Consider the following 113,813-nt stretch of genomic DNA (forward strand, 5'->3'; position numbering starts at 1 on the left):
CGGCATTGCGCTGGGCAGCTGGATCTGGGGCGTCGTTGCCGATGCGCATGGCGCCGAAACCGCGCTGATTGCGGCGGCCATCGCGATGCTTGTTGGCGGCGCCATCGGCCTGTTCCTGCCGCTGCCGCAGCAGACGACTCTCAACCTCGACCCGCTCAACCGCTTCAAGGAGCCGCATCTCGGCCTCGACCTGAAGCCGCGCAGCGGCCCCATCGCCATCATGATAGAGTACATTATCCGCGACGAAGATGTACCCGAATTCCTCGCCACCATGGCCGAGCGCGGGCGCATCCGCCGCCGCGACGGCGCCCGCAACTGGACGCTGGCTCGGGACCTAGAAAATCCCGCAGTCTGGATCGAACACTACCACACGCCGACCTGGCTGGAATACATCCGCCACAACCGGCGCGCCACCCATGCCGACGCCGTCGTCGGCGAGCGGGTGCGGGCGCTGCACAGCGGCGACGAACCGCCGCGCGTGCGCCGCCTGATCGAGCGCCCGACGACCGCCGGCACCGCGCTGGTCTCGCCGAAGGGGCCGATCGATCACTGAGCTCGCCATAGCCGTAGCGCCGGTCAGCCGGCGCTCTGGATCATGTAGAGCTTGCGCGTGGTCTCGCGTATCAGCCACTCGCCCTTCCAGCCCTGCGGCAGGACGAGGAGATCGCCCGGACCGAGTTCCCGCACCTCGCCATCGATGCGGCTCAGTTCCACGCGCCCCGAAATGATGTGGCAGATCTCCGACGAGTCCGAACGATCGGCGGTGAAGCGGCCGGGCGTGCATTCCCAGATGCCGACATCGACAGTCCCGTCAGGCGATTGAAAGAACGAGCGCACGGCCTCGACCTGATCGCCTTCAATCGAGCTTGGCTTAGGAGAGAACGCGCCGATCTCGGCCTTGGCGAGATCGTGGAAGGTCGAAAGATCGATCAAGTCTAGCTCCATGGATAAGAGCAATTCCAGGAAAGGGGTCTGCCCCGGAATTGCGTGAGAACAAATGGCTTTAGTGGCCGGTGATGCTGTCGGCCAACGCGGCCAGCTTCGAGGTGCGCGCAAGCCCTGCCGCCTCGTGGCCATCGGCAATGCGATAAAGCTGGTACATCGAATGCACGCCCAGCCAGCGGAAGGGCTCCGGTTCCCATGGCCTGACCTTGCGGTTGACCCAGGGCAGCTTCGTCAGCTCGGTGTTTGCCCCGAGAACAAGGTCAGCCAGCGTGCGCCCCGAAAGGTTGGAGCTGGACACGCCGAGGCCGACATAGCCGCCGGCCCAGCCGATGCGGGTCGCGGGATCGAGGCCGACCGTGGTGCACCAGTCGCGCGGCACGCCGAGCACGCCGCACCAGGCGTGATCGATGCGGCATCCCTTGGTCTGCGGCAAGAGCGTCGTCAGGATCGTGTGCAGCTGGTCGATCGTGGCCTGCTGCGTCTGGCCGTTGACGTCGGTGCGCGAGCCGTAGCGATAAGGCACGCCGCGTCCGCCCATCGTGATGCGTCCCTCACGCGTGCGCTGGGCATAGCAATAGGCATGCGCCGCATTGCCGAGCAGTTCGTGCCCTTCCCAACCGATGTCGCGCCACAGGTCGGCAGGCAGCGGCTCAGTCACGATCTGCGCGCTGTTGAGCGCCAGCCAGGTCCGCTCCTCGCCGGGGATGCCTGATGTAAAACCCTCGGTCGCGCGGATGATCGTCTCCGCCTGCACCGTACCGCGGTCTGTCGTCACGCTGCCCTTGGCGATGCTTGTCACCGTCGTCTTCTCATAGATCGGCACGCCCAGCCGCTCGACGGCATCGGCAAGCCCGCGCACCAGCTTGGCCGGCTGCACCCGCGCCTGGCCATGGACGACGAAGCCGCCCATGACGTTACGGATGTTGATGCGCGTGCGCGTTGAGGCGGCGTCCAGCATCTCGACGCGGTTCGGGTCGACATCCCAGGAACGGATCGTCTCGCATTCTTCGCGCACGCGCTCCAACTGCGCTGCGTTGGTGGCCACCGTCAGATTGTCGACGCGGCGAATGTCGGCGTCGATGCCTTCCTCGGTCACGACCCGGATCACTTCATCAACGCAGCCTGCCATCGCCGCCTGCATCGCCATCACGCCTTGGCGGCTCGATGTCTTGAGATATTTTTCGCGCGACCAGCTGAAGCCGCCCGACAGCCAGCCGCCATTGCGCCCCGAAGCGCCGAAGCCGGCAAATTCGCGCTCGACGATCACGACGCGCAGCGATGGCTTCGCCTTTTTCAGATAGTAGGCGGTCCACAGGCCGGTATAGCCGGCGCCGACAATGGCGACATCGGCCTCGATGTTTCCAGGCAAGGACGGGCGCGGAACGGGAACCGCCCCCAGATCCGCATACCAGAACGATATGTCGCCGTTGCGCTTGGCTTGCATGGAATGACTTTCAGATGGGATCAGGCCAGATGGGATCAGGCCAGATGGAATCAGGTGAGTGTGGTGTCGGCGCTTGCGTCGTCCGCGAGCAGCTTGGCATCGCTGCCGTCGAAGCAGAGCTCGACCTTGTCGCCGAGGCCAAAACTCTCGCCGGTCAGTGGTGAGCGCACGATCGCGGCCGAGCCGTCGGCGAGCTTAACTTCGTATTTCGATTCCGAGCCGAGATAGATGGCTTCCGCGATCGTCCCCGACAGGCGGTTGGCGCCATTGGCAGCACTTTGGCCGGCTCTTCGGATCGCGAGCTTTTCGGGACGCAGCAGCATCACCGGACTGGCTTCTCCCGACAGCTTACGCGGTACCGTCACCGTCTCGCCGGCGATGCTCAGCGCGGTGCTGTTGCCATCGCTGCGCGCCTTGCCGCGCAGCACGGTGGAATCGCCGATGAAGCGGCCGACGAACAGCGTTGCTGGCTCGTCGTAGAGCTGGCGGCCGGTGCCGACCTGCTCGATGCGCCCGCGGTTGAACACGGCGATACGGTCGGACAGCACGAGCGCCTCTTCCTGGTCGTGCGTGACATAGACGAAGGTGGTGCCGAGTTCGCGATGGATGCGCTTGATCTCGAGCTGCAGCCATTCGCGCAGCTTCTTGTCGAGCGCGCCGAGCGGCTCGTCCATCAGGAGCAGCGGCGGGTCGAAGACGATGGCGCGTGCCAACGCCACGCGCTGCTGCTGGCCGCCCGACAATTCGCTGGGATAGCGATGCGCGAAATCGCCCATCTTGACCATGTCGAGCGCCCTTGCCACGCGTGTCTGCCGCGTCGCCTGGTCGACGCCGCGAAGCGTCAGCGGATAGGCGACGTTGCGGCCGACGCTCATATGCGGGAACAGCGCGTAATGCTGGAAGACGACGCCGATGTTGCGCTTGTGCGCCGGCACGCCGACGACGCTTTTTTCCCCGACCAGAAGCTTGCCGCTGGTGACATCGGTGAAACCGGCAATCACGTTGAGCGTCGTCGTCTTGCCCGAGCCGCTGGGGCCGAGCAGCGTCATGAACTCGCCGGGCTCGATGCGCAGCGACACGCCGTCCAGCGCCTTGAAGCCGCCATAGGCCTTGCTGATCGCTTCGAGATCGATCGCCGCGCCCTTGCTTGTCGGCTTCGGATTCATTGGCGTCCTTTCCGCTCGCGGCCAAGAAGGAGCATGCCGCCGCCGATCAGGATCGTGGTCGCGAAAAGCAGGATCGTGCCGACAGCCGCCACCGTCGGATCGGCGTCGCGCGTGATCGAGGCAAAAATCTGCACCGGCAATGTCTTGAGATAGGGGTTCGTGATGAACAGCGACACGACAATCTCGTCGAACGAGGTGGCGAAAGCGAACAGCAGGCCGGAGAGCACGCCCGGCGCGATCAGCGGCAGCGTCACCGTGCGAAACGTGGTCAGTGCGCCGGCGCCCAGGCTGGCTGCGGCTGTCTCCAGCCGGCGGTCGAACACTTCGAGACTGGCCGAGACCGCGATCAGCACGAAGGGCAGCGCAAGGATGGTGTGGGCCAGCACGAAGCCGAGCAGCGTCCCGACGAGCTGCGTGTCGAGATAGACGGCATAGATGCCGATCGCCAGCACCACGCCCGGCACCACCATCGGCGTCAGCATCAGCATACGCAAAAGGTTCGCCGGCCGCGCCTTCATGCGGTCGAGGCCGAAGGCGGCAAGCGTGCCGAGCACCGTTGCCAGGACGGCAACGATGAAGGCGACTTTCAGCGAGTTCAGGAAGCTGTTCGACCAGTCCGGATTGGTGGCGAAATTCTGGTACCACTGCCAGGAAAAGCCTTGCGGCGGAAACGCCAGCGATTTGTTTTCGTTGAACGACATCGGCACCACGACCAGCGTCGGCGCCACCAGCCATATCGCCACCAGCAGGCAGACGAGCCCGAGAAGAACGCGGGTGAGCGGCTTCATCTCCATCAGCGCCGCCCCGCTTCCCGATGCCTGGACCGCATCACAGGTGCTGCCAGCGCCAGCAGCACGAAGGTGGTGACCAGCAGAACGACGCCCATGGCGCCGCCCCTGCCCCATTGCAGCAGGCTCAGCACCTGCGTCTGCACCAGCGTCGACAGCATGGTCGAGCGCGGGCCGCCGAGCAAAGCCGGCGTGATGTAGAAGCCGAGCGACAGGATGAAGACGATGACCGCGCCGGCATAGACGCCGGGCAGCGACAGCGGCAGATAGACGGTGAAGAACGCGCGCGACGGCCGCGCACCGAGGCTTTGCGCCGCACGCATCAGCCTGAGGTCGATGCCTTGCATCACGGAATAGAGCGGCAGGATCATGAACGGCAACAGCACCTGCGCCATGCCGATGACCACGCCGGTCTGGGTGCGGATCAGCTTGACCGCGCCGAACCCGACCGAGCGCAGCAGCGAATTGATGACGCCCGAATCCTGCAGCAGGATCACCCAGGACAGCGTTCGCACCACACCACTCACCCAGAACGGGATCAGCACGCAAAGCACCAGCACCAGCCGGACGCGCGGCCCGACCGCCGTCATCAGATAGGCATAGGGATAGGCCGCGATGACGCAGACCAGCGTCACCCAGGCCGAAATGACAAAGGTCCGCTGCAGCACTGTCAGGTTGACCGGCGCGCCGAAGAACCAGGCATAGTTCTGCAGGCCCCATTCAGGTTCCGACAGGCTGCGCAGCACGATGGTGAGCAGCGGGTAGCCGATCACCGCGACGAGCAGGATGAGCGCCGGCGCCGTGAGCGCGAACGGCCGCCATGCCCGACCCGACCGCGCATGGGCGGCGGGTTGGGCGATGAGTTCGGACGCGCTCACGGCCTGGCTCTCACTTGGCTGTTCAGTTGCCAGCCATCAGCGCCGACCACTTCTCCTGCGCCACCGGGAAGTTCTCGACCCAGAACTTGATGTTCTGCTTGTAACCCTGCTTCTGGCGCTCGGGCGTGTTGGTCAGGAAGGCGGCGACCGACGCATCGACCTTGGGCTGCGCGTCATTGTTGATCGGCGTATAGGAGGTCTGCTGCGCCAGGATCTCCTGCGCCCCCTTGCCGAGATAGGCATTGAGCAGCGCATAAGCCGCATCCGTATCCTTGACGCCGACCGGAATGGTCATCTGGTCCATCACCACCAGCCAGTCCTGCCAGGCCGGCGCATATTTGGCGCCGTTCTTCACCGCCGTCATGGCACGGCCCGTCCACATCATCAGCATGTCGGCCTCGCCGGACTCGGCGAGTTGCTGCGATTCAGCGCCGGTCTTCCAGTAGATCGTGTCGGGGCCGAGCTTGCGGATCACGTCGATGGACTTGTCGATGTCGGCCACCGTCATCGCCTTCGGATCGCCGCCCGACGCCTTCAGCGCCTGCTCCAGCAGGCCACCGGTCGGATCGCCCGAACCATCCAGCGCGCGCACGCCCGGGAATTTTGCCGTGTCGAAGAAATCGGCCCAGCTCTTGGGCGGGTTATCCCCATACTTCTCCTTGTTGTACATCAGTACGACGCCGTAGTTCATGGCCGGCACCGAGCATTCGCCGACCTGGCCCTCCGGAACCTTTGAGACGTCGAGCTTGCTGAAATCGAGCTTCTGGAACAGCTTGCCGCAATAGACGTAGGGCGGCAGGTCGGCGGTGTCGACGACGTCCCAGGTGACGTTGCCGGATTCGACCTGCGCCTGCAGCTTGGCGATCTCGGTCGGCCCGTCATTGAGCAGTGTGACGCCGGATTTCTCGACGAACTCTTTCAGCGCGGCGGCCTGGCCGTCCTGGTAGATGCCGCCATAGGAGACGAGCGTCAGCGTCTTGCCCTTGAGCGAGCCTTCCTTGACCTCACCCGCGACAGGCTTTTCCTGCGCGAACGCTGCGGTTGCCAGAACGCCGAGCGCCAGCACGGCGCCAAGGCCAAGATGTCTTGTTTTCAGCATGATTATTGTTCTCCCATTTGACCCGCATGGATTGAACCTACCTGGCTGCGAGCGGTTTCCAGGCACTATATTGATCGAGTTCGGCGCGCACCGAAGTCGGTGGCGCAATGATCCACATCACCTCGGCTCGGCCACTGCCGATGTTCTCTGAGCGATGTGCTGTCGATGTCGCGTATTCGATGCTGTCGCCCTCTTCCAGCACATGCCTGACATCGCCGAGCGAAACCTCGACGATGCCGCGCAGCACGACGAGCATCTCGTGCGCGTCGCCATGGGTGTAGAGCGCTGGGCCGGTCGAGCCGCCGATTTCGAACTCGCCGACATAGACTTCCATGTCGCTTAAAGGGGGACGCGAGAGCAGCATCTTGCGGCAGCCGTCGCTGGGCGGCAGGCTCGGCCGCTCGCTGCGCAGCAAGACCCCGCGCTGCCCGGCGGCACTATCCTCGAACAGCATCGCCACGCTTACACCCAGCGCCGAGGCCATCTGGTTGAGCGAGGCGGTGCTGGCGCCGGTCAGGCCGCGCTCGAGCTGGCTGATGAAGCTGGCGCTGGTCCCGGTCAGCTCGGCGAGTTCGCGCAGCGAAAGCCGCCGGCCGAGACGCAGGCTCTTCAGCCGCTGGCCCAGCATCTGATGGGCATGCGTCGCCGTCGAGGCGACGCCATTCTTGACCGGAGCCTGGTCGGTGCTCATCCCGTCTTTTTCTCCCACTGAACAATTTGTACAGTGACACTGTACACGTGGCAAGCGCCGAGTAGGGACATTTAAGATGCCGGCCGAGGCCTAGTCTTCGCCCGACAGGTCGCGCCGCGCCTTGTCGAGTTCCTCGGCGTAGCGCCGCATCAGATGGCCCTCGGTCAAAAGCCCGACAACGGCTCGGTTGTCGAAATTCTCGACCACCTCCAGTTCCTCCGCGATGGCGCGCTGGATGGTTTCGGCGGTGGACCGGACGTTCATGGTCGGCACCAGCACCGCATGCCGGAATTTGGCCGGCGCCAGCACCGGCGTCTCACCATCGGACGGATCGCTGTGCAGTTCGGCGACGATCAGCACGCCGACATAATGCCGGCTGCTTGTGCCGCCATTCCGGCGCTGAGGCGCAGTCAGCTTGCCGCCCCGCTTCAATCCCCTGTTAGCCTGTCGAGGTATATGAGCGATCGCTTACGCAATCGACGCAGCTGTGTTATTTTTGCCCGTCTCTATTTCCCTCAAGGAGGAGAAGATGAGTGCGCGGGGATTTTTTTCATTAGCTGTTGGCAGGATTTTTTTGAGCTCGTCTGCGGTGAGCAATTCAAGCATGGATATGCCGGTTAGGTCTGTTGTGTCACACCCGATGTCTCTTTTGGCGGGAGGCAATCCGGAAAACCAAAGCCGGCCGGCAAAGGAATTTATCCAGACTGCACAACAAGATGTTTGCTGTCCTCGCGGCTACCCTTGGTATCGCAATTCGACGAACACCTGCTACGGCAGCTATGAAGACTGCCACGATACCGATGGCGGCGGATGGTCCTGCAGACAGGTCAACGCCTGCTAGACTTTCTTGGGCCAACGCCTTCTTGACTGTGCCCGGTCCTCAGGTCGGCTTCGGCTCGCCGGCCTCATAGAGCATGAGGTTGCGCTCGCCTATGCCGAGCGATGCCCAGCTCGCCCGCCAATCGGCGATGTGAGGCGAGCGGAAATGCGCGTCGAGCGCGGCCCTGTCGCTCCACACCTCGGTTACATGGATGAGCCCGACGTCGAGTACGTCCTGTGCGTAGGAGTATTCGATGCAGCCGGGCTCCGCACGGCTGCCCAGTATCATGAGCCGCATGGCCGGCCTTGCCTCGTCGAGCCGTTCCGCCGGCAAGCGAATGGTGCCGATGATCACCAGCATGATCTCTCTCCTCAAGGCCTCTGTCGTCCCGGCAAGTAACCAGTCCTCCCACCCTCGCGCAAGCTTGACCGGTTAGGCTCGAAGGGCTGTCGCGTGCTCGGCAGGCTTGTGATTGGGGACGACATGGCGGTCAGCGAAAGCTTAGCGACAGGAACAGTGGCCAAGAACGGCCGCGATGTCTTCTTCGCCATCGGCATCGTCATCATCCTGGCCGTGCTATTCCTGCCGATCCCGGCCTTCCTCATCGACATCGGCCTCGCCTTCTCGATCGCACTGTCGGTGCTGATCCTGATGGTGGCGCTGTGGATCCAGCGGCCGCTCGATTTCTCGTCCTTCCCGACCGTGCTGCTGATCGCCACCATGCTACGGCTATCGCTCAACATCGCCACCACGCGCATGATCCTGTCGCACGGCAATGAGGGCACGCACGCCGCCGGCTATGTCATCGCCGGCTTCTCCAAACTTGTGATGGCCAGCGATTTCGTCATCGGCCTGATCGTCTTCATGATCCTGATTGTGGTCAACTTCATCGTCATCACCAAGGGCGCCACCCGTATTGCCGAAGTCGGCGCCCGCTTCACCCTCGACGCCATCCCCGGCAAGCAGATGTCGATCGACGCCGACCTGTCCGCCGGCATGATCGACGACAAGACAGCGCAACTGCGCCGCCGCGAGCTGGAAGAGGAATCCTCCTTCTTCGGCTCGATGGACGGCGCCTCGAAATTCGTCCGCGGCGACGCCATTGCCGGCCTCATCATCACCGCCATCAACATCGTCGGCGGCATCGCCATCGGTTACATCAGGCACGGCATGGGCATGGGCGAAGCCGCCGATGTCTTCATCAAACTGTCGGTCGGCGACGGCCTCGTCACCCAGATCCCAGCGCTTATCGTTTCGCTCGCCGCCGGCCTGCTTGTGTCCAAGGGCGGCACGCGCGGCTCGACCAACCAGGCGGTGTTCGGCCAGCTCGGTGCGCATCCGCGCGCGCTCTATGTCGCGGCCTCGCTGCTCGTCCTGCTCGGCCTGATGCCCGGCCTGCCGTTCTTCCCGTTCTTCACGCTAGCCGCCGGCATGGCCGGCCTTGGCTACGTCATCCCGATGCGCGCCAACCGCGAGGCTGCCGCCGCCGAAGCGATCAAGGATCTGGAGAAGGCGAACAAGGTCGAGGAAGAGAAGAACTCGGTCAAGGCTTCGCTGACCACCGCCGAGATCGAGCTTCTGATCGGCAAACAGCTGTCGACGCGGCTGCTGGTGTCGCATCAGGAACTGGTGTTCCGCATGGCCAAGATGCGCAAGAAATTTGCCACGCAATATGGCTTCGTCGTGCCGGAAGTGCGCGTCGCCGACGATTTCGGCATCCCGCCGAAAAGCTATCAGATCAAGGTCCACGGCACCGTCGTCGCCGAATACCAGATGCGCGTCGGCGAGATCATGGTGCTGCTCGGCAACCGGGATTTGCCCGACGTTCCCGGCGAGGAAATCCGCGAGCCGGCCTTCGGCATGCGCGCCTTCTCGGTGCTCGAAACCTTCGCCGAGGATCTGAAGCGCGAGAACTATACCTTTGCCGACAACATGTCGGTGCTGCTCACCCATTTGTCCGAGGTGATCCGCAACAACCTGCCGCAGCTTCTGTCCTACAAGGACATGAAGGCGCTGCTCGAGCGCCAGGATCCGGAATACCGCAAGCTCGCCGACGAGATCTGCACCTCGCACATCTCCTATCCCGGCCTGCAGGCGGTGCTGAAATTGCTGCTGGCCGAACGCGTATCGATCCGCAACCTGCATTTGATCATCGAGGCTATCGCCGAGATCGCGCCGCATGTGCGCCGCACCGAGCAGATCGTCGAGCATGTCCGCATCCGCATGGCCCAGCAGATCTGCGGCGATCTCTCCGAGGGCGGCATGCTCAAGGTGCTGCGCCTCGGCAACCGCTGGGACCTCGCCTTCCACCAGAGCCTCAAGCGCGACGCCAAGGGCGAGGTGCGCGAATTCGACATCGACCCGCGCCAGCTGGAGGAATTCGGCCAGGACGCGACCAAGGCGATCCGCAAGCATCTCGAGGCCGGCGAGCGTTTTGTCCTCGTCACCGCGCCCGATGCTCGCCCCTATGTGCGCATGATCATCGAGCGCCTGTTCACGACGCTTCCCGTTCTCTCCCATGTCGAAATCGCCAAGGGCGTCGAGATCAAGGTGCTCGGGACGATCTCGTGAACATACTGTCGCAAGGCGTCGTCATCGCCGCCTTCCTCGCCTTCTGTCGCATCGGCGCCTGCTTCATGCTGATGCCGGGCCTGTCCAGCGCCCGCGTGCCGGTCCAGGTCCGGCTGTTCGTGTCGATCGCCGCCACCGGTGGCCTGCTCGCCTTCCTGTGGGACAAGATCTTTCCCTTCGTCGATGCGCGTCCGCAGGTGCTGGCACCGATGATCATTTCGGAACTTTTGGTCGGCGGGCTGATCGGCGCCATGACCAGGCTTTACATGGAAGCGCTGCGCTTCATGGGCTCGGCCATTGCCATGCTGATCGGCTATGGTGGCACCGGCGGCCCGGCGATCGAGGAGCCAGAGCCGCAGGCGGCCCTCGCCGCCATCATCTCGTTTTCAGCGTTGCTGCTGCTCTTCGTCTTCGATTTCGACCACGAGATCATCCGCGCTCTGGTCGCCTCCTACACGGTGGCGCCGGTCAACGCCTTCTTCAATCCCCAGGCCGCCCTGGTCGATCTCACCGACACGGTGTCGGACGCCTTCTTCCTGGTCATCCGGCTCGGCAGCCCATTCATCGCCTATGCCATTCTGGTCAATTTGACGATCGGCTTCGTCAACAAGCTGACGCCGCAGATCCCGGTCTACTTCATCTCGCTGCCTTTCGTCATCGCCGGCGGCATGATCATCTTCTACTTCGCCATCGGCACCATGCTGTCGCTGTTCGTCGACGGCTTTGTCGACCTGACGCTGGCGAGGTGAGATGAGCACGCGCATGGAACGGCTGAAGAAACTGGTCAAGGTGCAGGAGCAGCTGAAGGCCCTGCACGAGACGCGCCATGCGGCCTTCCTGGCGGCGGCCGCAACCGCCGAGACCGAAGCCAGGGAACTTGTCCAGCATTTCGAGGCCGATCAGTCGCTGGCGGTGCTGTTCCCTGACCTCTACCATCGCCGCATCGCCAATGCGCTGGTCCGGCAGGAAGCGAGCCTGGAAAGCGCCAGGCAGGAGATCACGCTCATCGCCACTGCGACGGCGCGCACCAACATGGTCGAGCGCGCCTACAAGGACGTGCGCCGACAGGACGAACGCGAACGCTCCGACCGCGACCGGCTCGATCTGATCGCGCAGAGGCGCGGGCAGGAATAATCGGAAGTTAGAGCCGCGTCACTTGCGGACGGCGTTCGGTTTCGTTCCGTGCGGCGGGCTGTATTGGGTGTACGGCGCCGTGTTCGGCCTCTGCGCCTACGCCACCTACGATCTGACCATGGCGACACCGGCAGCGCCCACCGCAAACGACCAGATCGCATCGACCCAGCCGGACTTGCCGCTGCTGATAGCAATGGCCCAGCATCCGGCGAAGGATTTCAAACCGGCAAGCCTGCCACAAGCTTGTTGCGGCATGGTCGCTCAGGAAACCCGGCAAAGAGGCGGACTTTCTTGGCGATTTCTCCACCCAGCGACATCGTTCTCGATGTTGCCCGAGCCGTCGACCCGACGGATATCGAGGCTGCCCGTGCCGCGCTGGCCAAGCGGGCCAACGGCGTTGGCGGCGCCTTTTTGGTCGACATGGCGGCTTCGGTGGATACCGGCTCGATCTTGTCGCGTGCCACGGCCGACAAGGCCGCGGCAGGCGCCGATCCCGCGGGAAAATTCAAGAAGTTCGAGGCCATGGTCTTGCAGACCTTCATCCAGAACATGCTGCCCAAGGACACAGAGGGCGTCTACGGCAAGGGGCTGGCCGGCGACATGTGGAAATCGCAGCTTGCCGAGCGTGTCGCCGACGTCATGGCCGAGCGCGGAGGGATCGGCATAGCCAAATCGCTGCTCGCCGACCACTACAAGGACGGCAAGCGCACCGTGCCGATCGGCCCGGTGTCAACCGGGCCGCACAAGACCGAGATCGACCAGCAGACCCGGCTGTCCACCTCGCTGGTCGAGGAATTGCAGCGCAAGGCCGCACGGTCGATGACCGGCGACGAGACGACCATCAAAACCGAAATCAAGATCTAGACCAGGATTTTCAATGGCCGATTTTTCAAAATACTCTTCCAACCTGCCGGCGCGTACGTCCGAAGCGCCGATCCCGTTTGCACGGCCGGGCAACATTGCCGCCATCATCGGCCGCATCGAGGAAGCGGTCGAGGAAGAGACGGCCGGTTTGAAGAACGACACCAGCTATGACCTCAAGGCCTCCAACGCCCGCAAGAGCCGCTACCTCTATGAGCTGACCCGCGCCATGAAGGGCGCCAACGAGATCGAATTCCTGGAACAGCATCGCGACAGTCTGGCGCGGCTGCGCCAGAAGCTCGCGAAAAACGAGGCTGCAATCCTCGCCCACCTCAACGCGGTCAACGAAGTCGCCACGCTGTTGAAGAACGCCATTCAGCGCGCCGAAGCCGACGGCACATACTCGGCCGGCGAATTCGGTTGGGCGAGCTGATGATCTCGGCAACAGGCGGGAACAACCGGTGATCAAATTCATCGCCGCCGCGATCTGGATCTGCGCCGCCACGCTTGGCGCGGTGTTCTATTCGTTCCAGGCGGCCGGTGAGCGCGGCGTCGGCGAGACGCCGAAACCGATGCTGGGTGGCCTCGACTACGTCAAGACCGACATCATCTCGGTGCCGCTGATCCGCGATTCCAAGATCGACGGCTATTTCCTCACCAAGCTCGTCTACACGGTCGAGCCGGCCGAGATAAAGAAGATGTCGATCCCGGCCGAAGCGCTGATGACCGATCAGGTCTATTCCTATCTCTACTCCAATCCGCAGATCGACTTCACCAAGAAGGAAACCATCAATCTCGATGCCTTCCGCAAGGCCATACGCGACACCGTCAACGCTCGCGTCGGCGCCGACCTGGTGCATGAAGTGCTGATCGACCAGGTCAACTTCCTGACCAAGGATGAAATCCGCGACAACGCCATGCGCCGCCGCAAGGATCCGGCCACGCCGACCGAACCGGCCCCGGCGGAATCGGCCCAGGCCGAGGCGGCGAAGCCCGCTGCTGAACACTAACCTTCGTCGCAGGGTGAATGTTCTCTGCCGCATTCCTTCCGACTGAAACGAGATGACGCATCGCGCGTTGACGTTTACGTCAACTCGAAGCTATATGCGCCAAGCGACCAGGATCGCGGTACGCGCGAGACAGCGACTTCGGCGGAGGCCGGTCACTGAAGCGCGGCAAAACGCAACGAGACCAGGAGAACAGTCATGAGCGTTCAGGACATTGCCGAGAAGATGAGGTCGCGCGTGGCGAGCGCCGGGTTCGAACATTCCGTGAAGTTCGACACCGGCACCGACGGCGTCATCGTCATCGATGGCGCGACCGTCTCAAACACCGATGCGCCGACCGACTGCACCATCAAGCTGTCGCTCGACGATCTGGATTCGCTGATCGCCGGCGACCTCAATCCGACCATGGCGTTCATGTCCGGCAAGATAAAGGTCGAAGGCGATATGTCGGTCGCCATGGCGCTCAGCCAGCTGATCGGCTGAGCCCTTCGCAAAAACAAAACGCCGCCCTCGCTGAAATGCAAAGGACCGGCGGCGTTTGTTTTTGACCAATCAGGCGGCCAGCGAGAGCCTCTGTGTCTTGAGCTTGCGACCTGCAGCCTTCAGCGTGCCATGCGCGCCGTCGAGCGCACCATCGATCAGTTCCAGCGCGAGCAGGCGGTGCCGCTCGTACGGACCAGGCATGGCTAGCGCGCCAGTCTTCTCCGCCGAAAAGCCGAAGCGACCGTAATAAGGCGCATCGCCGACCAGCAGCACCGCGGCATGGCCGAGACGCGCGGCCTCGGCCAAAGCATGGCGCATCAGCGCCGAGCCGATGCCGGCGTTCTTCAGCGCCGGATCGACGGCGAGCGGTCCGAGCAGAAGTGCTCCCGGGCCGCCCTCGCCCAGACGTACGTCCCACAGCCGCACCGTGCCGGCAACCGCGCCGGCGGCATCCCGCACGACAAAAGCGAGACCTTCGGAAGGCCGGCGCCCACGCCGCAGCTTCTCCGACGATTTCTTGCGCCGCATCGGCCCCATAGCGCGATCGAGCAACGCTTCACGCAATGCAATGTCTGCCGCAGTTTCGGCGACGATGGGAATGGCGCGGGCACTCTCCCCCCTCGAGGGGGAGATGTCGCCGAAGGCGACAGAGGGGGTCGGCACGACCTGACGCGACACCGCGTCGTGGACGAGGGATGCCGGCGCTTCACGCGAGACGACCCCCTCTGGCCTGCCTGCCATCTCCCCGTCAAGGGGGGAGATTCCCACGGCACCATCAATGTAATTTACAATGTCCATTTCCGCGATCCTTCACGAGCGGAGCTTGTTCCACAGGCGAACCCGAGCGGACGCAAACGTCCACCTGAGGTGATCTGAAGGCCGAAGCCGTCAGATCACGTAGGATCGGAGAGGCTCGAAGCCGTTGAAGGCGACCGCCGAGTAGGTGGTCGTGTAGGCGCCGGTGCCTTCGATCAGCACATCGTCGCCGATGGTCAGCGACAGAGGCAGCGGATACGGCGTCTTCTCGTACATCACGTCGGCCGAATCGCAGGTCGGGCCGGCGAGCACGCAAGGTGCGGTCTCCGAACCGTCATGGCGGGTGACGATCGGATAGCGGATCGCCTCGTCCATCGTCTCGGCCAGACCGCCGAACTTGCCGATGTCGAGGAACACCCAGCGCACATTGTCGTTTTCGGCCTTCTTCGAGATCAGCACGACTTCCGACTTGATGACGCCGGCATTGCCGACCATGCCGCGACCCGGCTCGATGATGGTCTCAGGGATCGCATTGCCGAAATGCTTGCGCAGCGCCGAGAAGATCGCCTGGCCATAGGCCTGGGCCGCCGGCACGTCACGCAGATAGCGCGTCGGGAAACCGCCGCCCATATTGACCATCTTGAGGACGATGCCTTCGTCGGCGAGCGTGGCGAACACCTTCTTGGCGTCGGCCAGCGCACGGTCCCACGCCGTCAGGTCGGTCTGCTGCGAGCCGACATGGAACGACACGCCATAGGCGTCGAGGCCGAGCGTCCTGGCGTGGCGCAGCACATCGACGGCCATCGCCGGCACGCAGCCGAACTTGCGCGACAGCGGCCACTCGGCGCCTTCGCCATCGGTCAAAACGCGGCAAAACACGCGCGCGCCGGGAGCGACGCGGGCGATCTTGTCGACTTCCTCGACGCAGTCGACGGCAAACAGCCGAATGCCGAGCTGGTAGGCGCGTGCAATGTCACGCTCCTTCTTGATAGTGTTGCCGAAGGAGATACGGTCCGCCGGCGCACCGGCGTCCATCGCCATCTCGACCTCGGCAACGGAAGCGGTGTCGAAGGACGAGCCCATCGCAGCAAGCAGGCGCAGGATTTCCGGCGCCGGATTTGCTTTCACCGCATAGTAGATCCGGGAATCGGGCAGCGCCTTTTCGAAGGCGCGAAAATTGTCGCGCACGACATCGAGGTCGACGACGAGGCAGGGGCCGGACGGACGTCGGGTGGCGAGGAAGTCAAGGATGCGCTGGGTGGCCATGGGGTCTCTCCATATACGCCTTGCGGCGCGCAATAAGGCTGCGGACGCGGGGCTTTCGGCCTCGCGAACACGCGGTCAAACAAAGGCGGGACGGAAATCCATGGAACCAGCCGGTGGAGACCCCGGAACCTTGAAACGCCATCTCGCGGCGGTGAACCTTGGCCTTGCCCGGCCTCGGTTCGCTTTGTCTGCCTTGGCTTGGATGGGAGACCCGTCCGCACTGCCGGCAATGAAGGTGTGCCTCTTCAGTAACCCCGGTCTTTGGACGACCGGCAGAACACCAGAAAGGCCCGCACCGTCGTTGCTTCAAGGTGTCCTCGGGCTGGCGGTTGGCCGCTAGACCGACTGGAGGGGTTAGCTCCAGTTACCTTACCGATTTCCCTCACCATTCGAGGATCGGCGGACACCCACAGGCACGTGCGACTTTGGGCAAGCGCGATATAAGATCGAAAGATTTCACAATCAATAAAAATCGTATCCCAGGTTGTAAAATTTCCGGCATCGAACAATGCTGGGCCTACTGTATACGGATATCGAACGATGCCAGGCACGCACGGCCCGCTCAACGCCTTTCTTGACCTGCGCCGCATGCCGGTCGCCAATGCGGAACTGGGGCCGCTGGCCGGGCTCAGGCTGGCGGTAAAGGACATTTGCGACGTCGCCGGCTACCGCACCGGTTGCGGCAATCCGGTGAAGTTCGACGAGGCGCATGCCGCGTCCAGCACGGCACCGGCCGTGCAGATGATTCTCGACGCCGGCGCGCGCTTCATCGGCAAGACGCAGACCGACGAGTTCGCTTTCTCGCTGATGGGCCAGAACGCGCATTTTCCGTTTCCGGTGAACCCGGCCGCTCCCGATCGCGTCACCGGCGGCTCGTCCTCCGGATCGGCGGCGGCGGTGGCCGGCAAGCTTGCCGATATCGCCACCGGCTCCGACACCGGCGGCTCGATCCGCGCCCCGGCGAGCTTTTGCGGGTTGATCGGGCTGCGCACCACGCATGGCCGCATTTCGCTCGAAGGCACGATGAAGCTGGCGCCGAGCTTCGACACATTCGGCTGGTTCGCCGACGACATCGAGACCTATGAGACGATCGGCAAGCTGTTGCTTGGCCGCGACCCGCATCAGCATCCGCTCAACCGGCCGCTTTCGATCCGCTGGCTGGACGCTTTCGTGGCCGGCCCCGCCGAGGCAGCCGAATATGCCAGGATGAGAGCGCTGGCCGCCAGTCTTGTCGGTGAGCCGGCGCCGGTAGAGTACAGCTTCGCCTCCTTCCCCGACGAGCTCTACTGGTGCTTTCGCCGCCTCCAGGCCGCCGAGGCCTGGCAGCAGCATGGCGCCTGGATCATTTCGGGCGAGCGCGATCTCGGGCCGGGCGTCGAGGAGCGCTTTGGTTTCGGCCGGACAATCGACGAAAAGACCGCGCGGGCCGAGGCGGTGCGCCGCTTGACGTTCCGCTCCGAGCTAGCCGCGCTGCTCGGCCAGGACGGGTTTCTTGTCCTGCCTACCGTTCCAGGCCCCGCACCTCTGGTCAAAAGCGAGCCGCAGCAGCTCCAGGCCTACCGCGAAAGGGCCTTGCATCTTTTGTGCCTTTCGGGTCTTTCAGGCTTTCCGCAAATCACCCTGCCGCTGGGCTCGGTTGACGGCGCCCCTTTCGGCCTCTCGCTGCTCGGTCCTCCCGGCAGCGACATTGCCCTGATACGGCTCGGCCGGCGAATTCTCGATGCGCCACGAAAGGCTTGATGATGGATACACTGACCCGCATGCGCGCCTTCATCGACGTCGTCGAGGCCGAAGGCTTTTCGGCGGCCGCGCGCAAGATCGGTCGCTCCAAGGCGCTGCTGTCGAAATATGTGCGCGAACTCGAGGACGAACTCGGCGCGCTGCTGCTCAACCGCACCACGCGGCAGTTCTCGTTGACCGAGGCCGGCCATACCTATTACAGCCGCGCTTCGGAAATCGTGCGCGAGGTCGACAGCCTGGCCGACGCCGTGCGCGAATCCTCCGGTGACGTGCGCGGCAGGATCAAGCTGTCGGCGGCGCGCACCTTTGCCGATGCACCGATCGGCCAGTCGCTGATCGACTTCGCCAAGCAGCATCCCGACATCGTGCTCGACATCCATCTCGACGACCGTTTTGTCGATCTGGTCGAGGAAGGTTTCGATCTTGCCGTGCGCATCTCGCGCCTGGAGAACTCATCGCTGATCGCCCGCCGCCTGGGGCCGTTTTCGATCAAGCTTTGCGCCTCGCCGGAGCTGATCGCCAAGCACGGCAAGCCGACGCGCCCGCAGGATCTCGCCAACTTGCCCTGCATCGTCGACACCAATGGCCGCTCGCTCGCCAACTGGCGCTTCAGGGGCGATGGCGAGGAGCCAGTCAGTGTCAACGTATCGGGTCCGATCGAGGTCAACAGCCCGATGGCCGCGCGAGCCGCCGCCGTGTCGGGTCTGGGCTTCACCATCCTGCCGGATTTCATCGCCGCACCCGACCTCGCATCCGGGCTGCTGGTGTCCTTGCTCGACGACCGCATCCAGTCGGGCAGCGGCATTTTCGCCGTCTACCCGCACCGTCGCTATCTTCCGGCCAAGGTCCGTGTCTTCGTCGATTTCCTGGTGCAATGGTTCAAGAACCGCGAGAGCGCTTGAGCCGGTCCTGCCGTGCCGCGGTCCCAATTTCGCCCCGTTTCTGGTAACCTCTCGAAATCTCTCCGAGGCCGATGGAACAGCGACCGAGAATGCATCTGAAACGGCACGCAATCATGCTGGCTTCGGCCCTGGCGACGACTTTTGCCTCCGTCGGAGCGGCTGGCGCGCATCCTCATGTATTCGCCGAGGCCCGCCTCGACGTGATCCTCTCGCCGGATCACCAAAGTGTGAAAGCGCTGCGTCACCTCTGGCGTTTCGATGATCTGTTTTCGAGTACGGTGATGATGGAGTTCGACAAGAACTCCGACCTGAAGCTTGACGACAAGGAGCTGAAGGATGTCGCCGACACAGTTCATGCCTCGCTGGCCGAATTCAACTATTTCCAGCTCGTCACCGTCGACGGCAAGGACGTGCCTATGACGCCGCCACCGCATCTGATGGCCAATTTCGACAACGACCAGTTGATCATCCTGTTCGAATCCGAACCCAAGGTGCCGATCAAGCTCGCCGGCAGGATCGATTTCGGCGTCTACGATCCAACCTTCTACACAGCGATCGACTTCACCGAGGATAGCAACATCACGGTGGAAGGCCTGCCCTCGAACTGCACCAAGAGCGTCATCCGGCCTGATCCAGACGAGGCGATCAAGGAAAACCAGAAGACCCTGACGGACGCGTTCTTCAACGACCCGACAGGCACCGACATGAGCAAGATCTTCGCCACCAAGCTCGAACTGAATTGCCCGCCAGAAGGATAGATCCGGTGATGAAACCGTCCCTGCGTTTGGCATTCGGCCTCGTGGTCGCTGCCCTGCTGATGACGCACTTTCTCGGGCAGGCCCATGCCCAGAGTTCACTCGGCATCGGTGTCAATGACGGCATGGCGCCCACCACCGGCCCGTTCGCCCACATCCTGATGTGGATCAATCTGCGCCAGCAGGAATTCTACCGCGCACTGGCCACCGCGATGAAGGCGATGCGCGAGGACGGCAGCAAGATGTGGCTGCTGATCGGCCTGTCCTTCGCCTACGGCATTTTCCACGCCGCCGGCCCCGGCCACGGCAAGGCGGTGATCTCGTCCTACATGGTGGCCAATGAAGTGGCGCTCAGGCGCGGTATCCTGCTGTCCTTCGTCTCGGCGCTGCTGCAGGGCCTGACCGCGATCCTGGTGATGCTGCTTGCCTATTTCGTCCTGCGCGGCACCGCCATCTCGATGACCGACGCAGCCTGGTTCATGGAGATCATGAGCTATGTCTTCGTCACTTTGTTCGGCGCCTGGCTGCTGTGGCGCAAGCTCGGGCCTACGGTCCTGCGCTGGTTCGGCAAGGCGCCCGCCTACAGCCTGTCGGCAGCCCACGCCGGTCATTCCCATGGCGGCCATTCGCATGCCGCTCACAGCCACGCGGCGCATGCGCATTCGCATGCCTTGCATGTGCATCACGACCATTCGCATGATCATCACGATCACGCTGCGCACGACCACGACACACACGATCATTCCCATCACGACCACGCTCATCACGATCACGCCGCTCACGATCACCCAGCCGGCGAGATGTGTGATACGTGCGGCCACTCACATGCGCCCGATCCGGCGCTGCTGTCGGGCGACCGCTTCGACTGGCGCACGGCCTGGTCGGCTGTAGCCGCCGTCGGCATCCGCCCCTGCTCCGGCGCGCTGATTGTGCTGAGCTTCGCTTTGCTCAACGGCCTGTGGCTCGGCGGCCTGCTGTCGGTGCTGGCGATGTCGATTGGAACCGCCATCACAGTCTCGGCGCTGGCAACGATCGCAGTCACCGCCAAGAACTGGGCGGTCTATTTCGCCGGCGACGGCCGCATGGGCAACCGCATCCACACAGTCGTCGAAATCGGCGGCGCCGCCTTCGTCTTCCTGTTCGGGCTGTTGCTGTTGTCGGCGAGCCTGTCCGGAGCTGTGTGACCTCGGCGGGTCAGGCCTGACCCGCGATCATTCCGCCCAGCTCATCCTCGATATGAGCGCGGATGATTTCATCGAAACTGTTTTCGGCGCTGAAGCCGAGGTCCCTTGCACGGCGCGCCTCGAAGCGCGTCGGCCAACCCTTGACGATCGCCCAGATCGTTTCGTCGAGCTCCTCGCGGATCAGGCTCGCCACCTCGGCGCCTGCAGTGCGCTCCAGCGCCTCGATCTGCTCGCCGACGGTGACGGCAACGCCGGGCATGGTGAGGTTGCGGCGCGGCCCGACAGCGGCACCGTCGAGCCCGGCGGCATGGATCAGGAAACCGACCGCAGAGCGCGGGCTGGCATGGGTGTGCAGCACCGAGCGCGGCACCGGCAGGATCGCCTCGTGGCCGCTCAGCGGCTCGCGGATGATGCCGGAGAAGAAACCTGACGCCGCCTTGTTCGGCTTGCCGGGCCGCACGCAGATGGTCGGCAGCCTTATGCCGATGCCGTCGAAGAAGCCGCGCCTGGAATAGTCGGCCAGCAGCGCTTCGCTCATCTGCTTCTGCGTGCCGTAGGAGGTCAGCGGCGTCGGATGAAAGTCGTCCGGGATGACATCGGGGAACGGCGCGCCGAACACCGCGATCGACGAGGTGAAGACGAGGCGCGGCGCAAAGTCTGCCAGCCGCACGGCGTCGAACAGCGCCCGTGTGCCGTCGAGGTTGACGCGGTAGCCGAGATCGAAATTCGCCTCCGCCTCGCCCGACACGATGCCGGCGAGATGGAACATGACGTCGGGGCGTGACGCCACCAGGCTCTCGGCAGCACCGGCGTCGGCAAGGTCGCCCGTATGCGTGGCGATGCTGACGCCATCCATCGCCGGCGCCTGCGGCGGCACGATGTCGTGCAGGTCGAGCCCGGTGATCTTGCGGCCGTTGAGCGTGCCGTCCTTGGCCAGCCGGTCGACAAGTTTGCGGCCGACCATGCCGGCGGCGCCAGTAATCAGGATGCGCATTTCGAAAGCCTCTTATTTGCCCTTGTTCTGGTTGCGGCCCCGCAACCAGAACACCAGAAAAAATGCCAGCACGAAGGCGATGCCGACGATGCCGGCAAGTACGGTCGAGACATTGCCGACGGCCAGCATCACGGTCGGCAAATAGAACGCCGCGATGCCGAACAGCAGCATGATCCAGGCTGCGGCAATCAGCGCGTTTCGCGTGTCGCGGTCCATCATGCCGTCCCACCACAGCGGGAACTCGTCAACTCGGATGCCAATGCCATGAAATTCCCTGTCAGTGATAATGGCCGTGATGCGGTGGCGCACCATGGTCGTGGTCATGATCGTGCTCGTCACGGCTGTCGGCGCACTGGCCGAATTCCGGTTCAACCGTGGCGTGGCTGATGCCGTGTTCGGCGGCGAGCCGCTTCTTGATGGCGCTGACCGCCTGGTGCGGATCGACGCCATCGTTGAGGCAGGCATGCAGCGTCGCCATGTTGCTGGACCCGTCGAGCGACCAGACATGCATGTGATGCACTTCGCGCACGCCGTTGACGGTGCCGGCAATGTCCTTGGCGATGAGGTCGCGGTCGAGGCTTGCCGGTACGCCTTCGAGCAGGACGTGGGCGGCTTCGCGCATCAGCGACCACGCGGTGGACAGGATCAGCAGGGAGACCAGCACCGACAGAATCGGGTCGATCGGCGTCCAGCCGGTCGCCAGGATGACCAGCGCCGCCACGATCGCCGCCGCCGAGCCGAGCAGGTCGCCCAGCACATGCAGGATGGCGCCGCGCATGTTGAGGCTGTCGCGGTCGCCGCCATGCAGCACGAAGAACGAGGCGAAGTTTACCAGAAGGCCGGCGATCGCCACCACCAGCATCGGCCCGCCCAGCACCGGCGCCGGCGTCATCAGCCGGCCCCAGGCTTCGTAGACGATCCACAACGCAATGGCGAAGATGGCGATGCCGTTGGTGTAGGCGACCAGCGTCTTGACCCGGCCGAAGCCATAGGTCAGGCGCACTGTCGCCGGCCTTCCGCCAAGATGGAAGGCGTACCAAGCAAGGCCAAGCGCGATCGAGTCGGCGAGCATGTGGCCGGCGTCGGCCAGCAGCGCCAGTGATCCCGTCAAAAGGCCGCCAAGCACTTCGGCCACCATGAAGCCGGCGGTCAGGCAGGCTGCGATCAGCACACGCTTCTTGTCGGTCGAGCCATGCACGTGGCCGGCGCCATGCCCAGCATGCGAACCATGATCATGGCTGTGCGCCATCGGAAAAAACTCCTGTTACGCGCCGAACTCGGCGCGGAAATCCTCGAGCCGCCGCTTCTGCCGGCCTTCGCCATCGAAATTGGCGGGATCGAGCCATGCCTCATAGGCTTTGCGCAGCGCCGGCCATTCCTTGTCGATGATCGAGTACCATGCGGTATCGCGGTTTTCACCCTTGACCACAAGATGCTGGCGGAAAATGCCCTCGAACTTGAAGCCGAACCGTTCCGCCGCGCGCTTTGACGGCTCGTTGCGGTTGTTGCATTTCCACTCGTAGCGGCGATAGCCGAGCCCGTCGAAAATATACTTCATGAACAGGAACTGCGCCTCGGTCGCTGCCGGCTTGCGCGAGATCAGCGGCCCCCAATAGATGTTGCCGATCTCGATGACGCCATAGGTGGGATCGATGCGCATCAGCGTCTGTCGCCCGGCGACCTTGCCGCTGGCCTTGTCGATGACGGTGAAGAACAGCGGATCCTCGCTCGCCTCGACCTTATCCAGCCATGGCTGGAAATCGGCGCGGGTTTGCGGCGGGTAGTCGGGCAGCCAGGCAAAGCGTCCATCGATGTCGGGCACGGACGACGCCTCGTACAACCCATCGCCGTGCTTTTCGGCGCTCAGCGGTTCGAGCCGGACATAGCGGCCGTCAATGGGCTTGCGCTCGGGCCGCGGACGCGCTTGCCAATCTTTGAGATTTTCCGACACGCAAAACTCCAATCCGTTTGACTTTTGTGAGCAGACGCTCACAAAAACGCGACCTAACAGCAAGAACCACACGGACGGGAAAAATGCTCCACACGATTTCGGCCTTCGACCGCCTCGGCGAGGAAAACGCCTTTGCCGTGCTGGCGCGCGCCACTGCACTGGCTCAACAGGGCCGCGACATCGTCAATCTCGGCATCGGCCAGCCCGACTTCAAAACGCCGCAGCACATTGTCGACGCAGCGATCAAGGCGCTGCGCGACGGTCACCATGGCTACACCCCGGCCAACGGCCTGCTGGCGACGCGCGAAGCGGTGGTGCGGCGCACGCTGGCCACCACCGGCGTCGAGGTCTCGCCGGAAAATGTGATGATCCTGCCCGGCGGCAAGCCGACCATGTTCGCGGCCATCTTGATGTTCGGCGAACCCGGCGCCGAGATCCTCTATCCAGACCCAGGCTTTCCGATCTACCGCTCGATGATCGAGTTCACCGGCGCCGCGCCCATTCCGGTGCCGATCCGCGAGGAGAACGGCTTTGCCTTCTCGGCAGAAGAGACGCTGGCGCTGATCACGTCGAAGACGAGGCTCCTGATCCTCAACTCACCGGCCAACCCGACCGGCGGCGTCACGCCGCGCGCCGAGATCGAGAAGCTGGTGAAGGGACTGCAAGCGCATCCGCAGGTCGCTATCCTCTCCGACGAAATCTACGACGTCATGACCTATGACGGCGAGACGCATTTTTCGCTGCTCAATTTTCCGGAAATTCGCGACCGGCTGATCGCGCTCAACGGCTGGTCGAAGACATGGGCGATGACCGGCTGGCGCATGGGCTGGTCGATCTGGCCGAATGGCGACAAGGGCGCGCATCTCTACGACAAGGTGCGCAAGCTGGCGGTCAATTGCTGGTCCTGCGTCAACGCGCCGAGCCAGTTCGCCGGCATCTCCGCCATCGACGGCCCCCAGGACGATGTCGACAAGATGATGCGCGCCTTCGACAACCGCAGGAAGATCGTGGTCGAGGGGCTGAACGCGCTGCCCGGCGTCTCCTGCATCACGCCCAAGGGCGCATTCTATGCCTTCCCGAATGTTTCGAAGACCGGCTGGAAGGCCAAGAAGCTCGCCTCGGCACTGCTCGAGGAGGCCGGCGTGGCGCTGATCGGCGGCCCCGATTTCGGCATTCTCGGCGAAGGCTACATCAGGCTCTCCTACGCCAATTCCGAAGAGAACATCTTGCGCGCGCTGGAGCGGATCGAGTCGTTTTTGAAGAGGTAGGCCTTCGGCTCTTCACCCACGCCCCACGAACGGCATCTTGGTCGCCATCACCGTCATGAACAGCACATTGGCATCGAGCGGCAGGCTGGCCATGTGGACGACGGCGTCGGCGACGCGCTGGACGTCCATCACCGCTTCGGCGGCGATGGTGCCATTGGCCTGCGGCACGCCGACCGTCATTGCGTGCGCCATATCGGTCAGCGCGTTGCCTATGTCGATCTGGCCGCAGGCGATGTCATGGGGCCGGCCGTCGAGCGCCAGCGTCTTGGTCAGCCCCGATATGGCGTGCTTGGTCGCGGTGTAGGGCACCGAGCCCGGCCGTGGCGCATAGGCCGACACAGAGCCATTGTTGATGATGCGGCCGCCCATTGGCTTTTGCTTGCGCATGACGCCGAAGGCGGCGCGGGCGCATAGGAACGATCCGGTGAGATTGACGCCGACAATATCGTTCCAGACCTCGACCGGGATCTCGTCGATCGGCGTCGACTTGTAGCTCATGCCGGCATTGTTGAAGAGCAGGTCGACGCGGCCGAAGGCTGCGGCCACCGTCTCGAACAGGTCATCGACTTCGCCGGCCTTGCTGATGTCGCAGGCAACCGCCAGCGCCTTGGCGTCCGTTTTCCCGGCCTCGGTAATGGCGGCATCGAGCACCGCTTTGCGGCGGCCGCAAAACACCGTGTTCCAGCCCGCCTTGAGCAGCGCCGTGGCGACGCTCTTGCCGATGCCGGTGCCGGCGCCGGTAACAATGGCGGTTTTCTCTGTGAGGACTGTCATGATTTTGCTCCTGCGCGCCGCGCATCCCCGGCACAGATCGGGGTGCATCCGAATGCACCGACCCATCGCAAATGAGGGCGATCATGGCAAGCCGGACACTAATGTATGTCGCTCAAAAGTGGCCCCGGTTCTGAGAGAACGACATGCATCAGGACAAAAACATGAAGCGCCACGCGCTTTATGTGATCGGTCCGACAAAAAGGGCGGTCATTGGCGACCGCCCCCTGATCTGAACCGGGCTTGGGAGGAGGAAAAGCCGATCCGACTGACTAAAATCATGCGCTTCCTCGGTAAACGAGACGTTAACGCATTTTTTCCGGCCTCGGCGCCCTGCCCCAGGCGCGCGGCTGCGTTGTCTACCAGCGCGGGTTCGGCGCCGTGCCTGACGGAACCGGCACCTTGGCCGCCGACACCGTCGCCTCGACATGATCGACGAGCGCATCCGGCAGGCCGAGCCGGCCGGCGAGCAGGTCGAGATAGCCGCGTTCGGCGCGCGTATCGGGGTCGATCGTCAGTCGGGACGCCGTGTAGAGCTCGAGCCTCTGCTCATCGGTCTTGGCGCCTGCGACCAGCGTATCGAGGTCGAGCGGGCTGTCCAGCTCGGCCATCAGAAACTTTTCCGCTTCCGTGCCGATGCCGGCCAGACTGAGCTTGCCGGCGATCTTTTGGCGTTCCGCGTCATCGACATGGCCATCGGCCTTGGCCGCCGAGATCATCGCCCGCACCAGGGTCAGCGTGAACTCGTCCTCCCCCTGTGGCGCCTGTGAAGGATGAAAGCCGGTGTCGGCGGGCGGCGGCAGCAATTCCGGCTGGCCGGCCGCCGGCGCCTGCTCGGGTGCATTGCCGGCCTTGTAATTCTGGTAGGCCTTGTAGGCGAGACCGCCGATCGCAGCCAGTCCGCCGAGCTTCACGGCCGTGCCGGTGACCTGCCGTCCCGTGCCGGTTCCAAGCAGCACCGCGGCCAGCGCACCGGCGGCCAGCGGATTGTCCTTGGCCATCTGCACAGCCTGCCCGGCCTTGTCGCGAACGGTGCCGGTTGTGCCGGGAACTTGCGAGCCGAGCAGATCGTCGAGAAGCTTCTTGGGGTCGAACATGGTGCCTCCAGAAAAGGGCCCGCGCCAACGTGGACGGGCAGGTTTTGGACGTTGCAGACGTAGGTCCCGATTGTTGACATTACAATGACGGACCGGCGCTTTGCTATCGGCGCCGGCAATGCCGCAAATCAAATTCGATGTGTCGAAACCCGCCTCGGCTTCGGTTAGTGTCGCCGCAACGTCGGCGAGGGAGGAGTTTTGCCGTGACCGATCAGCCAGACCGCGACCAAGCACGAGATCCCCAGGATCTGGAGCGCCTGCTAATTGATCGGCAATTGGCGGGAGACATTGAGGGCATGGTAGCGCTGTTCGAACCCGATGCCGTCATCGACACCGGAGCAGCCGAATTGACGCGTGGCCATGAGGCGATCCGCGCTTTGTTCGAAGCCTTTGCCGCGAGCTGGCGAAAATTCCAGCGCGGCGAGCAGCGCCCGGCGGCCATTAACGGCGAACTCGCGTTGACGTCGACCAGGCTTGCCGACGGCTCGATAACCTCAGAGGTCGCGCGCCGGCAGGCCGACGGCACATGGCTGTGGGTGATCGACCGCTATTCTGTCGTGTGGTGATCCAGTCAGGGCGTCGGCGGCACTTAACTGCCGATATGTCCCCTGCCCTGCGCCTGCGCAAGTTCGACCTGGCGCTGGCGCTCGGCATAGCGGGTGCGATCCTCATCCGAGCGTGCCTCGTAGCAATGCGGGCATGACACGCCGGTGGAAAAATGCGGCGACAGCCGGTTCTCCGGCGTCAGCGGATGCCGGCAGGCGCGGCAGAGTTCGGCCTCGCCTTCGGTCAACCCATGCGACACCGAGACCCGCTCGTCGAAGACGAAACACTCGCCCTGCCACAGGCTGTCTTCGGCCGGCACCTCTTCGAGATATCTGAGGATGCCGCCCTTGAGATGGAACACATCCTCGAAGCCGAGCGACTTCACATAGGCCGTCGCCTTTTCGCAGCGGATGCCGCCGGTGCAGAACATCGCAACCTTGCGGCCGTCGAGTTGGTCGCGGTGTTTTTCCACCCAGGCCGGGAATTCGCGAAAGCTCGACGTGCGCGGGTCCACCGCGCCCTCGAACGTGCCGATCGACACTTCGTACGCGTTGCGTGTGTCGATGACGATGGTGCCGGGGTCCGAGATCAGCGCGTTCCAGTCGGCCGGCGCGACATAGGTCCCCGCACCCGTCGCCGGGTCGAGGTCTTCGACGCCCATGGTGACGATCTCGCGCTTCAGCCGCACCTTCATGCGATGGAACGGCATTTCGGCGGCAGTGCTGTATTTGACCTCGAGATCGGCAAGACCCTCGATGGCCTCGAGATAAGCGATCAGGTCGGCTATGTCGGTTTCGCTGCCGGCGACCGTGCCGTTAATGCCCTCCTGCGCCAGAAGCAGCGTGCCCTTGATGCCGCGCCCGCAGCAGAAGGCGGCAAGCGGCGTGCGCAAGACCCGCAGCGCCTCGAAGTCGCCCAGCCTCGCAAATTTGTAGAGCGCGGCAACGCGCACGGGTTCACGGTTGGTCATCGCCAAGCCACTAAACCGTGGTCAAAGCGGATTCAAGGCAGAGCTAAAGACACTTCGTCGGTATTCGCCCGCAGGCTCGTTGGCCGACATGTGACATCGCGGCAGGCCGGGTTTCGTGGACTCGGAATCGGCCTTCTGCTAATCGGTTGAAATCACCTAGGGAGAGACAAGCCAATGCTCAGCAAGACCGAAACGCTCCTGTCGCTGCTCAATGGCCAGCCGGTCATTCCGGTGCTGAAGATCGCCAATGTCGCGGACGCCGTCCCGCTCGCCCGGGCGCTGGCCGCCGGCGGCCTGCCGGCAATCGAGATCACGTTGAGAACCGCCGATGCGCTGGAAGCGATCCGCCGCGTCGCCGGTGAGGTCGAGGGCGCCATTGTCGGCGCCGGCACAATTCTCGATGCCAAGCAGTTCGACGAGGCAGCGGCCGCTGCCTCGAAATTCATCGTCAGCCCCGGCATCACGCGAGAGTTGCTGGCGGCGGCCAAGGACAGCGACGTTCCCTTGCTGCCCGGCGCCATCACGCCCGGCGAGATCATGGCTGCCCGCGAGGCCGGCCTGCGGTTCCTGAAATTCTTCCCGGCCGAACAATCCGGCGGCATCGCCTCGCTGAAGGCCTTTGCCTCGCCGCTGGCCGACGTGAAATTCTGCCCGACCGGCGGCATCTCGGCCAAGAACGCGGCCGACTATCTCAGCCTGTCCAACGTTATCTGCGTCGGCGGCTCGTGGGTGGCGCCGGACGAGTTGGTCAAGGCCGGCAAGTGGGATGAGATCGAGGCGCTCGCACAGACCGCGAGCAAGCTCGGAAAATAACCTCCGCTACTTTGTCTTTGCGCAATTCCCAAGGGAAGCGCTCCGCGCTTTCCCGGGAAAATCACAGTGTTCCCGGAATTGCACTCGGCACAAAAACCCGCCAGCTGCGCCGACCGGGTTTGCTGCGCGTTGAGATTTTGGTTCCCGCTCATGGGCTCGAACCACGATTCACGCCTTCAAAGGGCGCTGTCCTACCATTAGACGAAGCGGGAATGCAGTTTGGTGGTTAGCATTCTGTGGCGATGGAAGCCAGTGCTCGATATCTCGCTAGAAGCAAAAGCCGCACGGCTTGCCCAGCGCGGCTTCGATTTCGATATTGACCGGGTCACGCCCTACTTCGTCTGGAAGCGGGCGACCGAAAGGAATTTTACGGCATTGCCGGTGAAGCGGTTGGCATCGGCCATCTGGTTGTCCGCCTGGAAGCCTGCGGTGTAGACCTCGCTCGGCGGCGTATGCACGATGTTGTAGGCATAGCGCGGCGCAGTCGTCGGGCTGGAAACGGTGGCGATGTTGTCGCCGCTGCTCAGCGCCCAGCGCGCCGCCTGCGGTTCGGCCGCCACCACCACTGCCTTCGGTCCTGGCTTCAGGTCGCGAGCCGAAGCCCTTGCTTCCTTGCGTGTCGTCTTGACGCCGGCGCCGATCACCGAGGCTGGATCGGTACCGGCGGGACGGGCAGCAATAGCACCGCGCGGCGATGCGGCATCGACACCTGACGGATCGTTGAACGCCGAGCGAGGCTCGAGCGACGCAACCTGATAGTCGTCGGTAGCACCGGCTGTATCGGCGGCGCTGGCCTGTTCGAGAACCGCCTTGACCTCGTCCGGACGCTGCGACGGCAGCACCGAGAACGCGTCGGTTGCGGTCTGCTTGTGGGCAGCCGTATCGGCCAGCGCCAGCAGAACGCCCTTGTCCTGCGGCGCAAGCTCAGCCGGCGGCGAAGAGCGGTCGGGACGCCAGGTCGGCAACGGGACGTTGACCGCGACCTGCGCCGGAGCGGCAGCTTGATCGGCCCCCTGGTCGGCATTGCTCGCATCGGCCGTGCCGAACGGCACATTGGCCGGCGCCTGCGCCGTCGCCACCGTCTGTTCGGTGGTGGCATCGGCCACGCCGAACGGCACGGTCTCAGGTTGTTGCGCGCCGACATCGGCCTTCGGCCGCGGTGCGAAAGCGGGCAGCGGCACTTCCTTGGCGGGCAGCGCGGCGATGATCGTCTCCGGCGTGTCCTGCGGCTCCGAATCGTCAGCGCTGTCGTCGGCAAGCTGCGGAATGTTGGCGCGCTTGGCGTTCTGCGGCGACACGATCGCGATGCCAGGCAGATTGCTGTTGTTGTTGCTCGAGGCAGCCAGCACCGGCTTCACGCTTCTCGGCGGCGGCGCGGCGGTAGCGACATCGGCGCTGTCGTCGGCTTCGTCTTCACCGCCACCGCCAAAGAACGCGGACAGGAAGCCACCGGATTTCTTGGTGCTGCCGCCTGCGCTGGCCATCATGATGGCAGGAGAACCGGCGCCCTTGCGCGCCTTGTAGGAGGCGAGCGCCTGGTCATAACCCGGCAACGGCCTGCCGTCGCTCGGCACATGCAGCGTCTTGCCATTGGGGAACAGGCTGACCAGTTCCTGGCGGCTGATGCCTGGCCAATGCCGCACATTGCCGACGTCCATGTGGACGAAGGGCGAACCCGACGACGGATAGTAGCCGACGCCGCCGCCCTGCATCTTCAGGCCGATGTTGCGCAGCTTTTTCAGCGGCACACCCGGAATGTAGAAGTCCATCGCCTTGCCCAGCATATGCTGGCTTTCCTTGGCGACACCGCGGCTGCGGCTGCGCAGCATCGAATTGGTCGACGGCGAGCGATAGCCGCAGACGACCTGGATATAGTCGGTGGCGCCGGCCTGCCGGTAAGCTTCCCACACCAGATCGAGCAGGCGCGGATCCATCTTGGTCGGTTCGTTGCGACGCCAGTCGCGCAGGATGATGTTGATCTTCCTGAGGCCTGCCGGATCGTAGCGGCCATTGCGCTTGTAGACGATCTCGGCCTTTTCGTGCGTGTGGAGGTGATAGAGCTTGAGCGAGCGCGTTTCAGCGCTGGCGCCGGCAGCAGTTGCGGCGAGGAAAGCGAACGCAACGATCAACGCTGCCAGCCATCTCGGCCAGACGCCCATGTGATCGCGCCGCCCGTTTCTGTGTCGTTCGACTTTGTTCAAATCAAAAGGCCTTGCAGGCTGCCGTTTGTCCCCGGATTTGTCCAAACGGATGCGTGGTTCTCACATCCGAATATCGATCCTAATGGTTAATCATCGCTTATTGAAGCCGAAATGCGGTAACACCGTGGCGATATCCCGTCAAAAATAATACACAGGATTTCTTGGTAAACTGCTGGTTTAGATCAAGATTCAGCCTTTTCGCGCTACACGATCTGTTACCGCTGGCCTTAATGCGTGAACAACGCTGTCCGCATCAGCCATATTCCCGCCCCAACCCCCTTATGCAGCGCCGGATATGGCATGGCAAGCTGGTCCCGGCCTTGCGTTGGCAAGCTGTGGAATTCGGCGTTCAGGAGGCAAGGCGGTCGAGGCGACCGGTTTCCGGGTCGATGCCGTATTCCTTGAGCTTGCGGTAGAGCGTCGAGCGGCCGATACCGAGACGCCGTGCGACCTCGCTCATCTGGCCGTTATAATGGTCGATGGCGAGCTTGATCATTTCGAGTTCGACATCGGCCAGCGCACGCACATTGCCACGCTCGTCCAGCGCCCGCAGCGTGCCGAAGCGCTTAAGCAGCCTCGCCGGAGGGGCGGGCTCGGCAGCTGCAGTACCGGCGCCGTCAGTCTGCGCGCCATCGCCTTGCGATCCGGTGCTCAAGGCCATGCCGGGGTCCGACAAGGACGCATCGGCGTCGAGATTGACGGTGCCGTCGACCTGCGCCCGGATCTGCGGAAATTCGTCAGTCGTGAGGACATCGCCTTCGGCAAGCACCGAGGCCCTGAACACGGCGTTTTCCAGCTGCCTGATGTTTCCCGGCCAATCATAGGCCTGCAGCATGGCCAGTGCGGCATCCGAGATGCCGTGCAGGCGATTGCCCGCCGGCGCCACCTTGTCCATGAAATGCTTGACCAGATAGGGGATGTCGTCGCGGCGGTCGCGCAGCGGCGGCACGACGATCGGGTAAACGTTGAGCCGGTAGAACAGGTCCTCGCGAAACTTGCCGTCCTTGACCTGCTGCAGAAGGTTGCGGTGCGTGGCCGAGATCAGCCTGATGTCGACCCTGACGGTGGAACGGCCGCCGACCGGATCGACCTCGCCATCCTGCACGGCGCGCAACAGCTTGACCTGCACGTCGAGCGGCAGGTCGCCGATCTCATCCAGGAACAGGGTGCCCGAATGCGCCTCGACGAACTTGCCGGTGTGCTTTTCGGTGGCGCCGGTGAACGAACCTTTTTCGTGACCGAACAGGATCGATTCGACCAGATTGTCGGGGATGGCGCCGCAATTGACGGTGACGAACGGCTTTGTGCGGCGTTCGCCGCTGCCCTGGATGGCGCGCGCCACCAGTTCCTTGCCGACGCCCGATTCGCCCTCGATCAGGATCGGGATGTTGGAGGCCGCAGCCTTCTGGCCGAGGCGGATCACCCGGTCCATCGCCGGGCTGTGCGTAATCATGTCCTTGAATGTCAGGTGGCCGCCGCGACGCCGCGACGTGCGCTTGACCTCGTCCTCGACGGCCTCGACCTTGAGCGCGTTGCCGATCGCGGTCTGCAGCCGGTCGGGAGACGCCGGCTTAACGACAAAATCGAAAGCTCCGTGGCGCATCGCCGAAACCACCGTTTCGATGCCGCCCTGCGCAGTCTGCACGATGACGGGAACAGTGATGCCGCGCTCGCGCATCGCCTTCAGCACGCCGATGCCGTCGAGGCCCGGCATGACAAGGTCGAGGATGACTGCCGAAATATCCCTCGCATTGGGTTCGTCAAGCGCGCTCAGACCGGCCTCGCCGCCATCGGCAACGATGGCGCTGTGGCCGAATTTCGTCACCGCCGCTTCGAGCAGCCGGCGCTGCACGGGATCGTCATCGACTATAAGAATGGAACCTGTCATGACTGATTTGAGTTGCCCGCCTGGGAAATTCCCATGGATCATCTTGGCACAGGGTTCTAAACAAGGTTTCAAAAAACCCGGTGAACGAATTCCTTAGGATTTGACCGGCTTGTCCTTTCCCCTTGATTCCAGAAGGTAATTGTTGATGAGCAGGATTCTCGGTCGGCAGCTTGCGGCGGTAGCGTCCGGTCAGGGCGCGGCAGAACTCGGCGACCTGCCGGAATGGAATCTCGCCGATCTTTATTCCGGCATGGAGGCGCCCGAACTGAAGCGTGACCTTGCCAAGGCGGCGGCCGATGCCGTCGCCTTCGAGAACCGCTGGAAGGGCACACTGGCTGCGGAGGCCGGGCGCGGCAGCGCCGGCAGGCTTGGCGAGGCGCTGACAGCCTATGAGGCGCTGGAGGAACTGATCGGCCGCATCGTCTCCTATGCCGGCCTGATCTATGCCGGCAACACCGCCGATCCGCAGCGCGCAAAGCTCTATGGCGACATCCAGGAAAAGATGACCGACGCCAGCGCGCATCTTCTGTTCTTCGCGCTGGAGCTGAACCTGATCGATGACAAGGCGCTCGAATCCGCCCTCGCCGCCGACGCCGGCCTTGCCCATTACCGCCCCTGGGTGCTCGACCTCAGAATGGACAAGCCCTACCAGCTCGAGGACCGGGTCGAGCAGCTGTTCCATGAGAAATCGATCACCGGACGCGGTGCCTGGAACCGGCTGTTCGACGAGACGATGACCGATCTGCGCTTCGACATAGACGGCGAGGAACTGACGCTGGAGCCGGCGCTGAACCGCCTCCAGGACGCCGATGGGGAGGTCCGCCGCCGCGCCTCCGAAGCGCTGGCCGCAACCTTCCGCAAGAGCCTGCGCACCTTCACGCTGATCACCAACACGCTGGCCAAGGACAAGGAGATTTCCGACCGCTGGCGCGGCTTCGAGGACATCGCCGATTCACGCCATCTCGCCAACCGCGTCGAGCGCAGCGTGGTCGATGCGCTGGCGTCGGCCGTGCGCGAGGCCTATCCGCGCCTGTCTCATCGCTACTACGCGCTGAAGGCGCGCTGGCTCGGCATGGAGGTGATGAACCACTGGGACCGCAACGCCCCCTTGCCCGAAACGCCGCAGGCCGTGATCCCTTGGGACGACGCCAGGAACACCGTGCTGTCGGCCTATCAGCGCTTTTCCCCCGATATGGCGGAGATCGCCCGCGTCTTCTTCGACCGCAACTGGATCGACGCGCCGGTCAGGCCCGGCAAGTCGCCCGGCGCCTTCGCCCATCCGACCGTGCCTTCGGCGCACCCTTACGTGCTGCTCAACTACATGGGCAAGCCGCGCGATGTGATGACGCTGGCGCATGAACTCGGCCACGGCGTGCATCAGGTGCTGGCCGGCGGCCAGGGCGCCCTGATGGCTTCGACGCCGCTGACTTTGGCCGAGACGGCCTCAGTATTCGGCGAGATGCTGACCTTCCGTTCGCTGCTCGACCAGACCACCGACAAGCGCGAGCGCAAGGCGATGCTCGCCCAGAAGGTCGAGGACATGATCAACACGGTCGTGCGCCAGATCGCCTTCTACGAGTTCGAGCGCAAAGTGCATGCAGAGCGTAAGAACGGCGAACTGACCTCCGACAAGCTCGGCCAGTTCTGGCTCGAGGTGCAGGCAGAAAGCCTGGGGCCGGCGATCAAGCTGCGCGAGGGCTATGAGGTCTTCTGGACCTACATCCCGCACTTCGTCCACTCCCCCTTCTACGTCTACGCCTATGCCTTTGGCGACTGCCTGGTGAACTCGCTCTACGCGGTCTACCAGAACGCTGAGCATGGCTTCCAGGATAAGTATTTCGAGATGTTGCGCGCCGGCGGCACCAAGCATCACTCGGAGCTTCTCGCGCCCTTCGGCCTCGACGCCACCGACCCCGCCTTCTGGCAGATCGGGCTTGGCGTGATCGGCGGCCTGATCGACGAGTTGGAAGCGCTCGACAGTTAATGCGCGCACCCATTGGACCGATGGCGCAGAGTGGCAGGTTCAGCAGCGGCCTCGACTTTGCAGAATCGCAGAACAGTTTAGCCGGAATGCATGTGACGGCAGCTCTGTTCTTGTTCTAAATATCTGTTCTTGAATAACTCTCCGGCGAAAATTCCGTTAGCTTTCCCGAAGCCGTATGATAGCTTTCCGACTGAAGCTCAGCCGGGCGCGCGGCTTAAGGCCGGACAGTATCCCGGCCCATGGCAGCGGTCTGACGAATGCGACAGCGACGGTTGGCAATGGGCGGAAAGCCGAACGCCGACACTCGACGACAGACCGGCTGTTCCCTGAGCCGCCGAACCACATTGGATGATCCGATCTGCCAAGGTCATGACTTGGGACGGCGGCGGACGGATCCGACTGGAGAGAGACGATGACCTTCTTTTACATTGTCCTGGCGTTCCTTGTAGGTGTGTTGGTTGGCTGGTTTATCTGGGGCCGGCTGCGCGGCGAACTCGACAGCCTGCGCGGCGATCTCGACCGCACCCGCAGCGAGCGTGACAGACTGCGCGCCGACGCCGATCGCCTGACTGGCGAACTCGACGCCTGCGGCAAGACCCGCGCCGATCTCGAACGCCGGCTGCGTGAAACATCAGCTCCATCCGCCAAGCCTTCAAGTTCGGCGCCGGCCGCGCTGGTATCGACAGCGGCAAAGGCCAAGTCCGCCCCGGCCGCGAAACCGGCCCCCGCCAAACCCGCCGCGGCCAAACCAGCTGCGGCCAAATCCGCGGCCGCAAAACCAGCGGCCAGCAAACCTGCCGCCGCCAAGGCCGCGCCCAAAACCGCGGCTTCAAAGCCCGCCGCCGTCCCGAAGAAGGCCGCCCCGGCAGCTGGGAAGGCCGACAATCTGCGTCGCCTGATCGGTATCGGCCCGGTCAACGACAAACTGCTCAAGGGCCTTGGCGTCACGACCTACGCGCAGATCGCCGGCTGGACCGCGGCCGACGTCAAGCGCATCGAGGACACGCTGAATTTCGACGGCCGCGTCGCCCGCGAAAAGTGGGTCGAGCAGGCCAAGCTGCTTGCCGCCGGCGACGAAAAGGAGTTCGCACGCCAATTCCCGAGCGCCGGGACCGCCAACAACAGCTGATCCGTCATCGGCAACATAACCAGAAGGCGGCGCTTTCGGGCGCCGTCTTTGTTTTTGCATTCGCCACTGTCTTTGCGCCCTGCGACGCCGCTCCCTCGATTGCGCGCCGCCCGGCCCCCATATAGAGCGGTTCTGGCGTCATCGACCGCAGTACCCGAGCCCCATGCCCCTGCCCTCTGCCATTTTCCGCAACGATGAAAGCGGCCGTCAGTTGGTCTTCGACCACCCGGCCGACATCATCATTGCCCATGATGCCAAGGATTTTCTGCCGGCGCTGGCGGCCGCGCAGGCGGCGAGCGATGCCGGCAAATGGCTGGCCGGCTATTTCTCCTACGAAGCGGGCTATCTGCTCGAACCGAAACTGGTGCCGCTGCTGCCCGAAGGCCGGCGCGCGCCACTGGTTTGTCTGGGTGTCTTCGATGCTTCGGTCGAAGAGGCGGTGCCGCGCAACGATGCGCCTGCCACCAATGGCCCCATCTTCGACGCCAGGGCCAGTTGGTCCGCTCAGGACTACGCCAAACGCTTCGCGCGCCTCCACGACCACATCCGCAAGGGCGATTGCTACCAAGGCAACCTGACCTTTCCGGTCCGTGCCCAATGGTCGGGCGATCCGCTTGCTGCCTTCGACGCACTGACAGGACGCCAGCCGGTCAAGTATGGCGCGCTGATTTCGCTCGGCGATCCCATCGTCTTGTCGCGTTCGCCCGAGCTGTTCTTCGAGATCAATGCCGAAGGCATGATCGAAACCCATCCGATGAAGGGCACCGCACCGCGCGGCGCGACCAAGGCCGAGGACGCGCGGTTGAAGTCCTTCTTGCGCAGCGACGAAAAGAACCAGGCCGAGAACCGGATGATCGTCGATCTCCTGCGCAATGACATCTCACTGATCAGCGAGGTCGGCACGCTGGAAGTCCCGGAACTGTTCCGCATCGAGAGCTACCCGACCGTCCACCAGATGGTGAGCCGTGTGCGAGCGAAGCTTCTGCCTGATCTCGGCATCCGCCAAATCTTTGGCGCGCTGTTTCCCTGTGGCTCGATCACCGGCGCGCCGAAAATCCGCGCGATGGAAATCCTGCACGAGCTGGAAGACACACCGCGCGACGTCTATTGCGGCGCCATCGGCTGGATCGCGCCTGGCGGCATGATGCGCTTTTCGGTGGCGATCCGCACTATATCGCTCTTTTCCAGTGGCGAGGCCGTTTACAATGTCGGCGGCGGCGTCGTCTTCGATTCGACGGCGCAAGAGGAGTATCAGGAGTGTCTGCTGAAGGCGCGCTTCGCAACGGGGACACCGCCGATTTCGAGCTGATCGAGACCATGCGCTGGGAGCCCGGCCAGGGCTTTCTGCGCTTCGAACGCCATCTCGCGCGCCTTTACGGCTCGGCGGAAGAACTCGGCTTTGCCTGCGATCCGCAGCGGATCGGCGAGGTGCTGGCGAATACTATCGGGGCGCAGCAGACGGCGCTGCGCACCCGGCTCGTCCTGCAGCGCAATGGCGAAGTGACCGCCTCGGTCCAGCCCTATGAGCCGTTCGCCGCCGACAAGGTCTGGCGGCTGCAGCTGGCACGGGTGCGGCTCTCCTCCACCGACACGCTGCTGCGCCACAAGACCGGCCGGCGGCAAGTCTACACTCACGCCCGCTCCGAATATCTGGTCACCCAGGCCGACGAAGTGTTGCTCGCAAATGAGCGCAGTGAAATCTGCGAAGGCACCATCACCAACGTCTTCGCCGATTTCGGCGATGGCATGCTGATGACACCCAGGCTCGACTGCGGCCTGCTGCCTGGCGTATTGCGCGCCGAGCTGCTGGACGAAGGCCGCGCCCAGGAGGCGATCTACAGCTATGACGAGTTGAAATCCGCCAAAACACTGTTCGTCGGCAATTCTCTGCGCGGCTTGATCCCGGCAACATTGGCCTGATACGAAGCGGCTGCGAGAATAACCGCCGGCATTGGACACTTTCTAGCGAAGCATGAATTCTCGTCAGCCCACGCACACGCCCTATGATGGCTCCTCAAAGCTCTTCACCATCGGGCTGAAGCCGCTCGAGCTCGACAAGTGGATCAAGGTCGACCGGTATCTCTTCGACCATCTCGCCGAAAAGCGCCGGCTCTATGCCGAAATTCCCGACAAGGTGTTTGTCGAGGAAGACGGCACGCGCGACACCCAGCGCGAAGTGCGCGGCCTCATCGAAGCACATCTGCTGTCGACATTTCCCGGGATGTACCGGCGCACCAATGCCGGGGTTGAGGTCATTGGCGCCAAAGCCGACTCTGACGCCACCTTCCCCGATGCCCCGCTGGTCGCAGCGTCGCTGCTCGTCCAGGAAGACCTGATCCTGATGCGCCGTGACGACACGGGCTGGCGACTCGCCGCCGGCTCGCTGTGCTTCCCGTCATCCTGGTCGCTGGTCGAAAAATTCGGCCGGCCGCTGCAGCAGATCCACGCACCGGTGCCGGGCTTCGGTCCGGGCACCAGGCCGGCCGAGCTCATCAACCGCATGTTCGACGGCCTGCAGGGTCAGGCCGTCGAACGCTTCAACTGGTCGATCCAGGCCGGCGACGCGCTCTATCACCCGCTCTCCAATGTCGAGCGCATCGACCGCGCCACCAGGCGCCCCTCGCGATTTCCCGACGGCGACGTCAACGCCCACGCCTTCATCCGCGTCGAGCGCCAGACGCTGCGCAAACTGCCTCTGTCGCGCGACATCCTGTTCACCATCCGCATCCATCTCGACCCGCTGAAAGTGCTGGCGCGGCATCCCGACCGGGCAACGCTTGCCGCCTCTTTCGCGGCGCAATTGCAGGCGCTGGATGAGGCTCAACTCGAATATAAGGGGATGACATCAGACCGTGACCGGCTGGTGCAACGCCTGCAAACCATGGCTCAGGAGTGACGATGATCCGACATGTTCTGAAGCTGGCCGTCCTGCTCGGTGCATTGCTGGCGTTGCCGGCAACAGCGCATGCGGAACCGGTGACCTATGCGGGGAAGCTCGGCAACATCGACATCGTCGTCGAGTTTACCGGTGATCCGGCGACGGCTGGAGAGGCACTGGCGGGCCGCTATTTCTACCGCTCCAAGGGCGTCGATATTCCTCTGCAGGCGAAGTCGAGCAAGGGCGCCACCTTTCAATTGGCCGAGGAAGAAGCCTGCGATGCCAAGAAGTGCGGCGACGGCCAGGCTCCAGCCATCGGCGCCGTCTGGCGGTTGAGTTCCGCCGACAAGGGCAAGACGCTGGAAGGCACCTGGACGGCCAAAAAGACCCTGCCGCTGAAGCTGACAAGGTTCGCCAGCCGTGCCCAGACGGAGACGCCGGCGACGACGCCACGCGATCTCTATGATTTCACCGACATGACATTCTCGGGTGACGATGCGCCGATCACCATGGCGGCATCGCCCTACGACTATCTCAAGCTGGATTTCGCGCCCAAGGCAGACGCCAAGGAAGGTTGGCCGGATGCAGCCTACAACTATGTCACCGATCCACGCACCAAATTCGCCAGGCCGCGCATCGTCGATCTCGCCGGCGGCGCGCCGATCGAAGCCGCCAATGCCTTGCTGCAGAACCGCCATTGGCATGACAGCCTCAGCGCCTTGACGTGCGCGGCGCTGCAATACGCCGGCTTCCACGATGGACCACCGATGGAGGGCATGGATGACGATTCGCTTGGCGGCTACGAAGACACGACGTCCAAAGTGACGTCATTGACGCCGAAGCTGATGAGCTGGTCGGAATCCGGCAGCCTCTATTGCGGCGGTGCGCATCCGAACAACTATTCCGACGCCTATGTCATGGACGTGCGCCGTGGCGCCTTGCTTACCCTTCAGGACATGTTTTCCGATACGGGCGACGGCAAGCCAGGCCCCTCGCTGGCCGCCTTCGTCAGGGAAAACCGCAAGAAGCCAAGCGACCAGACCGAGGTGGATTACGAGGCCGAATGCGGCATCGACGATTTGATCAGTGACTATCTCGGCGCCAGCCTGAAGCGCGATGGCGACAGGCAGGTTCTGGTCTTCGGCCTGCAAGGTTTGCCCAACGTCATCCAGGCTTGCGGCGGCGATCTCGTTGAAATGCCGGTCTCCGAAGCACAAGCGCTGTTCACACCGGAATTCGCGAAACTGCTCGAACCGTAGGCGTATCTGCGCGGCCGGGAACTAACCTTATCCCTGCTTTTCGCTTTATTGTGACAATGATCTATGGTTTGTCGCGCGGCGGTCGAACGGCCGTTTTGGCGCGTTGCTTGAAGGAGTGCTCGATAAAATGGCGAATGAAAACTGGCCCGTTTACGGTGAAATCACCGGCCCTGTCGTGATGATCGGCTTTGGTTCGATCGGACGGGGAACGCTGCCTCTGATCGAGCGCCATTTCAAATTCGACAAGTCGCGCATGACGGTCATCGACCCGCTCGACACCGACCGCAAGCTGCTCGACGAGCGCGGCATCGCCTTCGTCCAGGAGCACGTGACCGAGAAAAACTACAAGAAACTGCTGACGCCGCTTTTGACCAATGGTGGCGGCCAGGGCTTTTGCATCAATCTGTCGGTCGATACCGGCTCGGTCGACCTGATGCGGCTCTGCCGCAAGCTCGGCGTGCTCTACATCGACACCGTCGTCGAGCCGTGGCTCGGCTTCTATTTCGACGCCAAGGCCGACAATGCCAGCCGCACCAACTACGCGCTGCGCGAAGCCTTGATCATGGAGAAGCACGACAAGCCCGGCGGCGCTACCGCGGTTTCGACCTGTGGCGCTAATCCGGGCATGGTCTCGTGGTTCGTCAAGCAGGCGCTGCTGAACCTTGCCGGCGACCTCGGCCTCGAGTTTTCCGAACCCGCGCAGGACGACCGTGACGGCTGGGCGAAGCTGATGAAGAAGGCCGGCGTCAAGGGCATCCACATCGCCGAGCGCGACACCCAGCGCACCAAGAAGCCGAAGCCGATGAACGTGTTCTGGAACACCTGGTCGGTCGAAGGTTTCATCTCGGAAGGGCTGCAGCCGGCCGAGCTCGGCTGGGGCACGCATGAGAGATGGATGCCGAAGAACGGCAAGGAGCACAAGCATGGCTCCAAGGCTGCGATCTATCTCGAACAGCCCGGCGCCAACACCCGCGTGCGCTCCTGGTGCCCGACGCCGGGCGCGCAATACGGTTTCCTGGTGACGCACAATGAGGCGATCTCGATCGCCGACTTCTTCACCGTGCGGTCGAAGAAGGGCAAGGTGCAATACCGCCCGACCTGCCACTATGCCTATCACCCCTGCAACGACGCCGTGTTGTCACTCCACGAAATGTTCGGCGCTGCCGGCAAGCCGCAGCCGGTCCACCATGTGCTTGACGAAAACGAACTGGTCGACGGCGTCGACGAGCTTGGCGTGCTGCTCTACGGCCATGCCAAGAACGCCTACTGGTACGGTTCGCAGCTGTCGCTGGCCGAAGCCCGCAAGCTGGCGCCCTACCAGAACGCTACCGGCATGCAGGTCACCTCGGCCGTGCTCGCCGGCATGGTCTGGGCGCTGGAAAACCCGGAAGCCGGCATCGTCGAGGCCGACGAGATGGACTACAAGCGCTGCCTGGAAGTGCAGTCCCAGTATCTCGGACCGGTCAAGGGCTACTACACCGACTGGACGCCGCTCGATAACCGTCCGGGCCTGTTTCCCGAGGACCTCGACAAAAGCGACCCGTGGCAATTCCGCAACATCCTCGTTCGATAGCGGTTCCATACCCCTGCCCCACTGCCTTGCAATCGCCCGGAAATCGGGCGATTGAAGGGATGCGGACGAGAGCAGTGTGCATCCGTTTGGACGCACGAGGGACGGCTCTGGAAACTTGAGGCCACGCACATCGGTTCCCCAAACGTCGTTTGGCGATTGGGCCGATGCGCCAGGAGAGGATTTGATATGACGATTGCGCGCAAAATTCTTTCTGCGGGCGCGGCGGGCGTTCTTGCGACGATGCTTGCCGCCTGCACCACCGGCGGTTCCGACGGGCCACCGATCTCATCGCAGGCGCGAGGCGTCGAAGGCTCCTGGCTGAACGCCGAGGGCAAGGCGGTCTCGACATTGAACGGCGGCGTCTTCACCACCGTTTCGGCGGAGACCGGTGAGAAATTCGCTGACGGCAGCTACACCAAGACCGGCGCCACCTCGGTCGAGATCAACGGAACCTCGCTGATCCGGCAGCAGCCAATCGCTTTCAACTGCCTGCTGGTGTCCATAAACCAGCTGAATTGCACCAGCTCCGCCGGGCAGAACTTCGTGCTGACCAGGCGCGGCTGAACCCTTCCCATGCGGCTTTGCGGATGGCGGCGGCGCGATGCCGCCGCCTTTTTTATGCCGGCAAACCGATGCCGGTTATCCGCCCTGATTCTTCTTGCATCGCCACAACCGCGATGTGAACATACCCGAATGCTGGCTGTTATCCTGCAGTCGGGCAAGAGCGTTAAACGCCTTTGATCATATCCGGGAGACGAAGATGAAGAAGCTCGCCGCCATTGCCGCCCTCTCTGCCTCGACACTCGGCCTGTCGGCCGCACCATCCTTTGCCGACTACACGTTGAACATCCTGCATTTCAACGATTGGCACAGCCGCATCGAAGGCAACAACAAATACGAGTCAACCTGCTCGGCCGAGGAAGAGACCAAGGGTGAGTGCATCGGCGGCGCCGGCCGGCTGGTCACCGCGATCGCACAGGAGCGCAAGAAGCTCGAAGGCCAGAACGTGCTGCTGCTCAATGCCGGCGACAGCTTTCAGGGATCGCTGTTCTACATCACCTACAAGGGCACGGCGGAGGAGGAATTCCTCAATCAGATCAAGCCCGACGCGGTGACGCTCGGCAACCACGAATTCGACGATGGCGAGAGCGCGCTGGTGCCTTATCTCGACAAGGCGAAGTTCCCGATCGTCAGCGCCAATGTCGTGCCCAACGACAAGTCCGGCGCCGCAGGCAAGATCAAGCCGTCGATTGTGCTTGAGGTCGGCGGCCAGAAGATCGGCATTGTCGGCGCCGTGACCAACGACACGCCGGAACTCGCCTCTCCCGGCCCCAACATTACCATCGAGGACGACGTCAAGTCGATCACCGCCGAAGTCGAGAAGCTGAAGGCGCAAGGCGTCAACAAGATCATTGCCGTCACCCATATCGGCTACAGGCGCGAGCGCGATGTCATCGCCAAGATCCCGGGCATCGACGTGGTGGTGGGCGGCCACAGCCATTCGCTTCTGTCCAACACCGACCCGAAGGCGGAAGGCCCCTATCCGACGATGGTCGACAACCCCGACGGCTCCAAGGTGCCTGTCGTGCAGGCCGCGTCCTATTCGAAATATCTCGGCGAATTCAAGGTCGCGTTCGACGACAATGGCAACGTCAAGGAAGCCAGCGGCGACCCGATCTTCCTCGACAAGTCGATAACTCCCGATCCGGCCGTTCTTGCCCGCATCAAGGAACTCGGTGCGCCGATCGAGGCGCTGAAGAACAAGGAAGTGGCCGAGACCACCGAGGCCATCGACGGCAGCCGCGAAAGCTGCCGCACCAAGGAATGCGCGATGGGCAACCTCGTCTCCGACGCCATCCTCGACCGCGTCAAGGGACAGGGCGTCGAGATCGTCGTCTCGAATGGCGGCGGCCTGCGTGCTTCGATCGACAAGGGCACCGTGACCATGGGCGAGGTGCTGTCCGTGCTGCCGTTCCAGAACACGCTGGCGACCTTCCAGATTTCCGGCAAGGATCTGGTTGCCGGGCTGGAAAACGGCGTCAGCCAGGTCGAGGACGGCGGCGGCCGCTTCCCGCAGGTGGCAGGTCTCAAATACTCCTTCGACAAGTCGGTCGCGCCCAATGCCGGCCGAGTCAAGTCGGTCGAGGTGATGCAGAACGGTGCCTGGGCGCCGATCAATCCGGACAAGGACTATCTGGTCGCCACCAACAATTACGTCCGCCAGGGCGGCGACGGCTACAAGGTCTTCGCCGAGAAGGCCAAGAACGCCTATGATTACGGCCCGGGCCTCGAACAGGTGGTCGCCGACTATCTCGCCGCGCACCGGCCCTACACGCCCAAGCTCGACGGCCGCATCACCGAGGTTGCCGCAACCGTAGCGGCTGCCCCGGCCGCCGAGCCGGCAAAACCAGCCGAACCGGCACCCGCTCCAGCCGAACCGGCAAAACCGGCCGAGGCTGCACCGGCGGAGCCGGCGATGCCCGCATTGCCGGCAGGCTCCGGCGACATCACCACCACGCCGCCGACTGTCCCGGCGGAAACCGCCCCGGCAACGCCGGCACCGGCAAAACCGGCCGAAGCCGAACCTGCTCCGGCAAAGCCGGCTGACGCCGCCCCGGCCGAAGCCAGCCATGTCACCATCGCCGGCGATACCTTTTGGGATCTCGCCAAGCAGGCCTATGGCGACGGCGCCGAGTGGAAGGTGATCTCCGAGGCCAACAAAGGCTACGAGCCACGCCGGCTTCCGGTCGGCGCGACCCTGACCATTCCGGCGAAGTAACCTCGCTTCGCGCTTGCGACCAGCAAAATCCGTCCGGCAAACGGGCGGGTTTTTGGCTTTCAGGGTAAGGTGCGGCCAGACGCGGCATTGAAAACTCGCGCCACATTGCTAGGTTCGCCCGACATCGTCGGTTTCGCGGTGTCGGGAGACCTTCATGACGCTTTCCACGCCTGTCGACCCCAAAGCCGCGAAAGCGCTCGACCCGCTGCCGGCCGGACATCCGCCGGTAAAGGCAGGCAAGATCGGCGTCATGTTGGTCAATCTCGGCACGCCGGACGGTACCGACTTCAAGCCGATGTGGCGCTATCTCCGCGAATTCCTGTCCGATCCGCGCGTTATCGAGCTCAACAAGGCGATTTGGTATCCGATCCTCTACGGCTTGGTGCTGACCACGAGACCGAACAAGTCCGGTGCCAATTACGCCAGGATATGGAACCGCGAGAGGAACGAGTCGCCGCTGCGCACCTACACCCGCGCGCAGGGCGAAAAGCTGGCCGCAGCGCTCATCGACCTACCCGATGTCGTGGTCGACTGGGCGATGCGCTACGGCAACCCCTCGACCGCGAACGTCGCTCAAAGGCTGGTCGAGCAAGGCTGCGACCGCATCCTGTCGTTCCCACTCTACCCGCAATATTCGGCGACCACGACCGCCACCGCCAACGACCAGCTTTTTCGCGCCTTGATGAAGATGCGCCGCGCGCCCACCGTGCGCAGTGTTCCGCCCTACTATGACGAGCCGGTCTACATCGAGGCGCTCGCCCATTCGATCGAACGGCATCTGGCAACGCTAGACTTCGAGCCCGAGGTGGTCATCACCTCCTATCACGGCATCCCGAAGCCCTATTTCGAGAAGGGCGATCCCTATCACTGCCACTGCCAGAAGACGACACGGCTGTTGCGTGAACGACTGGGGTGGGATGAAAAGAAGCTGATCATCACCTTCCAGTCGCGCTTCGGCGCCCAGGAATGGCTGCAGCCCTACACCGACAAGACGGTCGAGAAACTGGCGAAGGACGGCGTGAAATCGATCGCCATCGTCAATCCCGGCTTTTCCGTCGACTGTATCGAGACGCTGGACGAGATCGGCCGCGAAGTGGCGGAGACCTTCCATCATGCGGGCGGCGAGAAATTCGCCCATATCCCTTGCCTGAACGACAGCACCGAGGGCATGGCGGTGATCGAGGCGATGGTGCGGCGCGAACTGTCGGGCTGGGTCTGAGGCCGCCACGTTGCGGCGATCGATCGCCGCAGTTGCGCTATTCCATGCACTAATAATCAGCGATCACCTGATTGTAACATTATTGAAACACACCTAAGTGTTTGGTGAAGTCGGTTGCGTGGAATCAACGCCATGGCCGGCATCTGAGGGAGATTCAAATGGACTTCAGTGGTTTCGGTATTGCGATTGGTGCGCTTGCCTTTCTGGTATTGGTGCTTCTTATCAAAGGCATCCGGACAATCCCGCAAGGCTATAATTATACGGTGGAGCGCTTTGGTCGTTACACCAAAACACTAAGCCCCGGCCTCAACCTCATCGTGCCGTTCGTCGACCGCATCGGCGCCAAGATGAACATGATGGAGCAGGTGCTCGACGTTCCGAGCCAGGAAATCATAACGCGCGACAACGCCATTGTCGGCGTCGACGGCATCGCCTTCTACCAGATCCTCAATGCGGCGCAGGCCGCCTACCAGGTCGCCGGCCTGGAGAACGCCATTCTCAATTTGACGATGACCAACATCCGTACCGTCATGGGCTCGATGGACCTCGACGAATTGCTGTCGAACCGCGACGCCATCAACGAGCGCCTGCTGCGCGTCGTCGACGAAGCGGCGCATCCGTGGGGCATCAAGATCACCCGCGTCGAGATCAAGGATATCAATCCGCCGGCCAACCTCATCGAATCGATGGGTCGTCAGATGACCGCCGAACGCAATAAGCGTGCGCAGATCCTCGCCGCCGAAGGCCTCAAGCAGTCGCAGATCCTCGAGGCCGAAGGCCGCAAGGAAGCCGCCTTCCGCGACGCCGAGGCGCGCGAACGCTCGGCCGAGGCCGAAGCGCGAGCCACCCAGGTTGTATCGGAAGCCATCTCCAAGGGCGACGTGCAGGCACTCAATTACTTCGTGGCGCTCAAATACACCGAAGCGATGGGCAAGATCGGCACCGCTAACAACAGCAAGGTCGTGCTGATGCCGATGGAAGCCTCGGCGCTGATCGGCACCCTCGGCGGCATAAGCGAGATCGCCAGGGAGGTGTTCCGCAGCGAAGGCACCGCCGGCGCCGCCAGGCAGGCCGCCCGCCCTCCGGTGGTTCGCCCAAGCGAGAATTGAGGCTAGCTGAGAACTGAGATCATAGGAGCGCACTCCCATGTTCGACCGCATCATTTCCGAACTTGGTCCGTGGAACTGGATGGTTCTGGGCTTCGTCCTCCTGGTGATGGAGGTCATCGCGCCAGGAATATTCATGCTGTGGATCGGCATCGCCGCATTGGTGATCGGTGTGATTTCCCTGCTCATCTGGGACGCAAGCTTCTGGGCCTGGGAAGTCCAGGTCCTCGCCTTCCTGGCCCTGTCGCTGGTCTCGGCCCTTGCCGGAAAGAAGCTGGTTGGTGGGCGTAATACCCCTAGCGACCAGCCGCTGCTCAACCGGCGCGGCGCGCAGTTGGTCGGCAGGATGGCAACGCTGGCCGAGCCGATCAAGGACGGTCGCGGCCGCATCAAGCTCGGCGACACACTGTGGCGCGTCTCCGGTCCCGACCTGCCGGCCGGCACGCAGGTGCGCGTCGTCAGTTCAGCCGAGACCGATCTGGAACTGACCGTCGAGGCAGTTTGACATTTCGAAAGCGCATGGCGCTTTCGATCCGGAAAATCAGGCCGCGTCGCCTAGGGCTTCCCGAACGCGACGCGTCCTTTGATTTTTTCAGGCGGCGCCGATGCGCAGCAGGTCGTGCAGATGAACCAGTCCCACGAGCCGCCTGCCTTCGACCACCATCAGGCTCGTAATGGCCGAATTGTTGATAATCTGCAGCGCCGTCGCCACCAGCGTGTCCGGTGTGGCGGTCTTCGGCTTTTTCGTCATCACCTGATCGACGCTCATTTCCATGAGATTGCTGCCGATGTGACGCCTGATGTCGCCGTCGGTGATGATGCCCACCAACGCGCCATCCGCCGTCGCGATCGCCACGCAGCCGAAGCCCTTGTTCGACAATTCGAGGATCGCCTCGCGCATGCCCGTGCCGGAAGACACCAGCGGCAGCCTGTCGCCGACATGCATGATCTCGTGGATCTGCGTGAGGTTGGCGCCGAGCTGGCCGCCGGGGTGGAACGTGCGGAAATGGTCGGGCGTGAAGCCGCGCGCTTCGAGCAGCGCGATGGCCAGCGCATCGCCGACCACCAGTTGCAGCAGGGTCGATGTCGTCGGCGCCAGACCGTGCGGGCAGGCTTCCGGCGCGGACGGCAGGAGCACCACCACGTCGGCCGCGCGCGCCAGCGCCGAGGCCGCGCCCGCGGTAATCGCAATCAGCGGGATCGAGAAGCGCCTGGAATAGGCGACGATGCCCATCAATTCTTTGCTCTCGCCGGACCATGACATGGCGATGATGGCATCGTCTCTGGCGATCATGCCAAGGTCGCCGTGATTGGCCTCCGCCGGATGGACGAAGAAGGCAGGCGTGCCGGTCGAAGCCAGACTAGCCGCGATCTTAGTGCCGATATGGCCGCTTTTGCCGACGCCGGTGACTATGACGCGGCCATTGATGCGCGACACCATGTCGACGGCGCGGGCGAAAGGTTCGGCCAGTTCGTTCTCCAGCGCGGCGGCCAATGCCGCCACGCCGGCCTGTTCCGTGGCTACCGTTCTCAGCGCCGAGGCGACCGAAGCCTCCAAAGGCTTCTTTTCTGGGGATCCCGCATGCATGGCTGATGCGATTAGCGCTTTGCCGTTCGCCTGTCCAACAGAATTGCCGTCCAGCCATGTCGTACAGGCACACCTTCAACCCTCCGTTAACCATCCCCGTTTACGGTTCGGTAAGTATGGCGCGCTTGCGCCGCGCAAGCAGTGGTGACGATGTCGCGGGCCCAGCCTCAAGAGAAAAAAGGTCGAACGGGCAGAGCCTTTTGCGCTCTGCTTCTGGCGACGAGCGTGCTCGCTTTGCTACGGCCAACTGCGCTTCATGCCCAGGAGACCGAGCTGCGCGGCGAAGTTTCGGAATCGGCGATCCTGTCCGACCAGCAGCGCCGGGCCAGGCAATTGAGCAAGGCCAACAGGCAGGTCAAGCCCGCCCCTGCCGACACGGCCCCCACGGGAAACACGCCAACCGCTTATGTGCCGGCCAGCCATGGCGCCTTGCCTGACGACACCGACCCGTCACAGGCCGGCGCAGACAGCATTTTCGACCCGCCGGCGACCATCTACGATTTGTTCGCCGACAAGCCGCCAACCGTCCAGCCACGCCGTCCGTCGACGGCAAAGCAACGCGCCGCCGCGGATGCAGACAAGGCCAAGGACAAAACCAAGGCTGCCGACAAGAAGAAGCCTGGCAAAGCCACGGACCAGACCACCACCGGAACGACTCCGGACGGCACTGCGGCAGACGACGCCGATCAGGACACAGCCAACCGCCGTGTCCTCACCGTCGACGGCGTCGACCGACGAAAGCTCGACCCTGGCGCCGAGCGCACCGACGCCATCGAGGGCCAGAAGAAGAAGCTCGAGGACGACCCGTACGCGGCAACCGGCATCAAGGTCGGCTCGTTCCTGCTGCGGCCGACGCTCGAGCAGGGCGTTGCCGTCACGTCGAACGCCGATTCCAGCGCTGGCGGCAAGTCGGCGGTGCTGTCCGAAACGGCGCTGCGTTTCTCCGCCGCCTCCGATTGGCGCGAGAATTCGGCGGTCATCGACGGCTACGGCAATTTCCGCAACACCATTTCGGGCCAGAAGATCAATGAGGCACGCGGCCGTATCCAAGGCACGTACAATGTCGACCTCGACAATGAACTGCGCGCCATCGCCAAGCTCGGCTACGAGATTGCGCCGGAATCGGCCTCCGCGCCCGACGCCATTGCCGGCGTCAAATCGCAGCCGATCCGCCAGACGGTCGACGGCAGCCTCGGCGTCGAGAAGGACGTTGGCAAGATGCGCTTTGCGCTGACCGGCGCAGTCACCCACGACATCTATGGCGATGCCGAACTTACCGATGGCACCTCGCTGTCGCAGAAGGACCAGGACAACACGCTCTATACCGCAACGTTGCGGACCGGCTATGAAATTTCCCCGGCTCTGACGCCCTTTGCCGAGATTGAGCTCGGCCGCCGGGTATATGACCAACGGATCGACAACAAGGGCTTCGAGCGCTCTTCGACCCGGCTTGGCGCACGCGCCGGTATCGAAGTCGACATGGGCGAGAAGCTCAAAGGTGAGTTCTCGGCCGGCTGGCTGCGGGAAGCGATCGACGACAAGAACCTGGAGGCGATTTCGGGAGCCACCATCAATGCCGACCTCAAATGGTCGCCCGAGCGCGGCACCATCATCGGCCTCACCGGGCGAACCACGGTCGAAGGCACAACGAATGCCGGTGAGAGCGGCGACATCCTCTATTCCGGCCGCCTCACCGGCGAGCGGCAGATCCGCGCCGACCTGACCGGCAACGCAGCCCTTGGGCTCGACTGGCGCAATTACACCGGCTCCGACGGCCATGACATGACGCTGAGTGCAGAGGCCGGGCTGACCTGGTGGCTGAACCGTTACGTCGGTCTCACCAGCCGCGCCCGCACCGAAAAGCTGACCAGCAATCTGCCCGGGCGCAACTACACCGCCAACAGCATCTATTTGGGGCTGAAGCTGCAGCGGTAGCTAAAAAGCAGCGCCGCGACGCTCGGACGGCTTCATCTCATCGAGCAGCGTGCGGATGACGCCGGCCATGTTCTCGTTCATGTCGCTGCGCCACAGCGCGAAGGCGACATTGGCCTCGACGAACCCTTCCGGCGAGCCGCAATCGAAGGTGCGGCCCTGAAAGTGGTAGCCAAAGAAGGGCTGCTGCTTTTCCAGCTTCAGCATCGCGTCGGTGAGCTGGATCTCGTTGCCGGCGCCCTTTTCCTGGCTTTCCAGGATCTTGAAAATCTCGGGCTGCAGGATGTAGCGGCCGTTGATGTAGAGATTGGACGGCGCGGTGCCGGTCTTCGGCTTTTCGACCATCTCGGTGATGCGGAAGCCGTGATGCGTGTCCTCGCCCCGGCCGACAATGCCATATTTGTGGGTTTCGGCCGGATCGCATTCCTGCACGGCGATGATGTTGTTGCCCGTCTCCTCGTAGAGCTCGACCATGGCCTTCGTGCAGCTCTTCTCCGACTGCATGATCATGTCGGGCAGCAACAGCGCGAAGGGTTCGTCGCCGACCAGTTCGCGGGCGCACCAGACGGCGTGGCCGAGCCCCATCGGCACCTGCTGGCGGGTGAAGGAGGTCTGCCCAGGCGCCGGCTGCAGCCGCTGCAGGCGGGCCAACTGCTCGTCCTTGCCGCGCTGTGCCAGCGTATCATAGAGCTCGAACTGGATATCGAAATGGTCTTCTATGACCGCCTTGTTGCGGCCGGTGACAAAGATGAAATGTTCGATGCCGGCCTCGCGCGCCTCATCAACGACATACTGGATGACGGGCCGGTCGACGACGGTCAGCATCTCCTTGGGGATGGCCTTTGTGGCCGGGAGAAACCGTGTGCCGAGACCGGCGACCGGGAAAACTGCCTTGCGAACTCGCTTCATGCGTCAATTATCCGTTTGAGGGCGTGCCCGGCAATCCCGCCTCGCGACATTTTCGCGCCGGAATTGTGGATTATCGGGCCATTGAGGGAAACATCAACCGGTAAAGCATCCAGGTGTCTTTTCGTTCCAGGCGCCGCCTATGGTAAACCAATTGCTAACCCGGTTCGGCGATGAATGGTCTTTCCTGAGATAGAGAAAGGGGAAAATATGTCCGTTCGCAGTGCCGCAAAACTCTTTACCAGCGTGCTGACGGCGGCCAGCCTCTCGCTCGCCTTGCTGATGCCGGCCGGACCGGCCTTCGCCGATGCCGGTTTTCGGCAATGGGTCGCCGGCTTCCGCGCCACGGCCGTGGCGGGCGGCGTTTCCGGCGGGGTCTACGACCGAGCGTTCCGGGGCATCAATGAGCCCGACCCGGTGGTGCTGGAAAAGGCACGCACCCAGCCCGAATTCACCGCACCTGCCTGGGACTATTTCGACAACCGCGTCCACGACCAGTCCGTTGCCGTCGGCCAGCAGATGGCCAGGAAATGGAAGCCGTGGCTGGACCGGATCGAAGCCAGGTTCGGCGTCGACCGCTACATCCTGCTCGCCATCTGGTCGATGGAATCGAATTATGGCGAGATCCTCAAGCGCGACGACATCATGCGCAATGTCATCCGCTCGCTGGCAACCCTCGCCTATGGCGACCCGAAGCGTTCGAAATTCGCCCGCACCCAATTGGTCGCCGCGCTGAAAATCCTGCAGACCGGCGACATCGACGAAAGCCACCTGATGGGCTCCTGGGCCGGCGCCATGGGCCAGACCCAGTTCATCCCGACCAGCTACCAGCATTATGCCGTCGACATGGACGGCAACGGCAAGCGCGACATCTGGAATTCGATCCCCGATGCGTTGGCGACATCAGCCAATCTGCTGAAGAAGAATGGCTGGCAGGGCGGCAAGACCTGGGGCTACGAGGTCACCATTCCGGCGGGCAAACTGCCGGCCGGCTCGAAGACATTGGCGCAGTGGCAGGCGCTCGGCGTCGCCAGGGCCAATGGCAAGCCGTTCAAGAACCCAACCGACAAGGCGACCCTGAAAGTGCCGGACGGCCGCGGCGGACCGGCCTTCCTGATGATCAAGAACTTCTCCGTCATCAAGGCCTACAACAACGCCGACAAATATGCCCTGGCCGTCGGCCTTCTTGCCGACGAAATCGCCGGTTCTAATGGTCTGGTGCAGGACTGGAAGCGGCCTTTCACCAAACTGTCCTTCGAGGAAAGGCAGGAGTTGCAGAAGCGGCTTTCGCAGCACGGACTTTACGACGGCAAGTTCGACGGCAAGATCGGTGACGGCACGAAAACCGCCATCATGACCTATCAGGCAACGGTCGGCTTGACCCAGGACGGGTATCCGAGCATGGAAGTGCTCAAATGGCTCAGAAAGAAATAGAGCCATCGGCAGCGCCGCGCATTGCGGCGCACAAGGGATGCCGTAGCATTGATGTGTGCATGATCCGCTGCGAGGGCCATGCACCAAGGGATGGAGAGGGTGCTTGGTTTCGGCAGCGCGTATCCGTGTGATCGTTTTCCGCTTGCCGATCCTCGTTCTGGCCATCGTTGTCCTGGCGACGGGGGTCGCCGGCAGTTTCCACACACCGGCTTTGGCGCAGGAGCAACCGCAGAACCGCGGCTGGTCGCTGCGCGACCTTCTGTTCCCGCGCCGCAGCGAACGCATCGAGCCGCCGCTCGACGTCCGCAAGGCAAAGCCGAAGGTCAAGAAGAAGCCCCGTGCACCCGTTGAACCTTCCGCTCCGATTGTCGAGAAGACACCGGATGCCCGCGTCGTTCTGGTGATCGGCGATTTCATGGCCAACGGCCTGGCTGAAGGCCTCGAAACAGCCTTTGCCGACAATGCCAACGTCAGGATCGTCGAGCGCGCCAACGGTTCTTCGGGTTTCGTGCGCGATGATGTCTACAACTGGCCCGAACAGGTCAAATCGCTGGTCGAGACCGAAAAACCCTCCGTGGTCGTCGTCATGCTCGGCTCCAACGACCGCCAGCAGATGCGCGTCAACGATGTGCGCGAGCAGCCGCGCTCCGAGAACTGGACCAAGGAATACGAACGCCGGACCGAAGCCTTGGGAAAGGCACTGGCGGCGACCAAGGTGCCTTATCTGTGGGTCGGCATGCCAGCCTTCAAGACGCCGAAGATGACCTCCGACATGCTGGCATTCAACGACATCTACCACTCGGCTGCCGAGAAGAACGGCGGCGAATTCGTCGATGTCTGGGATGGGTTCGTCGACGAGAACGGCGCCTTTGTCTCGACCGGCCCCGACATTAACGGCCAGGCCGTGCGGCTGCGCTCCGACGACGGCATCAACGTCTCGAAAGCCGGCAAGCGAAAGCTCGCCTTCTACACCGAAAAGCCGCTGGCCAAGATCCTCGGCCTGGCAGCGCCGGGAAGCGTGGTGACGGCTGCCGCACCGGCCGGCGCCCCGGTCGAGGCGCCGTCGCTGCCCGCCGCCCCGATCGTGGTCGACCGCACCGTTCCGATGCTGCTCAACGATCCGGCGCTCGACGGCGGTACCGAACTTCTCGGTGCGGCGGCGGCGCCGAAAGCCAATCCGGATCTGCCCGGCGAAAAACTAATCCTCGAAGGCAAGGCGCCCGAGGCCTCGCCCGGCCGCGCCGACGACTTCTCGTGGCCGCCCAAGGCCGCTGCCGCGACGGATACGACGACGGCGATCAACCGTTAACGGGGGAGTACCGTCGACCCCATCAGCGCTTCATCGATCGAGCGCGCGGCCTGGCGGCCTTCGCGGATCGCCCACACAACCAGCGACTGGCCGCGGCGCACATCACCTGCGGCGTAGAGCTTGTCGACGCTGGTCTTGTAGTCGCGATCGTTGGCTTCGACATTGCGGGAACGGCGGCTGTCGGTGGTGATTTTCATCTCACCGTCCAGCTCTTTCGCGACGCCGGCGGCAGCCGGTCCGGCAAAGCCTATGGCGATGAAGGCGAGGTCTGCACGGATGACGAATTCGGTGCCGGGGATAGGCTTGCGCTTCTCGTCGACTTCGCAGCATTTGACGCCGGTCAGCTGGCCGTCCTCGCCGATGAATTCGAGCGTCGCCACCTGGAATTCGCGCTCCGCACCTTCGGCCTGTGAGGACGAGGTGCGCATCTTGGTCGCCCAGTAAGGCCAGACCGAAAGTTTGTCTTCCTTCTCCGGCGGCTGCGGGCGGATGTCGAGTTGGGTGACGCGCACCGCGCCCTGGCGGAAGGCGGTGCCGACGCAGTCGGACGCGGTATCGCCGCCGCCGACGACGACGACATGCTGGCCGCCGGCGATGATCGGATGCGACGGCCAGGCCACCGACTGGATCGGCTCGCCGCCGACGCGACGGTTCTGCTGCACCAGATAGGGCATGGCGTCATAGACGCCGCCGAGATCGTCGCCCGGAATGTTGGCCGGACGCGGCGATTCCGAACCGCCGCAATAGAGCACCGCATCGTATCCGGCGAGCAACTCTGCCACCGGCTTGTCGACGCCGACATTGACGCCGCAATGGAAGGTCACGCCCTCGCCCTGCATCTGCTCGATGCGGCGGTCGATATAGTGCTTCTCGATCTTGAAGTCGGGAATGCCGTAGCGCATCAGCCCGCCGGGACGGCTCTCACGCTCATAAACGCTGACCTCGTGGCCGGCGCGGCCAAGCTGCTGCGCCGCCGCCATCCCTGCCGGGCCGGAGCCGATGACAGCGACCCGCTTGCCCGTCTTCTTCTCTGGCGGATAAGGCCGGATATGGCCGGTTTCATAAGCCTTGTCGGCGATTGCCTGTTCGACAGTCTTGATGGCAACCGGAATGTCCTCGAGGTTCAGCGTGCAGGCTTCCTCGCAGGGCGCGGGGCAGATGCGGCCGGTGAACTCGGGGAAATTGTTGGTCGAATGCAGGTTGCGGATCGCATTGTCCCAGTCGCCATTGTAGACGAGGTCGTTCCAGTCCGGGATCTGGTTGTGGATCGGGCAACCGGTCGGCCCGTGGCAGAACGGGATGCCGCAATCCATGCAGCGCGCCGCCTGTTTCTCGACCTCCTTGTCGGACATCGGCAGCGTGAATTCACGAAAATGCCGGATGCGGTCGGAGGCCGGCTGGTACTTGTGCACCTGCCGGTCGATTTCGAGAAAGCCTGTTACCTTGCCCATAGTCCAGTTCCTGCTGTCCAGATGGTGCGGTTTTCGCACCCGTTAACCCCTTGAGGCAGCCGTGGCAACCTTGCATCCGAGGTCAAACTGTCGCTGAAAGTTCCGCCGGGAAGCCTGCGCCTCCCGGCAAGTCGAAAAACCTATTCCGCCGCCACGCCCATGCGCATGCGTTCCATCTCGATCAGCGCGCGGCGGTATTCGACCGGCATGATCTTGCGGAATTTCGGCCGGAAGGTCGTCCAGTCGTCGAGTATCTCGCGGCCGCGTACCGAACCGGTGAAATGGACGTGGTTCGAGATAAGCTGGTAAAGCCGTTCCTCGTCATGGGTGGTCATGTCGCCCGAGACGTCGACGCGACCCTTGTGGTCGAGGTCACCGCCATGATGCAGCAGCCTTTCCATCAGATCGTCTTCTTCCGGAACCGGCTCAAGCTCGACCATCGCCATGTTGCAGCGCGCGGCGAAATCGCCGGCCTCATCCAGAACATAGGCCACGCCGCCCGACATGCCGGCAGCGAAGTTGCGACCGGTCTGGCCGATGACGACGACGATGCCGCCGGTCATGTATTCGCAGCCATGATCGCCGACGCCTTCAACGACGGCGGCGACGCCCGAATTGCGCACCGCGAAGCGCTCGCCGGCGACACCTGCGAAATAGGCCTCGCCCTCGGTCGCGCCATAGAGGACGGTGTTGCCGACGATGATCGATTCCGCCGCGACGATCCTGGACTCCTCCGGCGGCCGGATGACGATGCGTCCGCCCGACAGGCCCTTGCCGACATAGTCGTTGGCCGCACCGACGAGATCGAACGAGATGCCGCGCGCCAGGAAGGCGCCGAACGACTGGCCGGCGGTGCCGGTCAGCTTCACCTGGATCGTGTCCTCGCGCAGGCCCTTGTGCCTGAAGCGCTTGGCGACTTCGCCCGACAGCATGGCGCCCGTGGAGCGATCGACATTGCGGATGTCGACCTCGATCTTGACCGGCTGCTTGCTTTCGAGCGCGGGCTTCGCCAGTTCGATTAGCTTGCGATCGAGTACATCGTCGATCGGGTGTTTCTGCCGTTCGGTCCAGTGCACCGCCTCATGCGGCGCGTCCGGCTTGAAGAACATCTTGCCGAAATCGAGCCCACGCGCCTTCCAATGCTGGATCATCTCGCGCTTTTCCAGCAGGTCGCTGTCGCCGATGATCTGGTCGATATGGGTGTAGCCCATCTCGGCCAGCAGCCCCCTCACCTCTTCCGCAACATAGAAGAAGAAGTTGATGACATGCTCGGGCGTGCCCTTGAAACGCTTGCGCAGAACCGGGTCCTGCGTCGCGACGCCGACCGGGCAGGTGTTCAAGTGGCACTTGCGCATCATGATGCAGCCGGCCGCGATCAGCGGCGCGGTCGAGAAGCCGAACTCGTCGGCACCGAGCAGCGCACCGATGATGACGTCGCGCCCAGTGCGCAAGCCACCATCGACCTGCAGCGCAACGCGCGAGCGCAGCCCGTTCAGCACCAGCGTCTGGTGCGTCTCGGCTAGGCCCATTTCCCACGGGCTGCCGGCATGCTTGAGCGAGGTCAGCGGCGACGCGCCGGTGCCGCCATCATAGCCGGAGATGGTGATGTGGTCGGCGCGCGCCTTGGCGACGCCCGCCGCGACCGTGCCGACACCGACTTCCGACACCAGCTTTACCGAGACATCGGCCGCCGGGTTGACGTTCTTCAGATCGTAGATCAGCTGCGCCAGATCCTCGATCGAATAGATGTCGTGATGCGGCGGCGGCGAGATCAGGCCGACGCCAGGCGTCGAGTGCCGGACCTTGGCGATGGTGGCGTCGACCTTGTGGCCGGGCAGCTGGCCGCCCTCACCGGGCTTGGCGCCCTGCGCGACCTTGATCTGCATGACATCGGAATTGACGAGATACTCGGCGGTGACGCCAAACCGCCCCGAGGCGACCTGCTTGATCGCCGAACGTTCGGGGTTCTTGCCGCCGCCGGGCAGCGGCAGATAGCGGTCGGCCTCTTCGCCGCCCTCGCCGGTGTTCGACTTGCCGCCGATCTGGTTCATGGCGCGCGCCAGCGTCGTGTGTGCCTCGCGCGAGATCGAGCCGAACGACATCGCCCCTGTCGAGAAGCGCTTGACGATATCGGCCGCCGACATCACGTCCTCTATCGCCACCTTCTTGCGGCCGGTCTCTTCCGCAAGCTTGATCCTGAACAGGCCGCGTATGGTCTGAGCACGGGCCGTCTCGCTGTCGATCTGCGCGGAATACTCCTTGAACGTCTCCCACGAGCCCTGGCGCACGGCGTGCTGCAAGGTGGCGACGGCGTCGGGCGACCACATATGGGCTTCGCCGCGCATGCGGTACATGTACTCGCCGCCGACCTCGAGGCTGTTGCGCAGCACCGGATCGTTGCCGAAACCGTCGGTGTGGCGGCTGAGCGTCTCAGCCGCGACCTCGTCCAGGCCGACACCTTCGATCAGCGTCGCTGTGCCGGTGAAGTACTTCTCGACGAAATCCGACTTCAGCCCGATGGCGTCGAATATCTGCGCGCCGCAATAGGACTGGTAGGTGGAGATGCCCATCTTCGACATCACCTTGAGGATGCCCTTGCCGATCGACTTGATGTAACGCGAGACCACCTCGTAGGCGTCGACCTCAGCCGGCAGTTCGCCACGCTTGTGCATGTCGAGCAGCGTATCGAAGGCAAGGTAGGGGTTGATCGCCTCGGCGCCGTAGCCGGCGAGACAGCAGAAATGATGCACTTCGCGCGGCTCGCCGGATTCGACGACAAGGCCGACCGCGGTGCGCAGACCCTTGCGGATCAGATGGTGGTGCACGGCAGCCGTCGCCAGCAGTGCCGGAATGGCGATACGGTCGGGACCGACCTGGCGGTCGGACAGGATGATGATGTTGTAGCCGCCGGCGACAGCGGCTTCCGCCCGCTCGCACAGACGTTCGACCGCGCCCTGCATGCCGGACGCGCCCTCGCTCGACCCGTAGGTGATATCGATGGTCTTGGTGTCGAAACGGTCTTCCGTGTGGCCGATCGAGCGGATCTTTTCCAGATCGCCATTGGTCAGGATCGGCTGGCGCACTTCGAGCCGCTTGCGGCGCGAATTGCCGACCAGGTCGAAGATGTTCGGCCGCGGCCCGATGAACGACACCAGACTCATCACCAGCTCTTCGCGGATCGGGTCGATCGGCGGGTTGGTTACCTGGGCGAAGTTCTGCTTGAAATAGGTGTAGAGCAGCTTCGACTTGTCCGACATCGCCGAGATCGGCGTGTCGGTTCCCATCGAACCCACGGCTTCCTGGCCGGTGGTCGCCATCGGCGACATCAGCAGCTTGGTGTCTTCCTGGCTGTAGCCGAAAGCCTGCTGGCGATCGAGAAGGCTGACATCCTTGCGTAGCGCGCGCGGCTCGACCGGCTTCAGATCCTCGAGGATCAGCTGCGTGTTGTTGAGCCAGGTCTTGTAGGGATGCCTGGTGGCGATTTCCGACTTGATCTCCTCGTCGGAAATGATGCGGCCTTTGGCGAGGTCGATCAGAAGCATGCGGCCGGGCTGCAGCCGCCACTTCTTGACGATCCTCTCCTCCGGCACCGGCAGCACGCCGGCCTCTGACGCCATGATGACGCGGTCGTCGTCGGTGACGATGTAGCGCGCCGGGCGCAGACCGTTGCGGTCGAGCGTGGCGCCGATCTGGCGACCGTCGGTGAAGGCGACCGCGGCCGGCCCGTCCCACGGCTCCATAAGGGCTGCGTGGTATTCGTAGAAAGCCTTGCGGTCGGCATCCATCAGCTTGTTGCCGGCCCAGGCTTCCGGGATCAGCATCATCATGGCGTGGCTGAGGCTGTAGCCGCCCTGGAATAGGAATTCGAGCGCATTGTCGAAGCACGCCGTGTCGGACTGGCCGTCATAGGAGATCGGCCACAGCTTCGAGATGTTGTTGCCGAACAGTTCGGAATCGACCGAGGCCTGGCGCGCCGCCATCCAGTTGTTGTTGCCACGCACCGTGTTGATCTCGCCATTATGCGCGACCATGCGGTAGGGGTGCGCGAGCTTCCATGACGGGAAGGTGTTGGTCGAGAAGCGCTGGTGGACGAGGATCAGCGCGGTCTCGAAACGCGGATCCGACAAATCCTTGTAATAGGCGCCGACCTGGTAGGCCAGGAACATGCCCTTGTAGACGATGGTACGCGCCGATAGCGACACACAGTAGGCGCCGATATCCTTGTTGTTGTTCTCGGCGTAGATGCGGCCGGAAATCACCTTGCGCAGCAGGTACAGCCTGGCCTCGTATTCCTCGTCATCTGGAATGTCCGATGTGCGGCCGATGAAGACCTGGCGATGGAACGGTTCGGAGGCCGCAATATCGGGCGCCTTCGACAGCGATGAATTGTCGACCGGCACGTCGCGAAAGCCGAGCAGCGGCAGCCCTTCTGACTGCGCCGATTCGGCGATGATCTCCTCGATATGGGCGCGCAGTGCCGCATCCTGCGGCATGAACCAGTGGCCGACGCCGTATTGGCCTGCCGCCGGCAGTTCGACGCCCTGGGCCGCCATCTCTTCGCGGAAGAAATGATCGGGAACCTGCACCAGCACGCCGGCGCCGTCGCCCATCAGCGGATCGGCGCCGACAGCGCCGCGATGCGTCAGGTTTTCGAGCACGAAGAGCCCGTCCTTGACGATCTGGTGCGACTTCACGTTCTTCATGTTGACGATGAAGCCGACGCCGCACGCGTCATGCTCGTTGCGCGGATCATAGAGACCCTGCGCGGCCATGCCATTGGTGGTCAGGCCGTTGGTGGTCTGGCCTTCTTTGGTCAGAACGGTATTTTTAACGGCTGCCGCTTTCGTCTGCGCGGCCTGGCCGATAATCGCAGAGGGCGTCAGTTCCGTCATCGTCCTGTCCTCCGATCCGGCCCCTTGCACGTCTAGCATTTGGGGCGCTGGTCTACCTTGGGAAGCGACTGGCTTCCGCTCTCATTCTTGCGGCACGTCTTTTCGAAATCCTTGGCGGACCGTGCGGTGCACCGCCGGTTCGTATCCGGTATCGTACAGGCCACAGCCGAGCCGTCTACCCGTCGCTCGCGGCAACGGCCGGAGTGGCCCAAATGATACGCCAATCCAGCCTGACTTGTGCGACAAAATAAGACAGCACTACTGTCCTAAATTTTTATGGCAGAAATCCTGGGCGCACACAAGACCGATTCACCAAATTCTTGGACGTTTGGCGACAGAAAATTACGTCGGGCGCTGTTGAAACGAAATTTCGGTCCCGGCACTCCTTCGTGATCGCCTTTGGCTTTACCGCTTTTTCAGCCCTTGGCCCTTGCGCGTCAAACCCCGAAACGGCCATGGTCGCGCTCTTGTCGCAACCAGACTTTCTCAACCAGGCAGGGACTTTCCTGATGTTCTTTGCATCCGACAACTGGGCGGGCGTCCATTCCAACATTGCCGCCGGGCTGTCAGCCAATGCCGGCGGCTTTTCGACCGCCTATGGCGATGGCGATCTCGACCGGGCCGTCTACCAGCGTTTCAGCGAGATCTTCGAACGCGAGGTCGCGGTGTTCTTCGTCGCTACCGGCACGGCGGCCAACTCGCTGTCCCTGGCCGCTTACAACAAGCCCGGCGGCATTTCCTTTGCGCACCGCGAATCGCACATCATCGAGGACGAATGCGGCGCGCCGGAATATTTCAGCGGCGGCTCGCGTCTCCATGCTGTCGACGGCGCCCTGGGCAAGATCGATCCGCACAATCTTGAACGCGCCGTCGCCCGTTTCGCACCCGAAATCGTCCATTGGGGACGCCCGACGGCCGTCTCGATCACCCAATCGACCGAAGTCGGCACAGTGTACGGGCTCGACGACATTTCCACCATTTCGGAGATCGCCAAACGCTTTTCCCTGCCGCTGCATATGGACGGCGCCCGTTTTGCCAACGCATTGGTCGCGCTTGAGACGACGCCGGCCGAAATGACCTGGAAGCGCGGCGTCGACATCGTCTCGTTCGGCGGCACCAAGAACGGCTGCTGGTGCGCCGAAGCGGTGGTGCTGTTCGATCTAGACCGCGCCAAGGAGTTGTCCTTCCTGCGCAAGCGCGCCGCACAGCTGTTCTCCAAGTCGCGCTTCATCGCAGCGCAGTTCGACGCCTACTTCACGGACGGCCTGTGGCTGGACACGGCCCGTCATGCCAATGCCATGGCCGCGCGCCTGGCGGCTGCGATCGAGGATTCGGCAACGGCGAAGCTCGCCTGGTTGCCGCAGGCCAACGAGGTGTTCGCGGTGATGAAAAAGGCGGAAGCCGAAAGGCTGCAATCCGTCGGCGCAGCCTTTTACGACTGGCACAGGCCGCGCGGCTTCGACGGCCATGTCGGCGAGGACGAGTTGCTCTATCGCTTCGTCACCAGCTTTGCCACGACTTCAGATGAGGTCGATCGCTTCGGCCAGATGATCGCCTGAACCCGCGAGACCGCGCCAATGACAAAGCCACCTCTCGGCTCAACCATGCGGCTGGTTCGCCCGGCGCCAAACGTGCTCGGCTTCTACGATGGCCGCGTTGACGGCGTTCGCGCCTGGTCGGACGAGCCGAACTGGCTGGACGACGGCGCCTATGCCCTCTGCATCTGAAACTATGCGATCGTATAAGCTTCGCAGGCGCTTGTCTACGACACGCATATTTCGCTGCCTCACGCGCGCTTCATCAGGCAGACGCTCGAAGACATGGGCGCAACATCGATCCGGGTCGTGCTCAGCCACTGGCATGACGATCATATTGCCGGCAATGAGGTGTTTCAGGATTGCGAGATTATCGCCAACACGCTCACCGCCTCGGCGCTCGCGAACAACCGGGCTGAGATCGAAAGCGGTGTTCCACCGATCAAGCCTCTCGTGCTGCCGAACAGGACCTTCGCAGGCAGTCTTGACCTCGCCGTTGGATCGATCGCCGTCGAACTGCGTCAGGTCGAAATCCACAGCCATGACGGCACGGTGCTGTTCATGCCCGAAACCGGCCTGCTCCTGGCGGGCGACACGCTCGAGGATCCGATCACCTATGTCAGCGAGGCGGATCGGCTGGCGCAACATCTGGTCGATCTCGAACGCATGGCCGGCTGGTCGATAGACCGCATCTTGCCCAATCACGGCTCGCTCGAAGCGATTGAGCGAGGCGGCTACGACAAAGGCCTCATCGCCGCGACGCAAGCCTACGTTCAAAAACTGCTTCGCTGCCGGCGTGAGCCTGATCTTGCGAAGCAGGATCTGAAAACCTGCGGCGCCGACATATTCGCCACGGGCGCGGTCGAGTACTTCGCGCTGTACGAGCCCGTCCACCGGCAAAACGTCGAGGCCGTTCTCGCAACCGGCACCGATCGCTAAGCAAGGAAAGGCCGCGCCAAAAGCTCGAGGCCAAGCAAGATCAGGAAAACAAGAAACCAGCGCCGGAAGGTCGCCGGGCTGATCCGCTGCCGGAGCAACTGTCCGAGCCACATGCCGAGCAAGGCCGGCGCAACCGCCAGCGACGACATGGCGACATGCCCGACCTGGAACGCGCCGTGCGAGGCAAGGCCGGCAGCGAGCGCGATCGTCGACACGGTGAAGGACAGGCCGAGCGCCTGGATCAGATCGTCACGGCTCAAGCCCAGCGCCTGAATGTAAGGTACAGCGGGCACGACGAACACGCCGGTGCCGCCGGTGACGATGCCGGTAAGGAAACCGACGATGGGCGACGACCAGCGCTCGGCTGACGCGGGAACCGTCAACTGCCGCGCCAGCAGCGTATAGACGGCATAGACGATCAGCGCCGCCCCGAGGCCGGCCGTCGTCCATTTGACATTGTCGCTGGCCAGCAGCCATGAGCCGGCCAGCGTGCCGGCGACGATGCCGACCATCATCAGCCACAGCCGCCTGAGGATCCATCCGAAGCTCGGGCCGGCAAACAGCTGCCAGATATTGGTGACGAAGGACGGCACGATCAGCAGCGAAGCCGCGGCGACCGGCGGCATGATTGTGCCCAGCAGCCCCATCGCCAACGTCGGCAGTCCCATACCGGTAACGCCCTTGACGATGCCGGCCAGCAGGAAGGTCACCGCAATGGTTGCCGTTAGGGCCAGGGAAAAATCAGCCGAGAGATCAGACATCGCCCTTCATGGGAAGACGGCGCCCGCCGCAAAAGAGCCAGAACTCTTCGGTTGGGGTGACAGAGGCTGCGGCGAAAAAAAGCGGCGCCTCGCGGCGCCGCTTTCGTCTCGGGAGGAGACGCTTTCAACCTTGGGCGTTGTGACGCCGCCGTCTTGATCACGCGGCGTTCTTGGCCTCGATCTGCTTGGCGTTGGCCAAAGAGGCGGTAATCGCGATCTTGCGCGGCTTCAGCTCCTCGGGGATGTTGCGCTTAAGGTCGACGAAAAGCAGGCCGTTCTTCAGCGTGGCGCCGACGACCTCGACATGGTCGGCAAGCTGGAAGCGGCGCTCGAACGAACGCGAGGCAATGCCGCGGTAGAGCAGCTCGGAGCCTTCGCCATTGCCCTCTTCCTTGCGCTCACCCTTGACGGTCAGCACGTTGCGGTGGGCTTCGATCGAAATCTCTTCCTCCGAGAAGCCGGCAACCGCCATCGAGATGCGATAGGCGTCCTCGCCGGTGCGCTCGATGTTGTAGGGCGGATAGGTCTGCGCGCCATCGGGCTGGGCCAGCGAGTCGAGCATGGTGAACAGGCGGTCGAAGCCGACGGTCGAGCGATAGAGCGGGGAAAAATCAACGTGACGCATGAGGTGTTCTCCTGTTGAGCAACATGTTTGCGTGTGGCCGGTGCGAAACCCTGGAAAGGCGTTTCGGTGGACCAGCAGCCCCAAGATCGGCGGCTGCATCCGACATTTGGGGAGCGCAAAAGCTCATTTCAAGGATTTTTGAAGAGCGCCAATCGAGGCGTCGATGAACGGCAGATGAACCGCTGCTTCGGCGCCCGTTCAGCCGGCCGGCGCTAGAGTGCCCCCAGGATAAAGAACCAGGCGGCGCCGGATGAAAGCGCCGCGACGAGGCCGACCGGGTGTAACGTCCCTTCCTCCCGGATCGACAGAGGCCGGAAGCACGCCGCCGCAGGCTGCTTCCGGCCTTGCTTGTCGTTCGTCCGCCCCCTTGGCGCCCTCCCTTTGCTTTTCATCCATTGGCGTCTATCACCATGCCGACGCCCTGCCGGGTGAGACACCACGAAGACGCAAGCGCCTAATGACGGATCTCTTCCATCCCACGCCAGGCAATCCGCCGCCGCAAAATGTCGCCGGCGGCTTTTTCACCACGCGCGACGGCAAGAAGATCCGCTACGGCCTGTTTGCCGCGGTCACTCGGCCGCTGAAAGGCACCGTCGTGCTGCTGCCCGGCCGCAACGAGTGCATCGAGAAGTATTTCGAAACCATCCGCAACCTGACCGACCGCGGCCTCGGCGTCGCCACGCTCGACTGGCGCGGCCAGGGCGATTCCGACCGCCTGATCGCCGACCCGCAACGCGGCTATGTCCGCTCCTTCTACGATTACACCGGCGACCTCGAACAGTTCTTCGAGGATATCGTGCTGCCCGACTGCCGCGGCCCGTATTACATCCTCGCCCATTCGATGGGCGCCGTGATCGCGCTGCTCGCGGCGCCGTCGATGGTCAACCGGGTGCGTCGCATGGTGCTGATTGCGCCTTTCCTGACGGTGCCCGACTCGCCCGTGTCGGCAAAAACGGCGCGCCGCGTCTGCTCGGTATTGTGCTTTCTCGGCCTCGGCCGGCTCTACGCCGCCTGGGGTCCGCGTCCCAGGGAAACCCTGCCCTTCGCCCTCAACAAGGTGACATCGGACCCCGAGCGCTATCAGCGCAACACGAAAATCTACGAGCACTATCCGCAACTGGCGCTCGGCGGGCCGACGATCCGCTGGCTGCAGGCGGCAATCAAGGCAGGCGAAGCCATCAGCGAGCCCGACTTCATGGCCAGGATCCAGGTGCCGCTGCTGATGATCGCCGCCGGCGCCGATCAGGTCGTCTCGACCAAGGCCGTGGAAGCCTATGCCAGGCGTCTGCGCCTCGGCTCGCTGCTGATGATCGATGGCTCGAAACACGAGATCCTGCAGGAGGCCGATGTCTATCGCGAGCAGTTGCTCGCCGCCTTCGACGCCTTCATACCCGGCAACGACGACCCCACAGCCTGATGCCGCCGGCGCTGCATGTTACGGCGCCTTGAGCTTGCGCCTGCTGACAGCCTTCTGTCAGGAGCAGCGCCGGCAGCACACAAAGAGCTAAAGATTCTGACAGCCGGTGCCGCCCCGGAATGCTCATCTCTCCGTGTCGAACCGAACGCCAAGGAGATGACGTCATGACCGAGAAAACCTGCGCTGCCTGCGATTGCCAGCTGGACGCCAATCCGATCCGCGTCAAGGTCGGCGGCAAGACCGTCGAGGTCTGCTGTGAGGAATGCGCGATTGCGCTGAACGAAGCCGGCGCATCAGTGGCCGGCAACGGGGAAGCCTGAGCGATGCGCCCCGATCATGCAGCGCAATGCCTCGCACATCAGCCGACAACTCAAACCGCGACGTTCCGGCGGTCCTTGCGGACACAAGGCATCGCGGCGGCCAACTGGATCGGCCGTCAACTGGAAAGGCGCCGAAGCCGCCTTGCCTTGCTCGAAATGACCGACGAACAGCTCAAGGACATCGGCCTGTCGCGCAGCGACGCTCACTGCGAATACATGCGCCGTTTGTGGGACTGAGCCATGGCCGCACGAAGGGCCTGACAGGTGAAGTCTCCTGACAGGTTTGGACAAGCCAATCGCCTAATGTGCCGGAGCAGCTTTCGGCGCAAGGGTAGAATGCAACGGCCATGTCTCAGCTCACCATGTCGCAGTTCACGGTACAGACGCTTCTGGACACCGGCACCGTCAGGGTGAGGGATGTCCTCTGCAGCGGCGAATGCCGGCACAAGAGCGAAGAAGAGTGCACCGCTGCCACGCATCTTGTGTTTCCCTACCGCGGCGTCTTCGTGCGCCATGTCGGCCGCAACGATGCGGTCGCCGAAGCCAACCAGTTGTTGTTCTTCAACAACGCCGAAGGCTACCGGATCAGCCATCCCGTCGAGGGTGGCGATTCCTGCCTCGATCTCGTTGTCGAGGAGGCGCAACTGCAGGAGTTGACGCCGAAGGAGCAGTTGCGCTCGGGCAGCGCCGTGGCGTTTCGTCGTCAGCGCCGCCGCATCGACCCGCGGGCTCAGGCGCTGGTGGCGGTGCTGCGCCACAGCCTGAGCCGCAACATTGCCGAAACGCTGGAGGCCGAAACCCTGGCGCTGACGCTGGTGCGGCGCTCCCTCGGCGAGCGCACCTCGCATGCCGCCGGCGCCAGCGCTGGCCGGCAGAAGCTGGTCGATCGCGCCAAGCTCGTCCTGTCCTCGGATCTTTCGCGGCGCTGGACGCTGGCCGAGATCGCCGCTGAAGTCGGGGTATCACCGGTTTATCTCACGCAGGTTTTCCAGCAGGTCGAGGCGATGCCGCTCTATCGCTACCATCTGCGCCTGCGGCTGGCGCGCGCGCTCGACCTGCTTGGCTGCTACGACAATCTGACCACGCTCGGCCTGGACCTCGGCTTCTCCAGCCACAGTCATTTCAGCTCAGCGTTCAGGCAGGTCTACGGGCGAACGCCGGCGGAATTCCAGCGCTCGATCAAGCCGCGCTGATCGGGTCGACTATCAGCCGCGCAAGGCTGCCATTGCAGCCGCGTGAAGCTCCGGCGTTGCGGCGGCCAGGATGTCGCCGCCCTTTTCCGCCGGACCGCCCTCGAATGTGGTGACGACGCCGCCGGCCTTTTCGATGATCGGGATCAGCGCCACGATGTCGTAGGGTTTCAATCCGGGATCGGCGACGATGTCGACGCTGCCCGAGGCAATCATGGCAAAGGCGTAGCAATCGGCGCCGTAGCGGGCGAGCTGGATCTGTTTCTCGAACGCGTCGTAGCGGGTGCGCGCCTCGCCCTTGAAAAGCGCCGGCGTGGTGGTGAACAAGGTCGCCTCGTCAAGCTTCGTCCTCTTGCGGGTCGACAGCTTCCGCGGCCCGCCGGGGCCTTCGTAGTGGGAGCCGGAAGCGTTGGCGTAGAACAGCTCGCCGGTGAAGGGCTGCGCCATCATGCCGGCGACGGCGTCACCGTCGACCGTCAATCCGACCAGCGTTCCCCACACCGGCAAGCCTGAGATGAAGGCGCGGGTGCCATCGATCGGATCGATCACCCAGACATGCCTTGAGGAGATGTTTTCGCTGCCATGTTCTTCGCCGAGGATACCGTGATCGGGATACTCAGCCGAGATCAGCGCCCGGATGGCGCGCTCGGCCTCGCGGTCGGCCTCGGTGACCGGGTCGAAACTGCCTTTTTCCTTGTTGGCCACCGCGCCCTGTGCGCGGAAACGCGGCAGGGTTTCAGCCGCCGCCGCTTGCGCGATCCGGCGCATGAAATCGATGCTGATGTCCACGTGATTCTCCCGCATTGCAGAGTGCCAACCGGTCTGGCGGCACTTTCCCGCCAAAACAAGCCGGTTTATCGATTTATCAGAGACATCAGCGTTGCCGAAATGTCACACATCGGGACCATCGAAACGCATTTTCACATCAGAGTGAATTAAAAAAGCGTGGGATCGATTGACATTTGTGCATCGCACAATAAATTTGTTCTCGGACAGGTTTTCCTGTCCATGCCCTCCTTGGGCGTTTCCTCCCTAGACTTCGACCGTGTCGTGCAAACGATGCGGTCTTTTTTTACGCTGCGGGATGGCCAGCGCGGGATTGCATGAACAGCCGCCGCTCCGGCGTCATTCGGCGGCCAGTGGCAGGTCGACGAAGTGGTGGTCGGGCATCGCCATCAGGTCGGCCGAAAAGCGCGCCATATCGTCGGCCAGCGCATCGAAGCCGGCCGATTTCTGGAACGTCCGCTCATTCATGTAGAGGCCGCGATTGACCTCGATCTGCAGCGCATGCAGGTGGCGCGCCGGCCGGCCGTAATGCTCGGTGATGAAACCGCCTGCATAGGGTTTGTTGTGGGCGACGGTGTAGCCCATGCCGATGAGCAGGCCGATCGCCGTTTCGGTCAGGGCCGCCGTGGCCGAGATGCCGAAACGGTCGCCGACGATGAAATCCGGCCGCAGGCCGCTGTCGCCCACCCTGATGCTCGCCGGCATCGAATGGCAGTCGATCAGCACGGCATAGCCGAACCTGGCATGGGTTCTGGTCAAAAGCCGCTTCAGCGTCTCGTGATAGGGTTTGTAGACCGCCTCTATGCGCTGGACGGCCTCCGCCAGCGGCAGACGGCCGGAATAGATGTCGAGCCCCTCACCCACCAGCTTGGGCACGGTGCCGAGCCCGCCGGCAACGCGCGCCGAGCGGATGTTGCAGAAGGACGGCACCGGCTCGGCGAACATGCGCGGGTCGAGTTCCCAGGGCTCGCGGTTGACGTCGAGGTAGGCGCGCGGAAAATTCGCCGCCAGTATCGGCGCGCCCAGCGCCACCGCGCCGCCGAACAGCTCGTCGACATAGCAGTCCTCGGAGCGGCGGATGGCGTTCCGGTCGAGCCGCGCCATGGCCAGGAAGCGGTCTGGATAATAGCGGCCGCTATGCGGTGAGTTGAAGACGAAGGGAACGCGCTGCTCGGCGCCCGATCGGATTTCGAAGGGTGGAACGACCGAAAAATCTTCGGCTGCCGTCGTCAATTTGAACGAACCCGGAAACAGCAATGCATCATGATGGGAAACTGCCACCTCATCGGCCGCATGTCCAGCATTTCGGCATGTCAGGAACCCCGTCAAATCAGGATTAATGCAGCCAACGTTCACTTGATGTTTACCGTCAGCTCCTCATATACAGGATGGTTAACGGGCTTGCCGGACGGCAGGCTCGGCTGGGGTGATTCGGACGGGACAAGATGGCACGCATTCTGCTGGCGGAAGACGACGACGACATGCGCCGGTTCCTGGTCAAGGCACTGGAGCGGGCCGGCTATCACGTCAGCGATTTCGACAATGGCGCCAGCGCCTACGAGCGGCTGCGCGAAGAACCTTTCTCCCTGCTGCTGACCGATATCGTCATGCCGGAGATGGACGGCATCGAACTCGCCCGCCGCGCCACCGAGATCGATCCCGACCTCAAGGTGATGTTCATCACCGGTTTCGCGGCCGTCGCGCTCAACCCCGATTCCAAGGCGCCGAAAGACGCCAAGGTGCTGTCCAAGCCCTTCCACCTGCGCGATCTCGTCAATGAGGTCGAAAAAATGCTTCAGGCCGCCTGAAGCGCGCACAGTGTGATCTCGCCGCTTCGTCGGCGGCGCGGCAAAACGAGCCTTTCTTTCCCTTTTCCGGCTATTGACGCGCTGGACCAAAAATGGTGTATGCGCGGCTTCGGATGGGCGTGTAGCTCAGCGGGAGAGCACTGCATTGACATTGCAGGGGTCACAGGTTCAATCCCTGTCACGCCCACCATCCTTTCAATAACTTAGCCAAGCCCGTTTTTGGCGCACCCCTTCGACAACTTAGCCGGTAAGGCGGCCACCGCTTGTGGCAGCCGCCTCGTGTTTGTGGACATTCTAATGCATGGCGCTCAAAAGTGGCCCCGGTTTTGAGACGACGACATGCATAAAAACAAAGACCTAAAGCGCGTCGCCTGAGTCCGTTCAAACGCGACGCGCTTTAGACGTGGTGCGGACTTAGCGTCCTTGAAGGCGCAGGCTCGATGCCGTCCTCCATAAGAATATCCTTCTTGCGAGCGAACGCGACGAAGACGCCTCGTGCTGTCTCGGGTTCCACATCACCAATCAGAGCGGCTTTGCAAGCGCGAATAGCAGCTCTCTGCTCCGGGCTGTTGCCACACCATTCGGCTGCGAATTGATAAGCATCCGCGACCGTGTTGAGTTGGCGGGGAAAGCCCAATCCCACCCACACCCGGACTGGCTTTTCAAAAGGTTTCGATAGCATCATGACCTCCTTTCCTAATGCATGTCACCCAGAAGTATGCCGCGGTTCTGGGACAACGACATGCATCAAAACAAAGACTTAAAGCGTGTCGCATGAATCGGTTTCAGCGCGACGCGCTTTAGGCAGTCACTCCTCCGCCTTCGCCACCTCTGCCCATCATCCACGGCATTGTCGTGGATACTTCCTCAAGGATTCTGGCTGCTTTCGCAAAACCGCTGAACGCTTCTCTGGCTGCGGAAAGCGGATAATCGCTATCGAAAGCTCGCTGGCAGGCCCGCAATGCGGTTTGGTGAATGGGGCCGCGCCTGTCCTTCGGCCATTCATAGAGGAACTCCAGAGCGTCCTCGAGACACGTGATTTCCTGAACAAGGTTGTCGCCGCTTTTCACGAAAACGGCGCTGTCAAACATCCGATCGTTCATATGATCCTCCAAATTGAACGAACCATTGAGTTTCATGGTTTGCGCGGTCCAGGCCAACTGCAGGCGCGCGACAGAGGCGCGCCAGTACGTCCTGCAGTGATCATCTTCGTTTCTCCGCAATCACAGCCTCCCGGCCGGAACCGGGAGGCGGACCCGCAGTTCAAAGTGTGACAGATCGACAGGATTACGCGGCTTTACGCGCGCGGTCCGTGTCTTGCGTGATCTGAGTGGCGGCCGTTGGCGTGTCGCCGACGCCGATGCTAATGCGGCGCGGTTTCAGCTCTTCGGGAATCTCACGGACGATGTCGATCGAGAGGAGGCCATTCTCCAGTTTGGCTGCCTTGATCTTCATGTGGTCGGCAAGCTTGAACGTCTGCCTGAAACTGCGATAGGCGATGCCCTGGTGCAGCAGCTGGCGTCCGCTCTGATCATCAGCCTTCTGGCCTACCACGACCAGTTCGGGTCCATGCTGGGTCAGCTCAACCTCATCCTGGCTGAAGCCTGCGATGGCCATCGAGATACGGTAATCGTTCTCGTCGACCTTCTCGATGTTATAGGGCGGCCAGTCTGGACGCGTGCCGCTGTCGAGCATGTCGAAAAGCCGGTCGAAACCGACGGTGGTCCGATAGAGGGTATCAAAGGTTCTCATAGCCACATCCTCCTTGAAGCAACATGGGTACAAGGACGCCGCCCCGTGCGGCGCCGCCATTTTTTGCCGAGCCTTATGGCCTTGGCGGAAATCGAATTAGGAGGCGCCCCAAATGAGTTCAAGAGCATCTCGAATTTTTTTTAGTAGCATCCTCCCATCGACGGAAAGCGAAATCTGAGTTTCTCCAGGACCTTCCCTTCGAACAGTCGAACAGCCCCTTGAAGTACAGATCCGGCGGGAAGTTTTCGCGCGATCTGCGCGACCGCATCGTCTACTGCCCCGCCGTCCCGTTTCGTACTCAAATGCCGGCCAGCAAGGAACCGGGTAGCGGCCTTCCGATCCGTAAATCCACCCTGTCGGAGGGCGAAACGTCCCGGCACGTGCCGGGACGTTTCAGGCTCGCGGATCATTGCGGCCGCGGATCGGGCCTGTCGGGCTTGTCATGAGGGGCGTTGCTGCCTTCACGGCACGGGGTGCCGATGCCGCAGCATTTGCCGTTGTAGGTGATACCGGGCTTGGTCTTCTCGCATTCCCTCGGCGGTGCCGTCTGACACCCTGCCAGCACCGAAACCGCGATGGCGGCGAGAAATGCGTTTCTTGAAGTGATAAACATTGACGTTCTCCTTGATGGACCGTGTTTGCTACACACCGCTTGGTCGCGGGCGGCAGCGAAATGGTTCAAGGAAAATTGGAATCAGGCCGCGCCGAGGCGGACATCACCCTTCTCAACATGGTTGAGAAACCACGCATACGTCTGTTCCAATCCACCGCGAAGTGCGTAGCGCGGGCGCCATCCCGTTGCAAACAGTCGCGAAACATCCATCAACTTGCGCGGCGTGCCATCTGGCTTGGTCGTATCGAAGGCGATATCAGCCTCGACGCCGGCGACCGATGCGACGGTCTGGGCAAGCTCGGCAATGGTGACATCCTCGCCCGAACCGACATTGACGTGGCTGTCGCCGGCATAATTCTTCAACAGCCAGACCAAGGCATCGGCGGCGTCGTCGACATGCAGGAATTCACGCCGTGGCGTGCCCGAGCCCCAGACCTCGAGGCTGTTGCCGCCGCTCAGCGCCAGCGCATGCGCCTTTCGCATCAGGGCCGGCACGACATGGCTGGACTGGAGATCGAAATTGTCGCCAGGACCGTAAAGGTTGGCCGGCATCGCCGAGATGTAGTCGACGCCATGCTGGCGCCGATAGGCTTGGCACAGTTTGAGCCCGGCGATCTTGGCGATCGCATACCATTCATTGGTGGGTTCGAGCGGACCGGTCAGCAGCGCGTCTTCCCTGATCGGCTGCGGCGCGAGCTTTGGATAGATGCAGGACGAGCCGAGAAACAAAAGCTTGCCGACCTCGCTGCGAAAGGCGCCGTCAATGACATTGCCCTGCATAACCAGGTTTTGCTGCAGGAAATCGACAGGGAACCGGTCATTGGCCAGGATACCGCCGACTTTGGCGGCCGCCATCACCACCGCATCCGGCCTGTGCTCGGCCATCCAGCGCCGCACCCCTGCCTGGTCGAGCAGGTCGAGCCTGTCGCGCGATACGGTGAGTATCTCGCAGTCCTCGCTCGCCAGCCGGCGCACGACGGCCGAACCGACCATGCCGCGATGCCCGGCGACGAAGACACGCTTGCCTTTCAGATCAAAGGTCGCATCCATGAACCTGCCTCACGCAGAACGGCTGTTCTGCCGCGTGCCGCCGGCGGTGCGCGCCAGATCGGCCTGCACCATTTCCGCCACCAGATCCCTGAAGCCGGTCGTGTGCGACCACCCCAGCCTGGCTTTGGCCTTGGCGGGGTCGCCGAGCAGCAGGTCGACCTCGGTCGGCCGGAAATAGCGCGGATCGATGCGCACCAGGACAGTGCCCGAACCGGCATCGACACCGACTTCATCGACACCCTCGCCTTGCCAGCGGATGGTGCGGCCGGTCTCGGCAAACGCCAGCTCGACGAATTCGCGCACCGAATGCGCCTCGCCGGTCGCCAGCACGAAATCGTCGGCTTCGCTGTGCTGCAGAATGCGCCACATGCCCTCCACATAGTCGCGCGCATGGCCCCAATCACGCTTGGCGTCGAGATTGCCGAGATAGAGCGTGTCCTGCAGGCCGTGATGGATCGAGGCGACGGCCCGCGTGATCTTGCGGGTGACGAAGGTTTCGCCGCGTGTCGGGCTTTCGTGGTTGAACAGGATTCCGTTGGCGGCGAACATGCCGTAAGCCTCGCGGTAGTTGACCGTGATCCAGTAGGCGTAAAGCTTGGCCGCGGCATAGGGCGAGCGCGGATGGAAGGGCGTCGCCTCGCTTTGCGGGACCTCGCGCGCCTTGCCGTAAAGCTCCGACGTCGATGCCTGATAGAAGCGCACCGACTTCTCCAGGCGCAGGATGCGGATCGCCTCGAGCAGCCTGAGTGTTCCCAGCGCATCGGCATTGCCGGTGTATTCCGGCGTCTCGAAACTCACCTGGACATGGCTCTGGGCGCCGAGATTGTAGATCTCACCGGGCTGTGTCTCCTGCACCAGGCGAATAAGGTTGGTCGCGTCGGTCAGGTCGCCATAATGCAGGAAGAAACGCGCACCGCGCTCGTGCGGATCGACATAGATGTCGTCAACGCGCTTGGTGTTGAACGAGGACGAGCGGCGTTTGACGCCATGGACAATATAGCCCTTCTGCAGAAGCAATTCTGCGAGATAGGCCCCGTCCTGCCCGGTAACCCCGGTGATGAGCGCCACTTTTTCCGTCATTGCCGCTCCGTCCGCATCCAATCCCGGCAACCGAATACAGATTTGGCGCGAGAACGCAAATCCCCCATACGGGGGACAGGTTTCAGCCAGCGATTGTGTCGTTCTCAGGCACCTGCAACCGCGCAGAAATGCTTCATCCTGGCCAGTGCAAGCTCGGGATCGGCGAGCAACCCTGCCTGGTCGGCAAGGCGGAAGATGTCGGCATAGTGCAGGATGCCGCGCGCCGACTGCATGCCGCCGACCATGGCGAAATGGTCCTGATGGCCGTTGAGCCAGGCAATGAAGACGATGCCGGCCTTGTAATACTCCGTCGGCGCCTCGAAGATCTTGCGCGACAACGGCACTGTCGGCGCCATCAGCGCGTCAAAGCCGGCGCGGTCGCCGTCAGCCAGTTTCGCGAGCGCCGCACTGGCGACCGGCGCGATGGCGTCGAATATGCCGAGCAAGGCGTGCGAGTGCCGCTTCCCGTCGCCGGCAATCAGTTCGGGATAGTTGAAATCGTCGCCGGTGAACATGACGACGCCTTCCGGCAACCGGTTGCGCAAGGCAACTTCCTTGCCGGCATCGAGCAGGGAAATCTTTATCCCCTCGACCTTGCCGGCATGGCGCTCGATGATGGCGACGACGGTGTCGAGCGCGGCCTCGAAATTGCCGCTGCCCCAATATCCCTGCAACGCCGGATCGAACATGTCGCCCAGCCAGTGCAGGATGACCTTGCCGGATGCCTGGCTGAGGATGCGATCGTAGACCCTGATATAGTCGTCCGGATCTTTTGCGACCGCCGCCAGCGCCCGGCTGGCCATCATGATCGCGTTGCCGCCCTCGCCTTCGATGAAGGTGAACTGCTCCTCATAGGCGGCGATCACATCGTCGAGCGTTCTGGCAGCAGCCGGCGCCAGATGATCGGTGCCCGCGCCCGAGGCGAGGTCTGCGCCTTCGACGCTGCGCGCCTCGGCGATCGAGCGGCGGATCAATTCCTGCGCATTCGCCCAGTCGAAACCCATGCCGCGCTGGGAGGTGTCCATCGCCTCGGCGATGCGGAAGCCAAGCCGCCACAAATGATGCCGAAACGCCATCGTCTTGTCCCAATCGACCGCAGGCTTCGACCAGGGGTCGGTCATCGCGAAAGGATCGGCGACGACATGGGCGGCGGCATATGCGATGCGCGGGAAAACCGCACCGATTACGGGCTCGACCGGACTGCCCGCGAGCTTGTAGCTGACGCGGCCGCCATTCTGCGTAGGCAGGGTGATATCCATGGCAACCTCCGTTTTCGGCATCCTATAAATGGAACGTTCCAATAAATCAAGAACCTTTATGATTGCGGCGATTGAACCGGTCCAAATGCCGAAGAAGGCCAAGAGTCCTTGCTAGGAACCACATTCATCACCTTTTCGATCTCCGCAAGAATCCCGATTGACTCTCGGTTGGCAGAGTGATTAGAACGTTCCAATAGATTTGCCCATTTAAGCGGAGGAAACCACCGACATGGCCAGCCGGGCCAAGGCAACGATCCTGGACATCGCCCGCGAGGCTGGTGTGTCCAAATCGACGGTGTCGCTTGTGCTGCAAGGCTCAGGGCTGATCCGGCCTGAAACCGCGGTCAAGGTTCGCAAGGCGATCGAGGATGTCGGCTATGTCTACAACCGCGGCGCCGCCAATCTGCGCAAAGCCCATTCCAACGTCATCGGCATGGTCATCAACGATCTCACCAACCCCTTTTTCGCCGAACTGGCGGTCGGCATGGAGCGCGTCTTCCAGTCAGCCGGCATCGTGCCCTTCATCGCCAACACCGCGGAGAACCCGGTGCGCCAGGAAGAAGTGCTGAAGTCGCTGATGGAACAGGGCGTCGCAGGCCTGATCGTGTCACCGGCGCGCGGCACCACGCCGGGCGCCTTCCGTCGCCTCGAGATGGCGGGCGTGCCGGTCGTCTTCGCCATGCGCCGCCTGCCGGACAGCCGCATCCCGGTGATCGCGCCTGACAATCATCGCGGCGCGTATCTCGCCGCCGCCCATCTGATCGGCAAGGGCCATCGCCGGCTGGCCTTCTTCGGCGGCACCTCCGACCTAGTCGTCTATCAGGAGCGCCTGGGCGGTTTTCGTGAAGCTTGCGAGACATTGGGCATGGCCAGACGCGACGTGCTTGTCGTCGAAGGCGAGACCAGCCGCAGGGGCGGCATCGCCTGCCTGGAAACCGCCCTTGCCATGGCCGAGCCGCCGACGGCGGCGCTGTGCTTCAACGACGCCGTCGCCTTCGGCGTCATGCTGGCGCTGCGCAAGCGCGGGCTGGAGCCCGGCGCGGATTTCGCCGTCGTCGGCTTCGACGACGTGGTCGAGGCCGAGCATTATATGCCGGCGCTGACCAGCGTCTCGGTGGACACACCCGGCCTCGGCGAACGCGCCGCCCACGTCATGCTGAAGATGATCCAGTCGCGCATCACGCATGCCGAGGACCATATCGGCGCCGTCAATCTGGTCGTCAGGGACAGCTGCGGTCCCGATCGCGGCGCCCAGGACACATCAGCAGGAATGGGAGACGCGGCATGAGCGTCAAATGGGGACTGATCGGCGCCAGCACGATCGCCAAACAGTTCATGATCAACGCCATCCGCGCGCAAGAGGGTGGCGAGATCGCGGCGGTGATGAGCTCCAGTCCGCAGCGCGCCAAGACTTATGCCGCGGAACAGAATATTCCGCTTGCCGTCTCGACGCTGGACGATTTGCTCGGCGCCGAAATCGACGCCGTCTACATCTCGACCACCAATGAACTGCATCTCGAACAGGCATTGGCTGCGATCAAGGCGGGAAAGCATGTTCTGTGCGAAAAGCCGCTGGCGCTGAACAGCACTGATGCGCGCACAATGGTCGCCGCCGCCAAGGAAGCCGGTGTCGTGCTTGGCACCAATCATCATCTGCGCAATGCCGGCGCCCACCGCGCCATGCGCGACGCCATATCAGCCGGCCATATCGGCAAGCCGATTGCCGCGCGCGTCTTCCATTCCGTCTATTTGCCGGAAAACCTGCAGGGCTGGCGCATTACCAAGCCTGAGGCCGGCGGCGGCGTGGTGCTCGACATCACCGTGCATGATGCCGACACGCTGCGCTTCGTGCTCGGCGACGACCCGATCGAGATTTCGGCCTTCACCCAGTCGGCCGGCCTGGCCGGCAGCGGGCTGGAAGACGGTGCCATGTGCATCTGGCGCTTCAGGTCCGGTTTGATTGCCCAGTCGCATGAAGGCTTCACCACGAAGTTCGCCGATACCGGCTTCGAGGTGCATGGTTCCGAAGGCTCGCTGATCGCTAAAAATGTGATGACGCAGAAGCCGGTCGGTTCGGTGCTGCTACGCACCGCCAAGGGCGAGGAGGAACTGAGCTTCGACCGCGAAGACCTCTACGTCAGGTCGCTGCGCCAGTTCCATGCCGCTATCAGCGGCGCGGGCCAGCCCTCCGCAACCGGCGAGGACGGCGTCTGGTCCCTGGCGTCGGCCGAAGCAGCGTTGCAGTCGGCAAAATCCGGCAAGGCCGTCACTATCGATCCGAAAGGTGTCGCGTGAGCAAGCTCGTCTCCGCCGCTGAAGCAGCAAGCCTGATCAAGGACGGCATGACCGTCTCCGTCTCGTCGTCGAGCGGCCTCGGCTGCCCGGATGCCGTGCTGGCCGCCATCGGCGAGCGCTTCGACGCCGAAGGCCATCCCAAAGACATCACCACGCTGCACCCCATCGCCGCCGGCGACATGTATGGCATCAAGGGCATCGACCATCTGGCCAAGCCCGGCTTGTTGAAGCGCACGCTCTGCGGCTCCTATCCCTCAGGCCCCTCCTCGTCCGAGCCGCCGCAGATATGGAAGATGATCGGCGACAATTCGGTCGCCGCCTACAACGTGCCCTCCGGCATCCTGTTCGACATGCACCGCGAAGCTGCCGCCAAGCGGCCGGGCGTGCTGACCAAGGTCGGCCTCGACACTTTTGCCGACCCGCGCCACCAGGGCTGCGCCATGAATGAGGCTGCAAGCGAGCCGATCGTCTCGGTGCAGCAGTTCGACGGCGAGGAATGGCTCTATTTCCGCTCGATCGTGCCCAACGTTTCGATCATCCGCGCCACCACCGCCGACGAGCGCGGCAACCTCACTTACGAGCATGAAGGCGCCTATTTGGGCGGCCTCGAACAGGCGCTCGCCGCGCGCAACAATGGCGGCATCGTCATTGCGCAGGTCAAGCGGGTCGTCGAGAACGGCACGCTGAAGCCGCATGACGTGCGCGTGCCCGGCGTCCTGGTCGACCACATCGTGGTGGCGCCGGACCAGTTGCAGACGACGCTGACTCCTTACGACCCGGCGATTTCGGGCGAGATCTTCCGGCCGTTGTCCAGCTTCCGCAACGCCGACATGAACGTCCAGAAAGTAATCGCGCGCCGCGTCGCCATGGAATTGCGCGACGGCATGGCGGTCAACATCGGCTTCGGCATCTCGGCCAACGTGCCGCGTATCCTTCTCGAGGAAGGCCAGCACGGCAAAGTCACCTGGGTGATCGAGCAGGGCGCCGTCGGCGGCGTGCCGCTGCTCGACTTCAAGTTCGGCTGCGCTTCCAATGCCGAGGCGATCATGCCCTCGCCGCACCAGTTCATCTATTTCCAGGCCGGCGGCTTCGATGCCTCGCTGTTGTCCTTCCTGCAGATCGACCGCCATGGCTCGGTTAACGTGTCGAAGCTGTCGGCACGGCCTCATGTCACAGCCGGGGCCGGCGGCTTCGTCGACATTACCGCGCGGGCGAAGAAGATCGTCTTCTCCGGCTTCTTCAACGCCGGCGCCAAGCTTTCGCTCGCCGATGGCGGCATCCGCATCGACGCGGAAGGCAAGGTCAAGAAGGTCGTCAACGAGGTCGAACACATCTCCTTCTCCGGCAAGCGCGCCGTCGCTCAAGGCCAGGACATCACCTACGTCACCGAGCGTTGCGTGATGAAGCTGACGCCGGACGGCCTGATGGTGACGGAACTTGCGCCGGGCGTCGACCTCGAGCGCGATGTGTTGGCTCAGTCCGAAACACCGCTCGGCGTCGCCAACGACCTCAAGGTGACACCGGCGGCGCTGTACCAGGATCGGCCGATCGGCCTGTCGCTCAATGGCGGCGCTTCGCTCGGAGGCGCGCATGGCTGAGCGCCTCGTCACCTTCGAACAGGACGGCGCCATCGGCATCGTCACGCTGCGCCGGGCGGAAAAGTTCAATGCGTTGGACATTCCGATGCTGCGCGCGCTCGAGGCAACGCTCGACGAGGCCGAAATGGCTGAAGGCGTGCGCGTCGTGCTGATCCGCGGCGAAGGCAAAGGCTTTTGCGCCGGCGGCGATGTCGAGGCCTGGGGCGAGATGAGCGCTGCCGACTTTCAGGTGCAATGGGTGCGCTACGGCCACCGCGTCTTCGACCGACTGGCGCGGCTGCGGCAGCCGACCATCGCGGTGCTTTCCGGCCATGCGCTGGGTGGCGGGCTGGAACTGGCGGTCGCCTGCGACTTCCGTGTCGCCGAAACACAGGTGAAGCTCGGCTTTCCCGAGACATCGATCGGCGTCGTCCCCGGCTGGTCCGGCACGCAGCGCGCCGTGCGCCGCTTCGGTGCGCAGATCGTGCGCCGCATGGCGCTCGGCGGCGAGGTCTTTGCCGCCCCCGACGCGCTCGCCCTCGGCATTGTCGATCGTGTGGTCGAGACCGGCCAGGCGCTGGCCGAGGCGAAGGCGTGGGGAGAAAAGATCGCCGGGCGCGGGCCGCTCGCAACGGAAGCCGCCAAGCTGATGATCGCAGTCGCCGAAGGCGAGGAAAGTGCGGCCGCCACCGAGGCGCTCGCCAGCGGCTTCATTGCGCTGACCGGCGACCTCAAAGCCGGCGTGAGCGCCTTCAAGGCCAAGCAGAAGCCGGCCTTTTCGAGATCCTAGAGAAAGCACGATGAACGCACCGCTCAACATTTCCATGCCAGCCGAGGCGTCCAAGGCGCCGAAGGCTTACAAGCTCCTGATCGACGGCAAGCATGTCGATGCCCGCGATGGCCGCACGCTGGCGCGCAACAGCCCCGGCCATGGCTTCACCGTTTCGCGCTATGCGCGGGCCGGCGAGGCCGAGGTGGAGGCGGCCATGCAGGCCGCGCACAAGGCATTCGAGACCGGCCCGTGGCCGCGCACGAAGGCGGCCGAGCGCGCCGCCATCCTGCTCAAGACGGCCGACCTGATCGAGGCCCAGCTCGAAGACATCGCCCGACTCGATGCGCTGGAATCCGGCAAGCCGATCGCCCAGGCGCGCGGCGAGATCGGCGGCGCCATCGACATCTGGCGCTATGCCGCCTCGCTCGCCCGCACGCTGCACGGCGAAAGCTACGCCAATCTCGGCGACGCCATGCTGGGCGTGGTCCTGCGCGAGCCGATCGGCGTCGTCTCGATCATCACCCCGTGGAATTTCCCGTTCCTGATCGTCAGCCAGAAACTGCCCTTCGCGCTCGCCGCCGGCTGCACCGCGGTGGTCAAGCCGAGCGAAATGACCTCGGCCTCGACCTTCGTGCTCGGCGACATCCTGATGCAGGCCGGCCTGCCCGCGGGCGTCGTCAACATCCTGGCCGGCCTCGGCGCCGATGTCGGGGGGCCGATGGTCAGCCATCCGCTGGTGGAAATGGTTTCTTTCACCGGCTCTACCCGCGTCGGCAAGATGACCATGGCTTCCGCCGCGCAGTCGCTGAAGAAAGTCTCGATGGAGCTCGGCGGCAAGAACGGCCAGATCGTCTTCCCCGATGCCGATCTCGAGGCGGCCGCTGACGCGGCTGTCTTCGGCGGCTTCTTCAATGCCGGCGAATGCTGCAATGCCGGCAGTCGGCTGATCGTGCATGAAGCCATCGCCGACGATTTCCTCGCCACTGTCAAGGCCCTGACCGCCAAGGTAACGGTCGGCGACCCACTCGACGACCGAACCAAGGTCGGCGCGATGATATCAGCCGATCATCTGACCAAGGTCGCGGGTTACGTCGCGGTGGCAGCAAAAGACGGCAGCAATGTCTATTGCGGTGGCGGCCAGCTGGCGTCCAATGCCGGCCAGTACCTCGATCCGACCATCATCCGCGGTGTTACCGAAGACATGGCTATTGCGCGCGAGGAAGTGTTCGGCCCGGTGCTCTCCGTGCTGACTTTTGGATCGATTGAAAAGGCGTTGCACATCGCCAACAACACGCCCTATGGTCTGTCGGCAGGGGTGTGGAGCGCCAGCATCGACACTTGTATGTCGGTGGCGCGTGGTGTGCGTTCGGGGACCGTTTGGGTGAACACATTCATGGAAGGCTTTCCCGAGTTGCCATTCGGGGGCTACAAGCAGTCCGGCATAGGACGCGAACTCGGCAAACGCGCTGTCGAGGATTATACCGAGGAAAAGACAATCCAGTTTCATCGCGGCCAGCGCACCGGTTGGTGGGTCGGCTGAGTTTGGAAGAACCCGGTGGGCTTCCACCGGTCATGTAATGCAACAAGGGAGGTAGAACATGTTGCGCAAACTGCTTATCGGAACGGCTCTGGCGACGGCCTTTGCTTTCTCGGCCCATGCCGAGGACGTCAAGGAAGTGCAGATGCTGCATTGGTGGACGTCGGGCGGCGAAGCGGCTGCTCTCAACGTCCTCAAGGGCGACCTTGCCAAGGAAGGCTATGCCTGGAAGGACGTGCCGGTGGCCGGTGGTGGCGGCGACGCCGCCATGACTGCGCTGAAGGCGATGGTCGCGGCCGGCAATTACCCGACCGCGTCGCAGATGCTCGGCTACACCGTGCTCGATTATGCGGCGGCCGGCGTCATGGGCGACCTGACCGAGACGGCGAAGAAGGAAGGCTGGGACAAGTCGGTTCCGGCAGCCCTGCAAAAGTTCTCCGTCTATGATGGCAAGTGGGTCGCTGCTCCAGTCAACGTCCACTCCGTCAACTGGCTGTGGATCAACAAGGCGGTGATGGACAAGATCGGCGGCACCGAGCCAAAGACCTTCGACGACTTCGTCGCCCTGCTCGACAAAGCCAAGGCGGCTGGCGTTATCCCGCTCGCCCTTGGCGGCCAGAACTGGCAGGAAGCCACCATGTTCGACTCGGTCGTGCTGTCGACCGGCGGGCCTGAGTTCTACAAGAAGGCCTTCAACGACCTCGACGACGAGTCCCTCAAGTCCGACACGATGAAGAAGTCGTTCGATAACCTCGCCAAGCTCGTCACCTATGTCGACCCGAACTTCTCGGGCCGCGACTGGAACCTTGCCACCGCCATGGTCATCAAGGGCGATGCCCTGGTGCAGGTGATGGGTGATTGGGCCAAGGGCGAGTTCAACGCCGCCAAGAAAACGCCGGGCACCGACTTCCTGTGCTATCGCTTCCCGGGCACGGAAGGCTCGGTGGTCTACAACTCCGACATGTTCGGCATGTTCAACGTTCCGGACGACCGCAAGGCCGCCCAGGTCGCGTTGGCCACCGCCACCCTGTCGAAGAGCTTCCAGTCGGCCTTCAACGTCGTCAAGGGTTCGGTTCCCGCCCGTACCGACGTTCCCGACACCGACTTCGACGCGTGCGGCAAGAAGGGCATCGCCGACCTGAAGGCTGCCAACGAAGGCGGCACACTGTTCGGCTCGCTTGCCCAGGGCTATGGCGCGCCTCCGGCGGTCGCCAATGCCTACAAGGACGTCGTTTCGAAGTTCGTCCACGGTCAGATCAAGACCTCGGACGAAGCCGTGACCGAACTGGTCAAGGCAATCGACGACGCCAAGTAAGCCCTGGCCAGCAAGACACCTTCCCCGCTTCGGCGGGGAAGGTTCGCCTCAGGATTGGCCGGCTGGCGCAATTCCAGGAAAAGTGTGAGCGGTTTTCCGGCCGGAATTGCGTAAAAGAAAGAGTAGAGAGGTTCGCCGTTTCCGTGAAACGGTGAAACCCTCTTGAACACCATGCCGACCAGAGACCCGTATGCACGGGGCCGCCTTGCCGCCTGACGGCAGGCACGGACGACCCGAACGGGAGGAGCCCTATGAGCAGTGTAGCGACAACCCAGATCAAGCTGACGCCCGAGCGGTCTCGCCCCTCCGTGCGCGCGCGACTGCAGGACGCGCTGCCGAAGATCGTGCTGGCGCCGAGCTTCGCCATCACCATCGTCTTCGTCTATGGCTTCATCCTGTGGACGGTCTATCTGTCCTTCACCAATTCCAAGACTTTTCCGTCCTATGTCATCACCGGACCGCGCGCCTACCTACGGCTATGGGGCTGGACGTTCGACTCCGACCCGCCATCGAGCTGGTACACGTCGATCGTCAATATGGGCATTTTCGGCTTTCTCTACATCGCCATCTGCCTGGCGCTCGGCCTGTTCCTGGCCATCCTGCTCGACCAGAAGATTCGCGGCGAAGGCGTGTTGCGGCCGATCTATCTCTACCCGATGGCGCTGTCCTTCATCGTCACCGGCGTCGCCTGGAAATGGTTCCTCGACCCCGGCCTCGGTCTTGAGCAGACCTTGCATCAGTGGGGCTGGACGAGCTTCCATTTCGACTGGATCAAGAACAAGGATTTCGTCATCTACACGGTGGTCATTGCCGGCGTCTGGCAGGCCTCCGGCTTCATCATGGCGATGTTCCTGGCCGGCCTGCGCGGCATCGACGGCGAGATCATGAAGGCGGCGCAGATCGACGGCGCCACCACCTTCCAGCTCTATCGCCGCATCGTCATTCCGCTGCTGCGGCCAATTTTCCTGTCGGCCTTCATCGTGCTCGCGCACCTTGCCATCAAGTCCTACGATCTGGTGGTGGCGCTGACCAGCGGCGGCCCCGGTGGCTCGGCCTGGCTGCCGTCCAACTTCATGTATGAGTACACGTTCAAGCGCAACGAAATGGCTGTCGGCTCGGCCAGTGCCGTGATCATGCTGATGACCATCGTTGCCATCATCGTGCCTTATCTCTATTCGGAACTCAGGGAGAAGCCGCGATGAGCGCTGTCGCCACCCCTGCCCGCCCCGCGGCTTCCCAAAATGCCTCCGGCGGCATGAGCACCAAGACCCTCAACCGCATCGTCATCTACGGGCTTCTGGCGCTGTTTGCGCTGTTCTATCTGATGCCGCTGTTCGTCATGCTGGTGACCTCGTTCAAGACCATGGACGAGATCCAGAACGGCAACATGCTGGCGTTGCCCACGGCGCCGACCTTCGACCCGTGGCTGAAGGCCTGGGGCGAGACCTGCGTCGGCCTCACCTGCGCCGGCATCAAGGGCTATTTCTGGAACTCGATCAAGATGGTGGTTCCAGCCGTACTGATCTCGACCATGCTCGGCGCGCTCAACGGCTACGTCTTGACCAAATGGCGTTTTCGCGGCGCCACGCTGGTGTTCGGGCTGATGCTGTTTGCCTGCTTCATTCCGTTCCAGTCGGTGCTGCTGCCGATGGCGACCATCCTCGGCAGCCTGGGACGTTTCGGCGTGAAGCTGCAGAATGCGACGGGTACGAGTTTCGGTCTCGGCAATCCGACGGTCAACCTGGTCTTCGTCCATGTCGTCTACGGCATCGGCTTCACTACACTGTTTTTCCGCAACTATTACGAGGCATTCCCGAACGAGCTGATCAAGGCCGCACAGGTCGACGGCGCCTCCTTCTTCCAGATCTTCCGCCGCATCATGCTGCCGAACTCGATGCCGATCTTCGTCGTCACCGTCATCTACCAGTTCACCAACATCTGGAACGACTTCCTGTTCGCTTCGGCTTACGCCGGCACAGGCGACTCCATGCCGATGACGGTGGCGCTCAACAACGTCGTCAACACCTCGACCGGCGTCGTCGAATACAACGTCAACATGGCGGCCGCGATGATCGCGGCTCTGCCCACCCTGATCGTCTATGTCGTCGCCGGCCGCTATTTCGTGCGCGGGCTGATGGCTGGCGCGGTCAAGGGCTGATCAATTCGGAAGGAACGACCATGGCTTTTCTGGAAATTGATGGGCTGAAGAAGCGCTTCGGGAATGTCGAGATCCTGAAGGGCATCGATGTCGAGCTCGAAAAGGGCGGCTTCCTGGTGCTGGTCGGCCCGTCCGGCTGCGGCAAGTCCACCTTGCTCAACACGATTGCCGGCCTGGAGCAGATCACCGAGGGCGAAATCCGCGTCGACGGCCGCGCCATCAACGATCTGCACCCATCCAAGCGCGACATCGCCATGGTTTTCCAAAGCTATGCGCTCTATCCGAACATGACGGTGGCCGGAAACATCTCCTTCGGCATGGAGATGCGCGGCGTGCCGGCCGACGAACGCCAAAAGGCGATCGACAAGGTGGCCAAGGTCCTGCAGATCGGCCACCTCCTGCAGCGCAAGCCGAGCCAGCTTTCCGGCGGCCAGCGCCAGCGCGTCGCCATGGGCCGGGCGCTGGTGCGCGACCCCAAGCTGTTCCTGTTCGACGAGCCTTTGTCCAACCTCGACGCCAAATTGCGCGTTGACATGCGCATCGAGATCAAGCGCCTGCATGCCACCACCGGCACAACCATCGTCTACGTCACCCACGACCAGATCGAGGCGATGACGCTGGCGACCAAGATCGCCGTCATGCGCGACGGCGAAGTACAGCAGTTCGGCACCCCGGCCGAAATCTACAACAATCCGACCAATTTGTTCGTCGCCGACTTCATGGGTTCCCCGGCGATGAACCTGATCCCGGCGACCATTGCTACATCGGGCAATGCGCTGTCCGTCGTGTTGGAGCGCGAGGCGCGCGAGCCCATTACGCTGCCGATGGCCAATGCGCCGGCGGGCCTGTCGGCGTTCCAGGGCAAGCCGATCATCTTCGGCGTGCGCCCGGAAGCGCTGACCGATCCGGAAGGTGCGGAACGCAACGCCTCCAACATTGCCACTGCCGACCTGCACATCGAAGTGGTCGAGCCGGCGGGGTCCGATACTTTCGCGGTGACCAATCTCGGCGGCAAGGGCGTGGTGGCGCGGTTGCGGGCCGACGCCAACATCCAGCCGGGCACCAGCACGCCGCTCGCCTTCAACCTGACCAAGGCCGTGTTCTTCGATCCGGCGACCGAACACCGCATCCGCTGATCGAGATGGTCAGCCCCGATATCGTCATCATCGGCTCCGGTATCGGCGGCGCTACGATCGCCTCCGGTCTGGCGGGCAGCGGTGCCTCGATCCTGATGCTGGAGCGCGGTGAGCCCTTGACGGCAACGCCGCATGCCCGCGACACGCGCTCCATCTTCGTCGACGGCCACTACCGTCCGAAGGAGATGTGGCGTGAGGCCGGCGGTGCGGCCTTCAACCCCGGCAATTACTACTATGTCGGCGGCAATTCGAAATTCTACGGCGCGGTGCTGATCCGCTACCGCAAAGAGGATTTCGCCGCCATGGAGCACTTCGGTGGCGTCTCGCCGGCATGGCCGTTTTCCTACGATGAATTCGAGCCTTGGTATTCGAAAGCCGAGCAGCTGTTTCGCGTCCGCGGCTCGCTCGGCGAGGACCCGACCGAACCGTTCCACTCGGTCCCCTATGCCTTCAAGCCGGTGCCCGACGAGGCGCCGATTGCGCGCGCGCGCGCCGAGTTGAAAGGCCTCGGCCTGCATCCGGCCTCGCTGCCGCTAGCCGTCGACATCGACACCTGGCTGAAAGAGGGCAAGACCGGCTGGGACGCATTCCCCAACACCGCCCAGGGCAAGGTCGATGCGCAGACCGGACCGCTGACGGCTGCACTTAAGGACAGCAATATCCGGCTCGAAACCGGCTGCCATGTCGAATATCTCGAAGCGTCGTCCGACGGCAAAAGCATCGCTGCCGTTCACTACCGTCAGAATGGCGAGCTGAAGAAAGTCGCGCCGAAGCTGGTCATCCTGTCCGCCGGCGCGGTCAATTCCGCCGTCATCCTGCTGCGCTCGCCTTCACCAGATGGCAAAGGCTTCGCCAACCGCTCCGACCAGGTCGGCCGCAATTTCATGAACCATAATTCGAGCGCCATGCTGGCGATCGATCCGCGCCGCAGGAACGACAGCGTCTACCAGAAGACGCTGATGCTGAATGACTACTATCTCTCCGACGGCAAAGGCGGCAAGCCGCTCGGCAACGTCCAGCTGCTCGGCAAGATCGACGGCAACATGTTGAAGGCCAACGTCAAACGCGTGCCGAAATTCGCGCTCGATTACATGGCCGGTCACGCCGTCGACTGGTATCTGATGTGCGAGGATCTACCCGATCCGGAAAGCCGCATCATGGTCGACGGCAAGGACATCGTCATGCAATGGCGGCGCTCCAACATGCAGTCGCTGGACGGGCTGACCAAGCTGATGCGTGAGAACTTCCGCGCCTGCGGTTATCCCATCGTGCTGTCGCGTCCCTTCGACAAGCGCACGCCCTCGCACCAGTGCGGCACGGTGAAAATGGGCGACCATCCGGCGACGTCGCCGCTCGACCCTTTCTGCCGCGCCTTCGACCACCCGAACCTGTTCGTTGTCGACGCCAGTTTTTTGCCGAACTCGGCCGCCGTGAATCCGGCGCTGTCGATTGCGGCACAGGCGCTGCGCGTGGCCGAGCATATTCGCCGAACGGACCTCGCGGCATGACCCGCCCCGCAGCAATCGTCACCGGCGGTGCGCGCGGCATTGGGCTCGCCTGCGCCGAGGCGCTGGCCGGGGACGGCTTCGACATTTTGATCGCCGACCTTGCCGAACAAGCGCCGGACGAACTGGCCGCCAACATCACCGCACGGGGTGCGGAGTTCGCCTATGTCCGTTGTGATATCGCCAACCTCGAGGATCACACGGCCCTCGTCGACGCCGCCATACGTGCCTTCAGCCGCATCGACTGCCTCGTCAACAATGCCGGCATCGGCGCCGTGGTGCGCGGCGATCTGCTGGAGCTGAAGCCCGAGAATTTCGACCGTGCGCTGGACGTCAATTTGCGCGGCACAGTCTTCCTTAGCCAGGCCGTCGCCAAGGCGATGCTGGCGGCTCCCAGCAATCATCCGCGCTCGATCATCACCATCACCTCGGTCAGCGCCGATATGGCCTCGCCGGAACGCGCCGACTACTGCATCTCGAAAGCCGGCCTTTCGATGTGGGTGAAGAACCTGGCGCTACGGCTTGCGCCGGAAAACATCGGCGTGTTCGAACTGCGGCCGGGCATCATTCGCACCGACATGACCGCGAGCGTATCAGCCAAATACGACGCGCTTATCGACAGCGGCCTGGTGCCGGCAAAACGCTGGGGCGAAGCATCGGACATCGGCGCCGTGGTGGCGACGCTTGCCGCCGGCAAGCTCGGCTTTTCCACAGGCTCGATTATCAATGTCGACGGCGCGCTCTCCGTGCATCGACTGTAGGTGGATAGGGTTATGACCGACTACATCATCGTAGGTGCCGGCCCGGCCGGCTGCGTTCTGGCCAACCGGCTGAGCGAGGATCCAGCGAATTCCGTGCTGCTGCTCGAGGCCGGCGGCAAGGACTGGCACCCCTACATCCACATGCCGGCGGGCTTTGCCAAGATGACCAAGGGCATCGCTTCCTGGGGCTGGTCGACTGTGCCGCAGAGGCACATGCAGGACCGCGTCTTCTGGTATACGCAGGCGAAGGTGGTCGGCGGCGGCTCGTCCATCAATGCCCAGATATACACGCGCGGCAACGCTCGCGACTACGACGCATGGGAGAAGGAAGAGGGCCTCGCGGGCTGGGGCTATCGCGACGTGCTGCCCTATTTCAAGCGCGCCGAGAACAACCAGCGCTTCGCCAACGATTTTCACGGCGACCAGGGGCCGCTCGGCGTGTCGAACCCGATTTCGCCGCTGCCGATTTGCGAGGCCTATTTCCGCGCCGGCCAAGAGATGGGCATCCCCTTCAACCCGGATTTCAACGGCGCTAGCCAGGAAGGCGTCGGCTACTACCAGCTGACCCAGAAGGACGCCCGTCGCTCATCCGCTTCGGTCGCCTATTTGAAGCCCATCCGCGCCCGCAAGAACCTGACAGTCCGAACCGATGTGCTGGTCACCCGCATCGTGGTCGAGAAAGGCCGCGCCATCGGCGTCGAGATCGTCGACAAACCCGGCGGCGAGAAGACCATCATGCGCGCCGAGCGCGAAGTGATCGTCTCGTCCGGCGCCATCGGTTCGCCGAAGCTGTTGATGCAGTCGGGCATCGGCCCGGCTGATCACCTGAAATCGGTCGGCGTGGCGCCGGTGCATGATCTGCCCGGTGTCGGCTCCAACATGCAGGACCATCTCGATTTGTTCGTCATCGCCGAATGCACCGGCGACCACACCTATGACAACTACGCCAAGCTGCACCGCACCGCGTGGGCCGGCTTGCAGTATCTGCTGCTGAAGAAAGGGCCGGTCGCCTCCAGCCTGTTCGAGACCGGCGGCTTCTGGTACGCCGATCCGACCGCCGCCTCGCCCGACATCCAGTTCCATCTGGGACTGGGCTCCGGCATCGAGGCCGGCGTCGAGAGGTTGAAGAACCCCGGCGTGACCTTGAACTCGGCCTTCCTGCGCCCGCGCTCGCGCGGCACGGTGCGGCTGAGCAGCGCCGACCCGGCCGACCACCCGCTGATCGATCCCAACTATTGGTCGGACCCTTATGACCGCGCCATGTCCATCAAGGGCCTCAGGCTTGCGCGCGAGATCATGCGGCAGAAGGCGCTTGCGCCTTACGTGTTGCGCGAGGTGCTGCCCGGACCATCGCTCGCCAGCGATGACGAGCTGATCGACTATGCCTGCCGCACCGCCAAGACCGACCATCACCCCGTGGGTACCTGCCGCATGGGCCATGACGATATGGCGGTGGTCACACCGGACCTGCGTCTGCGCGGCATCGAGGGCCTGCGCGTCTGCGATGCCTCGGTGATGCCGCGCGTGCCTTCCTCCAACACCAATGCGCCGACCATCATGGTCGGCGAAAAAGGCGCCGACATCATCCTCGGCCGCGAGCCGCTTCCGCCGGCGGTGTTCTCCAGCAATCGGGCCGCATAGCCACTTAGGAGAACGAACCAATGATCAGACACTGCGTCTTCGTACGCTTCCGCAGCGATGTGCCCGCCACCGAGCGCACGGCAATCCACGCCGATCTCGAAGCACTGCGCTCCGTTGTCGACGGCATGGACACGGTCCATTTCAGCACCAATGTCAGCCCGGAGCCGTTCGCGCGCGGCTTCAGCCATGCCTTCACCATCGACTTCCGCGATGCCGCCGCCCGCGACGCCTATCTCGTGCATGAAGCGCATCAGCGCGCCGGCGCCCGATTGGTCGCAGCGCTCGAAGGCGGCACCGACGGGCTGATGGTGTTCGATCTCGACATTACGAAAAAGTGACCGCGCTTCTTTCGAAAGCCGGCTGACGCCTGTTCTCTTTTGCGCCCCAAGGAACATATCGTTCCCCGGGGGCGTTTAGGAGGAACGTCGTGGCTCTCACCGCGCAGCAGAAGAAAACCGTCCTTGCCTCCTTCCTCGGCTGGACGCTCGACGCTTTCGATTTCTTCCTTCTGACGTTCCTGCTCACCGATATCGCAACCGAATTCAACACTGACGTTCCGGCAGTCTCCAAAGCGTTGTTCCTGACGCTGGCGACACGCTTCATCGGCGCCTTCTTCTTCGGCAGGCTGGCCGACAAATATGGCCGCAAGCCCATTCTGATGCTCAACATCGTCAGCTATTCGGTGATCGGCGCGCTGGCTGCCTTCTCGCCCAATCTCGGCATTTTCCTCGCGCTGCGCGCTCTGTTCGGCATCGCCATGGGCGGCGAATGGGGGCTGGGCAGTTCGCTCGCCATGGAGTCCATTCCGCCCAGTGCCCGCGGCATGGTCTCGGGCATCCTGCAATGCGGCTATCCCACCGGCTACCTTCTGGCGGCCGTGGTTTACGGCGTGCTCTACCAGCAGACGATCGGTGGTTACACGATCGGCTGGCGCGCCATGTTCCTGCTCTCCTTCCTGCCGGCACTGATCGTGCTCTTCATCCGCTCGCATGTGCCGGAATCGCCGGCCTTCGTCGAGGCGCAGAAGTCCGTCAGAACTGGCCTTCTTGAAACGCTGCGGAAGCACTGGGGCGTCGCCGTCTATGCGGTCGTGCTGATGATGTTCTTCAATTTCTTCAGCCACGGCACGCAGGACCTCTACCCGACCTTCCTCAAGAAGCAGCATGGCTTCGACCCGCACACGGTGAGTTGGATCACCATCGTCGCTAATATCGGCGCCATCGTCGGCGGGTTGGCGTTCGGCGCACTGTCGGAGAAGATCGGCCGCGTCAACGCGATAACGCTCGCCTGCCTGATTGCCTTGCCCTCGATTCCGCTCTGGGCCTTCAGCTCGACACCGTTCATGCTGGCCATCGGCGCCTTCGTCATGCAGGTCGCGGTGCAGGGCGCCTGGGGCGTCATCCCGGTGCATCTTAACGAGCTGTCGCCCGGCGCCGTGCGGGCAACCTTGCCCGGCTTCATCTACCAGGCCGGCAATCTCGCGGCGTCCTATGGCGGTCCCTACCAGGCCGGCATCGCCGAGGCGTCTGGAGGCAGCTATGGCTACGCGCTGGCGCTGTTTGCCGGCGTGGTCGCCGTCTGCATCATCCTCGTCATCCGCTTCAGTCCGGAACGGCGCGGACAGGTGATGACGGTGCTCGGCTGAAGTATCAGGCTCTCAGCCCAGTCTGAGGGCCACGACACCGGCGACGATGCTGAGCGCGGCGGCGCCGCGCCAGCCTGTCATCTTCTCGCCGAGCGCGAAAACCGAGATCATCATGGCAAACAGGATCGACGTCTCGCGCAACGACGCCACCGAGGCGATCGGCGCCTTAGTCATCGCCCACATGACGATCCAGTAGGCCGCGCCGCTGAGCACGCCGGTGAACAGGCCGGCTTTCCAGTCACGCGCCAGCACGGGCAGCGCCTTGGGCCCGCGAAAGATGAGGCACAGCACCAGCGCCCACGTGGCATCGCAGATGAACAGCCATGCGGCATAGCTCGTTGCCGTTGCGGCCAGCCGCGCGCCGCTGCCGTCGGAGAGCGTATAGCTGGATATGAAGATCGAAGTGCCGAGCGCAAAGCCGACCGCCCGCACATTGATCCGCTCCAGATGCGCGCCGCCGCGAAACGACATCACCAGCGTGCCGGCCGACAGCAGCAGGATGCCGAGGATGGCGAACGGCGCCGGCATCTCCTGCACCACGACAACGCCGCCGAGCGCGGTCAAAAGCGGCGCCGTGCCGCGCGCCAGCGGATAGGTCTGGGCGAAATCGCCGGCCTTGTAGGCGCCGATCAGGAAGGTCCGGTAGCCCATGTGAAAGAGCACCGAGGCGATGATGAAAGGCCACACTTCGGCCTTCGGAAACTCGACGAAGGGCAGCACGAACAGTGCGGCAAACCCCATGCCCAGTGTCATCAGCGTGATCGACAGGAAGCGATCGAGATGGACCTTGACCAGCGCGTTCCAGATCGCGTGCATGGCGGCGGCGGCAAGCACCGCGAAGAAGACGAAAAGCGTCATCGAGGGCTCACCGATCTCCCGAGCTCAAAGGCGTTTCGAGATCGATATCGATCCGGACCGGAAAATGGTCTGAAGCGATCTCGCCTATATCGGCACTGACCGAGCGCACACGGTCCACGAACATACCGCCGACGAAGCAATGGTCGAGCCGGCGTTTTGCCAATTTCCCGTCGATCGTTTTCACATGGGTGTGGTAATCGGCAGCCGGCTCGCTAGCGACGGCAGCGGCATCAACAAAGCCGTCGAGATAGGCCGCCCCGCGATGATAGGGCGTGCTGCCGACGATGCGGCTGTATTCGGCGCTGCCAGGCTCCATGTTGAAATCGCCCATCCAGATCGCCGCCGTCGGGTTCTCCGGCTCGGCCTCGCCGCTGGTCCAGTTGCGCGAAGGCTCATCGTCCGCGCCGCTCCACGGGCCGCCCTCGGACGGCGCGCGGCGATGCTCGGCCAAGAGATAGTCGATCTGCTCCAGACGCTCCTCCGCCGCGATATGGGCGAGATGCAGCGACAGGACCCTTACCGGTCCGGCCGGCGTGCGGATCATGCATTCGAGCGCGGCGTTGCGCGTGTTGAGCGGCCGCAGCGTGCGGCGCATGGGCAGCGCGTGCAGCCGCGACCAGGCGATCGGCAGCTTCGACAGCAGCATGGTGCCGAACTGGCGGCGGCGGTTGACGACCCGGCCGTCGCGCTGCTCACTGGCGTCCATGTCGAAGGCCGGGCCATAGACCCAGTAATAGCTAGGCAGCAGCTTGGACAGGACCTCCGGCTGGTCGTCCTCATTGGTGCGCTGCCAATGCCGCTCGACCTCCTGCAGCGCGATGATATCGGCGCCGTCGACCAGCTTGGTGCAGCGCGAAAGATCGTAACGGCCATCGCCGCCGAACCCGTACTGGATGTTGTAGCTGACCAGCTTCATTGCTTATCCGGCTCAATTTCGCTTTGGCAGTAGCGGTTCGGCAGACGGGTTGCAATGTACCGGCACGACGGCGGAACTGGGCCAGCGTCTATGATGTGGTCAGCGGCTGGAACCGGCCCGCCGGCGATGCCGCCAGTTCGGCCCAGTCGATCTCTTCCTCCAGCCGGTGGTAGGCTTCGTCGCCGATCGTGCCGTTGCTGCGCAACTCCTCGAGCGTATCGCGCTGGCGGTTGATGGCATAGAGGCGCAGCCGGTCGTATTCGGTCGCGGCCTGAGCGTCCTCCGGGTTTTCCGCAATCAGGCGCTGCGCTTCATACTGTTCGCGCACGACGGCGGCGGCCGCAGATGTCTTGCGGCTCAGCACGTCCAGTGCTGCCTGCATGATGGCGACGCGCGCCTGCGCCACCTCATTGTCGACGGTTCTATCGGGGTCGAAGTTGATCCAGCGCAGCAGCGGCTTCAGCGTCATGCCTTGCAGCACCAGCGTGCCCAGCACCACCGCGAAGGCGGCAAGCACGATCGGGTCGCGGCCGGGAAAATCGGCCGGCAGCGCAATGGCCACCACCAGCGTCACCAACCCACGCATGCCGCACCAGCCGACAATGACGGCGCCGCCGAACGTCGGCAATTCCCGCCTTGCCTCTTGGCTGCCGAAGCGGGCAAGCCACCGGATGATCGCGACGTAACTCGCCACCCAGACAAGGCGCGCGACGATAACGACGACCAGCACCGTTGCGGCGAAAAGGAATGCTTCGCCTTGCCCGTCGCCGGCCAGCCTGCCAACGATCGTGCGTGCCTGCAGGCCCATCAGCACGAAAGCCAGCACGTTGAGCACGAACACCGCCGACTCCCAGACCGAATAGGTGCTGACGCGGCGTCTCGCCGACGACTGGCGCGGCGCCCTGCGCGCAATGGTCATGGCATAGACGACGATGGTGATGATGGCGGAAAGGCCGAGCCTGTCGGCGATGATCCACACGGCGAAGGTTCCGGCAAACTGCACCACCGTGCTGCTCGCCGCATCCTCGATGCGGCCGAGCGCCAGCAGCGAGACGCGGCCAAACAGATAGCCCGCGATCACACTGCCGATCGTTGCCAGCAGGATCACCGGAACGGCGTTGCTGAGCATGATCGTGCCAAGCGCGGCCGAAACCGCCAGCCGGTAGATCAGCAGCGCCGTGGCATCGTTGAGCAGGCTCTCGCCCTGCAGGATGGCGGTGATGCGGTGCGGTACCTTGAACTGGCTGAGCACGGCGGATGCGGCCACCGCATCCGGTGGCGCGACGATGGCGCCAAGCGCGATTGCCGCCGCGATCGGCAGGCCGGCCATCTTCCAGCCGACCAAGGCAACCACCACGGTGGTGAAGACCACGGCGCCCAGCGCGAGCAACGCGAGCGACAGCCGGTAGCGCTTGAGGTCGCGCAGCGACGTGTCATAGGCGGCGTCGAGAAGCACCGGCGCGATGAACAGGGCAAGCGCCAGCTCCGGATCGATCTCGATCGTCGGCGCACCGGGTACGAAGGCAATCGCGACGCCGGCCAGAGCCAGCAGGGACGGATAGGGAATTTCCAGCCGCCGCGACAGCGCCGTCAGCGCGACGGCAGCCAGAAGCAGGATGAGGGTAAGTTCGAATAGCGCCATGGCCCATCGTAGCGGCGAAGCGGCATCATGGGCAGTGGCTGGATGGCAAGATGCTGTTGATTATCCAGCACTCGGGGTCCGGCAATGATACGGCCGTTCATCGCGCCAGCTCGAATCGACCGCCTCGGTCGCGCCAAAATGCTGCTTGCTAGTGCAGCACCAGCATATCGCTTGATGAGAATGATATGTCGGCCTTCTCGCCGACAGCCGGCGGTGGCGTTGCCGGGCTGTTGAAGGTGTCGAGCGACACCGTGTTGCCGCCGATGCCGACGCGAACGCGAATGACCGAGCCGAGGAAGTGCACTTCAGAGATTTCGCCCGACAGGCTTGAATCGCGACCGGGCTGGCGTCCGAGCGAGATCGCCTCAGGACGCAGCGCCAGCGACAGCGTGTCGCCCGACTTCGAGCCGTTGAGCTTGCCCTTGAGCGAGACTTCCTGCGTGTTGACTTGCACCGTGCCGGCCGCGGCGTCAGTGACCTTGCCTTCGAGCACGTTCAGCGTGCCGACGAAATTGGCGACGAACTTGGTCGCCGGCCGGTTGTAGATCTCGAACGGCGTGCCGACTTGCTCGGCCTTGCCGCCATACATCACCGCGATGCGGTCGGAGATCGACAGCGCCTCTTCCTGGTCATGGGTGACGAAGATGGTGGTGATGCCGAGCTTCTTCTGGATCGAGCGGATTTCCTCGCGCAACGACACACGTACTTTGGCATCGAGCGCCGACAGCGGCTCGTCGAGAAGAAGCAGCTTCGGCTTCGGCGCAATGGCACGCGCCAGCGCGATACGCTGCTGCTGGCCGCCCGAGAGCTGATAGGGATAGCGGTCTGCCATCTGCGGCAGCTTGATGATATCGAGCATCTCCGCGACCCGGGCATCGATCTCTGCCCTTGCCATCCCGGCGACCTTCAGGCCGAAGCCGATATTCTGCGCCACGGTCAGGTTCGGGAACAGCGCATAAGCCTGGAACACCATACCGACATTGCGCTGGTTGGGCTTCAGCCGCGTAATGTCCTTGCCGCCAACCACGATCTTGCCGGCGCTTGGCTCTTCGAAACCGGCGACCATGCGAAGCACGGTGGTTTTGCCACAACCGGACGGGCCGAGGAACGAGACGAATTCACCGCGCTCGACGTCGAGATTGAAGTCCTCCACGACCGTGGTGGCGCCGAAGGATTTTCGAACGTGCTGGATGGAGAGGAATGAGTCGGCCATGGCGTGGTTCTCTCGATCAATTTGGGCGGTTCGCCGATTTCGGCGCGAAGCGGGACAGGATCTGGATCAGCGACATGCAACCCCAGGTGATTGCGAATGCTATCACCGCAAGGGCGGCCGGTTCATAGGCGCGGTTGGCGCCGATGTTCTGCAGATACGGGCCGAAAGCCGGACGGCTGAGCAGACTGGCCATTGTAAACTCGCCGATGACGATTGCGAAGGTCAGGAATGCGCCGGACAGCACCGCGATCAGCACATTGGGCAGGATCACGCGGGTGATGATCGTGCCCCAGCCGGCGCCGAGGATTTGAGCGGCTTCGGTCAGCGTGCGCACATCGATGGTGCGCAGCCCAGTATCGACGGCGCGATACATGTAAGGCAAAGACAGCGTCGTATAGCCAATGACAAGCAACGCGTTCGCACCCCAACTGCTTGCCAGGAACGGCAATGACGAGTTCGAGCCGTACATCCTGATATAGCCGAAGACGATGACGATTGCCGGAATGACCAGCGGCAAAAGGGTGATGAATTCGACGATTGGCCTGAGCTGCGGCAGACGCAGCCGGATCCAGTACGCCGCCGGCACCACGATCAGCACTCCCAGAACAATGGTGCAGACCGCCGCGATGACTGAAAACAGGAAGGTTGACTGGAAGCGCGCGTCGCCCAGTACAACCTGATAGGCGTCGAAGGAGTGGACGCCGCGCCGCATGCGCAGCGAGAACTCGACCGTCGCCATCAGCGGAATGAAGAAATAGGCGGCCCCGACAACAAAGACGACCCAGGCCCAGAACTTACCCGATTTCATTTGAGCCACCTTTCGGAGCGAGTCCGAAACCAGATGTAGAAGACATTCGCCAGCCCGGTGATGACGATCATGCCGAAGGCGATGGCATAAGCAAGCTGCGGGTTGTGCAACACGTCGCCATTCATCTGCGAATAGAGCTTGATCGGGACGATGTTGAGCGTCGGGCCGGCAAACGCATAGGCCGTAGCGATGGCGCCGAAGGCGTTGGCGAACAAAAGAATGACGGTGCCGAGGAAGCTCGGCCATATCACGGGAATGACCACTATGCGCCAGTACTGGGCCTGCGTGGCACCAAGCGTGGCCGCGGCCTCGCCCCACTCCTTCTTCAAGCCGTCGATGGCCGGCACGATGATGACCACCATCAGCGGTATCTGGAAGAACAGATAGACCGCGATCAGGCCCGTCGTGGTGAGAAAATTGAAGCCCATCGCGTAAATGTTGATGTTGAGCACGTCACGCAGAAGCGTCGTGACGATACCGACACGGCCGAGCGTAGCCAGGAAGGCGAAGGCGAGCGGCAAGCCGGCGAAATTCGAGGCGACGCCCGAAAAGGTCAGGGTGGCGGAGCGCGTCCAGCTTGGAAGTCCGCCGCGCACGATCGCGATCGCTATTGCGAGCCCGGCAAACGCCCCGATGATGGCCGACCAGAAACTGATCTTGATCGAAGACCAGTAGGAATTGCTGATCGACGGATCGGTGACCAACTGCAGGATATTGTCGAGCGTGAACCCGCCTTCACCGTTCCGGAAGGCGCCCAACACGAGATAGAGCGTGGGCAGGATCAAGAACATCAGGGCAAAGATAAAGAAAGGCGCCACGCCGATCCATTGCGTCGGCAAGCGGAAGGCGGTCGCCTCCTTCGGTGACACCGGCTTGGTGGCAAATGCCTGATTGGAAAGCGAGAGATCGGTCATGCGCCGGCTACCGTCTTCTGGAGAGGGCCGGGCGGCCTCGCGGCCGCCCGGTTGGCTTCAAGTCTTACTTGACGTTGGCGCCGACAGTGGCGTCCCAGTTCTTGCTGACGACTTCCTTGGCTTTGCCCTGCTCGTCGAGCGTCGGGAACACTGCCGAGGCATAGGATTCCGCCGGCGGCAACTTGGCCATCACGTCCGCCGGGAGCTTGCCGTTCTTGGCAAGATCGTTGAAGCGGATCGGATGGCAATAGCCCTTCAGCCAGCCGATCTGGCCTTCGTCGGAGTAGAGATACTCCAACCAGAGCTTGGCGGCATTCGGATGCGGCGCATAGGCACTGATCGCCTGCACGTAGACACCGGCGACGACGCCGGTCTTCGGCACGATGACGTCGACGGGCGGGTTGCCCTTCAGCGTGTCGCGGCCTGCGAGCGCGTTGTAGTCCCAGGTGATCAGGATCGGGGTCTGGCCCTGAGCAAGTGTCGCGGCTTTGCCGACGACGGGAACGAAATTGCCAGCGGCGTTGAGCTTCTTGAAGAAGTCGAGGCCAGCGGTGCCAGCGGCTTCACCAGCGGCGGCGCCCGTCGACAGGCCAGCGGCATAGACGCCCTGGATTGCCTGGTTCGACGTGCGCGGATCGCCGGCAAGGGCTACCGAGTTGGCAAATTCCGGCTTCAGCAGGTCGGCCCAATCGGCCGGTGCTTCCTTGACCAAGTCCTTGTTCACTTCGAAAGCGAGCACGCCGTAATAGTCGCCGGTCCAGAAACCGTCGGCATCCTTGGCGCTGTCAGGAATCGAGTCCCAGGTCGACACCTTGTAAGCCTGGATCAGGCCATCTTTCTTGGCGGTCGGGCCGAAGGACAGGCCAACGTCGATGACGTCGGGCGCCTGCGGGCCCTTGTTGTCCTTGTTGGCCTTGATCGCCTCGACCTCGTCGCCGGAGCCGGCATCGGGGTTGAGTTCGTTGATGGTGATCTCAGGATACTTTGCCTTGAAGCCGTCGATGACGGCGCCGTAGCCGCACCAGTCATGCGGCAGCGCGATGGTCGTGAGCTGGCCTTCCTTCTTCGCAGCGGCAACCAGTTCATCCATGGACTGGGCCGACGAGATAGCAGAGGTCGCCATGAGGGCGACGGCCGAAAGGGAAAGCACTTTCCCTGTGAACTTGAACATGTGTTCTCTCCGTTGAACTGGCGTCCTGGACGCCTGCGATGCGGTATCGGTTTCATATGACAGCCAGATGAAAGCTTTTTGAAACTGGCCCCCGGCGGTACGAAAAGTTAACTCTTTTTAACCGGCTGTAGCAATTAGCCTCGACTTAATTTCCCGGCTAATGGTTTATTGCCTTACTTTTTGCCCCTTGCCCTTCCTTTCCCTTCGTTTTTAGATCACGTCCGGCGCAGAAACCGCCTCAGACAGTGCCGGCGATAGTGTTCTCGAGCAGCGTCAGCGCCGCCTTTTTGGTCAGCCTGACCGGGTTGCCGCCGGCGGTCGGATCGACCACCGCCATGTCGGCGATCAGCCCTTTGCGCTTCTTGTCCATGTCGAGCCCCTTGATCAGATCGGGCAGCGCATGCGGCACCTTCAATTCCTTGCGCAGCTTGATGATCGCTTTGGCAAAGCCGTCGAAGCCACCCTTGATGCCGCAATAGGCAGCGAGCCGGGCAATCCGCTCCTCGATGGAGTCGCGATTGAAGGCCAAGACATAGGGCATGAACACCGCATTCGTCATGCCGTGATGGGTGTCGTAGAGCGCGCCGATCGGATGCGACAGCGAGTGGATGGCGCCAAGACCCTTCTGGAAGGCGGCAGCACCCATGGCGGCCGCACTCATCATGTGGGCGCGCGCGACAAGGTCCTTGCCGTTGGCGTAGGCCTTGGGCAGGTTCTCGAACACCAGGCGCACACCTTCCACCGCAATGCCGTCGGCCATCGGGTGATAGCCCGGCGCGCAATAGGCTTCGAGGCAGTGCGCCAGCGCATCCATGCCGGTGCCGGCGGTGATGAAGCCGGGCATGCCGACCGACAGTTCCGGATCGGCAATGACGATTGCCGGCAAAAGCTTCGGATGGAAGATCACCTTCTTAGTGTGCGTCGCCTCATTGGTGATGACGCCGGCACGCCCGACTTCCGAGCCTGTGCCGGCAGTGGTCGGCACGGCTATGATCGGCGCGATGGCATCCGAATTGGCGCGCGTCCACCAGTCGCCGACATCCTCAAAGTCCCAGATCGGCCGCGTCTGGCCAGCCTGGAACGCGATCAGCTTGCCGAGATCGAGCGCTGAACCGCCGCCGAAAGCGATGACGCCGTCATGCTTGCCCTTCTTGAACACGGCGATCCCGGCGGTGAGGTTGGAATCGACCGGGTTCGGCTTCACCTCGGAGAACACGCCATAGGATACCTTGGCGTTGTCGAGGATTTTCAGCGTCGAAGCGACGACCGGCAGTTTCGCCAACCCCGGATCGGTGACGAATAGCGGCCGCTTAATGCCGGTGGCAGCGAGCACCTCAGGCAGTTCCTTGATGCGCCCGGCGCCGAAGCGGACGGTGGTCGGGTAGTTCCATTTGGAGATCAGCTTGGACATGTCTTGTCTTTCAAAAAATCAGATGGCTTCGCGCAGATGGAAGGATTTCGGCCGGGTCAGATTGTCGTAGCCGAGCGCCGAAAGGGCGACGCCTTTGCCGGTGTCCTTGACGCCGGTCCAGACCAGCGCCGGATCGAGGTAGTCGCAGCGGTTCATGAACACGGTGCCGGTCTCGACGCGGTCGCCGATCGCCACCGCATGCTCGATATCGTCGGTCCAGATCGAAGCGGTCAGCCCGTAGGGGCTGTCGTTCATCAGCGCGATCGCCTCCTCGTCGTTGCGCACCTTCATGATGCCGACGATCGGGCCAAAACTTTCCTCGCGCATGACGCTCATCTGGTGGTCGACGCCGGTCAGCACTTCCGGCGCCAGATAGGGCGAGCCGGCCTTGTCGTTAGCCACCTTCATATTGATGTGTGCGATTGCACCCTTGCGCAGCGCCTCGGCCTTCTGCTCGCGGATCAGGTCGGCAAAGCGCGCCTGCGCCATCGGCCCCATTGTCGTCGCCTGTTCCAGCGGATTGCCGACGACATAATTCTTCGTCTCGGCGGTGAAACCTTCGACGAACTGGTCGTAGACCTTCTCATGCACATAGACGCGCTCGATGCCGCAGCAGCACTGGCCGGAATTGTAGAAGGCGCCGTCGACCAGATTGGCCACCGCATGGTCGAGCTTGGCGTCGGGCAGCACATAGGCCGGATCCTTGCCGCCGAGTTCGAGGCCGAGCGTCATGAAGGTGCCGGCCGCCGCCTTCTCGATGGCGCGGCCGCCGCCGACCGAACCGGTGAAATTGACATGGTCGATCTTGCCCGAGCCGAGCAGCTTCTCAGTCTGGGCATGGTTCAGCACGACATTCTGGAACACGCCCTTGGGCAGCCCAACCTTGTCGAACGCCTGCTGGAACCGTTCGCCGACCAGCAGCGTCTGCGCCGCATGTTTGAGGATAACGGTATTGCCGGCCATCAGTGCCGGCACGATGGTGTTGACGGCGGTCAGATAGGGATAGTTCCACGGCGCGATCACCATGACGACGCCGAGCGGATCCTTCTTCACATAGCGTCGGAAGCCGTCCTTCGGGTTGGATGCCGGCACGGATTTCAGCGCGGCTTCAGCGATCTCGACCATGTAATTGGTGCGTTCCCTGACGCCGCCGAACTCGCCGCCATAGCGCACCGGTCGCCCCATCTGCCAGGCGATCTCCGGCACGATCTCGTCGGTCATCGCGACCAGCGTTTCGAGCATCGCCAGCATAAATTTGCCGCGCTCGACGATCGGCGTCAGCGCCCACTTCTCCTGCGCCGCCTTGGCGCGCTCGACCGCGGCATTGATCGCCTGGTCGGTCGCGATCGGCCGCTCGGCGTAAATCGAACCATCGATGGGCGATTTGAGTTTTACGGTTTCCAAAGGATACTCCAAGTTAGCAGGCTAGGGTGCGCAGATGGCCATTGCGGCCATAGCGAAGGATGGGCTCGTCACGCGTCACCAGAACCATGTCCAACGCTCTCGCACTTGCCATCAGTATCCGATCCATGGGATCACCATGAGGCGGACCGGGCAGGTTGGATGACGCAATCAGAATGGCTGGTGAGATAGCGCTGAGCTTTGCCGACATTCGCTCGATGAATCGCTCCACGAAGTCGAGTGGCGCCAATGGCAGATTGAGCCGGCCCTTGGCTACGCCAATTCCGATCTCCCATGCCGACATCGGCGAAAGATACAGACGGCCGTCATAGGCCGCTTCCGAAATCTCCCGGCTTGCGTGCGGATCGATCAGACTATCGTTGGCGACAAAGATCACCGCACATGTATCCAGAAGCAGGTTTGGCCCTTCGCTCATTTACGCACCGCAAGTTTGCCGTCACGCGCGTCAGCCTCACCGCCCAGATAGCCCCGGTCCCATGGCTCGTCATCGAAAGGTTTGGTGATATCAAATCCGGCTTCGATTGTTATCAGGCCCTTCATGAAACCAAAACCGGGGTGGCGATCCGCGCGCGCCTCCTTTGGCGCGGTAGGCACGCTACCACTGGGCGGCGCCGAAATGGGCACTTTGCGAACGCGGCGAAATACCAATTTCCCACTCCCTATATTGACGGATTCGGTCTCGAACCCAGCCTCAAGCCACTCCCTTGTCATGGGATTGTTGCTCGGATTGTTGCTCCACCATGCAGGGTATTGCTTCGATGCGGGCAGCGGAAGATTGAGCACTCTCTCGATTTCGGCGAAGGACATCGGAACGCGATCGACATTTTGGGCAATGAGAAAGTCCTTGAGCGGCGCATATTTGGACATTGCAAACTCCTCAATGTAGCGCACTGCAGTTTACAGGTACCATATGGTACTAACTTCACTACATTGTCAACATTAAAGCTGTATAAAGTTTTAATACCGCTCGAACCCCCTGTGCAGTTCCCAATCCGTAATGCGGCGGTCGTATTCGAACTGCTCCCACTTTGCGGTGTGGACATAATGTTCGAGCACATCGTCGCCGAGCGCCTGCTTCAGCATCTTCGATTTGGCCAGCGTCTCGGTGGCGTCGCGCAGCGTCTTCGGGATCTCTGGCAGGCGCGAGGCCTGGTAGGCATCGCCGACGAACGGCTTCTGCAGTCCGAGCTTCTCGTCGATGCCGGCAAGGCCGGCGGCGATCAGCGCGGCGAAAGCGAGATAGGGGTTCAGGTCGGCGCCGCCGATGCGGCATTCCATGCGGATGCCCTTGGTGCCCTCACCGCACAGGCGGAAGCCGGCGGTGCGGTTGTCCTCGCTCCACATGATCTTGGTCGGCGCGAAGGTGCCGGCCTGGAAGCGCTTGTAGGAGTTGATGTAGGGCGCCAGGAACCAGGTAAACTCCCTGGCGTATTTGAGCTGCCCAGCCGCCCATTGCTGGCCGAGCGTGGACAAAGTCCAGTCCGCCTTCTTGTCGAAGAACAATGGCGTCTTGCCGTCGGCGCTCCACAGCGAATTGTGGATGTGGCTGGAATTGCCGGCGAGCCCGTAATTGTATTTCGACATGAAGGAAATCGACTTGCCTTCGGACTCGGCAATCTCCTTGGCGCCGTTCTTCAGGATGACGTGGCGGTCCGCCATGTCGAGCGCCTCGGCATAGCGCACATTGATCTCTTCCTGCCCCGGGCCCCATTCGCCCTTGGAGTTTTCGATCGGGATGCCCGCCGCTTCCATCTCGTTGCGAAGCCGGCGCATGACGCCTTCTTCCTTGGTGGTGATGCCGATCTGGTAGTCGCCGATATAAGGCGACGCGGTGTCGAGCCCCTGCCAGTGCTTCTTGCGGGCGGAATCGTAGGTCTCGTTGAACAGATAGAATTCGAGCTCGGAGGCGAAGTAGCCGATATAGCCGCGCTCGGACAGCCGCTTGACCTGCTTCTTCAGGATGGCGCGCGGCGAATGCGGCAGGTCGTCATGGGTGTGGTGGTCGAGCACGTCGCAGATCACCAGCGCCGTCTTTTCCAGCCACGGAATGCGCCGCAGCGTGGCAAGGTCCGGCTTCATGACGAAGTCGCCATAGCCCTTCGACCAGCTTGCCGCCTTGTAGCCCGGCACCGGCTCCATATCGATGTCGGCAGCCAGGAGATAGTTGCAGCCATGCGTCTCGTCATGGGCGGAATCGACGAAGTACTGCGCCAGGAAACGCTTTCCCGCGAGCCGGCCCTGCATGTCGACGATGCAGGCCAGCACCGTGTCGATCTCGCCACTGGAGACCGCTTTCTTCAACTGATCGAACGAGAAATTTCCGGCCATTCCTTTGGCACTCCAGTGCTTGGTCGTTGAGGACGAAACCATAGCCGGCTGCACGCCGGCCATGGCCATGATGGTGACGTCAGTGGCCGGTTTCGCCGACAGCTTGTTCGGCAGCCTTGATCGCTGCCTGACGCGCCGCGATGATGTCGCCCAGCGGCGGGCCCTGGAAGCGATTGCGCTCGAAGGCGAACCAGACAATCGCCGTCAGGATGAAGAAGCCGACGGTGATGTACAGCGCCCAGTCGTTCGGCGGCTGGATGCCGATGATGAAGATCAGGATCATCGACACTATGGAAAGGACCCCGAACAGCATGAAGATGCCACGGCCCAGGTTCCACGGTCCCATCTTGTCCCACTTCGGCGTGCCCCAGGCCACCATGCCGAGCACGATCGGCACGGTGAAGGACAGGAACAGGAAGATGACGGTGCACGAGACGACGATGGTGTAGGCCGAAGTGCCGGCGACCGAAACCAGCGTCGAACCCCAAACGAACAGCACCGACAGGACCGACGCCGTCCAGATGGCCGCCACTGGCGTGCGATAGGTCGGGCTGACCTTGGCCAGTGCCGACGAGCCCGGCAGGCCGCCGTCACGCGAGAAGGCAAAGATCATGCGCGAAGCCGAGGTGACGGTTGCGAGGCCGCACAACAGCTGGGCGATGAACACGACGAGGTAGACGAACTCCTTGAGGCCGGGACTGACGCGCTGGTCGAAGGCCCAGAAGAACACGTTCCAACCCTGCTTGGCGGCGTCGTCCATGTTGGGGATCATCAGCACGAAGGCGGCCAGGAACAAATAGCCGAAGACCGCCGACCAGATAACCGACATCACCATCGCACGCGGCACCGATGAGGCCGCCTTGATGGTTTCCTCGGAAGTGTGTGCCGAAGCATCGTAGCCGGTGATGGTGTAGATCGGCAGCAGAAGGCCGAGAGCGAACACCCAGGCGTTCGAGACGGACGGCCAGACGCTGGCGCCGGCCTCACCCGAGTAGTTGTGGAAGGTGAAGAGCCGGCTGAAATCCCAGGTCTCGGCGGAGAACAGGCAGACGACAGCAATCAGGATCGAGCCGAAGAAGATCAGGTAGCCCGAAAAGTCGGTCAACTTCGCAGTCAGCTTGATGCCGAGATGGTTGATCAGCGCCTGGGCGCCAGTGATGATGACCAGGAAGATCATCTGATTGGTCAGCGTACCCTCGATGCCGAGCGTCGGCCCGAAGGCGCCGATGAAGAAGGTCCAGGTGCCGACATTGATGGCGCCGAGCACGGTGATCAGGCCGAGCAGGTTGAGCCAGGCCGTCACCCAGCCGGTGCCGCGATTGCCGAGGATCGAACCCCAGTGATAGAGGCCGCCGGCCGTCGGATAGGCCGAGCTGATCTGCGACATGGCGACCGCGAAGGTGAGCGAAACGAAGCAGCCGACCAGCCAGCCGATGCCGATACCGATACCGCCGGCGCCCGACGTTGCCTGCGCCAGCGAATTGATGCCGCCCGACAGGATGCAGATGATGGAGAAGGAAACGGCGAAGTTGGAGAAGCGGCTTAGCCGCCGCTCAAGTTCCTGGGCGTAGCCCATGGAATGGAGGTGCTTTACGTCTTCCGCCTTGTCTGTGTCTGAATAACCCGGTGCTGCCATTGTAGTCCCCTTTGCATTCTTAGCTGGCCGGCCCTGCCCCGGTCGGCTTGCGCCGGCCGGAGCATCTAGTCTTTGCTGTTAGCCTGCCGTCTGGCCGACGGCTGCTTCCGCGGCCGCGATCTCCGAAGCGCGGCGAGCAATGTCGGCGCCGATCGGCGGGCCCTTGAAGCGGCGCGATTCGATGCCGAACCACAGCACCACGAGCAGAACGATCAGGCCGATGGCATAGTTGATCAGGATGTCGAAGGGCGGCTGGATGCCGGCATACATCAGCACCAGAACGCCAAGCACCGTGATGACGGCGAACGGCTTGGACCAGATGCCGAGGCGGAACGGGCCGAATTCGGTCCAGCTCTTGCCCTCGGCAAGCAGGCCGGCGGCCACGGGCATGGCGTAGGACACGTAGAGGAACAATGCACAGCCGGCCGCCAGTGCGGCAAAAGCCGGTGAGTACAATGTCGCTGCGACCGCGAGCACCGCTCCGAGCCAGATTGCCGCCACCGGCGTGCGCCATGTCGGGCTGACGGTTTTCCACACCGACGAACCGGGCAGGCCGCCGTCACGCGCGAAGGCAAAGATCATGCGCGAGGTCGACGTCAGTCCGGCGAGAGCGCAGATGAAGTTCGCCAGCACGATTGCGATGGCAATGATGCTCTTCAGCAGGAATGGTGCCGGCAGGTTGTTGAAGAGATTGAACCAGGCATTGGCGCCATCCTTGGCCGTCGCTGCCAGATCGGGGCTGGCCAGTACGAACGAAACGGCCATGACGAAGCCGAACACCAGCGACCACAGGACCGAATGGATCATGCCGCGCGGCACCGCCACGCGGGCATTGTGGGTCTCTTCGGACGTGTGGGCCGAAGCGTCGAAGCCGGTGATGGTGTAGAGTGGGTAGAGCAGGCCGATCAGGAAGGCGACGAGTGCCGTCCGTGCGGTCGGAACGTAGCCTGCGCCTGGATCACCGGTGTTGTTGACGAAGGTGGTGAGCCGCGAGAAATCCCAGCTTGCGCCCCAGATCAGGAACATCGCGGTCAACACGACGGCGACGACCAGAATGAGGTAGCCCGAGAAATCCGTCAGCATGGTGGTGAGCCTGATACCGAAATGGTTGATCAGCGCCTGTGCGACCGTGATGATCACAACGCCGATCACCTGCTCCTGATAGCCCCACGCGGAGACGTCGTTGCCGAACACGCCGGACCAGACAAGGTCCTTGAACAGCGCGTAGACGCCGACATTGACCGAGGCGACGACGAAGACCAGGCCGAGCAAGTTGATCCAGGCCGTGGCCCAGCCCCAGCCGCGCCCGCCGAGAATTGACGACCAGTGGTAGAGACCGCCGGCCGTTGGGTAGGCCGAGCCGATCTGGCCAAGGGACGCGGCAACGACAAGTGCAAAGACGCCGCCGATGACCCAGCCGACAGTCGCCTCGAAGCCGCTGCCGGTCGCCATGGCCAGCGGGAAGGACGTGATGCCGCCCGCCAGAATACAAATGATCGAAAAGGAAATTGCGAAATTCGAGAAGCCGCTCATGCGGCGAGCCAACTCCTGGGCATAGCCCATGCTATGGAGGGTTTTTACATCCTCCGATCTTTCAGCGTCTGATTTGTCCGGTCCTGCCATTTTCGTCCCCTGTTTTTCTAGCTGGCCGATTGAACTGACTTTCCCATTGCGTGTCGCCGGGAACCCTTGGCCTCCTCGGGTTCCAGGTCAGAAAAAATGCCCGTGAGCAGATCCGCCCATTTCCGCTGCCCGGTCTCGCCGGAGATCTCGTCGTTGCGGATTTCGATCATTGCGCAGGCAAGGCCGCGCGAGCGTGCATGGCGCTCCAAAGTGAAATAGACGCGGTCGGCCGGCGAATAGGGCTCGTTGATGCCGACAGTGACGCCGGAGAGCCGCTGCAGCGCCGCTATCAGCGGCGACGCCAGCCGGCGGTCGTCATCATGGATGATGCCGATATGCCAGGGCCGGTTCTTGCCCTTGTAGACCGGGGTGAAGGAATGCACCGACACCAGCCGGGTCTCCTGCCCACGCGCCTGCCGGTCGTCGATGATCGATGCGATCGTGTCGTGGAACGGCCGCCACGACAAAGCGATGCGCTCGGCGCGCTCACTGTCCGACAGGCCGGCATTGCCCGGAATGGCCGTCGTCTCGCTGACCGGCGGCACCAGGTCCGGTGCGTCGAGCGGACGGTTGCAGTCGATGATCAGGCGCGAGATGCGGGTTTCGATGAGCGTCGCATCGAGGGCGGTCGCGATGCGGCGGGCCACCGGCAGCGCGCCGGGGTCCCAGGCGATGTGGCGGGAGAGATCTTCGGCCGGCAGGCCAAGCGTGCCGAATTCGGATGGCAGGAAGTTGGAAGCGTGGTCGCAGGTCAGCACGAAAGGGCTGGACCCGCCGGGGTTCGTCACCCCTACGGTATCAGACGATGCAAGGCTGGCGGGCCGTGCTCTCTCCATAGTCTGCCGTCCCCTGGGGAGCGCTGTATCTTATGTTACGTATTTTGCGTCATTGCGTCCCTGTGGATGATTTCATACAGTTTGTCCGGCTTTGTCAAACGCGATTTCGGGGAAGCGGTCTGGAGGGGCTCAGGGGTGGGGAAAACGATGATTTCCAGCATTGCCGAACTGATTTCGGACCGCATCGGCACGATGCCGGCCGGCGAGCGCCGCGCCGCGCAAACGCTGATTGCCAATTATCCGCTGATCGGGCTGAAGACGGTCGCCGAGTTCTCGACCGCCGCCGGCGTATCGTCGCCGACCATCCTGCGCTTTGTCTCCAGGCTGGGGTTCCAGAACTATCCCGAATTCCAGTCGGCGCTGCAGGACGAACTGGCGGCGCAATTGCAGTCGCCGGCATCGCGCACGCTCAATCCGGCCTCACCGGGCAGCAGTGCCGTGTCGCCAATGCTGGAGGCGACGCTGGACAATATGCGCGAGACCTTCAGGCATCTGTCCGACAGGCAGCTTGCCGACATCGCCGAAAGGCTCGCCGAACGGCGCGGCAAGACATTCCTGATCGGCGGCCGCTTCACCGATCCGTTGGCGCGCTACATGGCCGCCCACCTCGCCATCATCCAGCCCGACGTTTATCACCTCGCCGGTCAGGAGAGCATCTGGCGCGACCGGCTGATCGACATGGGCAAGCGCGACGTGCTGGTGATCTTCGACATCAGGCGCTACCAGGACAGTCTGGTACGCTTTGCCGAGACCGCGCATCAGCGCGGCGTGCAGATCGTGCTGTTCACCGACCAGTGGCTATCACCGATCGCCCGCTTCGCCCGCCATGTCATTGCAGGACGCACCGCCGTGCCTTCGGCGTGGGACTCTTCCGCCGCTCTGTTCGTTGTCGCCGAGACGCTGATCGGCGCTGTCACCAGGCAGCTCGAGGCCGACAGCGCCAAGCGCATCCGCGACCTGGAAAGCCTGCGCTGACACGCTCAATCCCGGCCGCAGGTGCGCAAAATTACGCAGATTTAATGTGCATGGAAGCGGCAGAATTGCCATAAAGCCATGATATTGCGGCGGCTTCGCACATACCGGGTGCGTCGCTGCGCGTTTTTTTGCTTGGTGAAACCGGTAGACGTTTTGCCAACCGGAGTGTCGATGGTCGCCTGGAAACAGATCGTTTTTGCGCTTGTGATCCTGGTCGCGGCTGTCCTCGCCTGGGCGCGATTCTTCCCGGGCGCGCCGGAGGTTCTGGCACGCTGGGGCATCGACTGGACCTATGCTTCGGCGCCCGCCACAACCGGTGCGGTCGACACGACAAAACAGGCAGGCGGTCGCAACGCTGCCGGCCGCCCGGCAAATGTCGTCGCCTTGCCTGCGGCCACCGCCACCATCAACGATCGCCTGCAGGCGATCGGCACCGGCCGCGCCAACGCCTCGGTGACGGTCAACCCGTACAGCTCCGGCCGGCTGGTTGAATTCCTCGTTCAGTCCGGCACCCGCGTCGACAAGGGGCAGATCATCGCTGTTCTCGATTCCGAGACCGAGGTGATCTCGCAGGATCGTGCCAAGCTCGCCTTGCAGGATGCCCAGGACAAGCTCGAGCGGGTGAAATCATTGAGGGCCTCCAACGCCGCGACCCCGGTCGCCGTCGCCGATGCCCAAGTGGTGCTGGCCGGCGCCAAACTGGCGCTGCAGGATGCCGAACTCGCCTTGCAGCGTCGTTCGATCGTCGCCCCTATCGCCGGCACGGTCGGCATCCTGCCGATATCGGCCGGCAATTACGTCACCAGCCAGTCGGCGATCGCCACGCTTGACGACCGCTCCTCCATCCTGGTCGATTTCCTGGTGCCCGAGCGCTTTGCCGCCGCCGTCAAGGTCGGCGCGCAACTGTCGGCGACGCCGATCGCCAATCCGAGCAAGGCCTATACCGGCACCGTGTCGGCCATCGACAACCACATCGACGAAAAGAGCCGCACTCTGCTGGTCAAGGCTGCAATCGCCAATCCGGCGGATTCGCTGCGCGCCGGCATGTCGTTCGGCATCACCATGCGCTTCCCCGGCGACACCTACCCGGCCATCAGCCCCCTGGCGATCCTGTGGGGTTCCGACGGCGCCTATGTCTGGCAGGTCGAGGACGGCAAGGCCAGGCGCGTTCCCGTGCGCATCATCCAGCGCAACACCGAGACGGTGCTGATCGACGCCGAGATCGAGGATGGCGACATGGTGGTGACCGAAGGCACCCAGAGCGTCAGCGAAGGCGGCGCGGTCCGCATCGCCGGCCAGGATCAGCGCGCCGCGGACGCGGCCGAAGGCTCATGACCGCGCCTGTCAGCACCGCCAGCGAAACCGGCTTCACCGCTCTCTTCATCCGCAGGCCGGTCATGGCCTTCGTGCTGAACACGCTGATCGCAGTGGCCGGCCTTGCCGCTTTCTACGGCGTCGAAATCCGCGAACTGCCCGATGTCGACCGCGCCGTGGTCACCGTGTCGACGGCTTTCGAGGGTGCCGCCGCCGAAACCGTCGACCGTGAACTGACCGACACCATCGAGGGTGCGGTCGCGCGCGTATCCGGCGTCAAGTCGATCTCGTCGACCTCGTCCTTCGGCCAGAGCCGCGTCACCATCGAGTTCAACGACGGCGTCGATTTGAACGTCGCCGCTTCCGACGTGCGCGACGCGGTCGGCCGTGTCGCCAACATGATACCGGAGACCTCCGATCCGCCGCGCATCGTCAAGGCCGATGCCAATTCCGATGCCGTGATGCGACTGGCCGTCACCTCCGACACCATGTCGGTGCAGGACATGACGGTGATCGTCCAGGACCAGATCGAGGACGAACTGGCTGCCGTGCCTGGCGTCGCCGACGTTCAGGTCTATGGCGACCGCGACAAGATCTTCCGCATCGATGTCGACCAGAACAAGCTCGCCAGCCTCGGCTTCACTGTCGCCGATCTGAGGGCAGCGCTTGCCTCGGTCGCTTTCGATTCACCAGCCGGTTCGATCACCACCACCAACCAGGATCTCATCGTCCGCACCACGGCCGATGTGACGACGCCGGAAGAATTCGAAAACATCATCATCGGCGGCACGACGCGCATCCGCGACGTCGCCACCGTCACGCTCGGTCCCGACATCGGCCAGACCTCGTTGCGCTCCGACGGCAAGACCGGCATTGGCCTTGGCATCATCCGTCAGGCGGAATCGAACACGCTGGATATTTCCACCGGAGTGAAAGCAGCCGTCGCCAAGCTGCAGGAAAACCTGCCCAAGGGCATGTCGATCAAGATCACCAGCGACGACGCAGTCTTCGTCAACGGCGCCGTGCACGAGGTCGAGATCGCGCTCGGCCTGTCGATCTCCATGGTGCTGATCGTCATCTACATCTTCCTGCTCGACTGGCGCGCGACGCTGATCCCTGGTCTGTCAATGCCGGTCGCCATGATTGGCACCATCGCCGCCATCTATCTCGCCGGCTTCTCCATCAACATCCTGACGCTTCTGGCGCTGGTGCTGGCAACCGGCCTTGTCGTCGACGACGCCATCGTCGTCCTGGAAAACATCGTGCGACGGCGCAACGAAGGCATGGGGCCTCGTGCCGCCGCCGTGCTCGGCGCCCAAGAAGTGTTCTTCGCAGTCATCGCCACGACGCTGACGCTCGTTGCCGTTTTCGTGCCGATCTCCTTCCTGCCGGGACAGACCGGCGGCCTGTTTCGCGAATTCGGCTTCGTCCTCGCCATGTCGGTGCTGCTCTCCTGCGTGGTGGCGCTGACGCTGTGCCCGATGCTGGCCTCGCGCATGTTGACCGGCGCATCGCTCCCCCATGAAGGCGGTCACGGCATTGGCGCGCGCGTCGGTGGCGCGCTGAACGCGGCCTACAAGCGCGCCCTGCATGCCTGCCTCGGCGCGCCGTGGATCGTGCTGCTGGTTGCGGTGCTGTTTGCGGGCGTCGCCTTCAGCCTGTTCGGCACCATCCGCCAGGAACTGACGCCGAGCGAGGACCGCGCCGTCGTGCTGTTGCGCATCAACGCGCCGCAAGGCGTCAGCCTCGATTACACCACGCAGCAGATGCAGAAGATCGAGCGGCTGATCCAGCCGCTGCGCGATTCCGGCGAGATCGTCTCGACCTTCGAAAACGCCGGCCAGAACGGCGCCTACAATTCCGGCTTCATGGTGATGACGCTGGCGCCGTGGGACGAGCGCACGCGCAGCCAGCAGGAGATCATGGCGCAGATAAGCCAGCTGACCCGGCAGGTGCCATCCGTGCGCATCTTCCCGGTGCAGGCCAATAGCCTCGGCATTCGCGGCGCCGGCAACGGCCTGCAATTCGCGCTGGTCGGCAACGACCGCAAGGCGCTCGGCGACGCGGCGGTGAAGATCATCGCCCGGATGCAGGCCGATCCGCGCTTCCAGACGCCGCGGCTTTCCATCGACCCGACGCAGCCGCAGCTGGCGGTGGCCATCGACCGCGAGCGCGCCTCCGATCTCGGCATCGACATATCGGGTCTCGCCAACACCTTGCAGGCGATGCTCGACGGCAACGATGTCGTCGATGTCTACATCACCGACCGCAGCTATGGCGTGAAGCTGGTCTCGACCACCAACCCGATCAATGATCCGACCGATCTGGAAAACATCTTCCTGAAGACCGCCGACGGCCGCTTCGTGCCGATGTCGACCATCGCCACGCTGACCGAGCGCGCCGTGCCGCCGTCGCTGACCCGCGAACAGCAGCAGCCTTCGGTGGCGATCACCTCGAACCTGAACGGCAATTTCGCACTGGGTGACGCGCTCGGCGTTGCCGAGCAGATCGCCGCCCCGCTGCTGCCGCCGGGCAGCCGCGTCCTGCCGCTGGCCGAAGCCGCGACGCTCGGCGAGACCAACAGCGCCATGATCACCATTTTCGGCTTCGCGCTGGTCATCATCCTCCTGGTGCTCGCCGCCCAGTTCGAAAGCTTCGTCAGCGCCGTCATCATCATGGCGACGGTCCCCCTCGGCCTTGCCTGCGCAATCTTTGCGCTGCTTTTGTCAGGCACCAGCCTCAATGCCTACAGCCAGATTGGCCTCGTGCTTCTGGTCGGCGTCATGGCCAAGAACGGCATCCTCATCGTCGAATTCGCCAACCAACTGCGCGACCGCGGCC

General features: G+C 63.2%; 105 protein-coding genes, 2 tRNA genes and 1 pseudogene (2 of these 108 only partly in view). 56 read left to right on the plus strand and 52 right to left on the minus strand.

Features of this window, described 5'->3' with window-relative positions; all coding sequences use genetic code 11:
- Positions 1-553, plus strand: the end of a protein-coding gene (locus NKI35_RS07565; protein ID WP_023671898.1) for an MFS transporter. Its footprint begins 1,091 nt before the window's first position; only the last 553 of its 1,644 coding nucleotides appear in the window; the start codon falls outside the window, past its left edge; the stop codon is at positions 551-553.
- A gap of 23 nt (positions 554-576) precedes the next feature.
- On the opposite strand, the gene NKI35_RS07570 is transcribed toward NKI35_RS07565, so the two are convergent.
- The 9 genes from NKI35_RS07570 to NKI35_RS07610 all read right to left on the minus strand — a co-directional run bounded on the left by NKI35_RS07570 (position 577) and on the right by NKI35_RS07610 (position 8,191).
- Positions 577-945 (minus strand): cupin domain-containing protein, encoded by a 369-nt coding sequence (locus NKI35_RS07570; RefSeq protein ID WP_081725355.1) that lies wholly within the window; start codon positions 943-945, stop codon positions 577-579.
- Between the two features lie 58 nt (positions 946-1,003).
- Positions 1,004-2,389 (minus strand): NAD(P)/FAD-dependent oxidoreductase, encoded by a 1,386-nt coding sequence (locus tag NKI35_RS07575; protein WP_352739338.1) that lies wholly within the window; start codon positions 2,387-2,389, stop codon positions 1,004-1,006.
- Between the two features lie 50 nt (positions 2,390-2,439).
- Entirely contained in the window at positions 2,440-3,555 is a 1,116-nt protein-coding gene (locus NKI35_RS07580) for an ABC transporter ATP-binding protein (RefSeq protein ID WP_023686365.1), read from the minus strand.
- Entirely contained in the window at positions 3,552-4,349 is a 798-nt protein-coding gene (locus NKI35_RS07585; protein WP_023703985.1) for an ABC transporter permease, read from the minus strand. The genes NKI35_RS07580 and NKI35_RS07585 overlap by 4 nt, the downstream gene beginning before the upstream one ends.
- Entirely contained in the window at positions 4,349-5,221 is an 873-nt protein-coding gene (locus NKI35_RS07590; RefSeq protein WP_023703986.1) for an ABC transporter permease, read from the minus strand. The genes NKI35_RS07585 and NKI35_RS07590 overlap by 1 nt, the downstream gene beginning before the upstream one ends.
- 22 nt (positions 5,222-5,243) lie before the next feature.
- Positions 5,244-6,320: an extracellular solute-binding protein gene (locus tag NKI35_RS07595; protein ID WP_023703987.1), complete on the minus strand. Its 1,077-nt coding sequence runs from the start codon at positions 6,318-6,320 to the stop codon at positions 5,244-5,246.
- 37 nt (positions 6,321-6,357) lie between these two features.
- Positions 6,358-7,011, minus strand: coding sequence for a helix-turn-helix domain-containing protein (locus NKI35_RS07600; RefSeq protein ID WP_031195920.1), 654 nt, complete (start codon positions 7,009-7,011; stop codon positions 6,358-6,360).
- 90 nt (positions 7,012-7,101) lie between these two features.
- Positions 7,102-7,443, minus strand: coding sequence for a hypothetical protein (locus tag NKI35_RS07605; RefSeq protein WP_023703989.1), 342 nt, complete (start codon positions 7,441-7,443; stop codon positions 7,102-7,104).
- A 448-nt stretch (positions 7,444-7,891) separates the two neighbouring features.
- On the minus strand, positions 7,892-8,191 hold the full coding sequence (locus tag NKI35_RS07610; protein ID WP_023703990.1) for a putative quinol monooxygenase: 300 nt from the start codon (positions 8,189-8,191) through the stop codon (positions 7,892-7,894).
- A 123-nt stretch (positions 8,192-8,314) separates the two neighbouring features.
- Here NKI35_RS07610 and flhA point away from each other — a divergent pair, with 123 nt between their 5' ends.
- Genes flhA through NKI35_RS07625 form a run of 3 tightly spaced genes read left to right on the plus strand, consistent with a single transcriptional unit; the run spans position 8,315 to position 11,536 of the window.
- Positions 8,315-10,402 carry a flagellar biosynthesis protein FlhA gene (gene flhA, locus NKI35_RS07615; RefSeq protein ID WP_023671908.1) on the plus strand — a complete coding sequence of 696 codons (2,088 nt, stop codon included), beginning with the start codon at positions 8,315-8,317 and terminating at the stop codon, positions 10,400-10,402.
- Positions 10,399-11,151 carry a flagellar biosynthetic protein FliR gene (gene fliR, locus NKI35_RS07620; RefSeq protein ID WP_023703991.1) on the plus strand — a complete coding sequence of 251 codons (753 nt, stop codon included), beginning with the start codon at positions 10,399-10,401 and terminating at the stop codon, positions 11,149-11,151. Before flhA ends, fliR begins: the two co-directional genes overlap by 4 nt.
- A gap of 1 nt (position 11,152) precedes the next feature.
- Positions 11,153-11,536 carry a hypothetical protein gene (locus NKI35_RS07625; RefSeq protein WP_023703992.1) on the plus strand — a complete coding sequence of 128 codons (384 nt, stop codon included), beginning with the start codon at positions 11,153-11,155 and terminating at the stop codon, positions 11,534-11,536.
- A gap of 105 nt (positions 11,537-11,641) precedes the next feature.
- On the opposite strand, the gene NKI35_RS07630 is transcribed toward NKI35_RS07625, so the two are convergent.
- On the minus strand, positions 11,642-11,791 hold the full coding sequence (locus NKI35_RS07630) for a hypothetical protein (protein WP_023703993.1): 150 nt from the start codon (positions 11,789-11,791) through the stop codon (positions 11,642-11,644).
- Positions 11,792-11,827: 36 nt separating this feature from the next.
- Here NKI35_RS07630 and NKI35_RS07635 point away from each other — a divergent pair, with 36 nt between their 5' ends.
- From NKI35_RS07635 to NKI35_RS07650, 4 genes are all read left to right on the plus strand, one after another.
- Positions 11,828-12,400 carry a rod-binding protein gene (locus NKI35_RS07635; RefSeq protein ID WP_023747159.1) on the plus strand — a complete coding sequence of 191 codons (573 nt, stop codon included), beginning with the start codon at positions 11,828-11,830 and terminating at the stop codon, positions 12,398-12,400.
- A gap of 13 nt (positions 12,401-12,413) precedes the next feature.
- On the plus strand, positions 12,414-12,830 hold the full coding sequence (locus NKI35_RS07640) for a hypothetical protein (protein ID WP_023747158.1): 417 nt from the start codon (positions 12,414-12,416) through the stop codon (positions 12,828-12,830).
- Positions 12,831-12,858: 28 nt separating this feature from the next.
- On the plus strand, positions 12,859-13,407 hold the full coding sequence (locus NKI35_RS07645; protein WP_023747157.1) for a hypothetical protein: 549 nt from the start codon (positions 12,859-12,861) through the stop codon (positions 13,405-13,407).
- A gap of 195 nt (positions 13,408-13,602) precedes the next feature.
- The gene (locus NKI35_RS07650) at positions 13,603-13,887 is read left to right on the plus strand and encodes an SCP2 sterol-binding domain-containing protein (RefSeq protein ID WP_023714024.1); all 285 of its coding nucleotides are present in this window, start codon (positions 13,603-13,605) and stop codon (positions 13,885-13,887) included.
- A 69-nt stretch (positions 13,888-13,956) separates the two neighbouring features.
- Here NKI35_RS07650 and NKI35_RS07655 read toward each other — a convergent pair whose 3' ends face one another.
- A complete protein-coding gene (locus NKI35_RS07655) occupies positions 13,957-14,628 on the minus strand; it encodes a GNAT family N-acetyltransferase (protein ID WP_023747156.1) in 672 nt (223 codons plus the stop codon).
- 147 nt (positions 14,629-14,775) lie between these two features.
- Entirely contained in the window at positions 14,776-15,909 is a 1,134-nt protein-coding gene (gene odc2 / locus NKI35_RS07660) for an ornithine/lysine decarboxylase (RefSeq protein ID WP_023671923.1), read from the minus strand.
- A 540-nt stretch (positions 15,910-16,449) separates the two neighbouring features.
- Here odc2 and NKI35_RS07665 point away from each other — a divergent pair.
- The 4 genes from NKI35_RS07665 (at position 16,450) to NKI35_RS07680 (ending at position 20,490) form a co-directional block, all read left to right on the plus strand.
- On the plus strand, positions 16,450-17,649 hold the full coding sequence (locus NKI35_RS07665; protein ID WP_352739345.1) for an amidase: 1,200 nt from the start codon (positions 16,450-16,452) through the stop codon (positions 17,647-17,649).
- A 2-nt stretch (positions 17,650-17,651) separates the two neighbouring features.
- A complete protein-coding gene (locus tag NKI35_RS07670; RefSeq protein WP_023701055.1) occupies positions 17,652-18,551 on the plus strand; it encodes a LysR family transcriptional regulator in 900 nt (299 codons plus the stop codon).
- A gap of 89 nt (positions 18,552-18,640) precedes the next feature.
- Complete coding sequence (locus tag NKI35_RS07675) at positions 18,641-19,309, plus strand: DUF1007 family protein (protein ID WP_023701054.1); 669 nt, start codon at positions 18,641-18,643, stop codon at positions 19,307-19,309.
- Positions 19,310-19,317: 8 nt separating this feature from the next.
- Positions 19,318-20,490: a nickel/cobalt transporter gene (locus NKI35_RS07680; protein WP_502897131.1), complete on the plus strand. Its 1,173-nt coding sequence runs from the start codon at positions 19,318-19,320 to the stop codon at positions 20,488-20,490.
- A gap of 10 nt (positions 20,491-20,500) precedes the next feature.
- Here the strand turns inward: NKI35_RS07680 and denD are convergent, their stop codons facing one another.
- From denD to NKI35_RS07700, 4 genes are read right to left on the minus strand one after another with little or no spacing between them, the layout of a single operon-like run.
- Complete coding sequence (denD, locus tag NKI35_RS07685; RefSeq protein WP_023701052.1) at positions 20,501-21,484, minus strand: D-erythronate dehydrogenase; 984 nt, start codon at positions 21,482-21,484, stop codon at positions 20,501-20,503.
- A 12-nt stretch (positions 21,485-21,496) separates the two neighbouring features.
- The gene (locus NKI35_RS07690; RefSeq protein ID WP_023701051.1) at positions 21,497-21,703 is read right to left on the minus strand and encodes a hypothetical protein; all 207 of its coding nucleotides are present in this window, start codon (positions 21,701-21,703) and stop codon (positions 21,497-21,499) included.
- 58 nt (positions 21,704-21,761) lie between these two features.
- Positions 21,762-22,733, minus strand: a complete 972-nt coding sequence (locus tag NKI35_RS07695; RefSeq protein ID WP_023725175.1) for a cation diffusion facilitator family transporter — start codon at positions 22,731-22,733, stop codon at positions 21,762-21,764.
- A gap of 15 nt (positions 22,734-22,748) precedes the next feature.
- Complete coding sequence (locus NKI35_RS07700) at positions 22,749-23,435, minus strand: GNAT family N-acetyltransferase (RefSeq protein WP_023701049.1); 687 nt, start codon at positions 23,433-23,435, stop codon at positions 22,749-22,751.
- 83 nt (positions 23,436-23,518) lie between these two features.
- Between NKI35_RS07700 and NKI35_RS07705 the strand changes: the two genes are divergently transcribed.
- Positions 23,519-24,703 carry a pyridoxal phosphate-dependent aminotransferase gene (locus tag NKI35_RS07705; protein WP_352739347.1) on the plus strand — a complete coding sequence of 395 codons (1,185 nt, stop codon included), beginning with the start codon at positions 23,519-23,521 and terminating at the stop codon, positions 24,701-24,703.
- A gap of 12 nt (positions 24,704-24,715) precedes the next feature.
- Here the strand turns inward: NKI35_RS07705 and NKI35_RS07710 are convergent, their stop codons facing one another.
- Entirely contained in the window at positions 24,716-25,477 is a 762-nt protein-coding gene (locus tag NKI35_RS07710; RefSeq protein ID WP_023737654.1) for an SDR family oxidoreductase, read from the minus strand.
- A 356-nt stretch (positions 25,478-25,833) separates the two neighbouring features.
- Positions 25,834-26,571: a tellurite resistance TerB family protein gene (locus NKI35_RS07715; RefSeq protein WP_023671935.1), complete on the minus strand. Its 738-nt coding sequence runs from the start codon at positions 26,569-26,571 to the stop codon at positions 25,834-25,836.
- 203 nt (positions 26,572-26,774) lie between these two features.
- Here NKI35_RS07715 and NKI35_RS07720 point away from each other — a divergent pair, with 203 nt between their 5' ends.
- Complete coding sequence (locus NKI35_RS07720; RefSeq protein ID WP_352739349.1) at positions 26,775-27,137, plus strand: YybH family protein; 363 nt, start codon at positions 26,775-26,777, stop codon at positions 27,135-27,137.
- 23 nt (positions 27,138-27,160) lie between these two features.
- Here the strand turns inward: NKI35_RS07720 and trhO are convergent, their stop codons facing one another.
- Positions 27,161-28,087 (minus strand): oxygen-dependent tRNA uridine(34) hydroxylase TrhO, encoded by a 927-nt coding sequence (gene trhO / locus NKI35_RS07725; protein WP_352739351.1) that lies wholly within the window; start codon positions 28,085-28,087, stop codon positions 27,161-27,163.
- A gap of 174 nt (positions 28,088-28,261) precedes the next feature.
- Here trhO and NKI35_RS07730 point away from each other — a divergent pair, with 174 nt between their 5' ends.
- Entirely contained in the window at positions 28,262-28,900 is a 639-nt protein-coding gene (locus NKI35_RS07730; RefSeq protein WP_352739353.1) for a 2-dehydro-3-deoxy-phosphogluconate aldolase, read from the plus strand.
- 138 nt (positions 28,901-29,038) lie between these two features.
- On the opposite strand, the gene NKI35_RS07735 is transcribed toward NKI35_RS07730, so the two are convergent.
- The 3 genes from NKI35_RS07735 to NKI35_RS07745 form a co-directional block, all read right to left on the minus strand.
- Positions 29,039-29,112, minus strand: a tRNA-Gln gene (locus tag NKI35_RS07735).
- Positions 29,113-29,232: 120 nt separating this feature from the next.
- Positions 29,233-31,059, minus strand: a complete 1,827-nt coding sequence (gene mepK, locus NKI35_RS07740; RefSeq protein ID WP_023691751.1) for a peptidoglycan L,D-endopeptidase MepK — start codon at positions 31,057-31,059, stop codon at positions 29,233-29,235.
- Between the two features lie 391 nt (positions 31,060-31,450).
- Complete coding sequence (locus NKI35_RS07745) at positions 31,451-32,989, minus strand: sigma-54-dependent transcriptional regulator (protein WP_352739355.1); 1,539 nt, start codon at positions 32,987-32,989, stop codon at positions 31,451-31,453.
- A 145-nt stretch (positions 32,990-33,134) separates the two neighbouring features.
- On the opposite strand from NKI35_RS07745, the gene NKI35_RS07750 reads away from it, so the two are divergent.
- The 12 genes from NKI35_RS07750 to NKI35_RS07805 all read left to right on the plus strand — a co-directional run bounded on the left by NKI35_RS07750 (position 33,135) and on the right by NKI35_RS07805 (position 47,421).
- Positions 33,135-34,973: a M3 family oligoendopeptidase gene (locus NKI35_RS07750; protein ID WP_023740966.1), complete on the plus strand. Its 1,839-nt coding sequence runs from the start codon at positions 33,135-33,137 to the stop codon at positions 34,971-34,973.
- Positions 34,974-35,385: 412 nt separating this feature from the next.
- Positions 35,386-36,102, plus strand: coding sequence for a helix-hairpin-helix domain-containing protein (locus NKI35_RS07755; protein WP_352739358.1), 717 nt, complete (start codon positions 35,386-35,388; stop codon positions 36,100-36,102).
- 163 nt (positions 36,103-36,265) lie between these two features.
- A complete protein-coding gene (locus NKI35_RS07760) occupies positions 36,266-37,411 on the plus strand; it encodes an aminodeoxychorismate synthase component I (RefSeq protein ID WP_352739360.1) in 1,146 nt (381 codons plus the stop codon).
- Entirely contained in the window at positions 37,360-38,022 is a 663-nt protein-coding gene (locus NKI35_RS07765; protein ID WP_352739362.1) for an aminotransferase class IV family protein, read from the plus strand. Before NKI35_RS07760 ends, NKI35_RS07765 begins: the two co-directional genes overlap by 52 nt.
- A 52-nt stretch (positions 38,023-38,074) precedes the next feature.
- Complete coding sequence (locus NKI35_RS07770; RefSeq protein ID WP_352739364.1) at positions 38,075-38,998, plus strand: heme-dependent oxidative N-demethylase family protein; 924 nt, start codon at positions 38,075-38,077, stop codon at positions 38,996-38,998.
- A 2-nt stretch (positions 38,999-39,000) separates the two neighbouring features.
- Positions 39,001-40,239 (plus strand): hypothetical protein, encoded by a 1,239-nt coding sequence (locus NKI35_RS07775; protein WP_352653863.1) that lies wholly within the window; start codon positions 39,001-39,003, stop codon positions 40,237-40,239.
- A 127-nt stretch (positions 40,240-40,366) separates the two neighbouring features.
- Complete coding sequence (locus NKI35_RS07780) at positions 40,367-41,812, plus strand: homospermidine synthase (RefSeq protein ID WP_352739366.1); 1,446 nt, start codon at positions 40,367-40,369, stop codon at positions 41,810-41,812.
- 186 nt (positions 41,813-41,998) lie between these two features.
- Positions 41,999-42,376 (plus strand): Omp10 family outer membrane lipoprotein, encoded by a 378-nt coding sequence (locus NKI35_RS07785; RefSeq protein WP_023671949.1) that lies wholly within the window; start codon positions 41,999-42,001, stop codon positions 42,374-42,376.
- Positions 42,377-42,572: 196 nt separating this feature from the next.
- Entirely contained in the window at positions 42,573-44,591 is a 2,019-nt protein-coding gene (locus NKI35_RS07790; protein ID WP_352739368.1) for a 5'-nucleotidase C-terminal domain-containing protein, read from the plus strand.
- 154 nt (positions 44,592-44,745) lie between these two features.
- Complete coding sequence (gene hemH / locus NKI35_RS07795; RefSeq protein ID WP_352739370.1) at positions 44,746-45,810, plus strand: ferrochelatase; 1,065 nt, start codon at positions 44,746-44,748, stop codon at positions 45,808-45,810.
- A 158-nt stretch (positions 45,811-45,968) separates the two neighbouring features.
- Positions 45,969-46,919 (plus strand): SPFH domain-containing protein, encoded by a 951-nt coding sequence (locus NKI35_RS07800; protein WP_023671952.1) that lies wholly within the window; start codon positions 45,969-45,971, stop codon positions 46,917-46,919.
- A 37-nt stretch (positions 46,920-46,956) separates the two neighbouring features.
- Entirely contained in the window at positions 46,957-47,421 is a 465-nt protein-coding gene (locus tag NKI35_RS07805) for an NfeD family protein (protein ID WP_352739372.1), read from the plus strand.
- A gap of 87 nt (positions 47,422-47,508) precedes the next feature.
- Here the strand turns inward: NKI35_RS07805 and NKI35_RS07810 are convergent, their stop codons facing one another.
- Positions 47,509-48,504, minus strand: coding sequence for a KpsF/GutQ family sugar-phosphate isomerase (locus NKI35_RS07810; protein WP_023686410.1), 996 nt, complete (start codon positions 48,502-48,504; stop codon positions 47,509-47,511).
- A 150-nt stretch (positions 48,505-48,654) separates the two neighbouring features.
- Here NKI35_RS07810 and NKI35_RS07815 point away from each other — a divergent pair, with 150 nt between their 5' ends.
- On the plus strand, positions 48,655-50,439 hold the full coding sequence (locus NKI35_RS07815) for an outer membrane beta-barrel protein (protein ID WP_352739375.1): 1,785 nt from the start codon (positions 48,655-48,657) through the stop codon (positions 50,437-50,439).
- On the opposite strand, the gene galU is transcribed toward NKI35_RS07815, so the two are convergent.
- On the minus strand, positions 50,440-51,345 hold the full coding sequence (gene galU / locus NKI35_RS07820; RefSeq protein ID WP_023714035.1) for a UTP--glucose-1-phosphate uridylyltransferase GalU: 906 nt from the start codon (positions 51,343-51,345) through the stop codon (positions 50,440-50,442).
- Between the two features lie 207 nt (positions 51,346-51,552).
- Between galU and NKI35_RS07825 the strand changes: the two genes are divergently transcribed.
- Both NKI35_RS07825 and NKI35_RS07830 read left to right on the plus strand, forming a co-directional pair.
- Positions 51,553-52,776 carry a lytic murein transglycosylase gene (locus NKI35_RS07825; protein WP_352739377.1) on the plus strand — a complete coding sequence of 408 codons (1,224 nt, stop codon included), beginning with the start codon at positions 51,553-51,555 and terminating at the stop codon, positions 52,774-52,776.
- A gap of 103 nt (positions 52,777-52,879) precedes the next feature.
- Positions 52,880-54,085, plus strand: a complete 1,206-nt coding sequence (locus tag NKI35_RS07830; RefSeq protein WP_023820653.1) for an SGNH/GDSL hydrolase family protein — start codon at positions 52,880-52,882, stop codon at positions 54,083-54,085.
- Here NKI35_RS07830 and NKI35_RS07835 read toward each other — a convergent pair.
- Both NKI35_RS07835 and gltB read right to left on the minus strand, forming a co-directional pair.
- A complete protein-coding gene (locus NKI35_RS07835) occupies positions 54,082-55,536 on the minus strand; it encodes a glutamate synthase subunit beta (protein ID WP_023686414.1) in 1,455 nt (484 codons plus the stop codon). The genes NKI35_RS07830 and NKI35_RS07835 overlap by 4 nt on opposite strands.
- A 140-nt stretch (positions 55,537-55,676) precedes the next feature.
- The gene (gene gltB / locus NKI35_RS07840; protein WP_352739379.1) at positions 55,677-60,428 is read right to left on the minus strand and encodes a glutamate synthase large subunit; all 4,752 of its coding nucleotides are present in this window, start codon (positions 60,426-60,428) and stop codon (positions 55,677-55,679) included.
- A 509-nt stretch (positions 60,429-60,937) separates the two neighbouring features.
- On the opposite strand from gltB, the gene NKI35_RS07845 reads away from it, so the two are divergent.
- The 3 genes and pseudogenes from NKI35_RS07845 to NKI35_RS07855 form a co-directional block, all read left to right on the plus strand.
- Positions 60,938-61,987 carry a threonine aldolase family protein gene (locus tag NKI35_RS07845; RefSeq protein WP_352739381.1) on the plus strand — a complete coding sequence of 350 codons (1,050 nt, stop codon included), beginning with the start codon at positions 60,938-60,940 and terminating at the stop codon, positions 61,985-61,987.
- An 18-nt stretch (positions 61,988-62,005) separates the two neighbouring features.
- Entirely contained in the window at positions 62,006-62,155 is a 150-nt protein-coding gene (locus NKI35_RS07850) for a hypothetical protein (RefSeq protein ID WP_352739383.1), read from the plus strand.
- 39 nt (positions 62,156-62,194) lie between these two features.
- Positions 62,195-62,902: pseudogene (locus tag NKI35_RS07855) on the plus strand (MBL fold metallo-hydrolase); the annotation flags it as partial.
- On the opposite strand, the gene NKI35_RS07860 reads toward NKI35_RS07855, so the two are convergent.
- On the minus strand, positions 62,899-63,663 hold the full coding sequence (locus tag NKI35_RS07860; protein ID WP_023686418.1) for a sulfite exporter TauE/SafE family protein: 765 nt from the start codon (positions 63,661-63,663) through the stop codon (positions 62,899-62,901). The pseudogene NKI35_RS07855 and the gene NKI35_RS07860 sit on opposite strands and share 4 nt — an antisense overlap.
- 157 nt (positions 63,664-63,820) lie before the next feature.
- Positions 63,821-64,288 carry an Hsp20 family protein gene (locus NKI35_RS07865; protein ID WP_352739385.1) on the minus strand — a complete coding sequence of 156 codons (468 nt, stop codon included), beginning with the start codon at positions 64,286-64,288 and terminating at the stop codon, positions 63,821-63,823.
- 457 nt (positions 64,289-64,745) lie between these two features.
- Between NKI35_RS07865 and NKI35_RS07870 the strand changes: the two genes are divergently transcribed.
- The 4 genes from NKI35_RS07870 to NKI35_RS07885 all read left to right on the plus strand — a co-directional run bounded on the left by NKI35_RS07870 (position 64,746) and on the right by NKI35_RS07885 (position 67,218).
- The gene (locus NKI35_RS07870; protein WP_352739387.1) at positions 64,746-65,705 is read left to right on the plus strand and encodes an alpha/beta fold hydrolase; all 960 of its coding nucleotides are present in this window, start codon (positions 64,746-64,748) and stop codon (positions 65,703-65,705) included.
- A gap of 164 nt (positions 65,706-65,869) precedes the next feature.
- Positions 65,870-66,025: a hypothetical protein gene (locus NKI35_RS07875; protein WP_023704021.1), complete on the plus strand. Its 156-nt coding sequence runs from the start codon at positions 65,870-65,872 to the stop codon at positions 66,023-66,025.
- A gap of 3 nt (positions 66,026-66,028) precedes the next feature.
- Positions 66,029-66,262, plus strand: coding sequence for a DUF1127 domain-containing protein (locus tag NKI35_RS07880; RefSeq protein ID WP_023671199.1), 234 nt, complete (start codon positions 66,029-66,031; stop codon positions 66,260-66,262).
- 125 nt (positions 66,263-66,387) lie between these two features.
- Entirely contained in the window at positions 66,388-67,218 is an 831-nt protein-coding gene (locus NKI35_RS07885; RefSeq protein ID WP_023704022.1) for a helix-turn-helix domain-containing protein, read from the plus strand.
- A 12-nt stretch (positions 67,219-67,230) separates the two neighbouring features.
- On the opposite strand, the gene hisN is transcribed toward NKI35_RS07885, so the two are convergent.
- Both hisN and NKI35_RS07895 read right to left on the minus strand, forming a co-directional pair.
- Positions 67,231-68,004 (minus strand): histidinol-phosphatase, encoded by a 774-nt coding sequence (gene hisN, locus NKI35_RS07890; protein WP_023671197.1) that lies wholly within the window; start codon positions 68,002-68,004, stop codon positions 67,231-67,233.
- A 336-nt stretch (positions 68,005-68,340) separates the two neighbouring features.
- The gene (locus tag NKI35_RS07895; RefSeq protein WP_023710935.1) at positions 68,341-69,282 is read right to left on the minus strand and encodes an N-formylglutamate amidohydrolase; all 942 of its coding nucleotides are present in this window, start codon (positions 69,280-69,282) and stop codon (positions 68,341-68,343) included.
- Between the two features lie 164 nt (positions 69,283-69,446).
- On the opposite strand from NKI35_RS07895, the gene cpdR reads away from it, so the two are divergent.
- Positions 69,447-69,809, plus strand: a complete 363-nt coding sequence (gene cpdR, locus NKI35_RS07900; protein ID WP_023671195.1) for a cell cycle two-component system response regulator CpdR — start codon at positions 69,447-69,449, stop codon at positions 69,807-69,809.
- A 115-nt stretch (positions 69,810-69,924) separates the two neighbouring features.
- Positions 69,925-69,999: transfer RNA gene (locus tag NKI35_RS07905), tRNA-Val, on the plus strand.
- A gap of 207 nt (positions 70,000-70,206) precedes the next feature.
- Here NKI35_RS07905 and NKI35_RS07910 read toward each other — a convergent pair.
- From NKI35_RS07910 to NKI35_RS07940, 7 genes are all read right to left on the minus strand, one after another.
- On the minus strand, positions 70,207-70,494 hold the full coding sequence (locus tag NKI35_RS07910) for a DUF982 domain-containing protein (protein WP_245260022.1): 288 nt from the start codon (positions 70,492-70,494) through the stop codon (positions 70,207-70,209).
- 115 nt (positions 70,495-70,609) lie between these two features.
- Positions 70,610-71,032, minus strand: a complete 423-nt coding sequence (locus NKI35_RS07915) for a DUF982 domain-containing protein (protein WP_348625649.1) — start codon at positions 71,030-71,032, stop codon at positions 70,610-70,612.
- A gap of 64 nt (positions 71,033-71,096) precedes the next feature.
- Positions 71,097-71,561 carry an Hsp20 family protein gene (locus tag NKI35_RS07920; RefSeq protein ID WP_023671192.1) on the minus strand — a complete coding sequence of 155 codons (465 nt, stop codon included), beginning with the start codon at positions 71,559-71,561 and terminating at the stop codon, positions 71,097-71,099.
- A gap of 406 nt (positions 71,562-71,967) precedes the next feature.
- Positions 71,968-72,174, minus strand: coding sequence for a hypothetical protein (locus tag NKI35_RS07925; RefSeq protein ID WP_352594578.1), 207 nt, complete (start codon positions 72,172-72,174; stop codon positions 71,968-71,970).
- Positions 72,175-72,255: 81 nt separating this feature from the next.
- A complete protein-coding gene (fcl, locus tag NKI35_RS07930; RefSeq protein ID WP_352544464.1) occupies positions 72,256-73,224 on the minus strand; it encodes a GDP-L-fucose synthase in 969 nt (322 codons plus the stop codon).
- 9 nt (positions 73,225-73,233) lie between these two features.
- Positions 73,234-74,304, minus strand: a complete 1,071-nt coding sequence (gmd, locus tag NKI35_RS07935; RefSeq protein WP_023740953.1) for a GDP-mannose 4,6-dehydratase — start codon at positions 74,302-74,304, stop codon at positions 73,234-73,236.
- A 104-nt stretch (positions 74,305-74,408) separates the two neighbouring features.
- On the minus strand, positions 74,409-75,563 hold the full coding sequence (locus tag NKI35_RS07940) for a dihydrodipicolinate synthase family protein (protein ID WP_352594573.1): 1,155 nt from the start codon (positions 75,561-75,563) through the stop codon (positions 74,409-74,411).
- Positions 75,564-75,792: 229 nt separating this feature from the next.
- Here NKI35_RS07940 and NKI35_RS07945 point away from each other — a divergent pair, with 229 nt between their 5' ends.
- From NKI35_RS07945 to NKI35_RS08010, 14 genes are all read left to right on the plus strand, one after another.
- Positions 75,793-76,851 carry a LacI family DNA-binding transcriptional regulator gene (locus NKI35_RS07945; protein WP_023740951.1) on the plus strand — a complete coding sequence of 353 codons (1,059 nt, stop codon included), beginning with the start codon at positions 75,793-75,795 and terminating at the stop codon, positions 76,849-76,851.
- A complete protein-coding gene (locus NKI35_RS07950) occupies positions 76,848-77,858 on the plus strand; it encodes a Gfo/Idh/MocA family protein (RefSeq protein ID WP_352739389.1) in 1,011 nt (336 codons plus the stop codon). The genes NKI35_RS07945 and NKI35_RS07950 overlap by 4 nt, the downstream gene beginning before the upstream one ends.
- Positions 77,855-79,456 carry an acyl CoA:acetate/3-ketoacid CoA transferase gene (locus NKI35_RS07955; RefSeq protein WP_352739391.1) on the plus strand — a complete coding sequence of 534 codons (1,602 nt, stop codon included), beginning with the start codon at positions 77,855-77,857 and terminating at the stop codon, positions 79,454-79,456. Before NKI35_RS07950 ends, NKI35_RS07955 begins: the two co-directional genes overlap by 4 nt.
- Positions 79,449-80,225 (plus strand): enoyl-CoA hydratase/isomerase family protein, encoded by a 777-nt coding sequence (locus NKI35_RS07960; protein WP_352739393.1) that lies wholly within the window; start codon positions 79,449-79,451, stop codon positions 80,223-80,225. The genes NKI35_RS07955 and NKI35_RS07960 overlap by 8 nt, the downstream gene beginning before the upstream one ends.
- Positions 80,226-80,235: 10 nt before the next feature.
- Positions 80,236-81,747: an aldehyde dehydrogenase family protein gene (locus NKI35_RS07965; RefSeq protein ID WP_023737630.1), complete on the plus strand. Its 1,512-nt coding sequence runs from the start codon at positions 80,236-80,238 to the stop codon at positions 81,745-81,747.
- Between the two features lie 58 nt (positions 81,748-81,805).
- Positions 81,806-83,059, plus strand: coding sequence for an ABC transporter substrate-binding protein (locus NKI35_RS07970; RefSeq protein ID WP_027049809.1), 1,254 nt, complete (start codon positions 81,806-81,808; stop codon positions 83,057-83,059).
- Between the two features lie 251 nt (positions 83,060-83,310).
- A complete protein-coding gene (locus tag NKI35_RS07975) occupies positions 83,311-84,261 on the plus strand; it encodes a carbohydrate ABC transporter permease (protein ID WP_023671182.1) in 951 nt (316 codons plus the stop codon).
- Entirely contained in the window at positions 84,258-85,217 is a 960-nt protein-coding gene (locus NKI35_RS07980; protein ID WP_023691831.1) for a carbohydrate ABC transporter permease, read from the plus strand. Before NKI35_RS07975 ends, NKI35_RS07980 begins: the two co-directional genes overlap by 4 nt.
- A 20-nt stretch (positions 85,218-85,237) precedes the next feature.
- On the plus strand, positions 85,238-86,353 hold the full coding sequence (locus NKI35_RS07985) for an ABC transporter ATP-binding protein (RefSeq protein WP_023671180.1): 1,116 nt from the start codon (positions 85,238-85,240) through the stop codon (positions 86,351-86,353).
- A gap of 5 nt (positions 86,354-86,358) precedes the next feature.
- Positions 86,359-87,861 carry a GMC oxidoreductase gene (locus NKI35_RS07990; RefSeq protein WP_352739396.1) on the plus strand — a complete coding sequence of 501 codons (1,503 nt, stop codon included), beginning with the start codon at positions 86,359-86,361 and terminating at the stop codon, positions 87,859-87,861.
- The gene (locus NKI35_RS07995) at positions 87,858-88,619 is read left to right on the plus strand and encodes a 3-ketoacyl-ACP reductase (protein ID WP_352739398.1); all 762 of its coding nucleotides are present in this window, start codon (positions 87,858-87,860) and stop codon (positions 88,617-88,619) included. The genes NKI35_RS07990 and NKI35_RS07995 overlap by 4 nt, the downstream gene beginning before the upstream one ends.
- A 12-nt stretch (positions 88,620-88,631) precedes the next feature.
- On the plus strand, positions 88,632-90,260 hold the full coding sequence (locus NKI35_RS08000; RefSeq protein ID WP_352739400.1) for a GMC family oxidoreductase: 1,629 nt from the start codon (positions 88,632-88,634) through the stop codon (positions 90,258-90,260).
- A gap of 20 nt (positions 90,261-90,280) precedes the next feature.
- The gene (locus NKI35_RS08005) at positions 90,281-90,598 is read left to right on the plus strand and encodes a Dabb family protein (protein WP_023683219.1); all 318 of its coding nucleotides are present in this window, start codon (positions 90,281-90,283) and stop codon (positions 90,596-90,598) included.
- Positions 90,599-90,687: 89 nt separating this feature from the next.
- A complete protein-coding gene (locus tag NKI35_RS08010; RefSeq protein WP_352739402.1) occupies positions 90,688-91,905 on the plus strand; it encodes an MFS transporter in 1,218 nt (405 codons plus the stop codon).
- Positions 91,906-91,917: 12 nt separating this feature from the next.
- Here the strand turns inward: NKI35_RS08010 and NKI35_RS08015 are convergent, their stop codons facing one another.
- The 15 genes from NKI35_RS08015 to NKI35_RS08085 form a co-directional block, all read right to left on the minus strand.
- Positions 91,918-92,763, minus strand: a complete 846-nt coding sequence (locus tag NKI35_RS08015; RefSeq protein ID WP_027049805.1) for an EamA family transporter — start codon at positions 92,761-92,763, stop codon at positions 91,918-91,920.
- Between the two features lie 7 nt (positions 92,764-92,770).
- Positions 92,771-93,679 carry an endonuclease/exonuclease/phosphatase family protein gene (locus NKI35_RS08020; protein WP_352739404.1) on the minus strand — a complete coding sequence of 303 codons (909 nt, stop codon included), beginning with the start codon at positions 93,677-93,679 and terminating at the stop codon, positions 92,771-92,773.
- An 88-nt stretch (positions 93,680-93,767) separates the two neighbouring features.
- The gene (locus NKI35_RS08025) at positions 93,768-95,321 is read right to left on the minus strand and encodes a cation:proton antiporter (protein ID WP_023704038.1); all 1,554 of its coding nucleotides are present in this window, start codon (positions 95,319-95,321) and stop codon (positions 93,768-93,770) included.
- Positions 95,322-95,469: 148 nt separating this feature from the next.
- Positions 95,470-96,534 carry an ABC transporter ATP-binding protein gene (locus tag NKI35_RS08030; RefSeq protein ID WP_352739406.1) on the minus strand — a complete coding sequence of 355 codons (1,065 nt, stop codon included), beginning with the start codon at positions 96,532-96,534 and terminating at the stop codon, positions 95,470-95,472.
- 16 nt (positions 96,535-96,550) lie between these two features.
- On the minus strand, positions 96,551-97,342 hold the full coding sequence (locus NKI35_RS08035) for an ABC transporter permease (RefSeq protein WP_352739408.1): 792 nt from the start codon (positions 97,340-97,342) through the stop codon (positions 96,551-96,553).
- Positions 97,339-98,256 carry an ABC transporter permease gene (locus tag NKI35_RS08040; protein ID WP_502897128.1) on the minus strand — a complete coding sequence of 306 codons (918 nt, stop codon included), beginning with the start codon at positions 98,254-98,256 and terminating at the stop codon, positions 97,339-97,341. The genes NKI35_RS08035 and NKI35_RS08040 overlap by 4 nt, the downstream gene beginning before the upstream one ends.
- 64 nt (positions 98,257-98,320) lie before the next feature.
- Positions 98,321-99,427 carry an ABC transporter substrate-binding protein gene (locus NKI35_RS08045; protein WP_352739410.1) on the minus strand — a complete coding sequence of 369 codons (1,107 nt, stop codon included), beginning with the start codon at positions 99,425-99,427 and terminating at the stop codon, positions 98,321-98,323.
- Between the two features lie 238 nt (positions 99,428-99,665).
- A complete protein-coding gene (locus tag NKI35_RS08050) occupies positions 99,666-100,838 on the minus strand; it encodes an iron-containing alcohol dehydrogenase (protein ID WP_352739412.1) in 1,173 nt (390 codons plus the stop codon).
- An 18-nt stretch (positions 100,839-100,856) separates the two neighbouring features.
- Positions 100,857-102,242, minus strand: a complete 1,386-nt coding sequence (locus NKI35_RS08055) for an aldehyde dehydrogenase family protein (RefSeq protein WP_352739414.1) — start codon at positions 102,240-102,242, stop codon at positions 100,857-100,859.
- Between the two features lie 13 nt (positions 102,243-102,255).
- Positions 102,256-102,675 carry a type II toxin-antitoxin system VapC family toxin gene (locus NKI35_RS08060; protein ID WP_352739416.1) on the minus strand — a complete coding sequence of 140 codons (420 nt, stop codon included), beginning with the start codon at positions 102,673-102,675 and terminating at the stop codon, positions 102,256-102,258.
- The gene (locus tag NKI35_RS08065; RefSeq protein ID WP_352739418.1) at positions 102,672-103,127 is read right to left on the minus strand and encodes a DUF7662 domain-containing protein; all 456 of its coding nucleotides are present in this window, start codon (positions 103,125-103,127) and stop codon (positions 102,672-102,674) included. Before NKI35_RS08065 ends, NKI35_RS08060 begins: the two co-directional genes overlap by 4 nt.
- A gap of 90 nt (positions 103,128-103,217) precedes the next feature.
- Entirely contained in the window at positions 103,218-104,588 is a 1,371-nt protein-coding gene (locus NKI35_RS08070; protein ID WP_352739419.1) for a glutamine synthetase family protein, read from the minus strand.
- 79 nt (positions 104,589-104,667) lie between these two features.
- On the minus strand, positions 104,668-106,224 hold the full coding sequence (locus tag NKI35_RS08075; protein WP_023691841.1) for an amino acid permease: 1,557 nt from the start codon (positions 106,222-106,224) through the stop codon (positions 104,668-104,670).
- Positions 106,225-106,302: 78 nt separating this feature from the next.
- Positions 106,303-107,847 (minus strand): amino acid permease, encoded by a 1,545-nt coding sequence (locus tag NKI35_RS08080; RefSeq protein ID WP_023691842.1) that lies wholly within the window; start codon positions 107,845-107,847, stop codon positions 106,303-106,305.
- A gap of 17 nt (positions 107,848-107,864) precedes the next feature.
- Positions 107,865-108,683 (minus strand): N-formylglutamate amidohydrolase, encoded by an 819-nt coding sequence (locus NKI35_RS08085; protein ID WP_023747110.1) that lies wholly within the window; start codon positions 108,681-108,683, stop codon positions 107,865-107,867.
- Between the two features lie 147 nt (positions 108,684-108,830).
- Between NKI35_RS08085 and NKI35_RS08090 the strand changes: the two genes are divergently transcribed.
- From NKI35_RS08090 to NKI35_RS08100, 3 genes are all read left to right on the plus strand, one after another.
- Entirely contained in the window at positions 108,831-109,658 is an 828-nt protein-coding gene (locus tag NKI35_RS08090) for a MurR/RpiR family transcriptional regulator (RefSeq protein WP_023686446.1), read from the plus strand.
- Between the two features lie 171 nt (positions 109,659-109,829).
- On the plus strand, positions 109,830-110,993 hold the full coding sequence (locus NKI35_RS08095) for an efflux RND transporter periplasmic adaptor subunit (protein WP_352739421.1): 1,164 nt from the start codon (positions 109,830-109,832) through the stop codon (positions 110,991-110,993).
- Positions 110,990-113,813: the 5' portion of an efflux RND transporter permease subunit gene (locus tag NKI35_RS08100; RefSeq protein ID WP_023747109.1), read on the plus strand. The gene runs 308 nt beyond the window's last position; 2,824 of the gene's 3,132 nt are visible here — the first part of the coding sequence; it begins with the start codon at positions 110,990-110,992; its stop codon lies beyond the right edge, outside the window. The genes NKI35_RS08095 and NKI35_RS08100 overlap by 4 nt, the downstream gene beginning before the upstream one ends.

Source organism: Mesorhizobium sp. M0676 (assembly GCF_040320535.1).
Classification (GTDB): domain Bacteria; phylum Pseudomonadota; class Alphaproteobacteria; order Rhizobiales; family Rhizobiaceae; genus Mesorhizobium.

What these genes read in the sequence shown, in the direction of transcription:
- NKI35_RS07655 (WP_023747156.1), bottom strand. Translation starts at nt 14,628, where the DNA reads ATGGCAGGCAGGCCAGAGGGGGTCGTCTCGCGTGAAGCGCCGGCATCC.
- galU (WP_023714035.1), bottom strand. Translation starts at nt 51,345, where the DNA reads ATGAAGCGAGTTCGCAAGGCAGTTTTCCCGGTCGCCGGTCTCGGCACA.
- NKI35_RS07825 (WP_352739377.1), top strand. Translation starts at nt 51,553, where the DNA reads ATGTCCGTTCGCAGTGCCGCAAAACTCTTTACCAGCGTGCTGACGGCG.
- NKI35_RS07730 (WP_352739353.1), top strand. Translation starts at nt 28,262, where the DNA reads ATGCTCAGCAAGACCGAAACGCTCCTGTCGCTGCTCAATGGCCAGCCG.
- NKI35_RS07970 (WP_027049809.1), top strand. Translation starts at nt 81,806, where the DNA reads ATGTTGCGCAAACTGCTTATCGGAACGGCTCTGGCGACGGCCTTTGCT.
- NKI35_RS08045 (WP_352739410.1), bottom strand. Translation starts at nt 99,427, where the DNA reads ATGTTCAAGTTCACAGGGAAAGTGCTTTCCCTTTCGGCCGTCGCCCTC.
- NKI35_RS07690 (WP_023701051.1), bottom strand. Translation starts at nt 21,703, where the DNA reads ATGATGGACCGCGACACGCGAAACGCGCTGATTGCCGCAGCCTGGATC.
- NKI35_RS07680 (WP_502897131.1), top strand. Translation starts at nt 19,318, where the DNA reads ATGAAACCGTCCCTGCGTTTGGCATTCGGCCTCGTGGTCGCTGCCCTG.
- NKI35_RS07640 (WP_023747158.1), top strand. Translation starts at nt 12,414, where the DNA reads ATGGCCGATTTTTCAAAATACTCTTCCAACCTGCCGGCGCGTACGTCC.
- NKI35_RS07585 (WP_023703985.1), bottom strand. Translation starts at nt 4,349, where the DNA reads ATGGAGATGAAGCCGCTCACCCGCGTTCTTCTCGGGCTCGTCTGCCTG.
- NKI35_RS07965 (WP_023737630.1), top strand. Translation starts at nt 80,236, where the DNA reads ATGAACGCACCGCTCAACATTTCCATGCCAGCCGAGGCGTCCAAGGCG.
- NKI35_RS07945 (WP_023740951.1), top strand. Translation starts at nt 75,793, where the DNA reads ATGGCCAGCCGGGCCAAGGCAACGATCCTGGACATCGCCCGCGAGGCT.
- NKI35_RS07910 (WP_245260022.1), bottom strand. Translation starts at nt 70,494, where the DNA reads ATGATGCTATCGAAACCTTTTGAAAAGCCAGTCCGGGTGTGGGTGGGA.
- NKI35_RS07570 (WP_081725355.1), bottom strand. Translation starts at nt 945, where the DNA reads ATGGAGCTAGACTTGATCGATCTTTCGACCTTCCACGATCTCGCCAAG.
- NKI35_RS07760 (WP_352739360.1), top strand. Translation starts at nt 36,266, where the DNA reads ATGCCCCTGCCCTCTGCCATTTTCCGCAACGATGAAAGCGGCCGTCAG.
- trhO (WP_352739351.1), bottom strand. Translation starts at nt 28,087, where the DNA reads ATGACCAACCGTGAACCCGTGCGCGTTGCCGCGCTCTACAAATTTGCG.
- NKI35_RS07785 (WP_023671949.1), top strand. Translation starts at nt 41,999, where the DNA reads ATGACGATTGCGCGCAAAATTCTTTCTGCGGGCGCGGCGGGCGTTCTT.
- NKI35_RS08050 (WP_352739412.1), bottom strand. Translation starts at nt 100,838, where the DNA reads ATGTCCAAGCTGATCTCCAAATGGAACTACCCGACCACCGTCCGCTTC.
- NKI35_RS07580 (WP_023686365.1), bottom strand. Translation starts at nt 3,555, where the DNA reads ATGAATCCGAAGCCGACAAGCAAGGGCGCGGCGATCGATCTCGAAGCG.
- NKI35_RS08040 (WP_502897128.1), bottom strand. Translation starts at nt 98,256, where the DNA reads ATGACCGATCTCTCGCTTTCCAATCAGGCATTTGCCACCAAGCCGGTG.
- hemH (WP_352739370.1), top strand. Translation starts at nt 44,746, where the DNA reads ATGACGCTTTCCACGCCTGTCGACCCCAAAGCCGCGAAAGCGCTCGAC.
- NKI35_RS07630 (WP_023703993.1), bottom strand. Translation starts at nt 11,791, where the DNA reads ATGCCGCAACAAGCTTGTGGCAGGCTTGCCGGTTTGAAATCCTTCGCC.
- denD (WP_023701052.1), bottom strand. Translation starts at nt 21,484, where the DNA reads ATGCGCATCCTGATTACTGGCGCCGCCGGCATGGTCGGCCGCAAACTT.
- NKI35_RS08015 (WP_027049805.1), bottom strand. Translation starts at nt 92,763, where the DNA reads ATGACGCTTTTCGTCTTCTTCGCGGTGCTTGCCGCCGCCGCCATGCAC.
- NKI35_RS07835 (WP_023686414.1), bottom strand. Translation starts at nt 55,536, where the DNA reads ATGGGCAAGGTAACAGGCTTTCTCGAAATCGACCGGCAGGTGCACAAG.
- NKI35_RS08035 (WP_352739408.1), bottom strand. Translation starts at nt 97,342, where the DNA reads ATGAAATCGGGTAAGTTCTGGGCCTGGGTCGTCTTTGTTGTCGGGGCC.
- NKI35_RS07650 (WP_023714024.1), top strand. Translation starts at nt 13,603, where the DNA reads ATGAGCGTTCAGGACATTGCCGAGAAGATGAGGTCGCGCGTGGCGAGC.
- NKI35_RS07790 (WP_352739368.1), top strand. Translation starts at nt 42,573, where the DNA reads ATGAAGAAGCTCGCCGCCATTGCCGCCCTCTCTGCCTCGACACTCGGC.
- NKI35_RS07980 (WP_023691831.1), top strand. Translation starts at nt 84,258, where the DNA reads ATGAGCGCTGTCGCCACCCCTGCCCGCCCCGCGGCTTCCCAAAATGCC.
- NKI35_RS07975 (WP_023671182.1), top strand. Translation starts at nt 83,311, where the DNA reads ATGAGCAGTGTAGCGACAACCCAGATCAAGCTGACGCCCGAGCGGTCT.
- NKI35_RS07575 (WP_352739338.1), bottom strand. Translation starts at nt 2,389, where the DNA reads ATGCAAGCCAAGCGCAACGGCGACATATCGTTCTGGTATGCGGATCTG.
- NKI35_RS07800 (WP_023671952.1), top strand. Translation starts at nt 45,969, where the DNA reads ATGGACTTCAGTGGTTTCGGTATTGCGATTGGTGCGCTTGCCTTTCTG.
- NKI35_RS07625 (WP_023703992.1), top strand. Translation starts at nt 11,153, where the DNA reads ATGAGCACGCGCATGGAACGGCTGAAGAAACTGGTCAAGGTGCAGGAG.
- NKI35_RS07705 (WP_352739347.1), top strand. Translation starts at nt 23,519, where the DNA reads ATGCTCCACACGATTTCGGCCTTCGACCGCCTCGGCGAGGAAAACGCC.
- NKI35_RS08020 (WP_352739404.1), bottom strand. Translation starts at nt 93,679, where the DNA reads ATGAAGCTGGTCAGCTACAACATCCAGTACGGGTTCGGCGGCGATGGC.
- NKI35_RS07990 (WP_352739396.1), top strand. Translation starts at nt 86,359, where the DNA reads ATGGTCAGCCCCGATATCGTCATCATCGGCTCCGGTATCGGCGGCGCT.
- NKI35_RS07960 (WP_352739393.1), top strand. Translation starts at nt 79,449, where the DNA reads ATGGCTGAGCGCCTCGTCACCTTCGAACAGGACGGCGCCATCGGCATC.
- NKI35_RS07675 (WP_023701054.1), top strand. Translation starts at nt 18,641, where the DNA reads ATGCATCTGAAACGGCACGCAATCATGCTGGCTTCGGCCCTGGCGACG.
- gltB (WP_352739379.1), bottom strand. Translation starts at nt 60,428, where the DNA reads ATGACGGAACTGACGCCCTCTGCGATTATCGGCCAGGCCGCGCAGACG.
- NKI35_RS07805 (WP_352739372.1), top strand. Translation starts at nt 46,957, where the DNA reads ATGTTCGACCGCATCATTTCCGAACTTGGTCCGTGGAACTGGATGGTT.
- NKI35_RS07770 (WP_352739364.1), top strand. Translation starts at nt 38,075, where the DNA reads ATGAATTCTCGTCAGCCCACGCACACGCCCTATGATGGCTCCTCAAAG.
- NKI35_RS07850 (WP_352739383.1), top strand. Translation starts at nt 62,006, where the DNA reads ATGACAAAGCCACCTCTCGGCTCAACCATGCGGCTGGTTCGCCCGGCG.
- NKI35_RS07780 (WP_352739366.1), top strand. Translation starts at nt 40,367, where the DNA reads ATGGCGAATGAAAACTGGCCCGTTTACGGTGAAATCACCGGCCCTGTC.
- cpdR (WP_023671195.1), top strand. Translation starts at nt 69,447, where the DNA reads ATGGCACGCATTCTGCTGGCGGAAGACGACGACGACATGCGCCGGTTC.
- NKI35_RS08025 (WP_023704038.1), bottom strand. Translation starts at nt 95,321, where the DNA reads ATGGCGCTATTCGAACTTACCCTCATCCTGCTTCTGGCTGCCGTCGCG.
- mepK (WP_023691751.1), bottom strand. Translation starts at nt 31,059, where the DNA reads ATGGGCGTCTGGCCGAGATGGCTGGCAGCGTTGATCGTTGCGTTCGCT.
- NKI35_RS07880 (WP_023671199.1), top strand. Translation starts at nt 66,029, where the DNA reads ATGCGCCCCGATCATGCAGCGCAATGCCTCGCACATCAGCCGACAACT.
- odc2 (WP_023671923.1), bottom strand. Translation starts at nt 15,909, where the DNA reads ATGGCCACCCAGCGCATCCTTGACTTCCTCGCCACCCGACGTCCGTCC.
- NKI35_RS07600 (WP_031195920.1), bottom strand. Translation starts at nt 7,011, where the DNA reads ATGAGCACCGACCAGGCTCCGGTCAAGAATGGCGTCGCCTCGACGGCG.
- NKI35_RS07925 (WP_352594578.1), bottom strand. Translation starts at nt 72,174, where the DNA reads ATGTTTATCACTTCAAGAAACGCATTTCTCGCCGCCATCGCGGTTTCG.
- NKI35_RS07920 (WP_023671192.1), bottom strand. Translation starts at nt 71,561, where the DNA reads ATGAGAACCTTTGATACCCTCTATCGGACCACCGTCGGTTTCGACCGG.
- NKI35_RS07995 (WP_352739398.1), top strand. Translation starts at nt 87,858, where the DNA reads ATGACCCGCCCCGCAGCAATCGTCACCGGCGGTGCGCGCGGCATTGGG.
- NKI35_RS07775 (WP_352653863.1), top strand. Translation starts at nt 39,001, where the DNA reads ATGATCCGACATGTTCTGAAGCTGGCCGTCCTGCTCGGTGCATTGCTG.
- NKI35_RS08095 (WP_352739421.1), top strand. Translation starts at nt 109,830, where the DNA reads ATGGTCGCCTGGAAACAGATCGTTTTTGCGCTTGTGATCCTGGTCGCG.
- NKI35_RS07845 (WP_352739381.1), top strand. Translation starts at nt 60,938, where the DNA reads ATGTTCTTTGCATCCGACAACTGGGCGGGCGTCCATTCCAACATTGCC.
- flhA (WP_023671908.1), top strand. Translation starts at nt 8,315, where the DNA reads ATGGCGGTCAGCGAAAGCTTAGCGACAGGAACAGTGGCCAAGAACGGC.
- NKI35_RS07985 (WP_023671180.1), top strand. Translation starts at nt 85,238, where the DNA reads ATGGCTTTTCTGGAAATTGATGGGCTGAAGAAGCGCTTCGGGAATGTC.
- NKI35_RS07875 (WP_023704021.1), top strand. Translation starts at nt 65,870, where the DNA reads ATGACCGAGAAAACCTGCGCTGCCTGCGATTGCCAGCTGGACGCCAAT.
- NKI35_RS07870 (WP_352739387.1), top strand. Translation starts at nt 64,746, where the DNA reads ATGACGGATCTCTTCCATCCCACGCCAGGCAATCCGCCGCCGCAAAAT.
- NKI35_RS07665 (WP_352739345.1), top strand. Translation starts at nt 16,450, where the DNA reads ATGCCAGGCACGCACGGCCCGCTCAACGCCTTTCTTGACCTGCGCCGC.
- NKI35_RS07695 (WP_023725175.1), bottom strand. Translation starts at nt 22,733, where the DNA reads ATGGCGCACAGCCATGATCATGGTTCGCATGCTGGGCATGGCGCCGGC.
- NKI35_RS07865 (WP_352739385.1), bottom strand. Translation starts at nt 64,288, where the DNA reads ATGCGTCACGTTGATTTTTCCCCGCTCTATCGCTCGACCGTCGGCTTC.
- NKI35_RS08075 (WP_023691841.1), bottom strand. Translation starts at nt 106,224, where the DNA reads ATGGCAGCACCGGGTTATTCAGACACAGACAAGGCGGAAGACGTAAAG.
- fcl (WP_352544464.1), bottom strand. Translation starts at nt 73,224, where the DNA reads ATGGATGCGACCTTTGATCTGAAAGGCAAGCGTGTCTTCGTCGCCGGG.
- NKI35_RS07950 (WP_352739389.1), top strand. Translation starts at nt 76,848, where the DNA reads ATGAGCGTCAAATGGGGACTGATCGGCGCCAGCACGATCGCCAAACAG.
- NKI35_RS07595 (WP_023703987.1), bottom strand. Translation starts at nt 6,320, where the DNA reads ATGCTGAAAACAAGACATCTTGGCCTTGGCGCCGTGCTGGCGCTCGGC.
- NKI35_RS08005 (WP_023683219.1), top strand. Translation starts at nt 90,281, where the DNA reads ATGATCAGACACTGCGTCTTCGTACGCTTCCGCAGCGATGTGCCCGCC.
- NKI35_RS07755 (WP_352739358.1), top strand. Translation starts at nt 35,386, where the DNA reads ATGACCTTCTTTTACATTGTCCTGGCGTTCCTTGTAGGTGTGTTGGTT.
- NKI35_RS08085 (WP_023747110.1), bottom strand. Translation starts at nt 108,683, where the DNA reads ATGGAGAGAGCACGGCCCGCCAGCCTTGCATCGTCTGATACCGTAGGG.
- NKI35_RS07610 (WP_023703990.1), bottom strand. Translation starts at nt 8,191, where the DNA reads ATGCTGGTGATCATCGGCACCATTCGCTTGCCGGCGGAACGGCTCGAC.
- NKI35_RS07745 (WP_352739355.1), bottom strand. Translation starts at nt 32,989, where the DNA reads ATGACAGGTTCCATTCTTATAGTCGATGACGATCCCGTGCAGCGCCGG.
- NKI35_RS07885 (WP_023704022.1), top strand. Translation starts at nt 66,388, where the DNA reads ATGTCGCAGTTCACGGTACAGACGCTTCTGGACACCGGCACCGTCAGG.
- NKI35_RS07715 (WP_023671935.1), bottom strand. Translation starts at nt 26,571, where the DNA reads ATGTTCGACCCCAAGAAGCTTCTCGACGATCTGCTCGGCTCGCAAGTT.
- NKI35_RS08030 (WP_352739406.1), bottom strand. Translation starts at nt 96,534, where the DNA reads ATGGCCGACTCATTCCTCTCCATCCAGCACGTTCGAAAATCCTTCGGC.
- NKI35_RS08070 (WP_352739419.1), bottom strand. Translation starts at nt 104,588, where the DNA reads ATGGCCGGAAATTTCTCGTTCGATCAGTTGAAGAAAGCGGTCTCCAGT.
- NKI35_RS08080 (WP_023691842.1), bottom strand. Translation starts at nt 107,847, where the DNA reads ATGGCAGGACCGGACAAATCAGACGCTGAAAGATCGGAGGATGTAAAA.
- gmd (WP_023740953.1), bottom strand. Translation starts at nt 74,304, where the DNA reads ATGACGGAAAAAGTGGCGCTCATCACCGGGGTTACCGGGCAGGACGGG.
- NKI35_RS08000 (WP_352739400.1), top strand. Translation starts at nt 88,632, where the DNA reads ATGACCGACTACATCATCGTAGGTGCCGGCCCGGCCGGCTGCGTTCTG.
- NKI35_RS07810 (WP_023686410.1), bottom strand. Translation starts at nt 48,504, where the DNA reads ATGCATGCGGGATCCCCAGAAAAGAAGCCTTTGGAGGCTTCGGTCGCC.
- NKI35_RS07860 (WP_023686418.1), bottom strand. Translation starts at nt 63,663, where the DNA reads ATGTCTGATCTCTCGGCTGATTTTTCCCTGGCCCTAACGGCAACCATT.
- NKI35_RS08065 (WP_352739418.1), bottom strand. Translation starts at nt 103,127, where the DNA reads ATGTCCAAATATGCGCCGCTCAAGGACTTTCTCATTGCCCAAAATGTC.
- NKI35_RS07750 (WP_023740966.1), top strand. Translation starts at nt 33,135, where the DNA reads ATGAGCAGGATTCTCGGTCGGCAGCTTGCGGCGGTAGCGTCCGGTCAG.
- NKI35_RS07670 (WP_023701055.1), top strand. Translation starts at nt 17,652, where the DNA reads ATGGATACACTGACCCGCATGCGCGCCTTCATCGACGTCGTCGAGGCC.
- NKI35_RS07710 (WP_023737654.1), bottom strand. Translation starts at nt 25,477, where the DNA reads ATGACAGTCCTCACAGAGAAAACCGCCATTGTTACCGGCGCCGGCACC.
- NKI35_RS07815 (WP_352739375.1), top strand. Translation starts at nt 48,655, where the DNA reads ATGTCGCGGGCCCAGCCTCAAGAGAAAAAAGGTCGAACGGGCAGAGCC.
- NKI35_RS08060 (WP_352739416.1), bottom strand. Translation starts at nt 102,675, where the DNA reads ATGAGCGAAGGGCCAAACCTGCTTCTGGATACATGTGCGGTGATCTTT.
- NKI35_RS08090 (WP_023686446.1), top strand. Translation starts at nt 108,831, where the DNA reads ATGATTTCCAGCATTGCCGAACTGATTTCGGACCGCATCGGCACGATG.
- NKI35_RS07940 (WP_352594573.1), bottom strand. Translation starts at nt 75,563, where the DNA reads ATGGATATCACCCTGCCTACGCAGAATGGCGGCCGCGTCAGCTACAAG.